Origin of the sequence: Mycolicibacterium gadium (assembly GCF_010728925.1) — a bacterium.
Classification (GTDB): Bacteria; Actinomycetota; Actinomycetes; order Mycobacteriales; family Mycobacteriaceae; genus Mycobacterium; species Mycobacterium gadium.
In genome coordinates this window covers 4,391,235-4,504,220 of the sequence record NZ_AP022608.1, presented here as the reverse complement: position 1 = coordinate 4,504,220, position 112,986 = coordinate 4,391,235, and the positions used below count along the sequence as shown (strand labels likewise).

General features: G+C 67.1%; 116 protein-coding genes and 4 pseudogenes (2 of these 120 running past the window's edge). 49 read left to right on the top strand and 71 right to left on the bottom strand.

From position 1 onward, the window contains the following. The 3 genes from G6N36_RS22265 to fadD5 all read right to left on the bottom strand — a co-directional run. Positions 1-845, bottom strand: the 5' portion of a protein-coding gene (locus G6N36_RS22265; RefSeq protein WP_163688992.1) for an MlaE family ABC transporter permease. 25 nt of this gene lie to the left of the window's left edge; 845 of the gene's 870 nt are visible here — the first part of the coding sequence; the start codon lies at positions 843-845; its stop codon lies off the left edge, out of view. Between the two features lies 1 nt (position 846). Then, entirely contained in the window at positions 847-1,647 is an 801-nt protein-coding gene (locus tag G6N36_RS22260) for an MlaE family ABC transporter permease (RefSeq protein ID WP_163688991.1), read from the bottom strand. A gap of 212 nt (positions 1,648-1,859) precedes the next feature. After that, positions 1,860-3,542, bottom strand: a complete 1,683-nt coding sequence (fadD5, locus tag G6N36_RS22255; RefSeq protein WP_163688990.1) for a fatty-acid--CoA ligase FadD5 — start codon at positions 3,540-3,542, stop codon at positions 1,860-1,862. Positions 3,543-3,613: 71 nt separating this feature from the next. On the opposite strand from fadD5, the gene G6N36_RS22250 reads away from it, so the two are divergent. The 3 genes and pseudogenes from G6N36_RS22250 to G6N36_RS22245 all read left to right on the top strand — a co-directional run. Continuing rightward, positions 3,614-4,306, top strand: coding sequence for a GntR family transcriptional regulator (locus tag G6N36_RS22250; RefSeq protein ID WP_179964837.1), 693 nt, complete (start codon positions 3,614-3,616; stop codon positions 4,304-4,306). A 282-nt stretch (positions 4,307-4,588) separates the two neighbouring features. Beyond that, positions 4,589-4,840: a helix-turn-helix domain-containing protein gene (locus G6N36_RS30385; RefSeq protein ID WP_407938943.1), complete on the top strand. Its 252-nt coding sequence runs from the start codon at positions 4,589-4,591 to the stop codon at positions 4,838-4,840. Next, positions 4,779-5,678: pseudogene (locus tag G6N36_RS22245) on the top strand (IS30 family transposase); the annotation flags it as partial. The gene G6N36_RS30385 and the pseudogene G6N36_RS22245, both read left to right, overlap by 62 nt. Positions 5,679-5,721: 43 nt before the next feature. Here the strand turns inward: G6N36_RS22245 and G6N36_RS22240 are convergent. The 4 genes from G6N36_RS22240 to G6N36_RS22225 all read right to left on the bottom strand — a co-directional run bounded on the left by G6N36_RS22240 (position 5,722) and on the right by G6N36_RS22225 (position 8,397). Continuing rightward, a complete protein-coding gene (locus tag G6N36_RS22240) occupies positions 5,722-6,162 on the bottom strand; it encodes an SRPBCC family protein (protein ID WP_163688988.1) in 441 nt (146 codons plus the stop codon). 16 nt (positions 6,163-6,178) lie between these two features. After that, positions 6,179-6,625 (bottom strand): acyl-CoA thioesterase, encoded by a 447-nt coding sequence (locus G6N36_RS22235; protein WP_163688987.1) that lies wholly within the window; start codon positions 6,623-6,625, stop codon positions 6,179-6,181. 27 nt (positions 6,626-6,652) lie between these two features. After that, positions 6,653-7,336, bottom strand: a complete 684-nt coding sequence (locus G6N36_RS22230) for a class I SAM-dependent methyltransferase (protein ID WP_163688986.1) — start codon at positions 7,334-7,336, stop codon at positions 6,653-6,655. Between the two features lie 80 nt (positions 7,337-7,416). Then, entirely contained in the window at positions 7,417-8,397 is a 981-nt protein-coding gene (locus G6N36_RS22225) for an alpha/beta fold hydrolase (protein WP_235690137.1), read from the bottom strand. A gap of 126 nt (positions 8,398-8,523) precedes the next feature. Between G6N36_RS22225 and G6N36_RS22220 the strand changes: the two genes are divergently transcribed. Continuing rightward, positions 8,524-9,633 (top strand): alcohol dehydrogenase catalytic domain-containing protein, encoded by a 1,110-nt coding sequence (locus tag G6N36_RS22220; protein WP_179964836.1) that lies wholly within the window; start codon positions 8,524-8,526, stop codon positions 9,631-9,633. On the opposite strand, the gene G6N36_RS22215 is transcribed toward G6N36_RS22220, so the two are convergent. Next, a complete protein-coding gene (locus G6N36_RS22215; RefSeq protein WP_163688984.1) occupies positions 9,630-11,396 on the bottom strand; it encodes an acyl-CoA dehydrogenase in 1,767 nt (588 codons plus the stop codon). The two genes, G6N36_RS22220 and G6N36_RS22215, sit on opposite strands and share 4 nt — an antisense overlap. 12 nt (positions 11,397-11,408) lie before the next feature. Beyond that, positions 11,409-12,065, bottom strand: coding sequence for a TetR/AcrR family transcriptional regulator (locus G6N36_RS22210; RefSeq protein ID WP_163688983.1), 657 nt, complete (start codon positions 12,063-12,065; stop codon positions 11,409-11,411). A gap of 139 nt (positions 12,066-12,204) precedes the next feature. On the opposite strand from G6N36_RS22210, the pseudogene G6N36_RS29545 reads away from it, so the two are divergent. Beyond that, positions 12,205-12,315: pseudogene (locus G6N36_RS29545) on the top strand (CAP domain-containing protein); the annotation flags it as partial. 6 nt (positions 12,316-12,321) lie between these two features. Here G6N36_RS29545 and G6N36_RS22205 read toward each other — a convergent pair. After that, positions 12,322-12,945: a DUF3159 domain-containing protein gene (locus G6N36_RS22205; protein ID WP_163688982.1), complete on the bottom strand. Its 624-nt coding sequence runs from the start codon at positions 12,943-12,945 to the stop codon at positions 12,322-12,324. A 112-nt stretch (positions 12,946-13,057) separates the two neighbouring features. On the opposite strand from G6N36_RS22205, the gene G6N36_RS22200 reads away from it, so the two are divergent. Genes G6N36_RS22200 through G6N36_RS22190 form a run of 3 tightly spaced genes read left to right on the top strand, consistent with a single transcriptional unit; the run spans position 13,058 to position 17,189 of the window. Next, the gene (locus tag G6N36_RS22200) at positions 13,058-14,590 is read left to right on the top strand and encodes a Re/Si-specific NAD(P)(+) transhydrogenase subunit alpha (RefSeq protein WP_163688981.1); all 1,533 of its coding nucleotides are present in this window, start codon (positions 13,058-13,060) and stop codon (positions 14,588-14,590) included. A 3-nt stretch (positions 14,591-14,593) separates the two neighbouring features. Further along, complete coding sequence (pntB, locus tag G6N36_RS22195) at positions 14,594-16,039, top strand: Re/Si-specific NAD(P)(+) transhydrogenase subunit beta (protein ID WP_163688980.1); 1,446 nt, start codon at positions 14,594-14,596, stop codon at positions 16,037-16,039. Positions 16,040-16,049: 10 nt separating this feature from the next. Next, positions 16,050-17,189: an acyl-CoA dehydrogenase family protein gene (locus G6N36_RS22190; RefSeq protein ID WP_163688979.1), complete on the top strand. Its 1,140-nt coding sequence runs from the start codon at positions 16,050-16,052 to the stop codon at positions 17,187-17,189. Positions 17,190-17,207: 18 nt separating this feature from the next. On the opposite strand, the gene G6N36_RS22185 is transcribed toward G6N36_RS22190, so the two are convergent. The 5 genes from G6N36_RS22185 to G6N36_RS22165 are packed head-to-tail and all read right to left on the bottom strand — an operon-like array spanning position 17,208 to position 21,079. Then, complete coding sequence (locus tag G6N36_RS22185; protein WP_163688978.1) at positions 17,208-17,702, bottom strand: DUF3592 domain-containing protein; 495 nt, start codon at positions 17,700-17,702, stop codon at positions 17,208-17,210. A gap of 36 nt (positions 17,703-17,738) precedes the next feature. Next, on the bottom strand, positions 17,739-18,638 hold the full coding sequence (locus G6N36_RS22180) for an alpha/beta fold hydrolase (RefSeq protein WP_163688977.1): 900 nt from the start codon (positions 18,636-18,638) through the stop codon (positions 17,739-17,741). 45 nt (positions 18,639-18,683) lie between these two features. Continuing rightward, positions 18,684-19,865 (bottom strand): sensor histidine kinase, encoded by a 1,182-nt coding sequence (locus G6N36_RS22175; RefSeq protein ID WP_163688976.1) that lies wholly within the window; start codon positions 19,863-19,865, stop codon positions 18,684-18,686. 2 nt (positions 19,866-19,867) lie between these two features. After that, positions 19,868-20,557, bottom strand: a complete 690-nt coding sequence (locus tag G6N36_RS22170) for a response regulator (protein ID WP_163690819.1) — start codon at positions 20,555-20,557, stop codon at positions 19,868-19,870. 60 nt (positions 20,558-20,617) lie between these two features. After that, entirely contained in the window at positions 20,618-21,079 is a 462-nt protein-coding gene (locus G6N36_RS22165) for a nuclear transport factor 2 family protein (RefSeq protein ID WP_163688975.1), read from the bottom strand. Positions 21,080-21,145: 66 nt separating this feature from the next. On the opposite strand from G6N36_RS22165, the gene G6N36_RS22160 reads away from it, so the two are divergent. Both G6N36_RS22160 and G6N36_RS22155 read left to right on the top strand, forming a co-directional pair. Beyond that, positions 21,146-22,384 (top strand): acyl-CoA dehydrogenase family protein, encoded by a 1,239-nt coding sequence (locus tag G6N36_RS22160; RefSeq protein WP_179964959.1) that lies wholly within the window; start codon positions 21,146-21,148, stop codon positions 22,382-22,384. After that, positions 22,384-23,193, top strand: a complete 810-nt coding sequence (locus G6N36_RS22155) for a tyrosine-protein phosphatase (protein WP_163688974.1) — start codon at positions 22,384-22,386, stop codon at positions 23,191-23,193. Before G6N36_RS22160 ends, G6N36_RS22155 begins: the two co-directional genes overlap by 1 nt. Here the strand turns inward: G6N36_RS22155 and G6N36_RS22150 are convergent. From G6N36_RS22150 to G6N36_RS22115, 8 genes are all read right to left on the bottom strand, one after another. After that, positions 23,182-23,667 carry a DUF456 domain-containing protein gene (locus G6N36_RS22150; protein WP_163688973.1) on the bottom strand — a complete coding sequence of 162 codons (486 nt, stop codon included), beginning with the start codon at positions 23,665-23,667 and terminating at the stop codon, positions 23,182-23,184. The genes G6N36_RS22155 and G6N36_RS22150 overlap by 12 nt on opposite strands. 17 nt (positions 23,668-23,684) lie before the next feature. After that, positions 23,685-24,434 (bottom strand): methyltransferase domain-containing protein, encoded by a 750-nt coding sequence (locus G6N36_RS22145; protein ID WP_163688972.1) that lies wholly within the window; start codon positions 24,432-24,434, stop codon positions 23,685-23,687. A 23-nt stretch (positions 24,435-24,457) separates the two neighbouring features. Next, the gene (locus G6N36_RS22140) at positions 24,458-25,162 is read right to left on the bottom strand and encodes a haloacid dehalogenase type II (protein WP_163690817.1); all 705 of its coding nucleotides are present in this window, start codon (positions 25,160-25,162) and stop codon (positions 24,458-24,460) included. Between the two features lie 5 nt (positions 25,163-25,167). Continuing rightward, positions 25,168-26,136 carry an NADPH:quinone oxidoreductase family protein gene (locus G6N36_RS22135; protein WP_163688971.1) on the bottom strand — a complete coding sequence of 323 codons (969 nt, stop codon included), beginning with the start codon at positions 26,134-26,136 and terminating at the stop codon, positions 25,168-25,170. 6 nt (positions 26,137-26,142) lie between these two features. Then, a complete protein-coding gene (locus tag G6N36_RS22130; RefSeq protein WP_163688970.1) occupies positions 26,143-27,006 on the bottom strand; it encodes an SDR family oxidoreductase in 864 nt (287 codons plus the stop codon). A 12-nt stretch (positions 27,007-27,018) separates the two neighbouring features. Further along, positions 27,019-28,422 carry an aldehyde dehydrogenase family protein gene (locus G6N36_RS22125; RefSeq protein ID WP_163688969.1) on the bottom strand — a complete coding sequence of 468 codons (1,404 nt, stop codon included), beginning with the start codon at positions 28,420-28,422 and terminating at the stop codon, positions 27,019-27,021. Positions 28,423-28,524: 102 nt separating this feature from the next. Next, positions 28,525-29,463 (bottom strand): class I SAM-dependent methyltransferase, encoded by a 939-nt coding sequence (locus G6N36_RS22120; RefSeq protein ID WP_163688968.1) that lies wholly within the window; start codon positions 29,461-29,463, stop codon positions 28,525-28,527. 67 nt (positions 29,464-29,530) lie between these two features. Then, entirely contained in the window at positions 29,531-30,169 is a 639-nt protein-coding gene (locus tag G6N36_RS22115; RefSeq protein ID WP_179964835.1) for a TetR/AcrR family transcriptional regulator, read from the bottom strand. 146 nt (positions 30,170-30,315) lie between these two features. Here G6N36_RS22115 and G6N36_RS22110 point away from each other — a divergent pair, with 146 nt between their 5' ends. The 3 genes from G6N36_RS22110 to G6N36_RS22100 are packed head-to-tail and all read left to right on the top strand — an operon-like array spanning position 30,316 to position 33,557. Continuing rightward, positions 30,316-30,882, top strand: a complete 567-nt coding sequence (locus G6N36_RS22110) for a TetR/AcrR family transcriptional regulator (RefSeq protein ID WP_163688967.1) — start codon at positions 30,316-30,318, stop codon at positions 30,880-30,882. Continuing rightward, complete coding sequence (locus tag G6N36_RS22105; RefSeq protein ID WP_163688966.1) at positions 30,875-31,393, top strand: hypothetical protein; 519 nt, start codon at positions 30,875-30,877, stop codon at positions 31,391-31,393. Before G6N36_RS22110 ends, G6N36_RS22105 begins: the two co-directional genes overlap by 8 nt. 1 nt (position 31,394) lies before the next feature. Further along, on the top strand, positions 31,395-33,557 hold the full coding sequence (locus tag G6N36_RS22100) for an FUSC family protein (protein ID WP_163688965.1): 2,163 nt from the start codon (positions 31,395-31,397) through the stop codon (positions 33,555-33,557). Here G6N36_RS22100 and G6N36_RS22095 read toward each other — a convergent pair. Continuing rightward, entirely contained in the window at positions 33,538-34,506 is a 969-nt protein-coding gene (locus tag G6N36_RS22095) for a pirin family protein (RefSeq protein WP_163688964.1), read from the bottom strand. The genes G6N36_RS22100 and G6N36_RS22095 overlap by 20 nt on opposite strands. A gap of 28 nt (positions 34,507-34,534) precedes the next feature. Next, positions 34,535-36,226: a phosphoenolpyruvate--protein phosphotransferase gene (locus G6N36_RS22090; RefSeq protein ID WP_179964834.1), complete on the bottom strand. Its 1,692-nt coding sequence runs from the start codon at positions 36,224-36,226 to the stop codon at positions 34,535-34,537. A gap of 102 nt (positions 36,227-36,328) precedes the next feature. On the opposite strand from G6N36_RS22090, the gene G6N36_RS22085 reads away from it, so the two are divergent. From G6N36_RS22085 to G6N36_RS22040, 10 genes are all read left to right on the top strand, one after another. After that, positions 36,329-37,096 (top strand): DeoR/GlpR family DNA-binding transcription regulator, encoded by a 768-nt coding sequence (locus G6N36_RS22085; RefSeq protein WP_163688962.1) that lies wholly within the window; start codon positions 36,329-36,331, stop codon positions 37,094-37,096. Further along, entirely contained in the window at positions 37,093-38,079 is a 987-nt protein-coding gene (locus G6N36_RS22080; RefSeq protein WP_163688961.1) for a 1-phosphofructokinase family hexose kinase, read from the top strand. Before G6N36_RS22085 ends, G6N36_RS22080 begins: the two co-directional genes overlap by 4 nt. Beyond that, positions 38,076-40,100, top strand: coding sequence for a PTS fructose transporter subunit IIABC (locus G6N36_RS22075; RefSeq protein WP_163688960.1), 2,025 nt, complete (start codon positions 38,076-38,078; stop codon positions 40,098-40,100). Before G6N36_RS22080 ends, G6N36_RS22075 begins: the two co-directional genes overlap by 4 nt. A 26-nt stretch (positions 40,101-40,126) precedes the next feature. Further along, a complete protein-coding gene (locus G6N36_RS22070) occupies positions 40,127-40,384 on the top strand; it encodes an HPr family phosphocarrier protein (RefSeq protein ID WP_163688959.1) in 258 nt (85 codons plus the stop codon). A gap of 201 nt (positions 40,385-40,585) precedes the next feature. Continuing rightward, positions 40,586-41,932, top strand: a complete 1,347-nt coding sequence (gene mycP / locus G6N36_RS22065) for a type VII secretion-associated serine protease mycosin (protein ID WP_163688958.1) — start codon at positions 40,586-40,588, stop codon at positions 41,930-41,932. Further along, positions 41,929-43,326, top strand: coding sequence for a type VII secretion protein EccE (gene eccE, locus G6N36_RS22060; RefSeq protein WP_163688957.1), 1,398 nt, complete (start codon positions 41,929-41,931; stop codon positions 43,324-43,326). The genes mycP and eccE overlap by 4 nt, the downstream gene beginning before the upstream one ends. A 3-nt stretch (positions 43,327-43,329) precedes the next feature. Next, positions 43,330-44,850, top strand: coding sequence for a PPE domain-containing protein (locus G6N36_RS22055; RefSeq protein WP_163688956.1), 1,521 nt, complete (start codon positions 43,330-43,332; stop codon positions 44,848-44,850). Continuing rightward, complete coding sequence (locus tag G6N36_RS22050) at positions 44,847-45,182, top strand: YbaB/EbfC family nucleoid-associated protein (protein ID WP_179964833.1); 336 nt, start codon at positions 44,847-44,849, stop codon at positions 45,180-45,182. Before G6N36_RS22055 ends, G6N36_RS22050 begins: the two co-directional genes overlap by 4 nt. 19 nt (positions 45,183-45,201) lie before the next feature. Further along, positions 45,202-46,002 carry a HugZ family pyridoxamine 5'-phosphate oxidase gene (locus G6N36_RS22045; RefSeq protein WP_163688955.1) on the top strand — a complete coding sequence of 267 codons (801 nt, stop codon included), beginning with the start codon at positions 45,202-45,204 and terminating at the stop codon, positions 46,000-46,002. Between the two features lie 14 nt (positions 46,003-46,016). After that, positions 46,017-46,595, top strand: coding sequence for an orotate phosphoribosyltransferase (locus tag G6N36_RS22040; RefSeq protein ID WP_163688954.1), 579 nt, complete (start codon positions 46,017-46,019; stop codon positions 46,593-46,595). Here the strand turns inward: G6N36_RS22040 and G6N36_RS22035 are convergent. From G6N36_RS22035 to G6N36_RS22020, 4 genes are read right to left on the bottom strand one after another with little or no spacing between them, the layout of a single operon-like run. Then, entirely contained in the window at positions 46,582-47,652 is a 1,071-nt protein-coding gene (locus G6N36_RS22035; RefSeq protein WP_163688953.1) for an ABC transporter ATP-binding protein, read from the bottom strand. The two genes, G6N36_RS22040 and G6N36_RS22035, sit on opposite strands and share 14 nt — an antisense overlap. Further along, the gene (locus G6N36_RS22030; protein WP_163688952.1) at positions 47,649-48,422 is read right to left on the bottom strand and encodes an ABC transporter permease; all 774 of its coding nucleotides are present in this window, start codon (positions 48,420-48,422) and stop codon (positions 47,649-47,651) included. The genes G6N36_RS22035 and G6N36_RS22030 overlap by 4 nt, the downstream gene beginning before the upstream one ends. After that, positions 48,419-49,282 (bottom strand): ABC transporter permease, encoded by an 864-nt coding sequence (locus G6N36_RS22025; protein WP_163688951.1) that lies wholly within the window; start codon positions 49,280-49,282, stop codon positions 48,419-48,421. The genes G6N36_RS22030 and G6N36_RS22025 overlap by 4 nt, the downstream gene beginning before the upstream one ends. 1 nt (position 49,283) lies before the next feature. After that, positions 49,284-50,414, bottom strand: coding sequence for an ABC transporter substrate-binding protein (locus G6N36_RS22020; RefSeq protein WP_163688950.1), 1,131 nt, complete (start codon positions 50,412-50,414; stop codon positions 49,284-49,286). Between the two features lie 181 nt (positions 50,415-50,595). Here G6N36_RS22020 and G6N36_RS22015 point away from each other — a divergent pair, with 181 nt between their 5' ends. Next, positions 50,596-51,168, top strand: a complete 573-nt coding sequence (locus tag G6N36_RS22015) for a hypothetical protein (protein WP_163688949.1) — start codon at positions 50,596-50,598, stop codon at positions 51,166-51,168. A 60-nt stretch (positions 51,169-51,228) separates the two neighbouring features. On the opposite strand, the gene G6N36_RS22010 is transcribed toward G6N36_RS22015, so the two are convergent. Beyond that, positions 51,229-51,825: an FMN-dependent NADH-azoreductase gene (locus G6N36_RS22010; protein ID WP_163688948.1), complete on the bottom strand. Its 597-nt coding sequence runs from the start codon at positions 51,823-51,825 to the stop codon at positions 51,229-51,231. An 83-nt stretch (positions 51,826-51,908) separates the two neighbouring features. On the opposite strand from G6N36_RS22010, the gene G6N36_RS22005 reads away from it, so the two are divergent. The 3 genes from G6N36_RS22005 to G6N36_RS21995 all read left to right on the top strand — a co-directional run bounded on the left by G6N36_RS22005 (position 51,909) and on the right by G6N36_RS21995 (position 55,120). Beyond that, positions 51,909-52,367, top strand: a complete 459-nt coding sequence (locus G6N36_RS22005; RefSeq protein WP_163688947.1) for a MarR family winged helix-turn-helix transcriptional regulator — start codon at positions 51,909-51,911, stop codon at positions 52,365-52,367. A gap of 10 nt (positions 52,368-52,377) precedes the next feature. Then, a complete protein-coding gene (locus G6N36_RS22000; RefSeq protein ID WP_163688946.1) occupies positions 52,378-52,797 on the top strand; it encodes a TIGR03668 family PPOX class F420-dependent oxidoreductase in 420 nt (139 codons plus the stop codon). A gap of 109 nt (positions 52,798-52,906) precedes the next feature. After that, on the top strand, positions 52,907-55,120 hold the full coding sequence (locus G6N36_RS21995) for an elongation factor G-like protein EF-G2 (protein ID WP_163688945.1): 2,214 nt from the start codon (positions 52,907-52,909) through the stop codon (positions 55,118-55,120). 1 nt (position 55,121) lies between these two features. Here the strand turns inward: G6N36_RS21995 and G6N36_RS21990 are convergent, their stop codons facing one another. Beyond that, positions 55,122-55,733 (bottom strand): YdcF family protein, encoded by a 612-nt coding sequence (locus G6N36_RS21990; RefSeq protein WP_163688944.1) that lies wholly within the window; start codon positions 55,731-55,733, stop codon positions 55,122-55,124. Here G6N36_RS21990 and G6N36_RS21985 point away from each other — a divergent pair. Together G6N36_RS21985 and G6N36_RS21980 are read left to right on the top strand one after the other, a co-directional pair. Next, complete coding sequence (locus G6N36_RS21985; protein WP_163688943.1) at positions 55,684-56,424, top strand: sigma-70 family RNA polymerase sigma factor; 741 nt, start codon at positions 55,684-55,686, stop codon at positions 56,422-56,424. The two genes, G6N36_RS21990 and G6N36_RS21985, sit on opposite strands and share 50 nt — an antisense overlap. Positions 56,425-56,426: 2 nt before the next feature. Then, the gene (locus G6N36_RS21980; RefSeq protein ID WP_163688942.1) at positions 56,427-56,648 is read left to right on the top strand and encodes a hypothetical protein; all 222 of its coding nucleotides are present in this window, start codon (positions 56,427-56,429) and stop codon (positions 56,646-56,648) included. Here the strand turns inward: G6N36_RS21980 and G6N36_RS21975 are convergent. The 5 genes from G6N36_RS21975 to G6N36_RS21955 form a co-directional block, all read right to left on the bottom strand. Beyond that, positions 56,645-57,376, bottom strand: a complete 732-nt coding sequence (locus G6N36_RS21975) for a flagellar basal body-associated FliL family protein (RefSeq protein WP_163688941.1) — start codon at positions 57,374-57,376, stop codon at positions 56,645-56,647. The genes G6N36_RS21980 and G6N36_RS21975 overlap by 4 nt on opposite strands. Next, positions 57,373-58,569: a zinc ribbon domain-containing protein gene (locus G6N36_RS21970; protein ID WP_163688940.1), complete on the bottom strand. Its 1,197-nt coding sequence runs from the start codon at positions 58,567-58,569 to the stop codon at positions 57,373-57,375. The genes G6N36_RS21975 and G6N36_RS21970 overlap by 4 nt, the downstream gene beginning before the upstream one ends. Beyond that, positions 58,566-60,164, bottom strand: coding sequence for a S53 family peptidase (locus G6N36_RS21965; RefSeq protein ID WP_235690136.1), 1,599 nt, complete (start codon positions 60,162-60,164; stop codon positions 58,566-58,568). Before G6N36_RS21965 ends, G6N36_RS21970 begins: the two co-directional genes overlap by 4 nt. 39 nt (positions 60,165-60,203) lie before the next feature. Then, on the bottom strand, positions 60,204-60,482 hold the full coding sequence (locus tag G6N36_RS21960; RefSeq protein ID WP_163688939.1) for a hypothetical protein: 279 nt from the start codon (positions 60,480-60,482) through the stop codon (positions 60,204-60,206). A 116-nt stretch (positions 60,483-60,598) separates the two neighbouring features. Further along, positions 60,599-60,952 (bottom strand): STAS domain-containing protein, encoded by a 354-nt coding sequence (locus G6N36_RS21955; protein WP_163688938.1) that lies wholly within the window; start codon positions 60,950-60,952, stop codon positions 60,599-60,601. 234 nt (positions 60,953-61,186) lie between these two features. Between G6N36_RS21955 and G6N36_RS21950 the strand changes: the two genes are divergently transcribed. Both G6N36_RS21950 and G6N36_RS21945 read left to right on the top strand, forming a co-directional pair. Further along, positions 61,187-61,597 (top strand): ATP-binding protein, encoded by a 411-nt coding sequence (locus G6N36_RS21950; RefSeq protein WP_163688937.1) that lies wholly within the window; start codon positions 61,187-61,189, stop codon positions 61,595-61,597. Beyond that, positions 61,590-63,860 carry a SpoIIE family protein phosphatase gene (locus tag G6N36_RS21945; RefSeq protein WP_163688936.1) on the top strand — a complete coding sequence of 757 codons (2,271 nt, stop codon included), beginning with the start codon at positions 61,590-61,592 and terminating at the stop codon, positions 63,858-63,860. Before G6N36_RS21950 ends, G6N36_RS21945 begins: the two co-directional genes overlap by 8 nt. On the opposite strand, the gene G6N36_RS21940 is transcribed toward G6N36_RS21945, so the two are convergent. Continuing rightward, complete coding sequence (locus G6N36_RS21940) at positions 63,838-64,731, bottom strand: DMT family transporter (RefSeq protein ID WP_163688935.1); 894 nt, start codon at positions 64,729-64,731, stop codon at positions 63,838-63,840. The genes G6N36_RS21945 and G6N36_RS21940 overlap by 23 nt on opposite strands. A 147-nt stretch (positions 64,732-64,878) precedes the next feature. Here G6N36_RS21940 and G6N36_RS21935 point away from each other — a divergent pair, with 147 nt between their 5' ends. After that, positions 64,879-65,223, top strand: coding sequence for an aminopeptidase (locus G6N36_RS21935; RefSeq protein WP_163688934.1), 345 nt, complete (start codon positions 64,879-64,881; stop codon positions 65,221-65,223). Here the strand turns inward: G6N36_RS21935 and G6N36_RS21930 are convergent. Continuing rightward, positions 65,220-65,537 carry a hypothetical protein gene (locus tag G6N36_RS21930; protein ID WP_163688933.1) on the bottom strand — a complete coding sequence of 106 codons (318 nt, stop codon included), beginning with the start codon at positions 65,535-65,537 and terminating at the stop codon, positions 65,220-65,222. The genes G6N36_RS21935 and G6N36_RS21930 overlap by 4 nt on opposite strands. Before the next feature lie 171 nt (positions 65,538-65,708). Here G6N36_RS21930 and G6N36_RS21925 point away from each other — a divergent pair, with 171 nt between their 5' ends. Beyond that, entirely contained in the window at positions 65,709-65,969 is a 261-nt protein-coding gene (locus G6N36_RS21925) for a hypothetical protein (protein WP_163688932.1), read from the top strand. 66 nt (positions 65,970-66,035) lie between these two features. Further along, positions 66,036-66,299, top strand: a complete 264-nt coding sequence (locus G6N36_RS21920; protein WP_163688931.1) for a hypothetical protein — start codon at positions 66,036-66,038, stop codon at positions 66,297-66,299. A 33-nt stretch (positions 66,300-66,332) separates the two neighbouring features. Here G6N36_RS21920 and G6N36_RS21915 read toward each other — a convergent pair whose 3' ends face one another. The 7 genes from G6N36_RS21915 to G6N36_RS21885 all read right to left on the bottom strand — a co-directional run bounded on the left by G6N36_RS21915 (position 66,333) and on the right by G6N36_RS21885 (position 72,450). After that, the gene (locus G6N36_RS21915; protein WP_163688930.1) at positions 66,333-66,977 is read right to left on the bottom strand and encodes a TetR/AcrR family transcriptional regulator; all 645 of its coding nucleotides are present in this window, start codon (positions 66,975-66,977) and stop codon (positions 66,333-66,335) included. A 4-nt stretch (positions 66,978-66,981) separates the two neighbouring features. Further along, on the bottom strand, positions 66,982-68,283 hold the full coding sequence (locus G6N36_RS21910) for an MFS transporter (RefSeq protein ID WP_163688929.1): 1,302 nt from the start codon (positions 68,281-68,283) through the stop codon (positions 66,982-66,984). 81 nt (positions 68,284-68,364) lie between these two features. Further along, complete coding sequence (locus tag G6N36_RS21905) at positions 68,365-68,784, bottom strand: hypothetical protein (RefSeq protein WP_163688928.1); 420 nt, start codon at positions 68,782-68,784, stop codon at positions 68,365-68,367. Beyond that, complete coding sequence (locus G6N36_RS21900; protein ID WP_163688927.1) at positions 68,781-70,040, bottom strand: DUF58 domain-containing protein; 1,260 nt, start codon at positions 70,038-70,040, stop codon at positions 68,781-68,783. The genes G6N36_RS21905 and G6N36_RS21900 overlap by 4 nt, the downstream gene beginning before the upstream one ends. Positions 70,041-70,046: 6 nt before the next feature. Continuing rightward, on the bottom strand, positions 70,047-71,009 hold the full coding sequence (locus G6N36_RS21895; RefSeq protein ID WP_163688926.1) for an AAA family ATPase: 963 nt from the start codon (positions 71,007-71,009) through the stop codon (positions 70,047-70,049). After that, a complete protein-coding gene (locus G6N36_RS21890) occupies positions 71,006-71,491 on the bottom strand; it encodes a hypothetical protein (protein WP_163688925.1) in 486 nt (161 codons plus the stop codon). The genes G6N36_RS21895 and G6N36_RS21890 overlap by 4 nt, the downstream gene beginning before the upstream one ends. Continuing rightward, positions 71,488-72,450, bottom strand: a complete 963-nt coding sequence (locus G6N36_RS21885; protein ID WP_163688924.1) for a DUF4129 domain-containing protein — start codon at positions 72,448-72,450, stop codon at positions 71,488-71,490. Before G6N36_RS21885 ends, G6N36_RS21890 begins: the two co-directional genes overlap by 4 nt. A gap of 70 nt (positions 72,451-72,520) precedes the next feature. On the opposite strand from G6N36_RS21885, the gene G6N36_RS21880 reads away from it, so the two are divergent. Next, positions 72,521-73,180 (top strand): O-methyltransferase, encoded by a 660-nt coding sequence (locus tag G6N36_RS21880; RefSeq protein ID WP_163688923.1) that lies wholly within the window; start codon positions 72,521-72,523, stop codon positions 73,178-73,180. Here G6N36_RS21880 and G6N36_RS21875 read toward each other — a convergent pair. Further along, positions 73,164-73,985: a hypothetical protein gene (locus G6N36_RS21875; protein ID WP_163688922.1), complete on the bottom strand. Its 822-nt coding sequence runs from the start codon at positions 73,983-73,985 to the stop codon at positions 73,164-73,166. The genes G6N36_RS21880 and G6N36_RS21875 overlap by 17 nt on opposite strands. A 27-nt stretch (positions 73,986-74,012) precedes the next feature. Here G6N36_RS21875 and G6N36_RS21870 point away from each other — a divergent pair, with 27 nt between their 5' ends. Next, positions 74,013-75,923 carry a potassium transporter Kup gene (locus G6N36_RS21870; protein ID WP_163688921.1) on the top strand — a complete coding sequence of 637 codons (1,911 nt, stop codon included), beginning with the start codon at positions 74,013-74,015 and terminating at the stop codon, positions 75,921-75,923. Between the two features lie 114 nt (positions 75,924-76,037). On the opposite strand, the gene G6N36_RS21865 is transcribed toward G6N36_RS21870, so the two are convergent. The 3 genes from G6N36_RS21865 to G6N36_RS21855 form a co-directional block, all read right to left on the bottom strand. Beyond that, positions 76,038-76,514 (bottom strand): GtrA family protein, encoded by a 477-nt coding sequence (locus tag G6N36_RS21865; RefSeq protein ID WP_163688920.1) that lies wholly within the window; start codon positions 76,512-76,514, stop codon positions 76,038-76,040. Between the two features lie 73 nt (positions 76,515-76,587). Next, positions 76,588-77,421 (bottom strand): rhomboid family intramembrane serine protease, encoded by an 834-nt coding sequence (locus tag G6N36_RS21860; protein WP_163688919.1) that lies wholly within the window; start codon positions 77,419-77,421, stop codon positions 76,588-76,590. Between the two features lie 2 nt (positions 77,422-77,423). Further along, the gene (locus tag G6N36_RS21855; RefSeq protein ID WP_163688918.1) at positions 77,424-77,831 is read right to left on the bottom strand and encodes a VOC family protein; all 408 of its coding nucleotides are present in this window, start codon (positions 77,829-77,831) and stop codon (positions 77,424-77,426) included. Positions 77,832-78,360: 529 nt separating this feature from the next. On the opposite strand from G6N36_RS21855, the gene G6N36_RS21850 reads away from it, so the two are divergent. The 3 genes from G6N36_RS21850 to lipE all read left to right on the top strand — a co-directional run bounded on the left by G6N36_RS21850 (position 78,361) and on the right by lipE (position 80,703). Further along, positions 78,361-78,759, top strand: coding sequence for a heme-binding protein (locus G6N36_RS21850; RefSeq protein WP_083126402.1), 399 nt, complete (start codon positions 78,361-78,363; stop codon positions 78,757-78,759). A gap of 103 nt (positions 78,760-78,862) precedes the next feature. Further along, positions 78,863-79,471 carry an Rv1352/Rv1906c domain-containing protein gene (locus tag G6N36_RS21845; RefSeq protein WP_163688917.1) on the top strand — a complete coding sequence of 203 codons (609 nt, stop codon included), beginning with the start codon at positions 78,863-78,865 and terminating at the stop codon, positions 79,469-79,471. After that, positions 79,468-80,703: a lipase LipE gene (lipE, locus tag G6N36_RS21840; RefSeq protein ID WP_163688916.1), complete on the top strand. Its 1,236-nt coding sequence runs from the start codon at positions 79,468-79,470 to the stop codon at positions 80,701-80,703. Before G6N36_RS21845 ends, lipE begins: the two co-directional genes overlap by 4 nt. Here lipE and G6N36_RS21835 read toward each other — a convergent pair whose 3' ends face one another. The 4 genes from G6N36_RS21835 to G6N36_RS21820 are packed head-to-tail and all read right to left on the bottom strand — an operon-like array spanning position 80,704 to position 87,498. Beyond that, positions 80,704-81,822: an FAD-dependent oxidoreductase gene (locus G6N36_RS21835; protein ID WP_163688915.1), complete on the bottom strand. Its 1,119-nt coding sequence runs from the start codon at positions 81,820-81,822 to the stop codon at positions 80,704-80,706. A 48-nt stretch (positions 81,823-81,870) separates the two neighbouring features. Continuing rightward, positions 81,871-82,665: a glutaminyl-peptide cyclotransferase gene (locus tag G6N36_RS21830; RefSeq protein ID WP_163688914.1), complete on the bottom strand. Its 795-nt coding sequence runs from the start codon at positions 82,663-82,665 to the stop codon at positions 81,871-81,873. 18 nt (positions 82,666-82,683) lie between these two features. Then, positions 82,684-86,604 (bottom strand): ATP-dependent RNA helicase HrpA, encoded by a 3,921-nt coding sequence (gene hrpA, locus G6N36_RS21825; RefSeq protein ID WP_163688913.1) that lies wholly within the window; start codon positions 86,602-86,604, stop codon positions 82,684-82,686. 3 nt (positions 86,605-86,607) lie between these two features. Next, on the bottom strand, positions 86,608-87,498 hold the full coding sequence (locus G6N36_RS21820; protein WP_163688912.1) for a mycobacterial-type methylenetetrahydrofolate reductase: 891 nt from the start codon (positions 87,496-87,498) through the stop codon (positions 86,608-86,610). A gap of 121 nt (positions 87,499-87,619) precedes the next feature. On the opposite strand from G6N36_RS21820, the gene G6N36_RS21815 reads away from it, so the two are divergent. Further along, entirely contained in the window at positions 87,620-89,095 is a 1,476-nt protein-coding gene (locus tag G6N36_RS21815; RefSeq protein WP_163688911.1) for a protein adenylyltransferase SelO, read from the top strand. Position 89,096: 1 nt separating this feature from the next. Here G6N36_RS21815 and G6N36_RS21810 read toward each other — a convergent pair whose 3' ends face one another. The 7 genes from G6N36_RS21810 to G6N36_RS21780 all read right to left on the bottom strand — a co-directional run bounded on the left by G6N36_RS21810 (position 89,097) and on the right by G6N36_RS21780 (position 94,656). Then, positions 89,097-89,705 carry a sigma-70 family RNA polymerase sigma factor gene (locus G6N36_RS21810; RefSeq protein WP_163688910.1) on the bottom strand — a complete coding sequence of 203 codons (609 nt, stop codon included), beginning with the start codon at positions 89,703-89,705 and terminating at the stop codon, positions 89,097-89,099. A gap of 113 nt (positions 89,706-89,818) precedes the next feature. Beyond that, positions 89,819-90,271: a carboxymuconolactone decarboxylase family protein gene (locus G6N36_RS21805; protein ID WP_163688909.1), complete on the bottom strand. Its 453-nt coding sequence runs from the start codon at positions 90,269-90,271 to the stop codon at positions 89,819-89,821. A gap of 86 nt (positions 90,272-90,357) precedes the next feature. After that, on the bottom strand, positions 90,358-91,023 hold the full coding sequence (locus G6N36_RS21800) for a nitroreductase (RefSeq protein WP_163688908.1): 666 nt from the start codon (positions 91,021-91,023) through the stop codon (positions 90,358-90,360). Positions 91,024-91,025: 2 nt separating this feature from the next. Then, positions 91,026-91,781: an SDR family oxidoreductase gene (locus tag G6N36_RS21795; RefSeq protein WP_163688907.1), complete on the bottom strand. Its 756-nt coding sequence runs from the start codon at positions 91,779-91,781 to the stop codon at positions 91,026-91,028. Between the two features lie 73 nt (positions 91,782-91,854). After that, positions 91,855-92,436, bottom strand: a complete 582-nt coding sequence (locus G6N36_RS21790) for a TetR/AcrR family transcriptional regulator (protein WP_163688906.1) — start codon at positions 92,434-92,436, stop codon at positions 91,855-91,857. Positions 92,437-92,445: 9 nt separating this feature from the next. Next, positions 92,446-93,405: an oxygenase MpaB family protein gene (locus G6N36_RS21785; protein ID WP_163688905.1), complete on the bottom strand. Its 960-nt coding sequence runs from the start codon at positions 93,403-93,405 to the stop codon at positions 92,446-92,448. A gap of 66 nt (positions 93,406-93,471) precedes the next feature. Next, the gene (locus G6N36_RS21780) at positions 93,472-94,656 is read right to left on the bottom strand and encodes a metallophosphoesterase (RefSeq protein ID WP_163688904.1); all 1,185 of its coding nucleotides are present in this window, start codon (positions 94,654-94,656) and stop codon (positions 93,472-93,474) included. 75 nt (positions 94,657-94,731) lie between these two features. On the opposite strand from G6N36_RS21780, the pseudogene helR reads away from it, so the two are divergent. Further along, a pseudogene (gene helR, locus G6N36_RS21775) lies at positions 94,732-96,900 on the top strand (RNA polymerase recycling motor ATPase HelR). A gap of 2 nt (positions 96,901-96,902) precedes the next feature. On the opposite strand, the gene G6N36_RS21770 reads toward helR, so the two are convergent. After that, on the bottom strand, positions 96,903-97,622 hold the full coding sequence (locus G6N36_RS21770; protein ID WP_163688903.1) for an NUDIX hydrolase: 720 nt from the start codon (positions 97,620-97,622) through the stop codon (positions 96,903-96,905). A gap of 29 nt (positions 97,623-97,651) precedes the next feature. Between G6N36_RS21770 and G6N36_RS21765 the strand changes: the two genes are divergently transcribed. From G6N36_RS21765 to G6N36_RS21750, 4 genes are read left to right on the top strand one after another with little or no spacing between them, the layout of a single operon-like run. After that, the gene (locus G6N36_RS21765) at positions 97,652-98,116 is read left to right on the top strand and encodes a MarR family winged helix-turn-helix transcriptional regulator (RefSeq protein WP_163688902.1); all 465 of its coding nucleotides are present in this window, start codon (positions 97,652-97,654) and stop codon (positions 98,114-98,116) included. Further along, positions 98,113-99,369, top strand: a complete 1,257-nt coding sequence (locus tag G6N36_RS21760) for an MFS transporter (protein ID WP_163688901.1) — start codon at positions 98,113-98,115, stop codon at positions 99,367-99,369. The genes G6N36_RS21765 and G6N36_RS21760 overlap by 4 nt, the downstream gene beginning before the upstream one ends. A gap of 42 nt (positions 99,370-99,411) precedes the next feature. Continuing rightward, positions 99,412-100,215 carry a class I SAM-dependent methyltransferase gene (locus G6N36_RS21755; RefSeq protein WP_163690813.1) on the top strand — a complete coding sequence of 268 codons (804 nt, stop codon included), beginning with the start codon at positions 99,412-99,414 and terminating at the stop codon, positions 100,213-100,215. 32 nt (positions 100,216-100,247) lie between these two features. Next, positions 100,248-102,749, top strand: a complete 2,502-nt coding sequence (locus G6N36_RS21750; protein ID WP_163688900.1) for a DEAD/DEAH box helicase — start codon at positions 100,248-100,250, stop codon at positions 102,747-102,749. Here the strand turns inward: G6N36_RS21750 and G6N36_RS21745 are convergent. Together G6N36_RS21745 and G6N36_RS29950 are read right to left on the bottom strand one after the other, a co-directional pair. Then, on the bottom strand, positions 102,746-104,032 hold the full coding sequence (locus tag G6N36_RS21745; protein ID WP_163688899.1) for an HNH endonuclease signature motif containing protein: 1,287 nt from the start codon (positions 104,030-104,032) through the stop codon (positions 102,746-102,748). The two genes, G6N36_RS21750 and G6N36_RS21745, sit on opposite strands and share 4 nt — an antisense overlap. A 47-nt stretch (positions 104,033-104,079) precedes the next feature. Then, positions 104,080-104,345: pseudogene (locus tag G6N36_RS29950) on the bottom strand (MFS transporter); the annotation flags it as partial. 292 nt (positions 104,346-104,637) lie between these two features. Between G6N36_RS29950 and G6N36_RS21735 the strand changes: the two are divergent. Both G6N36_RS21735 and G6N36_RS21730 read left to right on the top strand, forming a co-directional pair. Next, positions 104,638-105,414 (top strand): glycoside hydrolase family 16 protein, encoded by a 777-nt coding sequence (locus G6N36_RS21735; protein WP_163690812.1) that lies wholly within the window; start codon positions 104,638-104,640, stop codon positions 105,412-105,414. 16 nt (positions 105,415-105,430) lie between these two features. After that, positions 105,431-106,111 (top strand): helix-turn-helix domain-containing protein, encoded by a 681-nt coding sequence (locus G6N36_RS21730; protein WP_163688898.1) that lies wholly within the window; start codon positions 105,431-105,433, stop codon positions 106,109-106,111. On the opposite strand, the gene G6N36_RS21725 is transcribed toward G6N36_RS21730, so the two are convergent. Further along, positions 106,090-106,863: a class I SAM-dependent methyltransferase gene (locus G6N36_RS21725; protein ID WP_235690135.1), complete on the bottom strand. Its 774-nt coding sequence runs from the start codon at positions 106,861-106,863 to the stop codon at positions 106,090-106,092. The two genes, G6N36_RS21730 and G6N36_RS21725, sit on opposite strands and share 22 nt — an antisense overlap. Between G6N36_RS21725 and G6N36_RS21720 the strand changes: the two genes are divergently transcribed. Continuing rightward, a complete protein-coding gene (locus tag G6N36_RS21720; RefSeq protein WP_163688897.1) occupies positions 106,862-107,692 on the top strand; it encodes an LLM class F420-dependent oxidoreductase in 831 nt (276 codons plus the stop codon). The genes G6N36_RS21725 and G6N36_RS21720 overlap by 2 nt on opposite strands. Before the next feature lie 12 nt (positions 107,693-107,704). Here the strand turns inward: G6N36_RS21720 and G6N36_RS21715 are convergent, their stop codons facing one another. Further along, the gene (locus G6N36_RS21715; RefSeq protein WP_163688896.1) at positions 107,705-108,544 is read right to left on the bottom strand and encodes an SDR family oxidoreductase; all 840 of its coding nucleotides are present in this window, start codon (positions 108,542-108,544) and stop codon (positions 107,705-107,707) included. A 118-nt stretch (positions 108,545-108,662) separates the two neighbouring features. Between G6N36_RS21715 and G6N36_RS21710 the strand changes: the two genes are divergently transcribed. After that, positions 108,663-108,938, top strand: a complete 276-nt coding sequence (locus G6N36_RS21710; protein WP_163690810.1) for a hypothetical protein — start codon at positions 108,663-108,665, stop codon at positions 108,936-108,938. Between the two features lie 4 nt (positions 108,939-108,942). On the opposite strand, the gene G6N36_RS21705 is transcribed toward G6N36_RS21710, so the two are convergent. The 6 genes in view from G6N36_RS21705 to G6N36_RS21680 are tightly spaced (at most 4 nt apart) and all read right to left on the bottom strand, a layout consistent with a single transcriptional unit that may run on beyond the window. Beyond that, entirely contained in the window at positions 108,943-109,662 is a 720-nt protein-coding gene (locus G6N36_RS21705; RefSeq protein ID WP_235690134.1) for a hypothetical protein, read from the bottom strand. Next, complete coding sequence (locus tag G6N36_RS21700; RefSeq protein WP_163688895.1) at positions 109,659-110,591, bottom strand: vWA domain-containing protein; 933 nt, start codon at positions 110,589-110,591, stop codon at positions 109,659-109,661. Before G6N36_RS21700 ends, G6N36_RS21705 begins: the two co-directional genes overlap by 4 nt. Next, on the bottom strand, positions 110,588-111,553 hold the full coding sequence (locus G6N36_RS21695) for a hypothetical protein (RefSeq protein ID WP_163688894.1): 966 nt from the start codon (positions 111,551-111,553) through the stop codon (positions 110,588-110,590). Before G6N36_RS21695 ends, G6N36_RS21700 begins: the two co-directional genes overlap by 4 nt. After that, on the bottom strand, positions 111,544-112,017 hold the full coding sequence (locus tag G6N36_RS21690; protein ID WP_163688893.1) for a hypothetical protein: 474 nt from the start codon (positions 112,015-112,017) through the stop codon (positions 111,544-111,546). The genes G6N36_RS21695 and G6N36_RS21690 overlap by 10 nt, the downstream gene beginning before the upstream one ends. Beyond that, positions 112,007-112,879 (bottom strand): DUF58 domain-containing protein, encoded by an 873-nt coding sequence (locus G6N36_RS21685; RefSeq protein WP_163688892.1) that lies wholly within the window; start codon positions 112,877-112,879, stop codon positions 112,007-112,009. The genes G6N36_RS21690 and G6N36_RS21685 overlap by 11 nt, the downstream gene beginning before the upstream one ends. 4 nt (positions 112,880-112,883) lie before the next feature. After that, positions 112,884-112,986 carry the 3' portion of an AAA family ATPase gene (locus G6N36_RS21680; RefSeq protein WP_163688891.1) on the bottom strand. It continues 899 nt past the right edge of the window, so the window shows 103 of its 1,002 coding nt (coding positions 900-1,002); its start codon lies off the right edge, out of view — the gene reads right to left on this strand; the stop codon is at positions 112,884-112,886.

Genomic DNA, 112,986 nt, shown 5'->3' with positions numbered 1-112,986 from the left:
TCGACGCCGTAGAGCGCCAACGAGGCGAACAGGACCACACAGACGATCGCGACCAGAGAGGCGCGCATCGACCGGCCGACGGCCTCGCCGACACCCACTGGCCCACCACTGGCGAAGTAGCCGTAGTAGCAGTGGTTGAGCATCACGATGACCGAGATGATGATCGCCTGCACGAACGACCACATGACATCGTCGGCGCGCAGGAACGTCCGGAAGTAGTGCTCGTAGGTGCCGATCGACTGTCCGTAGAAGACGGTTGTGGTCACCTGCGCCGACAGGAAGCTCATGATGATGGCCATCGCGTACAGCGGGATGATCACGATGAAGCCGGCCATGATGCGCGTCGACACCAGGTAGGAGATCGACTTGATGCCCATCACCTCGAGGGCGTCGATTTCCTCGCTGATCCGCATGGCGCCCAGTTCCGCGGTCGCGCCGGCGCCAACCGTGGCGGCCAGCGCCTGGCCCGCGACGACGGGAGCGGCGATGCGGACGTTGATCAGTGCGGCGAAGAAGCCGGTGAACGCCTCGACACCGATATTGCCGAGCGATGCGAAGCCTTGAATGGCGACCAGCGACGAACCCGACAGCGTGACAAACCCGACGATCGCCACGGTGCCACCGATGACGGCCATCGCGCCGGTGCCCATGCCGATCTCGGCGATCAGCCGCAACGTCTCCTTGCGGTAGTAGCGCAACGCGTGGCCGATCGACCCGATCGCGGTGACGACGAACCACGCCACGTGCCCGACGCTGTCGAGGAACCGTGCCGGGGCGGTGACGACACCCGCCCCGCCGGAAAACGCCCGCGGAAACCGAGAACGCAGGACCTGGGTAGTCGACACGTCAGCTCCCCGTTCCGAATCGAACACCGATCGTGGTCAGCACGACGTTGACCGCGAACAGCGCGATCACGCAGAGCACCAGCGTCTCGTTGACCGCGGTGCCCACACCCTTGGCGCCACCGGCAACCGTGAGGCCGCGGTAACAGCCGACCAGGCCCGCGATCAAGCCGAACGTCATCGCCTTGACGACCGAGATCAGCACCTCGGGCAGGCCCGTGACCAGGGTGAGGGTGGAGACATAGGCGCCGGCCGAGACGTTCTGCAGATACACGCCGAAGATGAAGCCGCCGACCAGGCCGATGGTGATCACCGCGCCGTTCAGCAGCAGCGCCACAAACGTCGAGGCGATCACGCGAGGCACCACCAATCGGTGGATCGGGTCGATGCCGAGCACCTCGAGCGCGTCGATCTCCTCGCGGATGGTGCGCGCGCCCAGGTCAGCGCAGATGGCGGTGGAACCGGCGCCGGCCACCACGAGCACGGTGACGAGGGGGCCGAGCTGGGTGACGGCGGCCAGTGCGGCGCCCGCGCCGGAAATGTCGGCCGCACCGAACTCGGTCAGCAGGATGTTGAGCGTGAAGATGAGGAGCACGGTCAGCGGGATCGACACCGCGACGGTCGGCAGGAATGCCACCCGCATCAGGAACCAGCTCTGCAGGATGAACTCGCGCCACTGGAACGGCGATTTGAAGGTGGCTTTCGTCGTGAGGACCGTCATGCGGACGAATCCGCCAACGGCCGTCAGGCCCGGACGTACCTGATCGCGGACGTAGCCGACGACGTCGGTGCCCTGCGCCGTCACCGACGCGCTCCAACGAGCTGACCGTGGCCGTCGTCGTTCAACGGCAGACCCTGTCGCACGCGGCCTCCTTGCCCCAACCCGCTGACTGTGACCAGCGTCTCCCTACTCGTCAGTAGTAAGACAGACCACAGGACTGTACCCGATGCCGTCCCCGCGGTGCATGGCATCTGGAAGATTGTGCCCTTAACCGTTAGCAAACTCGTTCCAATTCCCTAATTCTCTTGTGCGCCAGCAGAAACCGTTGGCAGAGTGGTACTTTCGCCTGCGTCAATCGGCGCGGCGGCGCCGAAACGCACCCGCAGTTCCGTTTTGAGTACTTTGCCAGCAGGGTTGCGGGGGAGCGCGTCGATGATCTCCAGCGCCTTCGGATGCTTGTATCTGGCGAGGCGTTCGGACAGGAAATTCTCGAGGTCCGCGAGCCCGAGATCACCGTCGCCGACGAGCGCGATCACGGCCACCGGCACCTGACCCCACTTGTCGTCCGCGCGGCCGATCACGGCCACCTCGGCGATCGCCGGATGCGCGGCAAGGACATTCTCGACCTCGGCGCAGTAGATGTTCTCGCCGCCGGAGATGATCATGTCCTTCTTGCGGTCCACCACCCAGATGTAGCCCTCCTCGTCCTGACGGACGAGATCGCCGGAATGGAACCAGCCGCCTGCGAAGGCATCCGCGGTGGCCTTGGGGTTGTTCCAGTAGCCGGCCATCAGCGTGGGTGCGCGATAGACGATTTCGCCGACCTGGCCGATCGCGACGTCGTTCATGTCCTCGTCGACGACGCGCGCGGACACCGTCGGAATCACCCTGCCGACCGAGCCCAGCTTGCGGATCGCGTCATCACCCAACAACATGCAAGTCACCGGCGACATCTCGGTTTGGCCGAAGGCGGCGAGGATCTGCGTTCCGGGGAAGGTCTCAGACATGCTGCGCAGCAATGTATCCGAGGCCGGTGCGGCACCCCACGAGAGGACCCGCAGCTTCAGGTTCCTCGGACGCGCGCGCTGCTCGGCGACGACCGCCTGCCATTGCGAAGGCACCAGGAAGATGCCCGTCACCGCTTCGGCGTCGAGGACGTCGAGCAGTGCGCCCGGGTCGAACGCGCCCAGCGGGTAGAGCACCGTTGGCCTGCCGAGCAGCAGACCGATGATCATGTTCCCGATGCCCGCGATGTGGAACAGCGGCACCCCGACGAACCCGACGTCGTTCTTCAGGTCGGCGCCGTTGGTGAACAGGAACGTCATCGCCTGCCCGGCGAGGTTGTTGTGGGTGAGGACCGCGCCCTTGGGCCTGCCGGTGGTTCCCGAGGTGTACATGATCAGCGCGGGCGAGTCGTCGGGGATGTCGACGAGGGGCGGCGCGTCCCCCGCTTCGGCGATCAGGTCGTCGTAGCCGATCAGGCCGACTTCGGTGGTGCCGCCGGCCACCACGACGGTCGTCAGCGTCGGATCGATGTCGCGGACCGCGGTCGCCACGCTGGCGAGCACCGATTCGGTGATGACGACCTCGGCCTGACAGTCGCTGACCAGGAAGGCGATCTCGGGCGGGGTCATCCGGAAGTTGACCGGCACCGCGATGGCGCCGAGCTTGTTGATCGCGAGGAACGACTCGATGAACTCGGTGCGGTTGAGCATCAAGATCAGCACGCGGTCGCCGAATTGGACTCCGCGCCTGCTCAGGGCGCCTGCGAGAGCGCCGACGCGGCTGTCGAGTTCGCCCCAGGTCGTGGTGCGGCCGAGGAAACGCAGGGCGGTTTCGCCAGGCTGCATCAAGGCGTGCCGCGCGAGCTGGTTCGTCCAGTTCTGCCGACGTGCGAGGAACGGCTGTTCAGTCGGATCCGGCTCCGTCAACGGCGAGTGTCCCCTCCGGTTGCGCTGGGGTGATATTTGATCAAACATGGTGTTGCCCCGGTCACAGTATGGCCTCGGCGGCTCGGGTACAACCCCACGCCAGACGAACCGGAGAGCCAGTGAACGCACCCTCGAAAGCCCGGGCGAAGCCCCGACGCGCGGTGCGGCGCGAGCAGCTGTCCGAACAGGTGGCGGCCCGGCTGCGCACCGACATCATGACCGGTGTCCTGCGGCCGGGGACCTTCATCCGTCTGGATGAGACCGCCGCTGAGCTGGGCGTCAGCATCACGCCGGTCCGCGAGGCGCTGCGCACCCTGCGCGGCGAGGGCATGGTTGCGCTCGAACCGCACCGCGGTCACGTCGTGGTTCCGCTGACCCGCGGCGATGTAGAGGACATCTTCTGGCTACAGGCGACGATCGCCAGGGAGTTGGCGGCGACGGCGGCCGAGCGGATCACCCCGGCGCAGATCGACGAGCTGGAGCATCTCAACGAAGCTCTGGCCGAGGCCCTCGACAACCGCGAGCCCGACGCGATTGCGTCGGCGGAGTTCGCGTTCCACCGGGCGTTCAACCGATCCACCGGTCGCATCAAGCTCGCGTGGTTCCTCTTACATGTGGCGCGATATCTGCCGGGCCACATCTATGCGGCCAGCCCACAGTGGGGGGTTTCCGCGATCGCCGGGCATCGCGCGATGATCGCGGCGCTGCGCAAGGGCGATGTCGACACGGTGGTCAGGCTGACCGGGGGCGAGTTCGACGACGGCGCGCAGCGGCTGATCGCCCGGCTCGACGAGACGAAATTGTGGGGCTGAGTTTCTTGCGCGGCCGTAGGTTACCCGCACGCGATCGACCTCTTGGGGTCTAGGGGTCGATGCAACAGTCTCTGATTCGTGTGGAGGCGTGTTGCGTTGTCTGTTTTGACTTTGAGCTCTGTTGTTCGTCAGTTCTGGAGGCATGTCAGTGATGGCCATACTGTCGAGGAGGCAAGCTGGGCTGTCGGCGTGTCGAGGCGCACGGGATTTCGCTGGTTCCGCGACGCTGGCGGGGTGAAACCACGATCGGTAGTGCCCAGCTCATCGGGCCTGAAGCCGCGGATGACGCTGCAGGATCGGATTCAGATCGAAATCGGCGTGGCGACCAATGAGTCGCTGCGTGCGATTGGTAGCCGGCTGTTACCTCCTCGGCCGGCGTCGACAATCAAACGCGAAATCGACAACAACGGCCGACACACCGTCGATCACCCGGACCGCAACTCAGGGTATCGGCGAAAGCATGCCTTCGGGGCACGCCAGAGTACGCAGCGCCGCGGGGGGCTACTGCGCGCTGACGGCGCAGGCATACTCTGATCGGCGGGCGCGTCGCCCGAAAGCGGGCAAGCTGGCTGTTAGCGAGAAGCTGCACGATGAAGTGCAGGCCCGGCTGCTCGACGAGCACAGTCCCAAGCAGATCGCCAAGCGGTTGGTGCTGGATTTTCCCGACGATGTGGAGATGCGGGTGTCGCACGAAACCATCTACACCTCGATTTATGTCCAGGGCAAAGGCAGTCTGCGTCGCGAACTGCATACCTGTCTGCGCACCGGGCGAGCGTTGCGTAAGCCCCAGCGCCGCCCCGATGAACGCCGTGGTCGCATCCGCGACATGGTCAACATCAGTGAGCGTCCACCCGAGGCTGAAGACCGCGCGGTGCCCGGGCATTGGGAGGGCGATCTGATCCTGGGCAGTACTGCCTCGGGTTCAGCGATTGGCACCGTGGTCGAACGGATGACCCGGTTTGTGATGCTGCTGCATCTGCCCGACGATCACACCGCCGTGGCCGTGCAGGAAGCGATCGTGGCGAAAATGGCGCAACTGCCGGTGATCCTGCGCAAAACACTGACCTGGGATCAGGGCAGCGAGATGGCCAACCATGCGGCGATCGCCCAAGCCGCCGAGCTCAATATTTACTTCTGCGATCCGCACTCCCCGTGGCAGCGCGGCACCAATGAGAACACCAACGGCCTACTGCGCCAATACTTTGCCAAAGGCACCGACCTATCGGTCTTTCCGGCCGATTACCTCGACTACGTCGCGACCAAACTCAACCGCCGGCCCCGCGAAACCTTGAGCTGGAAAACACCCGCCGAAGCCCTCGACGAACTACTGTCCAACCCGTCCAAACCACCCGCTGTTGCATCTACCGCTTGAAACCGCCCCTGATCTGCGTGCAACGAGCCCACACTCGGGCCGGCTATGAAGCGGACAGTTCCTCGGCGCGGGCCTTCAGATTGTCCGCCAGGTAGTCAAGCGTGTCGCCGATCGCCTTCTTCACCATCTGGCTCGGGATCGGCAGTTTCGTCTCGACATCAAGGTCGACCGTCAGCAGCGACGTCGCCCCCATCGGCACGACCGCGAACTTCTGTTCCTGCTTCTCGAAGAACTCACCCTGCTGCAGCACCGTCTGGATCTGGTTCTCGTCGGGGTAGTAGACCGCGGTGATGAAGGTGCCCGACTGCCCCTGGACGACGACGTCGAGACGTAGCTGGCTGGGCCGGCCGTCGTCGTAGCGCGCCAGCACCCAGGAGCCCTTGATCTCCTCGTTCCACACCGGGTACGACTCGAAGTCCGCGACGATCCCCATGATCGCCTCGGCGGGGGCGGTGACCTCGACGGTCTTGCTCACAAACGGCATTGCACGAGCATATCGACTAGTCGACGCACGCCTTTTCGAGCAGCGAGCGGATGACCGCCGGGATCGGCACGGGTCGGCGGTTCGCCCGGTCGACGTACACATGCACCCAGTGGCCGACCGCCGCGACGGGTTCGTCGGGTCCACCCGCCTGCCATAGCCCCAACCGGTATGTCACGCTGCTGGTGCCCAGCCGGGTGGCCGCCAACCCGACGAAAAGCGTTTCAGGGAATCGCAATTCGGCGAAGTACTTGCATCCCGACTCAGCAACCACACCCAGCCAGTCCACGGTTGTCGGGTCGATGTCGCAGTTGGTGTTGATCCAGCCGTTGATCGCCGTGTCGAACAGTGCGTAGTACACCGCGTTGTTGAGGTGGCCGAACATGTCGTTGTCGGTCCATCTCGTCGACACCGGCCAGTGCACCGGAAAGTCGGCACTGGTGAGCTCCCGCTCGCTACCGGTCATGGCAGCAGTCTCGCAGGCGCCGCCCCTTCAGATTCGGTTGACGTGGTCTGGTGTCGCAAGACCCATGGCGAGGGGATGGACGATCGCCGGCATGCCGCGCCACACAACGTCTTGGGCCGCGACTGTGAAGCCGCAGGCGCGCATCCGTCCGACGGTGTCGCGGTTGCAGCGACAGCCGCCTGCGAAGTGGCGCCACGGTCCGGCCAGCTTGTCCTGGACCGCCGCCAGCAACCGTGAGCCCGCCCGCACATGTTCGATGAACAGCAGCTGCCCACCGGGCCGGAGTACACGCGCAATCTCGTGCAGCGCAGCGTCGGGGTCGTCGACCGTGCACAGGGCGAGCGTGGAAACGACGGTATCCACTGAGGCGTCGGCGAATGGCAGCCGCTCTGCTTGAGCGTCGACAACTTCGGTAGCACAACGGTTTACGTCTGTCCGGCGCGCGAGCTTCTTGCGCATTCCCGGTTCGGGTTCGGTCAGCAGCAGCTCGGTGACCGCCTCCGGATAGTGCGCGATGTTCAGTCCGGTCCCGGAGCCGATCTCGACCACGCGACCGTAGGCGTCGGCGAGCAGGGTTGCACGCCGGTGCCGCATGCCTGCGATTTCACCCAGCCAGAGGAAGGGGTCGTACACCATGGCGAAGATCCGCAGCCACGCGGCGGATGGCGGGTCCACCGGCGCAGTCGAATTGATGCTGGCGATGTCGGTCATGCCGCAAAGCTAGGCGCGGTCACCGGGCGCGCGCATCGCCCGATGCGGCCATCTTCTGCGGATGGCCCGTTGCGGCCATGTCACAAGATTCCGAGACGCGCAGCTTCGGCGACGGCGGCAGTTCGTGAAGTGCGGCCCAGCTTGCGGCGGATGTTCGCGACGTGCCGATGCACGGTGTGCGAGCTGAGCACGAGGTGCTCCGCGATTTCACGATCGCTGAGGCCACGCGCGATGCACGCGAGGATTTCGCGTTCACGAGCCGACAGGACCTGCTCCGGCGCGCTCGTAGCGTGCGGCAGTGCCGGTGCCGGTCCCAGCGCTTCGCGGCATGCGCGAACAACGGAATCGGCGTCACCGTGCCACGGGAAGTGCGCGCTCCCTTTCAGCGGGATGAATGTCGCCCCCGGAATCGCCGCCGCGACCTCGCGCCCGAGCCGGTACGGCACGGCACGGTCGTCACGGCGATGCACCACCCACGTCGGCGAGCGGACGAGCGGAAGCCGGTCTCGAACATCGAGCCGGTAGACGAGGGCCAACACCGCTGCGGCGGTCTCGGCCGTCGCGGACTCACGCTGCAACCGACCGAAACGCTCGTGCTCGTCAGCGTTGGCGCCGCCGAGAAAGATGTCGCCGAGCAGACGTGAGCCCAAGCCCCAATGTGCCTGTATCGCAGCCAGTATCGCGTCGCCCACCCCAGGCGCCGTGATCGCCGTTCCGTCCGGGTAAGACCCGTACAACACCAGCCGCTCGACCCGCTCGGGAAATGCCGCGGCAAAGGCGACCGCCGTGCAGCTCCCGGACGAGCCGCCGAGGAGCGAAACGCGGTCGAGCCCGAGCTCGTCGACGAGCGCGCGCAACGTCGCGACCTCGCCGTCGAGGGTCAGGTCGGACTCGTGCAGCGTGTGGTCCGACATGCCGACTCCGAGCCGGTCGTACCGGATCAATGTGTATCCGTCGGCGATTCCGTCCCATAATCGACGGAAATCGGGGTCCTGCCAATCCAGTTCGAGGTGACTGACCCACCACGCCGGAGCGACCAGCGGTGGACCGCTGCCGCGCAACCTCGTACGCCAGCCGGCGTCCGCCGACGGGCAGAAACCGGATCTCGGACCTGTCCAGCATCACCAGCAGCGTAATGCGAATTCGGCGGCGGATTGTCGACTCGGCGTCGTTGCGGGCAGGCTGTAGTGATGAGGATCAGCGGCGCCGTACTCGAACAGATCGGACTCGAAAGGCCGTACGCCGAAACCAGGCCGCTGGTGGTGCACGACCTCGACCTGGCTCCCCCGGGCGAGGGTGAACTGCTCGTCCGCATCGAAGCCGCCGGAATGTGCCATTCCGACCTGTCCGTCGTCGACGGCAGCAGAGTCCGGCCCGTGCCGATGCTGTTGGGACACGAGGCGGCGGGCGTCGTCGAGGAGGTCGGGCCCGGAGGTTCGAACGCGGCCGTCGGTCAGCGTTTGGTGATGACCTTCCTGCCGCGGTGCGGTGCCTGCGAGGCGTGCGCGACCAACGGGCTCACCCCCTGCATACCCGGGACCGCCGCCAATACCGCCGGCACTCTGATGACCGGTGAACGCAGGCTCTCCCGCGAAGGTCAGCCGGTCCACCATCACCTCGGCGTCTCGGGTTTCGCCACGCACGCCGTCGTCGACCACCGTTCGGTCGTTCCAGTGCCCACCGACGTACCCGCGGAGGTCGCGGCGCTGCTCGGCTGTGCGGTGCTGACCGGCGGCGGCGCGGTGATCAACGCCGGACGGCCACGACCGGGTGAGACCGTGATCGTCGTGGGACTCGGCGGGGTGGGCATGGCTGCGGTGCTGACCGCTCTCTCGCACGACGATGTCCGCGTCGTCGGGGTCGATCAGCTACCCGCCAAGCTCGAGCTGGCCCGCACCATGGGCGTGCACGAGGCCTACACGGCGGACGAAGCGCGCGAGGCCGGGCTCAAGGCCGCCGTCGTGATCGAGGCGGTCGGGCATCCCCAGGCAGTGGAGACCGCCGTCGACCTCACCGCTGCGGGCGGCCGCACCGTCTGTGTCGGACTCCCCCGCCCGGATGCGCGAGTCAACCTGTCGCCGTTGGGCTTTGTCGCAGAGGGGCGGTCGCTGATCGGGAGCTATCTCGGATCTGCCGTGCCCTCGCGCGAGATCCCGCACTTCGTCGGTCTGTGGCGGGCGGGCCGGCTGTCGGTCGAGTCGTTGGTGTCGGCGACGATCACGCTCGACGAAATCAATGCCGGCATGGATCAACTTGCCGACGGCAAGGCCGTGCGGCAGATCATCCGGTTCGACTAGAACCAGGCGTCGCGCATGTCCAGCGAGGTGCGGTCCAGTGCGGCAAGGAGATCGAGTTGGGGACCCGTCTTGGGCAGTTCGCTCCGGAAGAAGTACCGTGCGGCTTGCCGTTTGCCGTCGTAGAAGTCGCCGGCGCGACCGTTGCAGGCGACCACCTGCTCGAGCCAGATCCAGGCGACCACGATGTGGCCGAACGCCTCGAGGTACGCGACGCTGTTGGCCAGCACGGCATCGATGTCGCCGGAAGCGAACATTGCGGTGGTCACCTCGACCAGGCGCTGCCAGGTTGCACCGAGCCGAGGTGCCAGTTCCGCGGCATCCCCGCCCGCGGCGTTGGCGGCGTCGACCGTCTGCGCAATCGCCGCCCCGAGCGCCGCGAGGCTGGCGCCGCCGCGCTGGGTCACCTTGCGGCCCAGCAGGTCGAGGCTCTGAATGCCATGGGTGCCCTCGTGAATGGCGTTGAGCCGGTTGTCGCGGTAGTGCTGTTCGACGTCGTATTCGCGGGTGTAGCCGTAGCCGCCGTGCACCTGAATCGCGAGGCTGTTGGCCTCCAGGCACCACTGTGACGGCCAGCTCTTGCCGACCGGCGTGAGGATGTCGAGTAGCAGCGTCGCCGCATCGCGCTCGGCGTCGGTTTCGGCGCTGTGCTGCACGTCGACGAGCTTGGCGCAGTACAGCAGCAACGCCATCCCGCCCTCGACATACGCCTTCTGCGCCAACAGCATTCGCTTGACGTCGGCGTGTTCGATGATCGGGATCTGCGGCGTCGTCGGATCCTTGGCCGTCACCGGTCTGCCCTGCGGACGTTCGCGGGCGTAGTCCACCGATTTGAGGTATCCGGTGTAGCCCAGTGCCACCGCACCCATGCCTACCCCGAGGCGTGCCTCGTTCATCATGGTGAACATGTAGTTGATGCCGCGGTGCGGTTCGCCGACGAGATAACCGACGGCGCCGTCGAAGTTCAGGACGGTGTTGGTGATACCCCGCTGCCCCATCTTGTGGTTCAGCCCGGCGATGACGACGTTGTTGCGCTCGCCGATCGAACCATCGTCATTGACAAGATATTTCGGGACGATGAAGAGCGAGATGCCCTTGGTGCCCGCCGGCCCGCCCGGGATCTTGGCCAGCACCAGGTTGACGATGTTCTCGGTCAGCTCGTGCTCGGCGCCGGAGATCCACATCTTCGAACCGAACAGCCGGTACGTGCCGTCGGGCTGCGGTTCGGCCCGGGTGAGGATGTCGGCGAGTGACGAACCGGCCTGTGTCTCCGACAGTGCCATGGTCCCGGTGAACCGCCCGGCCAGCATGGGACGAAGGAAAGCGTCGATCTGTTCGGGGGTGCCGAACTTCGCGATCAGGTTCGCGTTGGCGATGGTCAGCATCAGATACCCGGTGGTGCTGACGTTGGCCGCCGAGAACCAGGCCAACCCGGCCTCGGCCACCGTCGTGGGCAGCTGGGCTCCGCCGTGCTCGGCGTCCATCGCGACGCCGACCAGGTCGGCCTGGGTGAACGCGTCCAGCGCCTCTTTGACCTCGTTGATGACGGTGACGGCGTCACCGTCAAAGGTCGGCTCGGCGGCGTCGCTCTTCTTGTTGTGCGGCGCGAAATATCGGGTGGCCAACTGTTCACACAGCTCGAGCACCGCGTCGAACGTCTCGCGGGAATGCTCGGCGAATCGGTCGCGCTTGGTCAGTTCGTCGACCCGCAGCCACTCGTAGAGCAGGAAATCGAGATCCCGTCGCGACAGCAAGTTCGATTTCATCTGACTCGACGGCTAGTTGGCTGCGCTGATGTTCACGCCGAGGGGCTCGGACTCTCGCACCGTTTCGTCGCGGATCAGTCCACGCAACAGCGCGGTGCTGAACTCGACGGCGATCTCCTGGGCGGTGCGCCGACCGTGCGGCCGCAGCCAGCGGTAGGACCCCAGCGTCATCCCGATATAGCCGAGGGCCAGGACGTGGCTGTCACAGTCGTAGAACTCGCCGCTGGCGATGCCGCGGTCGATGACGTCGCGCACGTGCTCGTAGACCTGGGTTTCCTTCTCCCTGATGTAGGCGACCTGATCCTCGGTGAACCACTCCGTGATGTAGGGGCCCTCCTGGAAGTACACCGCCGCGCGCTCGATGTCGCTGGCGATGCCGACCAGCAGCCGACGGGTGAAGTGATAGATGGTCTCCCTGGCCGACGCGGTCGGGTCGTCGTGCAGGGCATCGACGGTGAAGTCGGCAGCGCCCTTGTAGATGTCGTAGAGGATCAGCGCTTTGCTGGCGTAGTAGTGGTACACCGTGGCCTTGTTCAGGCCGACGGCGTCGGCGACGTCGTCCATCCGGGTGCCGTGATACCCACGAGCGGCGAACAGCTTGGTGGCGACGGCCAGCAGTTCCTCGCGACGTGACATCCCGTTCGAGGCTTCCGGTGACGAGGCTGGCATGGCGACTCACTATATGCAGGCCCGGAGCGGATCCGGGTATCAATCAACTGGTTGGCTAGTTTATGTGTAGACGGTGTCGTCGCCGCGGCGGCGGGTCTAGACTCGGGCGAGAACCAGCCGCGACACGAGAGGCGATGACGTGGATCCCAACCCCGATTATGACGCGAGCGACGAGCTCGAATACGGCGTGAACTGGTTCGCCTGGATTCTGCGTGGCGTTTATCCGCCGCCGGCCTATCCCCCCGTCTGACCCCCGTCACGCCTCGCTCGCGCGCGGGAGAGCCCGGATGCTCACCCGCACGGCGAGATAGATCACCGACGAGGTGACCACGAATATCGGCCAGCCCATCGCGATGCGCGCCGCCGCCAGTAGCCCCTCCTGATCCGTGTCATATAGGTAGTTCTGCACCAGGAATCGTGACCACGATGCCGTCGCCATCACGGCGGTGGCGATGTCGAACGCCAGTCGGACCTTCGGAATGCGACGCCACGTGCCGTCGCGACCCGTCATCCATGCCCACCCGACGCCGACGAGGGGTCGGCGGATCACGATCGAGATGGTGAAGGCGAGCGCCAATCCGAGATACATCCAGATGCCGGGTAGATAGAAGTCTTTGGCCCTGCCGGTGATCAAGGCGAACGCCGCGCCCACCGCGATACCGGCGAATCCCAATATCGCAGGCCGGGTGGACTCCCTCCGGAACAGCTGCCACGCCAGGATGAGCGACGCGACGGCGATCGCGGCGATGAGCGCCGGACGCAAACCGGTCAACGAGTTCGTCACCGCGAATGTGGTGACCGGCAGCGCCGTGTACACCAGCCCGCGCACTCCGCCGGCGCGAATCAGCAGCGCCGCGGCGGGCGGCCGGGACTCGGTCATCACCTGGAACTTTACGTGGGCCTAGGCGCTCTCCTCAGCTGCAATATCGGGGTAAGCCGCTTACCGCCGGAGGGGCACACGGTCGCCAAGAGGCGGATGGGAGACTTTTCGGATGATTATCGGGATACCGCGCGAATCCCTGAAGGGTGAGACGCGGGTTGCCGCTACGCCGCAGACCGTCGGACAACTGCTCAAATTGGGCTACGCGGTCGTCGTCGAGTCGGGCGCGGGCGCCGCCTCCAGCTTTGCCGATGCGGCCTACGTGGAGGCCGGCGCCAGTGTCGGCGACCCCTGGGCGGCCGACGTCGTGCTCAAGGTCAACGCACCCTCGGACGACGAGATCGCCAAACTCAAGGACGGCGCGACACTCGTGAGCCTGATCTCCCCGGCCCTGAACCCGGAACTGGTCGAGAAGCTGTCCGCCCGCCCCATCACGGTGCTGGCGATGGACGCCGTGCCGCGCATCTCGCGGGCGCAGTCGCTGGACGTGCTGTCGTCGATGGCGAACATCGCCGGGTACCGCGCAGTCGTCGAGGCCGCGCACAGTTTCGGCCGGTTCTTCACCGGGCAGGTGACCGCGGCGGGCAAGGTGCCGCCGGCCAAGGTGCTCGTGGTCGGCGCAGGTGTCGCCGGCCTGGCCGCCGTCGGCGCGGCCGGCAGTCTCGGGGCGGTGGTAAAGGCCACCGACCCGCGGCCGGAGGTCGCCGATCAGGTGCGCTCCCTCGGCGGGGAGTACGTCTCCGTCGACCCCGAGGCGGCCGAGGTCTCGGCCACTGGTTACGCCAAGGAGATGGGCGACGACTACAAGGCCCGCGAGGCGGCGCTGTACGCCGAGTTGGCCAAAGAGGTCGACATCATCATCACCACCGCGCTGATCCCCGGTAAGCCCGCGCCGCGCATCATCACCGCGGAGATGGTCGCGTCGATGAAGCCGGGCAGCGTGCTCGTCGACATGGCCGCCGCGAACGGCGGGAACGTCGAGGGCACCGTCAAGGATCAGGCGATCGTCACCGAACACGGCGTGACGATCATCGGCTACACCGATCTCGCGGGACGTCTGCCCGCCACCGCGTCACAGCTCTATGGCACCAACCTGGTGAACCTGCTCAAGCTGCTCACCCCGGAGAAGGACGGGCAGCTCGCGCTGGACTTCGACGACGTCGTTCAGCGGTCGGTCACCGTGGTCCGCGACGGTGAGACGACGTGGCCGCCGCCACCGGTGCAGGTGTCCGCGGCGCCCGCGGCCAGCAGTGCCGCGACCCCAACCGGCACAGAGCACAAACCCGCCAAGCCGCCGATGACGACGCGACGCCGGCTGGGCATCGCCTTCGCCGCCGCGGCGGTGCTGTTCGCCCTGATCGCGCTCTCGCCCGCCGCACTGCAGTTTCACCTGATGGTCTTCGCGTTGGCGATCGTCATCGGCTACTACGTCATCGGCAACGTGCACCACGCGCTGCACACCCCGCTGATGTCGGTGACCAACGCGATCTCGGGGATCATCGTCGTCGGCGCACTGCTGCAGATCGGGCACGGCAACAACATCATCACCGGGATCGCCTTCGTGGCGATCCTGCTCGCCAGCATCAACGTCTTCGGCGGCTTCGCGGTGACCCGTCGCATGTTGTCCATGTTCTCGAGGAGCTGACCCATGTTCACGCTGGAAACCACCGCAACCGCGGCCTACGTCGTCGCGGCCCTGCTGTTCATCCTGGCGCTGGCCGGGTTGTCCAAGCACGAAACATCCAAGGCCGGTAGCAGTTTCGGTATCGCCGGGATGGCCGTCGCGCTGATCGCGACCATCGCGCTGGCCCTCGCCCGCCACATCGAACCCCTGGGTCTGGCGCTGCTGATCGTCGCCATGGCCATCGGGGCGGTGATCGGGCTGTGGCGGGCGAAGATCGTCGAGATGACGGGGATGCCCGAACTGATCGCGCTGCTGCACAGCTTCGTCGGCCTGGCCGCCGTGCTCGTCGGCTGGAACGGCTACCTGCATGTCGAGGGCGATCCGGCCGGCGCCGAAGCCCGGCAACTCGCCCAGGAGGGCATGCTCGGTATCCACTCGGCCGAGGTGTACATCGGCGTTTTCATCGGTGCGGTCACATTCACCGGCTCCGTCGTCGCCAACCTCAAGCTCTCGGCCCGGATCAAGTCCGCGCCGATGATGCTGCCCGGCAAGAACATTCTCAACGTCGGCACGCTCGTGGTCTTCTTCGCGCTCACGGTCTGGTTCGTGATCGACCCCACGCTGTGGCTGCTGGTGGCGGTCACCGTACTGGCCCTGCTGCTCGGGTGGCATCTGGTGGCATCGATCGGCGGCGGCGACATGCCGGTCGTGGTGTCGATGCTCAACAGCTATTCCGGCTGGGCCGCGGCGGCGTCGGGGTTTCTGCTCGGCAATGATCTGCTGATCATCACCGGCGCACTGGTCGGCTCCTCCGGTGCGTATCTGTCCTACATCATGTGCAAGGCCATGAACCGGTCGTTCATCTCGGTGATCGCAGGCGGCTTCGGTATCGAGGCCGGCCCGGCGGATGACAAGGACTACGGCAGCCACCGCGAGATCGACGCCGACAGCGCGGCCGAACTCCTCGCCTCGGCCAGTTCGGTGATCATCACGCCCGGCTACGGCATGGCCGTCGCGCAGGCCCAGTACGGCGTCGCGGACCTGACCCGGAAGCTGCGCGACCGCGGCGTCAACGTCCGGTTCGGGATCCACCCCGTCGCGGGACGCCTGCCCGGACACATGAACGTGCTGCTGGCCGAGGCCAAGGTGCCCTACGACATCGTGCTGGAGATGGACGAGATCAACGACGACTTCAGCGACACCGACGTCGTCCTGGTCATCGGGGCCAACGACACCGTCAACCCGGCGGCCTCGGAAGATCCGGGCAGCCCGATCGCCGGAATGCCGGTGCTGACGGTGTGGAACGCCAACAACGTCATCGTGTTCAAACGATCGATGGCCTCGGGTTACGCGGGCGTGCAGAACCCGCTGTTCTTCCGAGAGAACACCCAGATGCTGTTCGGCGACGCCAAGGACCGGGTGGACGCCATCAACGCCGCACTCGCGGAATCGGTTTCCGTCGGTCACTAGAGTCTGAGTCGTGGCCGTCGACAGGTTGTTGCCAACGGATGAAGCCTTTGACCTGATCGCGCTGACCCGCGACGTGGCCGACAAGGTCCTCGATCCGGTGGTCGACACCCATGAGAAGGACGAGACCTATCCCGACGGGGTGTTCCCTGCCCTCGGCGCGGCGGGGTTGTTGAGCCTTCCGCAGCCCGAGGAGTGGGGCGGTGGCGGGCAGCCGTTCGAGGTGTACCTGCAGGTGCTGGAGGAACTGGCAGCGCGGTGGGCGGCCGTGGCGGTCGCGGTCAGCGTGCACAGCCTGTCGTCGCATCCGCTGCTGATGTTCGGTTCCGAGGAACAGAAGCAACGGTGGCTTCCGGACATGCTGTCCGGCAGCCAGATCGGGGCCTACAGCCTGTCGGAGCCGCAGGCCGGCTCCGATGCTGCGGCGCTGCGGTGTGCCGCCAAGTCCGATGACGACGGCTACGTGCTCAACGGTTCCAAATCCTGGATCACCCACGGCGGGGTCGCCGATTTCTACACATTGTTCGCGCGGACCGGCGAAGGGTCACGGGGCATTTCGTGTTTCCTGGTACCCGGCGACCTGCCCGGGCTCAGCTTCGGCAAGCCCGAGGAGAAGATGGGGCTGCATGCCGTCCCGACCACCTCTGCGTTCTACGACAACGCGCGCATCGGGGCGGACCGTCGTATCGGTGCCGATGGCCAGGGGCTGCAGATCGCGTTCAGCGCGCTGGACTCGGGCCGGCTGGGCATCGCCGCGGTGGCCACCGGCCTGGCGCAGGCGGCGCTGGACGAAGCGGTGCGTTATGCGAACGAGCGAACGACGTTCGGCCGCAAGATCATCGACCATCAAGGGCTGGGATTCCTGTTGGCAGATATGAGCGCGGGGGTGGTCAGCGCACGGGCGACGTACCTGGACGCCGCGCGTCGTCGCGATCTGAACCTCCCGTACTCGGCGCAGGCCAGTGTGGCCAAGCTGGTCGCCACGGACGCGGCGATGAAGGTGACCACCGATGCCGTGCAGGTGTTCGGCGGTGCCGGGTACACGCGCGACTATCGCGTCGAGCGGTACATGCGAGAGGCAAAGATCATGCAGATCTTCGAGGGCACCAACCAGATTCAGCGACTGGTGATCGCGCGCGGCCTGACGACCTGAGTCGTAAGGCCCGGCCCCTCACCACGCAGCGCGCTCGCGGGCGGCCTTACCCCTTCTCCGGTGAACGATCACCGCACCGATGACCGCACCCAGCATGACGACCAGTCCCAAGAACGCGGCCACGAGGAAAACGATGGCCATGATGATCTCCGAATCACTACCCGACTCGATGGCGTACGACGGGTCGGAAGGGTCGTAGGTGATCTCGACTTGGTCACCGACATCGGGGTTGTTGCCTGTGAACCAGACGATCTCGGCGCTGACCGGTGTGCCGCCGTCGGAGGTGAACTCGACGGTGACGGTGTCGGTGAAGGCCTCCACATCCGTGACGGTTGCCGTGGTCGTCACGCCATGAGAGTCGAGATAGCTGTTGGACCAGTAGCCCGCATACGCGATACCACCGAAGATCAGCGAGCCGATCAGGCTGACGGCGGCCACGCACCAGAGCAGCACGGCCCACACCGCTGACGGCCCGGCGGGAGGGCCGTACGGGTGCCATTGCGTGGGCTCCATCGCTTCATGGTGGCGCACGATTCGCCAGGGACCAACCTATTGGATGAATTCGGTTATGGCGTTCACGAATTCGCCTGGCGCCTCGACCATCGGGCTGTGCCCCGAGCCTCGGATGACGACCGGCGCCAGGCCCGCCTCGCGGTAGCGCTCGACGTTGCTTGCTGTCGGTGTCAAAACGTCTCGCTCACCCCAGACGACCAGCACTGGCTGCTCGAGGCCGGCGATGCGGTCCACCGCCGCGGGCGCGCCGTCCTGGCCGCGGGCATGACACAGCCCCGAGTGTGTCAACTGCTCCAGCGATCGGTGGGCCAGTGACGGCACCGCGAAGTCGGTGGCGAAGCCCGTCTGCAACGCGCTGTCGCTGATCGCATCTACGGGGCGCAGCCTGTCGATGGTCTGTCCGATGATCGGCGCGCAGGCCAATCCCGCCAGTGCGGGCATCTGCGCGAGGCTCATTTCGGCGGGGGTATCGGAGATCACCACTCGCTCAACACGTTCGGGGTCCTGCCCGGCGAGCGCCAGCGCCACGAATCCGCCCATCGAATGTCCCACCAGGACGGCGTGGCGCACCTCGAGCGCATCGAGCGCTTTACGCACCGCGTCGGCTTGGCTTTCGATGCGGTAACTCTCGACGCTGCGGGGTGCCTCTGACCCACCGTGGCCGACGAGATCGATGGCGATCACGCGTTGCGCGGGCAACGCCGCCGCGACGCGATCCCACCACTGGACCGACGCCGAATAGCCGTGCAACAAAACGACCGCGCGCTCACCAGGCGGGCCGAACTCCTTGACGTTGAGGTCCGGGCCGTCGAGTTCGATGACCCGCCCGCCGCCGAACGCCTGAGCCTGACGTGTCGCCCTGGCTACCAGGAATGCGTTCACCACCAGCGCGGCGACCACGACGACGATCGCGATCACGCCGATTCGCCACTTCATCCGTCGGACGCTACCGCCGGGGCTGCATTGCGCGCCAACGGTTTTTCAGCTGATCGGCTCCGGGGGCGATGTCGCGGTCACCCGCGTGCCGTGACCGGCCACGGAGTCGATCTCCATCGAACCGCCCATCGCGTCGAATCGCGCCAGCAGCGACCCGAGGCCGATATGGCCGTCGGCGACATGGCTTTCGACGCTCGCGGGGTCGAAGCCCGTCCCGTCGTCGGTGATGGTCAACACCACCCTGTCACGGTTCCGCGACAGACTCACCCGGACGTTGCTTGCGCGCGCATGTTTGCCGATGTTGTTCAGCAGTTCTCGCGCCGCCCGGTACAGCAACTGCTGCGACTCGGGCTTTCCGACGTCCTCCAGGTCGGCCTCCACGGGGCAATCGGAGCGAGCCTGGAACTGTCGCAGCAGTTCTCGCACGGCTTCCGTCAGCCCGAGCTGAGCAAGCACCTGGGGATGCAGCTCGGTCACCGTCGACCGAAGCGCGGCGGCCGTCTGCTGCAGCGCGGCGTGCACGGCCTCCAGCGCAGGATCGCCGGTGCGCTCGCGGACCTCGTCGAGGTCGAGGCGGGCCGCCAACAACGTCTGCAGCGGGCCGTCGTGCAGATGCTCGGCGACTTCCCGGTTGTGTCGCTCATCGGCCTGCATCGCCTCGGACACCAGCTGCCGACGGACCTCCTGCAGCCTGCTGACACGCGCCCGGCGCGACACCAGCACCAGACACAGTGCGGTGGTGGCCGCCGCGGCCCAGAGCAGAAATCCGAAGTGGGAGTAGACGATGTCCGGCATGCCGACGGTGTCGTCGCGCTTGGAATACACGATCCACACCCCGAGATAGCACAGTGCGGTGCCGGTGCCGAGGATCGCAGTGCGCCACGGCCGGTCCTGGAAGGCGATCGCGACCGGCAGCAGGAAGAAGACCGGCAGCAGGGCCGCCGTCGCTCCCCCGGACACCAGGCACAGCAGCACGACGACGAGGACATCGAAGGTGGTCGAGGTCCAGTCCGCCCAGCGCGGCACCGGACCGCGCAGCACCACGACGAGCCACACCACGGCGGCAACCGCGTAGATCCCCAGCACCACCTCGTATACGCCGGGCAGCCAGTGGTCGACGTCCCATGTCCACACCAACAGCGCGATCAGCGCGATCAACGGCAGCCGGAGGAAGGCGCTGACGCGCACGGGTTCTGCCGTGAGGTATCGGGCGATGCGGTCGAGCAAAGCTATTCCAGCAGTTTGCGGCGCATCGCCTCGGCCACGGCGGCGGCACGGTCGTTGACGCCGAGTTTCTCGTAGAGGCGCTGCACGTGGGTCTTGACGGTCGACGGCGCGAGGAACAATTCCTTGGCCATCGCGGGGATGCTGCCGCCCGCGGCGATCAGCTTGAGCACTTCGCGTTCTCGGGGACTGAGCACCGGTCCCTCGGGTTCGGCGCGCTTGCGTATCTCACCGGCCAGGCCGGCGGCGAGGCTGGGTGCCACGACGTCACGGCCCTTCGCACAGTCCAGCACCGCGTTCACGAGTTCGGAGCGGCTGGACTCCTTGGGTAGGAATCCGGCCGCACCGTCCTGTAGCGCACGGAAGACGATCGCCGACTCGTCGTGCGCCGAGATGAGCAGGACGCGGGTCGGCAGGTCGTCGCGCACCACCGCGGCGGCGACTTCGGCGCCGTCCATCCCCGGCATGCGGTAGTCCAGCAGCGCGACCTGGGGCTGATGCGTACGGATCGCCTCGAGGGCCGAAACGCCGTCGTCGGCCTCGGCGACCACCTCGATCGCCCCGCTGGATATCAGCGCACGGACGACTCCGTCGCGAAACATCGGATGGTCGTCACCCACCACGACTCGCACTTTTTCGCTGGTCAGGCCTGTCGACACAGCTGCCAGCTTCGCACAGCCACCTGCGTTGTTCATCCGAATGGATGACACGGGGTTCGTCCTCGGCGTCGCCAGGCGGGGACATCTTCCCCATCCTCACCACAGCGGGATGTCGACCCCGTGCTCGGACTCGGGTCGCGGGCCGAAATACCGACGCTCCGATTCCTCGATCATGACGTCGTTGATGCTGGCCTCGCGGCGGGCCATGAGGCCCTCTGGGTTGAACTCCCACAACTCGTTGCCGTAGCTGCGGTACCACTGGCCGCCGGCGTCGCGGCACTCGTACTGAAACCGTACGGCGATGCGGTTGGCGTGGAAATCCCACAGACTCTTGCGCAGGACGTAGTCGAGCTCGCGCTGCCACTTCTGCTTCAGGAACGCGACGATCTCTGCGCGGCCGACGACGTGCACGCCGCGGTTGCGCCATTGTGAATCGGGCGTGTAGGCCAAGCTGACGCGCTCGGGATCGCGGGTGTTCCAGGCGTCCTCGGCGGCCTGCACCTTCTGGACGGCGGTCTCGTGAGTGAAGGGCGGGTACGGCGGACGGCTTTCGGTCATGCCCTGTTATACGTGTCATGGACTGCCGCGATTCCCTTGTTTCACGGGTGTCATATCGTGACTGTCATGGACTTCGCGATGTCGGCCAAGGGGCGGGACTACCACAAGCGGCTCTCTGACTTCATGACCGAGTTCGTGTTCCCGGCGGAGAAGGACTACGAGGCCTACCGGCACGAGAAGGGCCCCGACGACCACACCGTCCCGCCCGTCATCGAGGACCTCAAGAAGCTGGCCAAGGAACGCGGTCTGTGGAACCTGTTCCTGCCCGCCGAGTCGGGGCTGACGAACCTCGAATACGCTCCGCTGGCCGAGCTCACCGGCTGGAGCATGGAGATCGCCCCCGAGGTGACCAACTGCGCGGCGCCCGACACCGGCAACATGGAAACCCTGCACCTCTTCGCGAACGAGCAGCAGAGCAAGCAGTGGCTCGAACCGCTGCTGAACGGAGAGATCCGCAGCGCGTTCGCGATGACGGAGCCCGCGGTCGCCTCCAGCGACGCCCGCAACATCCAGACCACGATGCTGCGCGACGGCGGCGACTACGTGATCAACGGCCGCAAATGGTGGATATCCGGGGCAGCCGATCCCCGCTGCAAGCTCCTCATCGTGATGGGCCGCACCAACCCGGATGCCGCCAGCCATCAGCAGCAGTCGATGATTCTTGTTCCCGTCGATACGCCCGGTGTGTCGATCGAGCGGTCGCTGCCGGTTTTCGGATGGCAGGACCAGCACGGCCACTGCGAGGTCAGCTTCGACAACGTGCGGGTGCCGGTGACGAATCTGCTCCACGAGGAGGGCAGCGGTTTCGCGATTGCGCAGGCCCGCCTGGGGCCCGGCCGCATTCATCACTGCATGCGCGCCATCGGGGTGGCCGAGCGGGCCCTGGCACTGATGGTCGACCGGGTGAACAATCGCATCGCGTTCGGTAAGCCGCTGGCCGAGCAGGGCGTGGTCCAGCAGCAGGTGGCGTTGTCGCGCAACGAGATCGACCAGGCGCGCCTGCTGTGTCACAAGGCGGCTTGGGTGATCGACCAAAAGGGCAACAAGGAAGCGCGCAACGAGGTCGCGATGATCAAGGCGGTGGCCCCGCAGATGGCGTGCAACGTCATCGACCGCGCGATCCAGGTGCACGGCGCGGCGGGCGTCAGCGACGACACCGTGCTGGCTCGGCTCTACGGCTGGCACCGGGCCATGCGCCTGTTCGACGGCCCCGACGAGGTCCACATGCGGACCATCGCGCGGGCCGAACTCGGTAGGGAGAAATCGGCTTTCGCTGCGGCGGTGACCGCTGGATCTTCTCGGTGATGCCGAACCCTGCCGACCCTGATGCCCTGTCAGGAGCGTGGAATTTCCGTGACATCGCGGAGGAGGCCGGCATTCGGCCCGGCCGGTTCTTCCGGTCCAGTGAGTTGAGCGGGCTCGACGATTCCGGTCAGGCGGCGCTGCTCGGCTTCGGCATCACCGACGTCGCGGACCTTCGCTCCGACCGGGAGGTCGAACGACGCGGCGCGGGCCGGGTGCCCGGCGGCGTCATGATCCACCGGTTGCCGTTCCACGAACTATCCAAGCCCGGTGCCGAGGCGCCGCACGAGCAGAGCTTCGAGCGGATGATGACCGAGAAACCCGACGACGAAGACGTCGCGGTCGCCGCGGGCCGGTTCATGACCGAGGAATACGAGCGTTTCCCGACCCTGGCCGGCGCACAACTGGCTGTGCGGCAGGTCATTTCGATGCTGACCGAGGAACGACCGGTCATCACGCACTGCTTCGCGGGTAAGGACCGCACCGGTTTCACCGTCGCGACGGTGCTCGAGGCCGTCGGCGTCGACCGCGACGCGATCATGGCGGATTTCCTGCGCAGTAATGCCGCGGTGCCACGGCTTCGGGAGAGCATCCTCGAGTCGATCCGCAATAGGTCCGAGGACACCACCGACGAGATCGTGACGTTCGCGGAGGCCCGGCTCACCGAAGAGGTGCTGGGCGTGCGCGAGGTGTACCTCGACGCGTCCAGGAAGGCCATCGACGACCAATACGGCTCGTTGGGCAATTACCTTGAGGCCTTAGGAATCACGGGGGCACAACTGGATCTGTTGCGCCGCTCGCTACTGGGTTAGATAAACCCCGAACGCCCACGCGACGGTGGCGAACAGTGCCCCGGCGAGTTCGACACCCATCGACAGCGCGACGCCCTTCACGGCATGCTTGGTCGACGTCCACGCCAGTCGCTGGTCTCCGCGCGTGGACAACTCGGCGAGATAGACGCCCAGCACGAAGCCGATCACCAGGCCGATCACCGGGATCACGAAGAAGCCGATGATGCCCAGCACCGCCCCCGCCGCCAGGCTCAGTGTGCGCACGTCGTTGGCGCGCATCCGCTTCACCGGCCAGGTGTACTTGATCAGGGTGGCCGCGCCGAGCAGCGCGGTGACCACCCCGAGCGTCACCCAGCCCGTGAGGTTGTTCTCGACGACGGCCCAGATCGCGATCGCGGCGAACACCAGCAGCGTGCCGGGCAGCAGCGGCACCACGATGCCGACGATGCCGACGGCGATGGCGAGCGCGACGAGGATGATGCCGAGGGTGCCCACGACACGAACTTAACGGGTCAGGGCTTTCTGGCGCGCACCCACTGGAACGTTCCGAGGGTCTTGGACCGTACGCCTTCCATACCGAGGCCCTCGAGGATGTCGGCCAGCTCGTCCTCGGTGAAGAAATTGGCCTGGCCCTCAGGGAGCAGGCGGAGCAGCGGTCCGACGTTTCCGGCGGTCGGCACCATGATGGCCATCCGCCCGCCCGGCTTGAGCACCCTGACCATCTCGGCGAGGGTCTGCGCCGGGTTCGGTATCAGCTGCAGCACGGCCAGCGAGGTGGCGGCGTCGACCGTCTCGGCGCGCAGGGGAAGCCGCTGCGCGTCCGCGCGCATGAACCCGACGTTCGGGCCCGCCTGGGCCTCGACCGCGCGGGCCAGCATCGGCTCGGAGATGTCGAGACCGAGCGCGAGGCCGTCCGGGCCCGCCGCCTCCCCCAGTTGTGCGGTCACATTGCCGGGACCACTGCCGACGTCCAGGGCCACGCCACCGGACGGGATGTTCAACCACTCGACGGGAAGCCGCCACACGCCTGCCACCCTGCGGGCGAGCGCTTGCGCGTTGTCATAGAGCATCGAGCCGATCCCCGACGCCCACGCGGCCTGGATGACGCCTGTGTTCTTCGGTGGTTGTGTGCCTGTCGCGAGATCGTCGGTCAGCAGATCGAGATAGCCCTTGCTGACGTCGGGATTCGCGGGCGGATCCGTCAAGAGGTCCAGCGCCCTGCGGAGTGCCTGCGGTATTTGGGTGTTCAATTGCTCGGTCACCCTTCCACGCTACGCCGCGCCGATCAGGCGTCCAGTTGGTCGGCGAGGTCCAGAAAATCCGTTGCCGCGAAGTCGAATTCGCCTTCGGTGACCTTGTGCGGTCGCTGGTTGGGACCGTATTCGAGCGGACGGGTCACATAGGCGGTCATCAGCCCCGCATCGCGCGCGGCCCGCAGGTCGCCCGGATGCGCGGCGACCAGCATCAGGTCACCGGGAGCAACGTCGAGTAGGCCGGCGCAACCGAGGTAGGCCTCGGGGTCGGGCTTGTAGTGGTGGAACAACTCGGCGGAGATCACGCAGTCCCACGGCAGCCCCGCGCGCTTGGCCATGTTGGTCAGCAACGAGAAGTTCCCGTTCGACAGCGTCGTGATGAGGAAACGTTCCTTCAGCCGGGTGAGGCCCACGACGCTGTCCGGCCACGGATCGAGGCGGTGCCAGGCGCGGTTGAGCTGGTCGACATCCTCGACGCAGACCGATGTGACTCCAGCGGCACCCAGCAGGTCCTCGAGGATCATCCGGTGCAGGTCGTCGATCTTGGTCCACGGCAGCTCCCCGCGCCGCACCCGATCCATCGCAGGCAGATAACCTTTGCGCCAGCCGTCAGCCAGTGCAGCCCAATCATGTTGGACGCCATGAGTTTCGCCGAATTTCTCCAGTTCGGCGATGATGCTCGAACGCCAGTCGACGACGGTGCCGAAGGTGTCGAACGCCAGCGCTTTCGGCGTCATCGCCGTCACGGCTCCAGCACGACCTTGCCCAGCACACCGCCGTCGGCCAGACTCTGCAGGGCCTCCGCACCGTTGGCCAACGCGTACCGCACCGGCGGCGGAGGTCGCAGACCCGCCCGGACCAACTCGGCCACCCCGAACTCGAAGAGCGACTGCGCGCCCGGGGTGCGGTTGACGTACTCGCCGTATCCCACACCGATGACCGAGACGTTGCGCAGCAGCAGCCGGTTCACCTTGACCGCGGGAATCCCACCGCCCGAGGCGAATCCGAGCACCAGGAGCCTCCCCTCGGTGGCCAGTGCGCGAATGGCGTCGTCGAACACCTCACCACCGACCGGATCGACCACCAGGTCGACGCCGCGGCCGTCGGTATGGTCCTTGACCGTCTGCAGCCACCCATCGGTCAGCGGCAGCACCACGTCGGCGCCCACTGACTTGACGAACTCGGTGCCATGCGGCCGGTGCACCATTGCGATCACCTTGGCGCCCAGCGCCTTCGCCACCTGGATGGCCGCCGTGCCCACGCCACCGGCCGATCCGAGGACCAGCACCGTTTCGCCGGCCCGCAGCGCTCCGCGTTTGGCGAGCGCGAAGTACATCGTCTGATAATTGCCCAGGAGCGCAACGGCTTCGGCGTCATCGAGATCGTCGGGCGTCGGCCGCAGGTTGGCAGGCGGCACGGCGACGCGTTCCGCCCAGGAGCCCAGCATCGTCAGCGCGGTCACCCGCTGGCCGGGCTGGAACTCCGATTCGTACGGCGCGGAGACGACCACCCCCGCCGCCTCCATGCCGGGGATGAACGGGGGCTCCAGCCGCAGCTGGTATTCGCCGCGCAGAAGCAGCAGGTCGGGGAAGCTCACGCCGGCGGCGCCGATGTCGACCACGACAACGTCGTCACCGTCAACCGGATCGTCTACATCCGTGTACGCCAGCCCTGCCGGTCCGGACAGCTCCTGCGCGACAAGCGCTTTCACTCGGTGTCAGCCGAGCGAGAACGTGGCGCGCTGTGCCGCGGACAGATCGGTGATCTCGCTCCACTTACCCGCGACGTCTTCGACCGAGGGCACCTCGGAGAACGTCACGCCCTCGTTCTGGAACAGCGCTGCCCGTTGCACTTTGCCGCCGCCGACGATGAACACCGATGCGGTCTCGGGCAGTTCCTCCGTGCACAGGTACGCGACCACCGGGGCGACGTACTCGGGGGTGAGCTTCTCGAAGACCTCCGGCGGCAGGATGTCCTGCGTCATCCGGGTGGCCGCGATGGGCGCCACGGCGTTGGTCTTGATGTTGTACTTCGCGCCCTCCTGGGCCAGGGTGTTGATCAGCCCGACGAGGCCGAGCTTGGCAGCACCGTAGTTGGCCTGACCGAAGTTGCCGAAGAGGCCGCTGGTCGAGGTGGCCACGACGACGCGGCCAAAGTTGTTCTCGCGGAAGTGCGGCCATGCCGCGCGGATCACGTTGTAGCCACCGTAGAGGTGCACCTTGAGCACGGCGTCCCAGTTCGCGAACTCCATCTTGTGGAACGTGCCGTCGCGCAGGATGCCCGCGTTGCTCACCACACCGTCGACCTTGCCGAACTCGTCGATCGCGGTCTTGATGATGTTCTCGGCGCCCTCTTGTTCGGCCACCGAGTCGTAGTTCGCCACGGCGCGGCCGCCTGCGTCCTTGATCTCCTTGACCACCTCGTCGGCCATGTTGTGGCCGGCGCCGGTGCCGTCACGTGCACCGCCGAGATCGTTGACGACGACGCTGGCGCCCTCCCTGGCAAGGGTCAACGCATATTCTCGCCCGAGCCCGCCTCCGGCACCGGTGACGACGATGACACGATCCTGCACTCCTGGCATGGGGTTCCTTTCTCAGAACAGCCGTTTCGCGAGCTTCAAAGCCTTCTCTGTATACGGGGGGTAGATGAACGCGCCGACATCGGGTCGGGTCGGCTTGGTCATCACGGTCTTCTTGTGGCTGAACTGCTCGAAGCCGAACTTGCCGTGATAGGCACCCATACCCGACGGACCGACACCACCGAACGGGAGCTTGTTGGTGGCGAAATGGAACAGCAGGTGGTTGACCACCATGCCGCCGGCCGCGACCTCTTTGATCACCCGTTCGCGAATGCTCTTGGTCTTCGTGAACAGGTAGGCGGCCAGTGGTTTGGGCCGGGAATTCACGAAACTGATTGCGTCGTCGAGGGATTGGACGGTCATGATCGGCAGGATCGGGCCGAAGATCTCGTCGGTCATCAGCGATTCGGCGGGGTCGGGATCGACCACGACGGTGGGCTGGATCTTGATCGTCGACGCGTCCGAACCGCCGCCCGCGACGACAGTGCCCTTGGTCGCCGCCAGCGATGCGGTGAGCCTGGCGAAGTGGCGCTCGTTGACAATGCGCTTTCCGCCGGGGTTGTCCGCCTCGAATGTCGCGACGGCGTCCTTGATCTTGTCGACGAGCTCGTCGCGGATCTTGGCATCGGCGAGCACGTAGTCCGGCGCGATGCAGATCTGACCTGAGTTGATCAGCTTGGTCCAGGCGATGCGCTTGGCCGCGACGTCGATGTCCGCATCAGCGGCCACGATCACCGGGCTCTTTCCCCCGAGCTCGAGGGTGACCGGTGTCAGATGCGGTGCGGCGGCCTCATAGACCTTGCGGCCGATCTCGGTGCCGCCGGTGAAACAGATGTGGTCGAAGCCCTGCGCGATGAGTTCCTGGCTGCAGGAGGCGTCGCCCTCGATGACGGCGATCGCGTCCTTGTCGAGATACTTCGGCACCAGCTCGGCCATCAGTGCCGACGACGCCGGGCACACCTCGGACGGTTTCATGAGCACGGTGTTGCCCGCTGCGATGGCGCCGACGGCGGGGCCGAGCGTCAGGACGAACGGGAAGTTCCACGCGCCGATGACCAGGACGGTGCCGTACGGCTCGTATTCGACCCAGCCGCGGCCGGGCAGCTGCGACATCTCCAGCAGCCGGTACTTGCGGCGCATCCATTTCTTGACGTTGCGCGCCGCATCCTTGGCCTCGCCCGCGGTGCTGGCGATATCGGCCAGCCAGGCTTCGAACGGACCGCGACCCAGATCTTTCTCGAGGGCCTCCATGATGGCGCCCTCGTTGTCGTTCATCATTTTCTCCAGCGCCAGCAGCTGCTGCTTACGCCACTCGACGCTGCGGGTTCGGCCGGACGCGAACGTCTCCCGCAGCTTGCGGACGGTGCCGGGGATATCGGGGGTGGTCTTGGCCTCAGTGGCGGCGAATTCGGTGGTCATGGTGGGTGTCCTTCCTGACCCTGGGAACACCCGATACTAACCAACCGGTTGGGCAGCGCTGAAGGGGCAACTTTGTGCCCCTCGCGTCGTCCGTTCGGGCGGTCAGCCCGACTTCTCGCCGGTGACGAACGACGAGAACGCGTCGTCATCGGATAACTCGGGCGGCAAGACCCACCGGTCGAGCCGGCGCATCTCGTCGGCAGACGTCGCGGCCGATGCCTGCCATCCGTGCGCGTTGAGCCACTCGGCCACGTCGGCGCGGTCGGGGTCGTTGTACATCAGCTCGGCGACATCGGGCGCATCCTGCATCCCGAACTGCGCGGCGATGCGCTCGAACTTCTCCCGGAACTCGGCCCGCCGGTCGTCGGAGCGGTGGCCGACGGTCTCCGCGGCCACGCGGCTGCCAGCGGCACTGAGCGCGGTGATCTGCTCGAACAACCGGTCCTGGGCTTGCGCGGGCAGATACATCAGCAGGCCCTCGGCCAACCAAGCGGTCGTGGCGTCGGCGTCGAACCCGGCTTCGCGCAAGGCATTCGGCCAATCCAGCCGAAGGTCGATGGCCACCGCGTTGCGCTTGGCCGACGGCAGCACGCCGTGCTCAGCCATTCTCGCGGCCTTGTATTCGAGGACCTTGGGCTGGTCGATCTCGAAGACGACGGTGTCGGCCGGCCAGTCCAGCCGGTAGGCCCGCGAGTCGAGGCCCGACGCCAGGATCACGACCTGGCGGATGCCTGCCGCCGCGGCGGCGGCGAAGAACTCATCGAAGAAGTGGGTGCGCACGGCCTGGTAATTGCCCATGTGCTCGAAGATCGCGGCGACCTCGGCATCGGCCTCGGCGACCTTGGCGGCGAACTCCTCGTTGCGCACGATGTCCCAGACCCCCGGGCCGACGCCGGCGACCAGCACCTCGGCATAGGGATCGCGGATCAGGGGATCGGCCTTGGCGGTCTCACCGGCGCGGGCCGCCGCCACCATGACTGCCGTCGACCCGACGCTGGTCGCGATGTCCCAGGTGTCGTCGTGCGTGCGCAATGAGCTCATGGCGTCATGCTAGCCAGATACCGGCGAAAAGTTAGTTGAGCTATACGAACTGTGGGAGAGGCAACACTCAGTCGCTGAATTGCCAGAGCTTGCCGGCGAGCAGCAGCTCGAACTTCTCAACGACCCCGGAGAGCTCGTCGTGACCGCCGACGAATCCCGCGTAGAAGCCGATACCCCACATCATCGCGACCAGCATCTCGACGAGGTCGCTGACGTCCGTGTCGGTTGTGAGCTCACCTGTCTTGATTGCGTCGTCGACCGCCCAGGCGATGAACTCGCGTGAATTACGCAACGAATCGTGCTCGTCACCACTCAGTTCCGGATGCCGCTGCGACTCCAGCACGGAGGTCACGAGAAAGGCTGCCGCCGAACGGTCTTCGGAATCGGCCTGGATCGCCGCGGTGAAGAACGCGGACAACCGATTCAGCAGGTTCGTTTCGGACTTCGCCCGCGCCTGGCCCGCGCTAACTACCTGCGCATCTGTTTGCTCGACAACCTGGGCCCACAGCACCCGCTTACTCGCGAAGTAGTGGTTGATCGCCGGACGGGTCAAACCGGCACGGATGGCGATCGCCTGGAAGGTGGCGGCGTCGTACCCGAGTTCGCTGAAGACCTCGCGCGCGGCTCCTATGATGCGCTCCCGCGTTTCGGCGGCCTTCGCTGCGGGCGGACGACCCGGACCCCTACTCGCGGTGTGTTGCGGCACAGTCAAATTGTGCCACAGCCCACTGGTGGGCCTGCGCGGTATTACCTGCGGCGTTCCCAAGATCGTCAGTTCAGCAAAGAAATGGGAGTCGCAACACCGAAGGTCGGCGTAGAGATTCGATTGTCTGAGCACTAGGGTGCCGTCCCATGGCCAGCGTCGTTTCTCGGGAGGCCTACTTCGAGACCGGCCTCGATGTGCTGTCCGATCTCGGCTATGGGGGGCTCAAGCTTGCAGAGGTTTGTCACCGTCTCGGTGTCACGACCGGATCCTTCTACCACTACTTCACCAATTGGCCGACCTACACCAAGGAACTGGTCGCGCACTGGGTGCAGGAGCGGACCGTGCTGGTGATTCAGGCGGTGCGCGGCGAGACGGACCCGCGCCGCCGCATCGACACCCTGATCAAGGTGGCACTGGGCCTGCCCCACGGCGCGGAGGCGGCGATCCGGGTATGGAGCTCGCTGGATCCGCATGTGCACGAGGTGCAGGCCATGGTCGACCGGCAGCGATTCGACATCATGTACTCCTCGGCGTTGGAGATCCTGCAGATCAAACGGCAGGCGGAGGTCTTCGCCGCATGGTCGGTGTATGTGCTCGTCGGTTACGAGCAGTCCGCCCTGCCCCCCGACCCGGATGCATTGGCGTGGATCGCCGGACAGATTCGCGGCAAGCTCGACAACGACGGGTTCGCTTCGGTGCCCGACAGTGACTGACGCAGCGCCCGCCACCGAGCCGGTCGAGGTCGAGCACGTTGTCGCGATGCTGCGGGAGCGTCTGTACGGGGCGATCTCGTGTCTGGCGACGCTGGCGATTCTGGCGCGGTACAGCGATGAGGAAACCAGCGCCTTGGCAAGGATCCTCGATATCGCGGTGGCCACCGGCGGTCTGTGGGCCGCCAGCCTGCTGTCGCACTTCGTGGCGCAGATGGCGGTGTTCGGTAAGGCACCGCGGGGGCGGCACTGGATCCAGCTCCTGCAGGCGTCAGGTCAGATTCTCTGGGCCGCCGTTCCCCCGGTGATCGTCTTGCTGCTTGCGGTATTCGACCTCCTCGATACCGACACCGCGATGTGGATCGGGATGTGGACGCTGGTGGGCGAGCTGGGCGTCATTGCGTTTCTCGCCATGCGACGCACCCGGTTGCCGTGGTGGCAGCAGGCGCTATCGGTCACCGGGCTGGTCGGCCTCGGGCTGCTCGTCGTCGGCATCAAGACGCTCGCGCACTGACATGACGAACCTGTGGCGTCGCGCGGTCGATCGGCTTCGTCAGCGCGATCCCGAATTCGACGCGCTGCGGCGCGCCGTGCGCGCGGCGCTCGTGTTGCCGGTCGCGGCGGCGTTCGGGTTCGCCGTCGGCGATTCGCAGACCGCGCTGTTCAGCATCTTCGGCTCGGTGGCACTGCTCATCCTCGTGGACTTTCCCGGAAACCGTCCGGCCCGGGCACTCGCCTACTTCGGGCTCGGCATCAACGGCTTCGTCCTGATCACCCTCGGGACGCTGGTGGCCGACCATCCGTGGATCAGTGTCGCGGTGATGTTCGTCCTCGGTGTGGTGGTGACGTTTTCCGGTGTACTCAGCGAGATCGTCGCCGCCGGCCAGCGGGCCACCCTGCTGACGTTCGTGCTGCCCGCCTGCACACCGGTCGGCCCGATCGGCGATCGTCTGCTCGGTTGGATCGTCGCGCTGGCGGTGTGCGTGCCCGCCGCCCTGTTCCTTCTCCCGCCGCGCCATCACGACGAGTTGCGCCGTTATTCGGCACTGGTGTGCACCCGGCTGGCCGACACCTTGGAGGGCAGCGGAAGCGCCAAAGACGCGACCCGCGCGATGAATTCGCTGTGGGAGAGCTTCCTCGGCGCTGACTTCCGCCCGGTCGGGCTCACCGCGGGCAGCCGGGCGCTGGTGCGGGTCGTCGACGACCTCGGCTTCCTGGCGGACCGCATCACCGACGACACCGGCCGCCAACTCGGGGACCTCAAGCCACCGTTGGTGCGCGTGCTACGGGATTGCGCTGCCGTACTCAGTGTTTCCGAACCCTCGGCTCGTGCGGCCCGAGGCACGGATCTCAACTCCGCACTGGCCGAGTTGCGATCGATCGCACAGGGCCGCTATCGCGAAGACATCCTCGAGATCCTCGGAGTGCCCGACGACGCGGCGGCCGTGGATGTCGGGCGAAAGCTGTTGGGGCGACGCACCTTCTCGGCCACCGTCGGTGTGACCGGCCGGATCATCCGCAACGCCGCCGAGGCCGACGCGCGTCCGGTCTGGGCGCGGGTCCTCGGCCGACGCCTGCCGCCCACGGGAACCGCCGACTGGGTGATGCCGGAGACTGCGGCGGTCGCGGCGATCACCAAGGGACTGGTCGCCACCCGGGCGGTGGTGCTGCGCAGCAGTCTGCGCACCGGTCTCGGCTTGGCTCTCGCCGTCGCCGTCACCCAGGTGTTCCCACTGCAAAACGGCTTCTGGGTCGTGTTGGGCGCCATGTCGGTGCTGCGCAGCAGTGCGCTGTCGACCGGCACCCGCGTCGTGCGGGCGGTCGCGGGTACCACGCTCGGCTTCCTCCTGGGTGTGGTCGTCATCGAACTGGTAGGGGTCGACCCGATCGTCATGTGGGTCCTGCTCCCGGTGGTGGCGTTCGGTTCGGCGTTCGTGCCGGAGGTCGCGTCGTTCATCGCCGGTCAGGCGGCGTTCACCATGATGGTGCTGATCATCTTCAACCTGATCAGGCCGACGGGTTGGAGCGTCGGGCTGATCCGCATCCAGGACGTCGTCATCGGCGCTGGAGTGGGCATCGTCGTTTCGGTCCTGCTGTGGCCGCGCGGAGTACGCACCCGGGTGTCGAAGGTCATCGACGCGTCCTTCGCCGTCGGCGCGTCGTTCCTCACGGCGGCCGTACTGCGGGTCACCCGCGGTGCGTCCGAAGAGGCCACCGATAGGGTCATCGCGCTCAGTCACGATGCACTGGAGGCTTCCCGCACCGTGGACGACGCTGTGCGACAGTATCTTTCGGAGAGCGGCGGGGCCGCCGACGTCCGGGCTCCGATCGTCCGGCGGGCCAACCGCGCGGTCCGCTTGCGCGCTGCGGCCGAATTGATCGCCGACGTCGTCCCACCACCGCACGGTGTGTACCCGCGTACCCGCGCGGTGCTCGAGAGTCACACCGAAGCGGTGTGCCGTCACGTCACCGGCGGCTCAGCCGGGACGGCGCTGGACCCGATCAGCGACGACTTCGTGATCGCGCTGCGCGCCGACGCCTCCGATGACGAACTGGCCGTTGCGGCGGCGCTGCCGTTGGTCACCACCGCCGCGCACATCGGGGAGCTGGAGCTCCTCTATCCGAGAAGCGATTCCAGCGACCACGACGATCTCAGCGTCAAACACGGTGCGGCATGAGCGCGTCCGGCGGAATGGCGCCGAACTTGCCGTTGTGGTAATCCTCGAGCGCCTCGATGAGTTCCGTCTTGGTGTTCATCACGAACGGTCCGTACTGGAACACGGGGTCACGGATGGGCTCGCCGCCGAGCAGCAGGACCTCGAGTGCGGGCCGGTGCGAATCTTGGCCGGCTTCGGCGCTCACGGTGATCCGGTCGCCCGGCCCGAGCACGGCCAACTGTCCCTGGTGAATCGGATGACCGACCGGCCCGATCGCGCCACGGCCCGAGAGCACGTAGGCCAGCGCGTTGAACTCGCGGTTCCAGGGCAGGCTCAACCGTGCTCCGGGCTGGATCGTGCTGTGCGCCATGGTGATCGGAGTGTGCGTCGCACCCGGGCCCTGATGTCCGGCGACGTCGCCCGCGATGAGGCGGACCAGCGCCCCACCGTCGTCGGAGGACAGCAGTTTGGCCTGGGTTCCTTCGATCGCCTGGTACCTCGGCGTGGCGAACTTGTCCTTGCGCGGCAGATTCACCCATAGCTGGATGCCGTGGAACAGGCCGCCGCTTTCGACCAGTTCGGCCGGCGGCGTCTCGATGTGCAGGATTCCCGAGCCCGCGGTCATCCACTGGGTGGCACCGTCGGTGATCAATCCGCCGCCGCCATGCGAATCCTGGTGCGCGAAGCGCCCGTCCAGCATGTAGGTGACGGTCTCGAACCCGCGGTGCGGGTGCCAGTCGGTGCCTCTGGGCTCACCCGGTTCGTATTCCACCTCGCCCATCTGGTCCATGTGGACGAACGGATCGAGGTCGGCGCTGCTGACGCCGGCGAACGCGCGCACGACGGGGAAGCCCTCACCTTCGTATCCGCGCGGACCGGTGGTGACCGACCGGACGGGACGTTCGGTATCAGACTGTTGGGCCGCGGCGATCCGCGGCAGTGTCAGGGTGTCAGCGGTGATGGCAGGCATGCCCCGACTAACCGGACCGTAGTCCGAATTATTCCAATGCGTCCAGCGCCGCTGCGCGCGCCTGCGCCGCAGTGCTCGCCGCGAGCACGGCGTCGGCCGCGTCACGACACTGCTGCAGCGACACCTGAGCGAGTTTGGCGCCCACCCCCTGTACGGCCGCGGCGGCCGCCGACAACGACGTCACACCCAAGCCCGCAAGCACGCAGGCGAGCAGGGGATCCGCGGCGGCTTCCCCACACACACCGACGGGCTTGCCCACCGACGCGCCCGCCCTCGCCGCCATGGCCACCAAGGTCAGCACCGCCGGCTGCCACGGGTCCGTGAGCGCGGCGAGTTCGGCCGACATGCGGTCGGCGGCCATCGTGTACTGCGCCAGATCGTTGGTGCCGATCGACAAGAAGTCCACGTGCTCGAGAATGCGGTCGGCCAGCAGAGCAGCAGCCGGCACCTCGATCATCACGCCCGGTGTCAAACCGTGCGAACGGACCTGCGCGGCAAAGTGTTCGGCTTCGGATGCCGTCGCGATCATCGGTGCCATCACCCACGGCGGGTTGCCGGTGCGATTGCCCGCGGCGGCAATGGCCTCGAGTTGACGGTCCAGCAGAGCCGGATTGATGCCCGCGACCCGGATGCCGCGCACACCGAGCGCCGGGTTGGCCTCGTTGGGATGCTCAGCGAACTTCAGCGGCTTGTCCGAACCCGCGTCCAGTGTCCTGACCACCACCTTGTGCCCGGCGAATGCGTCGAGCACCTCGGCATAGATGTCGGTCTGCTCATCGACGGACGGCTCGGTCTCGCGATTGAGAAAGCACAGTTCGGTGCGGAACAACCCGATGCCCTCGGCCGCGGTGTCCCTGGCGGCCCGCGCGGCGGCGCCGTCCTGCACGTTGGCAAGGACCGCGACCGCGTGACCGTCGCAGGTGGCACCGGGACCGGACCATCCCGCGGCGCGTTCGGCGTCTCGGCGCGCCGCCTCCACGGCCTCGCCCGCGGCCGCCGGGTCCGGCGTGACGGTGACGGTTCCCGCGGTGCCGTCGACGAGCACCATCGTGCCGGCCTCGACGGCGTCCAAGCCCTCGACGGCGACGACGCACGGGATGCCGAGCTGGCGCGCGATGATCGCCGTGTGGCTGGTGGGTCCACCCAATGTCGTGGCCAACGCGACGACGAGCGCGGGGTCCAGACCTGCGGTGTCGGCCGGAGCGAGGTCGTCGGCGCACAGGATCGACGGCGCCGCGGGCACCGGCACGCCCGGCTCGGGCAGCCCCTTCAGTTCTGCGATCACGCGGTCGCGAATGTCGCGCAGGTCCGTGACCCGTTCGGCCATCAGCCCGCCGAGTTTGGTGAACATCTCGGCGAACTGGTCCACCGCGCCGATCACCGCGCGTACCGCGGGCGCGCCGGTGGCGATGCGCTTCTCGGCGGCGGCCAGCCATGCCCGGTCCTGCGCCAGGATCGCGGTGGCGGCCAGCACCTCCGAGGCGGCGCCGGTCGCGTGCGCCGCGCGGTCGCGCAGCCGCGTCGCGACCGCCGATGCGGCGGCGGCGAAGCGGGCGGCCTCCGCGGGCCGGTCCGGTTCGGCGACGTCGCCCGCGTCGTCGATGGACGAGGGCAGCCGGCCCGGCCGGATCACCGGCGCGTAGGCCACGCCGGGCACCACCGGGACACCACGAAGGGCGGTGCCGGGCAACAGTGACGTGTTCGCGGATGAGGCGGTCATGTGAACCAGATTACAAGAAATGGTTGACAAGTCAACACAAACAGTAGTAAAACCAATTAAATCAACATTCATAAGCGCGGTTACCCACACATACGGAGCACCATGTACGCCGAAGAGCGACAGCAAGCGATCGCCTCGCTGGTGATCGCCAACGGCCGCGCCTCGGTCGCAGAACTGGCACAGGCCCACGACGTCACCACCGAGACGGTGCGGCGTGACCTCGCCGCACTCGAGAGGGCCGGCGTCCTGCGGCGCGTGCACGGCGGCGCGGTTCCGGTGCGCGCGCTGCATCTCGTCGAGGCCGGCGTTGGCGAACGAGAAGCCACCCGAGCCGAACACAAGGACGCCATCGCGGCGGCCGCCGCCGAACTCCTCCCCCAAGACGGCTCCACCGTCCTGTTGGACGCGGGCACCACCACCGCGCGCATCGCCGCCCACCTGCCCACCGATCGCGAACTGGTCGTGGTGACCAACTCGATACCCGTCGCCGCGCGCCTGGCCGCACTGCCCTCGGTCTCGCTGCAACTGCTCGGCGGCAGGGTGCGCGGTGTCACGCAGGCCGCGGTCGGTGAACAGACACTGCGGGTGCTCGACACGCTCCGCGTGGACCTGGCGTTCATCGGAACCAACGGCATCAGCGTCCGGCACGGTCTGTCCACGCCGGACAGCGACGAGGCCGCGGTGAAGCGGGCCATGGTGAACGCGGCGAATTATGTCGTGGCCGTGGCGGACTCCTCCAAGATCGGCCGCGAAGACTTCGTCAGTTTCGCGCCGCTGTCCAGTGTCGACACCCTGATCACCGACGCGGAGATCACCGGCGCCGACCGCGCACAACTCACCGACCACGGCGTCGAAGTGGTGATCGCATGATCGTCACCGTCACGCCCAACCCGAGCATCGACCGCACCGTCACCCTCACCACACCGCTGACACGCGGCAGCGTGCACCGGGTCACCTCGGTCACCACCGAAGCGGGTGGCAAGGGCGTCAACGTCGCGCGCGCGTTGACGGCGGCCAGCGTCAAGGCCGTCGCGCTGCTTCCCGCACCCGTGGCCGATCCATTGATCACCGCTCTGCACAACGCCGCGGTGCCGTTCCGGTGCGTACCCACCGACACCCCGGTACGGACCAACCTCGCGATCACCGAAAAGGACGGGACCACAACCAAACTCAACGAACCCGGCGGTGCACTCGACGGCGCTGCCGTCGACGCCCTCACCCAGTCCGTGCTCGCCGCGGCGGAGTCAGCGTCCTGGGTGGTGTTGTCGGGTTCGCTCCCGCCGGGAGTCCCCGACCACTGGTACGCCGACGTCGTGGCACGGCTCGCCGCGTTCGGATGCCGAATCGCCGTCGATACCTCCGACGCCCCGTTGACGGCTCTCGTTCAGTCATTCGGCCGCGCCGCTCCCGACCTGATCAAACCGAACGCCGAAGAACTCGCCGGTGTCATCGGCCTCTCGCCGCTGGCTTTGGAAGCCGCTGTCACCCAGGGCGATCCGGAACCGGTGATCTCAGCAGCCCAGCAGTTGATCGATCGGGGTGTCGGCGCGGTGCTCGCCACCCTGGGCGCCGCGGGCGCCGTCCTGGTCGACGACAACGGCGGCTGGTTCGCCACCCCGCCTCCCGTCACGCCGCGCAGCACCGTCGGCGCCGGTGACGCCTCCCTCGCCGGATACCTCCGAGCCGAAGTCGGCGGCGCGACCCCACCACAGCGACTGCAGATGGCGGTCGCCTACGGCAGCGCCGCCGCCGCGCTACCCGGATCGGCTCAGCCCCACCCCGCCGATCTCGACCTCGATGCCGTCCACGTGACACCCGTAGTCCCCGCAACCGATCCGAAAGTAGTGCCATGACGACAGACGTCTCCATCATCAGCACCGATCTGGTCCTGCTCGACACCGACGCAGGCGAAGACAAGCAGGCCGTGATCCGCAGGCTGGTGCAGCGCCTCGCCGATGCCGGACGCTCCACAGACGCCGACGGCCTGTTCGACGCCGCGATGGCGCGTGAGCAGCAGTCAGCCACCGGGCTGCCCGGTGGTATCGCGATCCCGCACTGCCGCTCGCCGCACGTCGACACCGCTTCGATCGGTTTCGCGCGGCTGAACCCGCCCGTCGATTTCGGCGCACCCGACGGACCCGCCGACCTCGCGTTCCTGATCGCCGCCCCCGAGTCCGGCGGCGCCGAGCACATGAAGTTGCTGTCCAGTCTCGCGCGCGCACTCGTGCGCAAGGAATTCGTGGAGTCGTTGCGGCAAGCATCCACCCCCGACGAGGTGGTCACGCTCGTCGACGGTGTGTTGAACCCCGAAAAACCATCTGCCACAAAGGAATCTGCTCCCAAGCGAGCCAAGACGCTGCTCGCGGTGACCGCCTGCCCCACCGGTATCGCGCACACCTACATGGCCGCCGACTCGTTGGTCGCGGCTGCCAAGAAGGCCGGCGCCACGCTGCACGTCGAGACGCAGGGATCCTCCGGCAGCACCCCGCTGGACGCGGAGACAATCGCGGCGGCCGACGCCGTCATCTTCGCCACCGATGTGGGCGTCAAGGACAAGCACCGCTTCGCCGGTAAGCCCGTCGTCGCCTCCGGGGTCAAACGGGCGATCAACGAACCGGACAAGATGGTGGCCGAAGCCCTTGCCGCCGCGGCCGATCCGAACGCCGCCCGCGTCGAGGGAGGCGCCGGTCCGTCCGCGCCGAGCGGCGCAGCCCGGGCCGGCGACGTCGGCTGGGGCACCCGCACGCGTCAGATCCTGCTCACCGGCGTGAGCTACATGATTCCGTTCGTCGCCGCGGGCGGTCTGCTGATCGCGCTCGGATTCCTGCTCGCCGGATACGACATCGCGAACACTCCGGACGGGGCCGAACCGCTGTCGTTCGGCATGAACTCGCTGGGCAGCCATATCGCCACCGAGAACACGTTGACCAACCTGCCCTCCGGCGGCCTGCTCCAATACCTCGGTGCGGTGCTGTTCACCCTCGGCGGGCTGGCCTTCATGTTCCTGGTGCCCGCGCTGGCCGGCTACATCTCGTTCGCGATCGCCGACCGGCCGGGCATCGCCCCCGGATTCACCGCGGGCGCGGTCGCCGTGTTCGTCGGCGGCGGCTTCATCGGCGGCATCGTCGGCGGTCTCATCGCCGGCTTCACCGCACTGTGGATCAGCCGGATTGCCACCCCGCGATGGCTGCGGGGTCTGATGCCGGTCGTGATCATCCCGCTGTTCGCCTCACTGGCCGTCGGCCTGCTGATGTTCCTGTTGCTCGGCCGTCCGCTGGCCGCCATCACGTCGGGCCTGACCAACTGGCTCGGCGGCATGACCGGCAGCTCCGTCATCATCCTCGGCGTCATCCTCGGCCTGATGATGTGCTTCGACCTCGGCGGCCCGGTCAACAAGGCGGCCTACGCGTTCGCCACCGCCGGGCTCAACGTCGCCGACCCCGCCTCGCTGCGCATCATGGCCGCGGTGATGGCCGCGGGTATGGTTCCCCCGCTCGCGATGGCGCTGGCCTCGGCGGTCCGGCCCACGCTGTTCACCGAGCCGGAGCGGGAAAACGGCCGGGCCGCTTGGCTTCTCGGCGCCTCCTTCATCTCTGAGGGCGCGATCCCGTTCGCCGCGGCCGATCCGCTCAGGGTGATCCCGTCGATGATGTTCGGCGGCGCTAGCACCGGTGCGATGATCATGGCGTTCGACGTCACACTGAAGGCTCCGCACGGCGGGATCTTCGTCTTCTTCGCGATCGGGAACCTGCTCTGGTTCCTCGTCGCCCTCGCGGCGGGCACCGTCGCGGGCGCACTCGCCGTCGTCGCCGCCAAGCAGTTCATCAAGCCCAGCACGCAAACCGAAGAGGCGCCCGCGCTCGCGGCCGTCTGAGTCCAACCCACCATTGAAGGAGAACCATGCCCAGCAAGACCGTCATCGTCGGATCGGCCATCGGTCTACACGCCCGCCCCGCGGCGATCATCGCCGAGGAAGTGGTCAAGGCCGGAGTGCCTGTCACGCTCTCGATGGACGGCGGCGAGCCCGTCGACGCAGGATCTGCGCTGATGATCATGACGCTGGGCGCAGGCAACGGCGCCGAGGTGACCGTCGACTGTGACGACGCCGCCGTGCTCGCCACCGTCGCGGGATTGGTACAGCAGGACTTGGACGCCTAGGACGCCCGATCTCACGTGCTCACGTGCCCCGAGCCAAGATTGCGGACTTGACCCCCTTCGACGCCCCTTAAGATTGGCTGCGTGCAATCCGGCAGTTCGCTTGACGTGACAATTTGTGCTGCCCCGGGGCCCGTTGAGGGTTTGCTGTGGGGGCACCGGCATACTGCCACGTGGTCGAAAATCGGGGGAGGTGCGTAACGAGTGCACCGTATTGGTGTGCTGCTGGCGGTGCTGTTGCTCGCACTGGTCAGCGCTCCTCCGGCAGCGGCTATCGAGCCACCCAAGATCGATCCGGCGGCGCTGCCGCCCGACGCGACGGGCCCCGACCAGCCCATGGAACAGCGCCGCGTCTGCTCCGCCCCGACGGCGTTTCCCAACTCGAATTTCGCCGACAAGCCATGGGCGAACGACTACCTGCGCCTAGCTGAGGCACAGAAGTTCGCCTCGGGTGCGGGCATCACCGTCGCGGTCATCGACACCGGGGTCAACGGCTCACCGCGCGTCCCCGCAGAACCCGGCGGCGACTTCGTCGACCAGGCCGGCAACGGGATGTCGGACTGCGACTCCCACGGCACGCTGACGGCATCGATCATCGCGGGCAGACCGGCGCCGACGGACGGCTTCATCGGGGTCGCGCCCGACGCCCGCATCCTGTCGCTGCGGCAGACCTCGGAAGCCTTCCAAACCGTGGGTGCACGCACCGACCCCAATGACCCGAACTCGACGCAGACCGCCGGTTCGTTGCGCAGCCTGGCCCGCGCGGTGGTGCACGCGGCCAACCTCGGCGCACAGGTCATCAACATCAGCGAGGCCGCCTGTTACAAGGTGACGAGGCTCATCGACGAGGCAGGGCTGGGCGCCGCGATCAACTACGCGGTCAACGTCAAGGGCGCGGTCATCATCGTGGCGGCGGGCAATACCGGCCAGGACTGCAGCCAGAACCCACCACCCGATCCCTCGATACCCGCGGACCCGCGCGGCTGGAAGCAGGTGCAGACGATCGTCAGCCCGGCGTGGTACTCGCCGCTGGTGCTGACCGTCGGCGGCGTCGCCCAGAACGGCCAACCGAGTACGTTCTCGATGTCCGGACCATGGGTGGGCGCTGCGGCGCCCGCCGAGAATCTCGTCGCGCTCGGCTACGACGGGCGGCCGGTCAACGCGCTGACTGGTCAAGACGGTCCGATTCCGATCAGCGGCACCTCGTTCGCCGCCGCCTACGTATCCGGGCTGGCCGCGCTGCTCAAACAACGGTTCCCCGTACTGACACCCGCTCAGATCATGAACCGGATCACCGCCACCGCACGACATCCGGGCGGAGGCGTCGACAACTACGTCGGTGCGGGCGTCATCGATCCGGTCGCCGCGTTGACGTGGGACGTGCCGGCCGGACCGCGCGAGGTACCCTATCAGGTCAAGGAAGTCCCGCCACCGGTGTACATCCCGCCACCGGACCGGGGACCGATCACCGCTGTCGTCGTGATCGGCTTCGGTCTGGCCCTGGCGCTCGGACTCGGCGCCCTTGCCCGGCGCGCGCTGAGGCGCCGATGAGCGGCTTCACGTCCATGTTCGGGCTGCGCCTCACGACAGGCCATGCCATCTGGGCGGCGGTGCTGATACCGGCCGTCATCCTCTTGTTCATCCGGCTCGACCTGCTCTGGGTCGGGATCACCCTGGCGGTGATCATCGCTCTCGCAGCGGTTTTGACGGTTCGTGGCCGACGGCTAACCGGCTGGATCGCGGCGGTGTTCGCGTGGCGGCGGCGCCACCGCAGAGTCCCCGAGAAGCCGTCCGAGCCGGCCGTCGGGGCCACCGTCATGCCCGGCGATCATGTCGCGGTCCGCTGGCAGGACGGCTACCTGATCGCGGCAATGGAACTCGTCCCGCGGCCATTCACTCCGACGGTGATCGTCAACGGCGAGGCCTTCACCGACGATGTCGTCGACACCCGGCTCGTCGAGCGGCTGCTCGCGGCGCACTGTCCCGATCTCGAAGCCGACGTGGTGTCGGCGGGCTATCGAGTGGGAAAGACCGCGCCGTCGAGCCTGGTGGCGCTGTACGAGCAGGTCGTGGGGCCCTACCCGGCCCCGGCCAATCGACGCACCTGGATCGTGCTGAGGGCCGATCCCGAGCACACCCGCAAATCCTCACAGCGGCGCGACTCCGGCGTCGCGGGACTGGCGCGGTATCTGGTGGCGTCGACCACACGGATTGCAGATCAGTTGGCCGGCAACGGAATCGATGCCCAGCCGAGCCGCAGCTTCGACGACTTCGACCGCGCGACCGAGATCAGCTTCGAACGCGAGACCTGGTCGGCGATCAAGGGACGCAGCACCTTCACCGCCGCATACACCGCACCCGGCGGCCCCGACGTCTGGTGGTCGGCGCGCGCCGACCACACGATCACGCGGGTCCGCATTCGGCCCGGTGCGGCTCCCACCGCCACCGTGTTGTTGACGACGCTGGCGAATCCGACTACCCCGCGCGGATTTTCGTGCCTATTCGGCGGGCAGCGGGCCGCGTTGCTCGGCATCAGCCCCGTCAACGACCGGCACTACGAACTGCCGGTCGGTTCTGCCGGGGTGCTCGTCGGCGAGACCGCCGACCGCTATCCGGTGTACATGCCGTTCGACGACGTCGACGTGAGCATCAACGTGGGCGACGCCCGATTGTTCACGCAGTTCGTCGTGCGATCGGCCGCAGCAGGCGCGGTCGTCACCCTGCTCCCGCAGTTCGCCGAGTTTGCGGCTTCCGTCAACGGCCACATCGGCCAGGAGGCCAAGGTCGCGTGGCCGAACGCCACCACATATCTTGGCCCACACCCCGGCATCGGACGAGTTGTGTTGCGCGACAATTTCATCCAGACACCACGCCATCGTCAGCTGCCAATCCGACTGATCAACCCGCGTGAGGAGAGCCGCTACCAGATGGTGCTGGAGAGCTGAGCGATGTCGGTCCAGCGGGTCAACCCCGGTTCGCTCATCAGCCAAGCCGCGGAGATGAAGGGCCAGAACTGGCACAACCCCGCTGAGGACGCCGTAGCGCCCCCGGACGCGGTGCCCTCGACGGTCGACGCGATCGCCAACCTCAACCAGAACGCGCGATCGCTCAAAGAGTTCGAGGAGTGGGCGAAGGTCGAGAATCAGCGCATCGCCGAGATGCTCGAGATCGCCGCGCAGGCCTACCAGAAGGTCGACGACGAGTACGGCATCGCGCTCGACAATCCCGAACGGGCCGCTGCCGTCGACACCATCAGCATTCCTTCTCCGCCGACACCAGCGCCCGAAATTCCCTCTCCCGCAGACACTCCGAGGCTTCTCGACGCCAGCGGATACCGCAACGTCATCCAGACGCAAATCGAACTGAGCGCACCGGACACCGGCGCTTCGCTGAAGAACGCGATGCTGTACTGGTCCGCGGCGTCCAACCGGGTCAAGGGCAACAAGCCAAAACCGCCCCCCGGCGACTGGGAGGGCGACGCCGCCGACGCGGCCTACGCGCGAATGACCGCGTTCGGTAACTGGCTGGCGCAGCTGTCGCAGGCGTGGCACGACTTGGCCGAGGCCGCATCGAAGATCCTCAACGCACATGAGACGGCAAAGGCCGCGCACGCTCCCATCTACGACGAATACGTCGCGCTGGAAGCGCGCATAAAGGAGCTCGCCGGCTCGCCCGGGCCGCACGCCGGGATTCAAAGACAGATCGATCTGGCCCGCCGGCGGTTGGAGGAGCTGCAGGCGCTGTCCGACGAGGTACGCCAGCAGTACGCCGGCGAGGCGACGTTCACACCGGTGCGGCCGGCGGATCCGCCGTTCAAACCGACCGACAGCTTCGCCCCCGGGGCGGGCGGTGGCGGTGGCGGCGGCGATCAGCCCGCCGGTGATCCGGCAGCAACGGCACAGCAGATGGGCGAGTCGATGGGCACCTCGCAGCAGCAAGCAGGTGCGGGGCAGGGTGGCGGCTCCGGTGGAGGATCGCCATCCGGCGGCGAACCACCCTCGGGCGCAGGCCCTTCCGGGGTCAGCCCAGGCGGATCGGAAGGCGAAGGACCCCAGCCGGGCACGCCGAGGGCAACCAGCGACCCGAGCCTGCGCCCCGCGGCAGGTGGCGGATCGGGCGGCGGCTCAGGCGGTGGCGCCGGCGGCGGCGGATCGGCACCCCTGTCACCCGCGGTGTCGGCCGAGACCGTAGCGCCCGCCCCACCCGTGCCGATCGCCACGGCGCCCGCGGCTGCCGCGTCCGCGCCGGGTGGCATGGCCGGCGGGATGGGCGGCATGGCACCCATGCACGGGGGGCACGGCGCACAGCAGGGCAAGGAGAAGCGTCGCGATCCGCGCACGGCACCCGACGAGGATCTGTACGTTGAGGACCGCCCGTGGACCGAGGGCGTCGTCGGTAACCGCCGCCGCCGCGAAGTGCAGGACGGCAGGCCGCGCGCACACGACGACGAGCAGGACGACGACGAGTGACCGACAACATGCATCCCGACGTGGCCGCTGTGCTGCAGCAGGCGCGGCGGCTGCAGTCGCTGATGGACGAGCAGCTGCACAAGATGAAGAACGAGACGTTCACCGCCACCGACGACGCCGAAACCGTCGAGGTGACGCTCAACGGCCACCACCACCTCACCGGGACCTTCATCGCGGACGGTCTGCTGCGGTTGGGTGCACCGACGGTCGAGCAGCGGCTCAACGAGGCTCTTCGGAAGGCCACCGACGCCGCGTCCACGTCGATCGAGCTCGACAGGGACCGTATCGACGCCGTCGTCGCCGATATCACCGCGGGTCTGCAGAAAGACTGAGCCCTAGTATCGTTCGTTCGTGGCGAACCGCGATCACGGCGACCCGGGCGATGCCCCCTCGGTCCCTCCCCCGCTCACCGAAGTGGCGAATCCCACCCGCCCGTCCGCGGCCGAGGAGGCCCGCACCATCGCGGCCTCGACCAATACGGGCACGCTTGCCACGCTGACTGCCGACGGCGATCCGTGGGCGTCGTTCGTGACGTACGGATTGCTCGGCGGCGCACCGGTGCTCTGCGTGTCGAACCTCGCCGAGCACGGTCGTAATCTCGCGGGCGACCCGAGGGCCAGCATCGCGATCGTCGCGCCGAGCTCGGAGTCCGATCCGCTGGCCAGCGGCCGCGTGACCCTGGCCGGCGTAGTCGAAGCCCCGACGGGCGACGAGTTGACCGGGGCCCGCGACGCACATCTGGCTGCGGTCGCGGCCGCCAAGTATTACATCGACTACAGCGACTTCACGCTCTGGGTGTTGCGCGTGCAGCGGGTGCGCTGGGTCGGTGGCTACGGGCGAATGGAGTCGACCACCGGCGAGGACTACTCCGCTGCCTCGCCGGATCCGGTCGCGCCGCACGCGGCGGGGGCGATCGCTCATCTGAACGCCGATCACGCCGACTCGCTCGCCGCGATGGGCAAGGCGCTCGGTGGTTATCCGGACACCACCGCGGCGACCTGCACCGGCGCCGACCGCTACGGCCTCGATCTGCGGCTGACGACCGAGCGTGGCATCGCCTACACCCGGATCGGTTACGCCGATCCGATCGATTCGTACGACCAATTGCGTTCGGCGACCGTCGAGCTGGCGCGTCGCGCCCGGGCGGACTGAAATAACATCGCCCTATGGCAGATGCGAGCGCACGCCCCGAGACCTGGCCAGCAGCGTTCGAGCTGATCCGAACCCGCGGTTACGAGCACCGCGAGGAACCCTTCAAGCTGGCCAGCGGTCAGCTCAGCCACGACTACATCGACGGCAAGTACGCCATCGACAACGGGGAACGCCTGACGATCGTCAGCCGCGCCATCGCCGACCTGGCCGCGCTGAACGGGATCGAGTTCGACGCGGTCGGCGGGCTCACCATGGGCGCCGACTCGATCGCCATCGGCGTCGCGATGGTCACCGGTAAGGCCTGGTTCTCCGTGCGTAAGGAACAGAAGTCACGCGGTCGCGAACAGTGGATCGAGGGGACCAGGCTCGAGCCCGGAACCCGGGTGCTGCTCGTGGACGACGTGATCAGCACCGGCGGTTCGACCGAGATCGCACTCGAGCGCGTCGTCTCCGTCGGCGCCGTCGTCGCCGGCGTGATCCCGATGGTGGATCGCGGCGACGTCGCGGCCAAGCGCTTCGCGAAACGAAATGTGCCGTTCGCCGCCCTGGTCACCTACCGCGACCTCGGCATCGAACCCGTCAAGGACGTCTGACCCCTGCGACCACCAGCACACCGCCGGGCTCGACGCCGACCGTGACCGGATCGCCAGGGCTCAACGACCTGGCAGCCGCACCCGATATCTGGGCGTTGATCACCGAACCGTCCGGCATCGCGACGTAGACCCGCGAGATCGGTCCCAGGAACGCGATCGAGCTGACCTTGGGCATTCCAGCACCGCCGGCCGGCCCGGCGGTGACGGTGACAGCCTCCGGGCGCACCATCGCCAGCCCGGGACCCGACGTGATCGAACCGGGCAGCGTCGGCACCGCGGTGCCGAGCAGCTGCGCGCGACCACCCGAAACCTGCACGGGCACTTTGTTGTTCAACCCCACGAACTCCGCGACAAACGGTGTGGCCGGGGTGGCGTACAGGTCGGCGGGCGTGGCCAGCTGTTCGAGGCTGCCCTGATTCATGACACCCACGCGGTCGGCGACGGCTAGCGCCTCCTCCTGATCGTGGGTGACGAACAGCGTCGTGATGCCGACCTCGAGTTGCACCCGACGTATCTCGTCACGCAACTGCGCGCGGACCTTGGCGTCCAGCGCCGAAAGAGGCTCGTCGAGCAGCAGCACCCGCGGCTGGATCGCCAGCGCACGCGCCAGCGCAACACGTTGCTGTTGCCCGCCCGACAACTCGTGCGCGTACTTTGCCTTGTGCGCACCCAAGCCGACCAGGTCGAGCATATCGGCGGCTCGAGATGTCCTCTCGCGCTTGTCTTTACCGCGCATCTTCAACCCGAATGCGACGTTGTCGAGCACGGTCAGGTGCGGGAAGAGGCTGTACGCCTGGAACACCATGCCCATGTCGCGCTTGTTGGCAGGCACGCGGCTGACATCGCGACCGCCGATGGACACCGTGCCCGACGTGGCGTCGTCGAGGCCCGCGAGGATGCGCAGCGCGGTGGTCTTGCCGCAGCCCGACGGACCAAGCAGCGCAACCAGTTCGGACGGTTCGATGTGCAGGGTCAGCCCGTCGAGAGCCTTGACGTCGCCGTACACCCGTGTCAGGCCGGCCATATCGACGGCCGTGCCTGATGTTCTCGCGTTCATGCGGTCACTCCTTGGACTCGTCTGCGCCCGCGTGTCACCAGCGACAGGACAAGCAGCAGCACGAAGCCGAACAACAACACCGCCAGCGAGGCGGCCACCGACGTCGGACCGTCCGTCTTTCCGATCGCGACGATCTGCACCTGCAGCGTCTGGAACCCGGACAGCGACGCGATCGTGTATTCGCCGAGCACCACCGCAATCGAGATGAAGGCGGCGGAAAGGATCCCGGACCAGATGTTGGGCACCACGATCCGCAGTATCGTCGTCCCCCATCCCGCTCCCAGCGACCGTGCCGCTTCGGTGAGGGTCTGCAGGTCGATCGACGACAACGCCGCGTCGAGCGCGCGGTAGGCGAACGGCAACACCAGCACCACATAGACGAACGTCAGCGTCAGCGGGGATTCACCCAGGAAGTACGCCACCCACAGGTACACATTGCGTAGCCCGACCACGATCACCAGCGCGGGGATCGTCAGCGGCAGCAGGCACAAGAACTCCACTGTGCCCCTGGCCCACGGCGAGCGCAGTCGCACCCAGATCATCGTCGGGACCAGGATCACCAGCGTCGCAACGACTGTGAACACGGCAAGCAGCAGAGAGACCACGATCGCCCGATACAGCGCGTCGTCGGTGACGAGGTTCGTCCAGGCCTGCCATGTGCGGCCGTCGTTGACGAGTCGGCGGGTGGAGAAATCCGCCATGGCGTAGAGCGGGAACAGGAAGAACAGGCCGAACAACACCCAGAGCCCGGCGCGCGCTGGACGTTTCATCGCAGCCACCGCGCCGTACGCCGCACCAGGACGTTGTAGGCCGCCATCACCACCGCGACGACGACGATCATCTCGAGCGCGAGCGCGTAGGCGAACCCGGACTGACCGAGCACCACCTCACTGGTCAACGCGGACCGAATGAGCAGGGGCACGATCGGGCTGCCCTGGCTCACCAACGCCGCTGCGGTCGCGTAGGCGGCAAAGGCGTTGGCGAACAACAGCAATGCCGATCCGAGGAAAGCCGGCGTCAGCAGTGGTACGGCCACCTCACGGAAGTACTGCCACTTCGACGCGCCGAGACTGACGGCGGCTTCGCGCCATTGCTCGCGGAGGCCTTCGAGTGCGGGCAGGAAGACGATCACCATCAGCGGGATCTGGAAGTACGTGTAGACGAGAATCAGCCCGGCCAGGCCGTAGAGCCATCCCGAGCCGGACAGATTCCAGCCAAAGGCCTCCTGCACCCACACTGTCAGCACTCCGTTGATGCCGATCGTCGCCAGGAACGCGAAAGCCAGTGCCACACCCCCGAACTGAGCCAGCACGCTGCACAACGAGATCACCGTCCTGCGCACCATCGACGTGGGCGGGCTGCTCACGATCAGCCACGCCAGCACCGCTCCGAGCACCGCGCCGATGATCGCCGTGCTGGCCGACAGCAGGACGCTGGACCACAGCGCCCCGAGCGCTGCCGACGAGAAGAGCGCGCCGATGCGGCTGAGGGAGAACGCGCCGTCCACGACGAACGCGTTGACGATCACCGTCACCGTCGGGATCACCAGGAACACCACGACGACCGCGAAGAACGGCAGCAGCGGCAGAGCCCCTGTGATTCGGTTGCGTAGTTGGGTTCCGCCCGGCACGTCAGCCGATCGCTTCAGCCCAGTTGTCGGAGAGATACGCAGTGGCCTTGTCGGTCTGCTCGGGGCTCGGCACGGTGACCGGGCCGTCGATCACCGGGATCGACGCCGCGACCGCCTGATCCAGAGACCCGTCAGCCATCATGTTGTCCGCACGCACCGGACGCACACCACCTGCCGCGTAAAGGTTCTGACCCTCGTCGCTGAACAGGAACTCCTGCCACAGCCGCGCGGCCGCGGGATGCGGAGCGTCCTTGTTGATCGCCTGGTAGTAGTAGCCCGCGACCGCGTGGTCCGGCGGAACCAGCACCTGCCACGACGGGAGCTTCTTCGTCTCGACCGCGTTGAGATAGTTCCAGTCGATGACCACCGGGGTCTGGCCGGACTCTATCGTCGCCGGGGTCGGATCGACCGGCAAGAAGTTGCCGGCCTCGTTGAGCTTGCGGAAGAACTCCACCCCCGGCGCGATGTCGTCGGCCGAACCGCCCTGCGACAGTGCGACCATCAGCACACCGGAGAACGCGGCACCGGCCTGGGTCGGATCGCCGTTGAGTGCGACCTTGCCGCTGTATTCGGGCTTGAGCAGATCGTTGACCGAGGTGACCGGCGGCACCGTGGCGGAATCGAAACCGATCGACATGTAGCCGCCGTAGTCGTTGACCCAGGCCCCTTCACGCTCCTTGTACGCCATCGGGATGTCGTCCCATACCGCCACCTTGTAGGGCGCGAACATCGCGGTATTGGCCAGCGCCACCGACTGGCCCAGGTCGAACACGTCGGGGGCGGTGCTGCGACCCCGCTGCTGGTTCGCGGCGTTGATCTCCTCCTGGCTCGACGCGTCGGGCTGCCCCGAGTTCACCTTGATCCCGTACTTGTCCTCGAACGCCTTGATGATGGCAGCGTAGTTGGCCCAAGTAGGCGGCAGCGCAATCACATTCAGCTCACCCTCCTTCTTGGCGGCCTCGACCAGACCGTCCATACCGCCGAAGTCCTCGGCCGACGTGGCCGCACGGGCGTTGACCCCGGATTCTGTCTGCTCTTCCGCGTTGTTCTTCTCCGGAGGTGCGCAGCCGATCAGACCGGTGAGCAGAGCGACCGATGCGGCCGCGGCCGCCGTGAGGCGTGAGAACTTCATTGCCGAACCTTCCGATGGCCGGGAAGCGGCGCAGTGGCGCGGACATGACGGCTGTGCGACGCGGCGTGAAACGATTGCATATGCGGCGCTCGACCCTACCGTGATCACGCCAGACCGTGTGCCTGTTCACACGACTTCGGTTGCCGCCCATATGCGCAGGTAACAGCGATAGCATCAGTGTGTGGCCGAACGCGAAGCCTCGGGGGATTTCGATTACCTGATCGGCGACCTGCCCGAAGCGCCCTCGGAATCCGAGGACTCGGACGGCGACGAGGCGCTGCTGGAGTCGGCTCCGGCCGACGACTACGAACCGGCGCGGCACGACCACCCCCCGGGAGCGTTCGACGCCTTCGACGCGGACACCTGGTACTTCGAACCCGCGCCGGCACCCTGGTACCGCGGCAGGCATGTGCTGGCCTTGTGGATCGCCGCCGGCACCGCCGCGGCGGCGCTGGTGGTGTCGGCGGTTCTGTTGATCGTTCGCAACCCCGCTCCGGACGTGGACACCACGACGCCGACCGAGGCACCGTCGACCACGACGGCGGTGTCGACCGAACGGACGACCAGCAGCGAGGTGCCGCCGCCACCACCGCCTGAGACATCGGCCGAGCCCATCGACCCCGGCCCGGCGCAGACGGTGCGACCGCAGAACCCGCCGCCGCGCAGCACTCGGCCGCCCGAGATCGGGGTGACTCGCACACCGGTGACGCGGTCACCCATCAGCGTCGCACCCCAGCCGCGCGGACCACGCTGACAGCGGAATCACCCAGCGTTGATGCCCGCGGGCAGTTCGCCGTGGCGCACCAACTGGGCCTCAGGCAGCGTTCTCACCGACTTCCCACAGTGCGTCGATTGCCTCGAAGGCCCGGTTCAGGCTCGCGGCCGCAAGCGGTTTGAGCTCAGCCATCGCAGGATTGACATCCGCCATCGTCAGTTCGGCGACGATCAAGCGAGGCGACAGGCCCGTCATCGACACCGCATGGGGCAACCAAGATTCAGCGTGATCCCAACCCTCTCGGGGTGTTCCCGGACCGTAGCCGCCGCCGCGACTTTCGAGCACCACGAACTCGGTGTCGCCGAGCAGTCCTGCCCCCGTTTCGGCGTCAATCGACAACCCGGGCGCGACGATGTGGTCCACCCAGGCCTTGACCGTGCTCGGCGGGCCGAAGTTGTACAGCGCAAGTCCGAGCACAACCGTGTCGGCACGCTTGATCTCGCCGATGAGTTCGGCGGTCAGCGCCGGCGAGGTCGCGTCCCCGAGGTGCGGAATCGGGTCTTTCGCCAGGTCGCGATACACGACAGAGCCCTGCGGGTGGGCGTCGCGCCACCGCTGGACGGCACGAGCGGTGAGCCGCCGGCTGACGGACTGATCGCCCTGGACCGAGGAGTCGATGTGCAGCAACTGGTTCATCAGTGCCTCCTTCATAGATAGTTTGTGTAGTACAAGCTATCTATACCAAATTGATCATCGGCGTAATCCCGTAGGCTGATGACGTGCCAGAACTGTCCGCGCCGCTGCTCGTGCACCTGGCGCGGCGGATGCAGACCGAGGCCGAAGTGGAGTTGGTCGCCTTTGGTCTGCGCGCGCGGCACGTCGTCGCCCTGACCCTGCTGCGCGACCTCGGTGAACAGAATCAGTCCGACCTGACCGCGATGCTCGGAATCGACGCGACGAACGTGGTGGGCCTGCTGAACGAACTCGAGTCCGGGGACCTGATCGAGCGCAGGCGCTCCGCCGAGGATCGGCGGCGGCACACCGTGGCGCTGACCGCGGCGGGCACACGCAAGCTCACCGAGATCGAGAAGGTGCTCTCCGTCGTCGAACAGCGGGTGCTCGCCCCGCTGAGCGATTCGGAGCAGCACGATCTGTACGCGCTTCTCGCACGGGCGACCGCGAGCAGCTGCGCCGAGGTGCTTCCGACCACGCAGGCATGCATCGAGGGTTCGGCATAGTCTGAATCCCATGGCCGAAATCGACGCTGCGGCCTTGTTCGCGCAATCGCCCGTCGCGATGCTCGCCACCGTCGGGCCGGACGGCGCGCCACACGTCGTGCCCGTGGTGTTCGCGGTCAACACCGACCGCGAACAACCAGTCATCTACACCGCCGTCGATGCCAAGCGTAAGTCCACCAAACGGTTGCAGCGGCTGACCAACATCGAGGCCAACCCCCGGGTGAGCGTGCTCGTCGACAACTACGACGAGGACTGGACCAAGCTGTGGTGGGTGCGGGCCGACGGCGTCGCCGAGATCCACCACAGCGGTGACGAGATGGCGAGCGGATATGCGCTGCTGCGGCGCAAATACCTTCAGTACCAAAGGCTTGCGCTCGACGGTCCCGTGGTCACGATCACCGTCGGGCGGTGGTCGGCGTGGCAGGCGTGACCCGCCACCTCCGTCGGACGCTCTCAGGCCACACCCCACTAGTTGGGTGATTCCCTTGTGCTCGGTGACGGTTCGGAGAATTCTGGTTTAACGAACCTGGAGGAACGTCATGGCCGACAAGACGACAACTTCCCAAGCCGGAGCTGCCCCCACCGCGGACAGTCCGGCCGCCATCCGCAACGTGGTGCTGGTGGGCCCATCGGGTGGCGGCAAGACAACACTCGTCGAGGCGTTACTGGTCGCCGCCGGAGTACTCAACAGACCGGGATCGGTCGTCGACGGGACCACCGTCTGCGATTGCGACGAGGCGGAGATCTCGCAGCAGCGCTCGGTCGGACTCGCCCTGGCGTCACTGGAGCACGACGGCGTCAAGGTCAACCTGATCGACACGCCCGGCTACGCCGACTTCGTCGGCGAACTGCGCGCCGGACTGCGAGCCGCAGACTGCGCGCTGTTCGTCATCGCATCCAACGAGGAGATCGACCAGCCGACCAAGTCGCTGTGGCTGGAGTGCAACCAGGTCGGGATGCCGAGGGCCGTGCTCATCACCAAACTCGACCACGCCCGCGCGAGTTACGACAACGCGCTGACGGCGGCGCAGCAGGCGTTTGGCGACAAGGTGCTGCCGTTGTACCTTCCTGCCGACTCCGGCTCGAGCCCCGGCGGCGGGGCCTGCACAGGGCTCATCGGATTGCTCTCGCAGACCCACTTCGAATACGCCGACGGCAAGCGCACCGCGTCCCACGAACCCGACACCTCGTACAACAACGCGATCGACGAGATGCGCGGCAGCCTGATCGAGGGAATCATCGAGGAGTCCGAGGACGAGACGCTCATGGAGCGTTATCTCGGCGGCGAGGAGATCGATCAGTCGGTGTTGATCGACGATCTCGAGAAGGCCGTCGCGCGGGGGTCGTTCTTTCCGGTCATCCCCGTGTGCAGCACCACCGGCGTGGGCACCCACGAATTGCTGGAGGTCATCACCAGCGGGTTCCCGTCCCCGCCCGAACACCAGCTCCCCGAGGTGTTCACTCCGCAGGGCAAGTCCCGCAACAGCTTGCCTTGTGATCCGGCCGGCCCCCTCCTCGCCGAGGTCGTCAAGACCACGTCGGACCCGTATCTGGGCCGCGTCAGCCTGGTGCGGGTGTTCTCCGGGACCATCTCCCCCGACGCGACGGTGCATGTGTCCGGCCACTTCTCGTCGTTCTACGGCGCCAACGGCTCCTCCCCCGGCCACGGCGACCCCCGTTGGACGGCCGGCCACGCCGACCATGACGAGGACGAGCGCATCGGCACGCTGTCATTCCCACTCGGCAAGCAACAGCGGCCCGCACCGCAGGTGGTGGCCGGTGACATCTGCGCCATCGGACGGTTGTCGCGCGCCGAGACCGGCGACACGCTGTCCGCGAAGGCGGAACCGTTGGTGCTCAAACCATGGACTATGCCAGAACCGTTGCTGCCCATGGCTATTCAGCCACACGCCAAGACCGACGAGGACAAGCTTGCGGTCGGATTGCAGCGGCTTGCGGCCGAGGATCCGACGCTGCGCATCGAACAGAACCCCGAGACACATCAGATCGTGTTGTGGACCATGGGCGAGGCGCATTCCGGTGTGGTGCTCGACGCGCTGGCACGCCGCTACGGCGTCGCCGTCGACACCGTCGAGCTACGGGTCCCGCTGCGAGAAACACTGGCCGGCAAGGCCAAAGGACATGGACGGCACGTCAAGCAGTCCGGCGGCCACGGCCAGTTCGCGGTATGCGACATCGAGGTGGAGCCGCTGCCGGAAGGGTCTGGTTTCGAGTTCGTCGACAAGGTCGTCGGCGGTTCCGTTCCACGCCAGTTCATTCCGAGCGTGGAAAAGGGTGTGCGCGCTCAGATGGAGAAGGGCCTTCTCAACGGGGCGGGCTCGGGCTATCCGGTCGTCGACATCAGGGTGACGCTGTTCGACGGAAAAGCGCACAGCGTCGACTCTTCCGACTTCGCGTTCCAGATGGCAGGTGGGCTGGCGCTGCGTGAGGCGGCTTCGGCGACCAAGGTGAACCTGCTCGAACCGGTCGACGAGGTCTCGGTCGTGGTGCCCGACGATTTCGTCGGCGCCGTGATGAGTGACCTGGCCGGCCGGCGCGGTCGGGTGGTGGGGACGGACAAGGTCGGCGAGGACCGCACCGTCGTGAAGGCCGAGATCCCCGAGGTCGAGTTGACGCGGTACGCGATCGACCTTCGATCGCTCGCGCACGGCGCCGGATCCTTCACGCGATCCTTCGCTCGCTATGAGCCCATGCCGGAGCAGGCGGCGGCCAAGGTGCGGGCGTCGGTATAGCTCATTGACGCGTCGCGTAGTAATGCACGCTGAAGTACATCTCGCGCAACAGCATCGGGAGCTGCGTGCCGAGGGTTTGGAAGCGACTGGTCGGCGTGGGCGAGGGGTGCGCATCAAGGCGCAGGTCGTCGGCCATCCGCATCGCGCGGCGCATGTGCAACGGATCGCTGACGATCAGCACGCGATTGATGTCGTGTTCGGAAAGCAGCGGCCGGACGAAGACCAGATTTTGCTTGGTGGTGCGGGACTGCGTCTCGACGAGGATGCGATCGGCCGGAATCCCGGAGCCGATCAGCCATGCGCTGCCGGCCTCGGATTCGGCGAGCGTGTCGCCCTGCCCGACACCGCCCGTCACGACGATCCACTTGACCTGTCCTGAGTCGAAGAGCTCGGCCGCGTGCCGCAGACGTTCGGAGAATACCGGCGACGGTGCATCGTCGTCGACGGCCGCACCCAGGACAACGGCTGCATCGGCCTGCGAAGCGTCGGATCGCCCGCTGAACGCGACGATATCTGCCGCCAGGCCGATGACGCCCGCCAGAAACAGCGCCAGGGCGATCGCGATGGTCCGTCCGGCGCTGCGGGAGAATCGCGTGCCCCGCCTGCCCGTCACTTTGGTGATCCTATGGGGGCTAACCGGTAGTCAGGCATTCCGATTTTCGGACCTCGGATGGGTGCCAGCCGTGCAGACGCTGCGTCGCTGGAACGGAAAAGTCCCATACGTGCCTGAAACCGATGCGCTGCTGACCGCCCGCTTCGAGCGGGACGCACTACCACTGATCCACGACTTCTACCGCCACGCGTTGAAGTTGACACGCGATCCAGCCGATGCCGAGGACCTGCTCCAGGAGACGGCCGCCAAAGCGTTCGCCGGTTTCCACGGCTTCCGCGACGGCACGAATCTCGGCGGCTGGCTGTACCGGATCTTGCTCAACAGCCATATCAGTTCGTACCGGAAGCAACAACGACGCCCAGCCCAGTGGCTGACCGACGAATTCACCGACGGACAGCTCATGGCCCAGGCCCGCCACTCCTCGGGCGGCCTGAAGTCCGCCGAGGATGAGGTACTCGACCTCATCGGCGACGACGACATCCAGACCGCGATGCGTCAGCTGCCCGAGAAGCTGCGCACCGCGCTGTATTACGCCGACGTGGTCGGTCTGCGCATCAATGAGATCGCCGAGATCACCGACGCACCGGCCGGGACCGTCATGACGCGCGTCCACCGCGCGCGGCATCGGCTGCGCGGCCTGCTGTCCGAGGTCGCCAAGGCCAGGGGCTACAGCCTGGACCAGGCTGCGTAGGGATGGCAGAAAATTGCGCGCACGCTCGCCCGCTCACCGGACGCTCCGTGCACCCGCGTTCGGTCTTGAACGCCACGACCGCCAGGCAGCTGCTCGCGCACCTGGCCACCACGCTGGTACTCGCAACGGTCGCACTGCTGGCGGCGTGGCAGTTCATGTTCTCCGGCGTCACACCACACCACGGGACAGTGGCGTCCCATCGGACGACGGCGTCCACCCACTAGCGCGGCGGGTCGCCCTGCCAGCTGAAGCTGTTGACGTATTTGCCCATATCCAAGGCGATTTGGGTGTTGGCACCGGAGGGCTTGCCGAACCCGAAGTCGGGTCCGAATTCGTGATAGGGCCCCACCGCGGAGGCCACGAGGGCGAGATCGTTCTTGATGGCGACCATGATCAGCACCCGCATCCGCTGGTAATTGCTGTTGGCGCCCTGCGGCCACCAGTCGACGACCTGGCCGAAGCCGCGCTGGTAGCCGACCATCGCATTGGGAATCTCGTACGCGGTCCGGGTATCGGGAAACCTCTTGCTCAACAGTTCTTCAGCGATCTGCTCAGGTGACCGACCGGCGACGGGAACACTGAAGAACTGCATGCTGCCGCCATCACCGCCAAGGAACTCGGCGATCACCTTGTTCGGCTCGGTGGTGATGCGGTAAGCCGAACTGGGAGCGGGATGCGACACCGAAAACGTGCCGTCGACCGCGGTGAAGCGCGGGTTTATCGTGACCGGCGTACCCGTCGGCGGCCTGCCGCACTCCGGCGGGCACATGTAGCGCGCGGGGGGCTTGCTGATCATCGCCGACAGCCCGACCAGCGCCCCCGCCACGACGGCGATGGCGGCGAGCCATATGAGCACCAACCGTGTGCGCGACGTGCGACGCGGCGGGGGCGCCTCGTAGGTGCCCGCCGGAACCGCGTATCCGGGAAAGAATTCCGTCGTCGTCGTGGTCACGCTGTGTCGGGACCTTCACGCACCGGACGGGCGTCGCGCCGGTCTTCGCGTGACGACCGTGACGATGCCCGCGTCGCCACCCCGCACGCGGGGCAGAAAGCCATGTCCGGCACCACATGTCCGCAGTGCGTACACAGCAGCGGCTCATCCGAATGGATCTCGTCGTGCACCTCGTGCAGCAGCGCCAGATGCAAACCGATGCGCAACACCAGCATGGCGACCAGCGCCTGTGCCAGATAGAGCACCAGCATCAACAACTGCGGGACACGGGCCACGTCGATCAGGCCCAGCGCGAGATAGACGGCGAGGATCGCCGCCGCGAGGCCGACGAGAACCAGTCGCACCATGCCGGGGTGTTGATCTTTCTTACTTGCCGGGCGGGTGAACCACAGTGCGGCACCGATCAATCCGCCAGCGGCCGCGGTGATCAACGGTATCGAGATGCCCCTGATGCCCGCCTCGACGAGCAGGCTCTCCAGTGGGCGCTTGCTGATGGCCCCGGTCCCGAACAGCGGTATCGACCGCGTCATCGCCGCCGCGGCCATGAAGGCGAAGGCGCCCAGCATACCGATCCTGAAGCCGTCCAATGCCTCTCGTGAGGACGGTCGGAACACCCTCACGATCACCGCCGGCATCAGCATCAGGATCACCCCGCCCACCGGGATGCCGATACCTACGCGGAGCATCCGCATGCCGGTGATGGCGGAACCCAGACCGACCTCATACGAGCGGGCGACCATCGCACCCGTCAGCAGGACCCATCCCACCCCGAATCCAATACCGAGCACCGCGGTGAGCACCAGTGTGCTGACGGGGAAGTCGCGGAAGGCATCCGACTCGCGGAGATAGATGAGGTACAGCACGGGCAGGCCCAGCGTGCCGACGGTGATCAGGGCGGCGGGCAGACGCAGCAGTGTGAATGCGACGAGGCACACCAGCAGCACCACCAGACCGAGCCGGAACGCCGTGCGCGAGCGCTGCGCCACCTGGGGGAACAGCGAACTGGCCAACGACAGCTGCAGCAGGTGCTCGTTCGGTGCCGCCCCGAAGTTCTTGATGCGCAACCAGTCCGGGCCCTCGCCAGGCCGCGGTTGCAGGTGGCATCCGCACAGTCCGCAGTACTCGCCGTCCGGTACGTCGGTCTTGCAGATGCGGCATTCCGTTGTCGGGACGGAATCGTCGGGAGTCGTCATTCGGCCGCCTCTTGGAGGATCAGCAGGTTGCGTACGAGGTTGTCGACATCTGGGGTGCCGAGCCCGGTGATGAGGTCGTAACCCGGTCCGGCCTCGGCGACGGCGTTGGCGCCGAGCGTCACGTCACGGAACGCGGGCAGCGGTGCCCCCTCGGCGATCCGGTAGAGCAGCGGATTGAAGGCGCCGATCAGCTGACCGCCGTTGGCGAGCAGGTACTGGTTCATCACCGCGGCAAGCCCCGCCCAGATCGGCGCGGACTGCGATGTCCCGCCACCGACCAGTTCGGTTCCCTTGAAGATGATGCGCACGCCGGTGAAGGGGTCGGCGACGGCCGCGACGTCGGGCGTCAGCCTGCGCTCGGGATCGCTGTCGGGCATCACGGCCCGTTGCCATTCCGGGCGCTCGAACAGGTTGGACACCCCGCCGCCGCTGCCGACCGACAGCGGGACGTCGTACCAGGCCTGCTCGGCAAGCCACCTGCCCTCGGCGTCGGTGGACAGCGTCGTGCCGCCGACATCGGTCATTTCCGGCAGTGACGCCAGCGAGTCCAGCCCGATATCGGCGTCGCCGGGCGGTGACGACCAGTCGTCGCCGCCCTTGCACTCCAGCCCGGCGAGATCGCCGCTGGCGTTGAACGCCGTCGTGCCGTTGGCCTGCGCTGCCGCGAGCGCTTCCCGCGCCGGTGCGAGATCGGCGGCGGTGATGAGTTTGTCGCAACCCCAACCGATCGAAAAGCTCCAGATCGCGCCGGGATAACGGCGATCGGCTTCGGCGAACAACTCGCCGATCTTCTCGAACGTGCCGTCACCGGAGATCGTCGACTGGGCGCTGAACACGACCTTGCGCGCATCCGGTGCCACGGCGTGTGCGACTTCGAGATCCATCGTCGTCTCGCCGCGGGGGTCGTCGAGCTCGCCACCGAGGACTTCCGGCGTGAACTGGGGCAGCCCGTACGTGGTCGCGAACGCGTCCAGATCGGACTGGTCGAAACCGTCGAAGGCGAAGAACACGATCGTGGTGCCCTTGCCGGTGTAGCCGTCGGCGGCCAGCCGCGAAGCGTTGTAGGTGTTCAACAGTGCGCTGGGCTTCAGTCCCTTGTCCGGCACGTCGAGCGGAAACATCCGCGTCTGCGACGTGTGGTGCGGCAGGTAGCCCAGAATCCGTCCCAGCTCGGCGACCTCGGATGTCAGCGCCTCGGGAATCGAGGGCTGCTGCGGCGATGCGTAGAACACCTGACCGCGTTTACCGCGGTAGTCGTGGACCTCGACGTCGAACGCGTCGGCCACCTTCTCCGCCGCGCCCTCGAGCACCGCCCAGCCCTGCCCCGGCTTCCACCTGACGTCCAGGCCCTGGCTGTGCGCCCAATCGAAAACGCCGTCCGGGCGCGCCGGCCCGTGCAGCGCAAGGGTCACCTGGGCGTTGTCGTTGTGCGACGGCCCCAGATCGATGGAGCTGGCGAGCAGGTAGGAGTACGGCCCTGCGATGGCATCGCCGCCGGCTCCGCCGGGGCGCGACGACGCCAGTCGCAGATCGGAAACGAGCACCATCACGCTGACGGCAAGTAACGCCAGCACGCCGACATGCCGCGCCTTCACTCCAACCAGCGTACTTGCGAGAATTCCGCCCAGCCGGTGCTAGCCCGTTCGGGGGTGGGTGGCCGACGGGGCCGGCGGGGCGATCACCGACGGGGAGAACGGGTTGGGGCCACCGGGCTCCAGACGCGGCGCCTTCTCGGTCGGCTCGACCGGCGCGGCCGACGTCGTGGTCGTCGTGGTGGTCTCCGAGGTGGTGGTCTCGGTCGTCTCGCTCGGTGCCTCTTCTTCGCTGGAGCACGACGCGGTGAGCACAACCATCGCGGTGACCGCGGCGCCGCCGGCGATGGCCGCCACGCGGCGACCCAAAACTGACCTCATGTCACAGTCCTTACTGTCCCGACCAATGCCAGCTGCTACCAAGATCAAACCGGCATCCGGAACTTTAGCCGAACGCCGAGCAAGCCGCCCGACGAATTCTCCGTTGGCGATCGCGATTACCGGGCAACCGAAACCTTCGCTTCGGCGACCGACGATGAGAGCGACAGAACCTGGTCCAAACCGGTTAACTGGATGGGCCGACTCGTGGCCGGACCGTCGGCGACAACCGCGAACCCCGCCGACCCTCCGATCTTCTCGTGCGTGGCCACCAACGCCTGCAGCCCCGCCGACGCGAGAAAGTCCACCGCAGAGAGGTCGACGATCAACGCCTTGGGTCGCTGGGCGAGCGCGTCCGCGATGGCCGCCTCGAACGCCGGGATGGTGGCCAGATCTATTTCGCCGCTGACCGCAAGCACAGCGACGTCGCCGTCGTAGCTGACCGACGTGGTGATCAGATCCTTCGCGGGCACGGCGTTCCTTAAGTCAGCGCCGCAACTGGTCACGGCGGTGCGCCGAGCTTAACCTGTTGCAGCTCTGCGGCAGATCCTCCTTTGGGGAACGCGGCCCAGGGATCGCGGACTAGGGTCGAATCTGCCGTCGAAGTCTGGAGGGTGCAATGGCTGATCCGAGCGCCGGGCCCAGCGCCGATGTCACCGGCCTGTCGTCGGCGGTCGCGCTGACCCTAGTGACGATCGGATGTGACGGTGACGACTGACTTCGTGGTCGACATCAACGACTTCGACGACATCGTCACTGCGCGACGTGCGGGGCACGAACTGGCCAAGCAGCTCGGATTCTCGCTGACCGACGTGACGATGATCGCGACCGCGATCTCTGAAATCGCCTGCAACATAACCAGTTACGCTGGTCAGGGCAAGGTTCGCGTAGGAGTCCAACTCCGCGACGGCAGGCAAGCGCTGGTGGTGAGGGCCGAGGACGACGGACCCGGCATAGCCGACGTTCAACGCGCACTGGACGACGGATACTCCACCGGACGCGGGCTCGGCCTCGGCCTGCCCGGTGCGCGCAGGCTGATGGATCGACTGCAGATCGAGTCGGAGTTGGGGCGCGGAACCGTCGTCGAGATGTGGAAGTGGATACCCGACAGTGGTTAGGCAGGAAAAGGCCGGGCCGACCGACGATCCAGCTGCCGGGGACTTCTACGCACAGTACGCCGCGGCGCTGACCGAATACGTGTGCTCGGGGGCCGAGACCAGTCTGGCGGTCGGACACGAACTCGGCAGGCGCGCGTTGGGTGAGCGCATGAGCATTCTGGAGATCATCGAGAACCACGCTCGACTCGTCGTGAAGATCAAGCAGGACATGGCGATCGATCCGGACGCCCCGCTGCAGTTCTTACTGCAGGTACTCGCCGCGCTCGATGTGGCCACCCGCGGATTCCTGGACGGTGCAAGGCGTTACGAACAGCAGCGTGCCCGTGCGGAGGATCTGGCCGACCGCGACGAGTTCCGTGATGCACTGGTGAATTCATTGCAGGAGGGCTTCTACGTCGCGGATCACACCGGGGCCATCGTCGAGATCAACGAGGCGTTCGTCGACATCACCGGGTATGACCCCGACGGGTTGCCCTACCGGGCTCCCTATCCGTGGGTGACCGACGAGACCGCGACGAATCAGCGGTTGTCCGCGCTGAGAGAGCACGGCTCCATCGCCACCGATACCGCAATCCGCCATCGCGACGGAACCGTCCGATGGGTGGCGATCAGCATCAACGCGGTCAGGGGGCAACGCACCGACTATTACGCCTACGTCGGAACCATCCGCGACGTGACCGCCACGCACGCCGTGGCGGAGCGCGAGCGGGCGGTGGCGCGCTTGGCCACCGCGGTCAGCGTGGCCCGAAACGTCGACGAGGTGTTGTCGGCCGCACTGACCCAGTCCCGCTCTCGGCTCGACACGCAGCGCCTGCTCGCCGTCGTGTGGCCGCAGGGCGAGGGCGATCCAGTTGTCCACACCGCAGGCGAGCCTGCTGTTTCGAATTGGCGCGATCTCGACGAGGATTGGCGGCGCACCCTCGACGATGCCCGCGACTGGTTGCCTTTGACGGTCACTCCGGTCGGAGCCGCTCCGAGCGAGGGGACGACGCGCGGGTTCGTGGCGGTGACCTCGGGTGCCCGCGACGTCGTCGTATGCCTCGAGCACCGGATTCCGCGCCGGGTCAGCGACGAGGACCGTCAGCTCGTCATGGCGTTGTTCGGACACATCAGCCTGGCGATGCAGCACGTCCGGCAGTTCGAGATCGCGCGTGAAACCTCGCTGACCCTGCAGCGCTCGCTGCTGCCCGCAACCACGCTGCCCGTCGGCTGCGCCGTACGGTACGAACCCGCGGTCGCTCCGCTGGAGGTCGGCGGCGACTTCTACGACGTGCTACCCATCGGCGGAAACCGCATCGGCATCATCGTCGGCGACTGTGTGGGCCGCGGTCTGGCCGCCGCGGCGGTCATGGGCCAGTTGCGCGCGTCGACGCGCGCCCTGCTGCTCACCAGCGCTGAACCCGCCAGGGTGCTCGAACAGCTCGATTCGGTGGCCGAGTTGATCCCAGATGCGTTCTGCGCCACGGTGTTCGTCGCTGTCGCCGACCTGGACTCTCAAACGCTGCACTACAGCAGCGCCGGCCACGTGCCGCCGGTGCTCGACAGCGGCGCGGAGCGCCCGGAGCTACTCACCGATGGTCACTCGGTGCCGCTCGCGGTGCACCGGGACGAGCCCCGACCGCAGGCGTCGCGCTCGTTGACCGCCGGTTCGACCCTGCTGCTGTACACCGACGGCCTTGTCGAGCGGCGCGACAAAGCGATCGACGAACAGATCGACCGCGCGGCCGAGGTGGTGTCCGAAACCGTTGACCTGCCGGTCGAAGCGGTGGCCGACGAGATCCTGCGTCGGCTCGCTCCGGAAGGGGGTTACGACGACGACGTCGCGATCGTCGTGTACCGATGCCCGCCGTCGGCCCTATTGATCGACGACGAGGCGGCACCGAGGCTGTTGAGCGACGTCCGGCACCGGTTGGCGGATTGGTTGCGCACCCACCACGTCGAGTCACCGCTCGCGGACGACATCATCCTGGTGGTCAACGAGGCCTGTTCCAACTGCGTCGAGCACGCGTATCGGGGGCAGGACTCGGGGCGCATGCGCGTGGAGGCCGAGGTGCGCGACGGCGAGGTGCGCGTCGGTGTCGTCGATTCGGGTTCGTGGAAGACACCGCCCGCCGACCCCGGCACCCGCGGCAGGGGCCTACCGCTCATCAGCTCCGTCAGCGATCACGTCGATGTCGTCGGAACGGATGACGGGACTTCCGTGCAGATGTCGTTCCGGCTGCCCACGACCGAACGGTTGCTCAGCGCTCCCGCTTCGCGATAGCGGCCTCGAGTTCTTCCTCCAGCGCACCCTCTTCGCGTCCGAGAGCCACGGTTGCGGCCAGCATCGCGAGTAGCGCGACGGTGATCGCGACTGCTTTGACGCCGTTGACGTCCATGTGCTCGCCGAGCACCACGGCGCCCAGCACCACGGCGACGAGCGGTTCGAGAGCCAGCATCGTCGGCACCGACATCTGCAGAGAACCCGCGTGAAAGGCCGACTGCTGCAACAACACCGCGATGACGCCGACCACCACGAGGAGATAGACCCCCGGCGAGGTGAAGACGGTTCGCACCCCGTCCTCGGTCAGCAGGTACATCACGAGCTTGGTGAGCATTGCGACAACGCCGAAGAGCACACCCACTGCCACCGCGAGTAGCACCGCCCGCCGCCACCCGGGATTGCGGATCGCGACGAACACACACGCCGACACCGCCACGACGCACACCACGGCCACGATCAACGTGAGCGGGACCGAGGCCTCGTAGTCACCGGCACTGGTCTTGGCCAACAACACGAACACTGCCAGGGAGGCGGTGAGCAGCAACGCCCACAGCCACTCACCGCGGGTGACCCGGCGATTGGCCAGCCGCGCGCTCAGCGGGAGCGCGAACAACAACGCCGAGACGAGGATGGGCTGGACCAGCAGAAGTGAACCGTAGGCCAGCGCGACGGCCTGGAACGCGAAGCCGGCGACCGCCGCGGCGGTACCGGCCCACCACAGCGGACGGCGGATCAGCGTCAGGACCATGGTGGGGCTGACGCCCTTGTCCTCGGGGACATCCATTGTGGCTCGCTGCCGGACCACGATGCCGACGGCGAGGAACAGCGCTGCGAGGAAGGCGAACAGCACCGCCAGCCCATGGCCTACCAAAGGGGATCAGCTCCTCCGAGACAAACACCGACCACTGCCGGCACATCCGACAAGGACAACATAGGGGGCGTTGTACCCATTCGCCGTCCGCGCCTCCCTGTTCTTCATCGAGGTTTGGCCTCCGGTCGAGTGGGCATTAAACCGAGCATGAATCTGCGACGGTTGGTTTTGCTGGCAGGGGCGGTCGTGCTGCTCGTCGGTGTCATCGGTCTGCTCATGCCCGTATCGGTGGCCGGACCCGAGGGCCAGAGCATCGGCTGCGGCAACGCCATCGCCGCCGACGACTCGGCCGCCCGTGAAGCGGACAACAACAACCCGGTGAATCTGCCGATCCTCAACGAGGTCATTCCGCACACGGATTACGTGGCACTGTGCTCGTCGGCGATCTCGCAACGGCGCACCTGGGCCATCCCGGTGGCGATCGTCGGCCTGGTGGTGATCGCCGGAGGGTTCTTCGTCGGCGGACGCGCAGGCAGTCCCCGCACCGTCTAGCCGGCTTCGCGGACGGCCGCCAGATGCGGGCGTCCGGCGGCGGGCCGCCCATCCTGCCCGCCGGGCCGCACATCGTGCGATGCCGCTTCTGACGGCGCATTCTTGTCGTTGACCCCTGCGACCGCGGCATCGACCCGGTACACGGCCCGGTCGCACAATCCGCGAACTCTGTCACTGGCCGTGTCGACGTCATCGGCCGCGCTGAGCAGGTAAGCGCGCACGTTGAGGCGCAACCGCTCGCCCTTGGCCCTCAGCCGACGCCGCAGCCGATCGTCAACCTCGACCGTGACGTAGGGCAACACCCGAAGCTTCATGTCCCCACAGTAACGGGGAGGTCGCTCGACCGGCAGCCAGCGACGTTTCGGGCTAATTGGACCTTGTCGTCTAGCTCATTACGTCGTCATGGCCGCTGACCTGGCTTGCAACGTTGACTTCGAGCTTTTTTGGACGATATAGTTCAGTTACCTCACAGATAGGACTCAACCATGAAGGCAGTTCTCGGCCGGCGCTTGACGGCGGTCGCCGGTGGCGCCGCGGTCACCGCGATGGTCGTGCTCACCGCATCGTGCGCCACAGAAGAAGAGCAGGCGCCCGAGACCACCACGACGACCACCACCAGCACGACGGCGCCGGCCTCGCCCACGGAGAAGGCGCCGCGCCTGGAACCCGGCGGCCCCAACCCGTTCTCCCCGACGGTGATCGCTCCACCCGCACCCACGGCGACCCATCCCCGCACGGGCAGCTGACATCCGTCAGGCCCGCGCCCCTTTTGGACGATATAGTTCAGTTAACTCACAGATAGGACATCAGCCATGAAGTCAGTTCTCGGCCGGCGTATCGCGGCGGTCGCCGGTGGCGCCGCAGTCACCGCAATGGTGGTGCTCACCGCATCGTGCGCCACAGAAGAAGAAGCGCCCGAGACCACCACCACCACGACAACAACGACCACGACGTCGGCCGCGCCAGTCGAGCCGACTGAGAAGGCGCCGCGTCTGGAGCCCGGCGGTCCCAACCCGTTCTCCCCGTCGGTCATCGCACCGCCCGCGCCAGAGGCAACCCCTGGCCGGCACCGCTAGCCGCGATTTCCCCTGCGACGTTCGCGGTCGCCGTCAGCGCACTGTTTCGGCGGCGGCCGCGAACGACGCCACATGGCCTATCGCCATGTCCAGCGCCGCCTGCATCAGTCGCGGGTCGCGGCCGGTCTGCGACAGTAGGTAGCCGCCCTCGACGGCGGCGAGCAAACCTGTTGCAAGAGAGCGGGTTTCGGCCTCCTCACGCAGGACCCCGTTGTCACGCATGCGCTCCAGCGCCTCCCTGAGCAGGGTCTGCCATTCGGTGAAGTGCTCGGAAAGCGAGGCCCTGGCCTTGTCGTCGGAATCGGCCAATTCCGCGGCGAGAGAACCGAGTTCGCATCCCCAGAAGCCGCTACGTAAGGCGCACCGCTGCACGATGGCGTCGCGCCACTGATACAGCCCGCGGAACGAGTCCACCTTCTCCAGACGCAGCCGCTGCCACGACAGCACTTCGTCGGCCCGCTGCGTAATGACCTCGTAGACCAGCTCGCCCTTGTCCTCAAAGTGTTGGTAGAACTGGGATTTGCTCGTCGAGCTGGCCGCGAGGACATCGTCGATCGTCGTCGCCGCGACGCCCTGAACATGCATCAGTTCGGCGGCCGCAAGGACGATCCGGCTCCGTGTCGCGGCACCTCGAGAAGTCAGTCGAGGCCGCGATGGAGGATCGGATTGTTGCGGCACATACTTACTCTAACGCTGTCGCGAGCCTGCGGTCGCTGGTCTGCGGAAGCGGCCGGGCCGCCGTCTCTCGCAGTGTCAGAACCGTGCCGAGTGAGATGACCGCCGCTGCGATCAGGTAGATCGCGGGCGCGGTCCTGTTGCCGGTTTGTGCGGTGAGCCAGGTGACGACGTACGGCGTGGTGCCGCCGAATCCCGCGACGCAGATGTTGTATCCGATGGAGAACCCGCTGTAGCGCACGGTCGTGGCGAACAGCTCGACACCGGCGGACACCGCGGTCGACACGTAGATCGACTCGATGGCCGCCAGTACGCAGTGGGCGGTGATCGCGGCGGCCAGCGACCCGGCGTTCAGCAGCAGGAACAACGGGTAGGCCAGGAGCGCAAAGGCCACTGACCCGGCGATCAGGAGCGGCTTGCGACCCAACCGGTCGGACAGCGCCGCGAGCGGAAGGATGAGCACCAGCGCGACGAACGTCGCCAGGGTCATCGATGTGAAGGCCTCGGGCTTGGAGAACTTCAGCGTCACGATCAGATAGGTCTGCATAAACGTGAACACCACGTAGTACCCGACGTTGAAGACGACGAACAGGCCGATCACCTGCAGGATGGGCCGCCAGGACGTCGTCACCGCTTCCCGCAGCGGCGACTTGGCGACCTGCTCGGTCTTGCTGAGCTCAGCGAACTGCGGGGTGTCGTCGAGGCGCAGCCGGATGTACAGGCCGATGAGGCCGAGCGGGCCCGCGATGAGGAACGGAATTCGCCAGCCGTAGCTGTTCATCGCGTCGGCGGGCAGCAGTGCCTGCAGCAGCGTCACGGTCACGGATCCGAGGAGGAACCCGAGGACCCCCGACCATGCCATGAACGTGATCGTCACGCCCCGCCTTTTCTCCGACGCGAACTCGGCCAGGTAGACAGCGCCGCCACCGTATTCGCCGCCGGCCGAGAACCCTTGCAGACAGCGCAGGAAGAACAGCAGCAGCGGGGCCGCGACACCGATCGAGGCGTACGTCGGGAGCAGGCCGATGGCCACGGTTGCGCCCGACATCAGCAGGATCACCACGGCCAGCACGCGCTGTCGCCCGATCCGGTCGCCGAGGGGACCGAAGACGAAGCCTCCCAACGGTCGCATGAAGAAGGCGGCCGCGAAGATCGCGAACGCTTTCAGCAGCGCCGCCGTCTCGTCGCCGGACGGGAAGAAGTTCGCCGCGATGAAGGTCGCCAGGAATCCGTAGATCGCGAAGTCGAACCATTCGACGGCGTTACCGATCGATGCACCGGTGACGGCCTTGCGGACATCTGACGGCATGGCGACTTCTCCCGAATTTAAGCGTCCCGCTGAGCATTTCGCTTACCACTTCACAGGTTGTGCCAGACAAAGATAACGCGATCAGGACTGACGCTGCGCCCAGAACGGCCGCGTCACCAGGGCCACCAGTGCGACTACCACCAGTGGTGCCAGCAGCGGAGCCCATGCCAGCTCCAGCGGCAGTGTGACCGCCGCCAGACCCACCGCCGTAAACCCCACGGCACCAATGACCGTCGGCGCGGTGATGGCGGCGGTATGCCGGAGCACCAGGTAGCAGGCCGCGCAGAGCCCCGACAGCGAGGCGAGCATGGCCGGTGAGTCGTTCAGCACCAGAGCGGTGGCGGCCAGCAGTACCGCCAGGGTGGCGGCCGGACGAAAAACGTTGCCCACCAATACCCCAAGCGTGGACAATGCCGCCGCGATCAACGCCGCGTCATCGGCTTGCACCGCGGCTGCGGCGACCATCACCAACCCGAAGGCCGTCGACAACGCGCGGTTCATCGCCGTACCCGCACGGAACGACGGTGATCGGGTACCAAATGCATGACCGTATCGAGCGTGTCGACGGCGCGCCAGTTGACGATATCGACCCCGACGGTGCCCATGTCGCGATACATGAATGACCGCTGCAGCGACCACATCCTGGCGACGACGCTGTCGCATTCGTTCTCGAAGGGTGCACCTTCGAGGACATCGACGGCGACCACGGTGTGGCCGCGCCTGCGAAGGTCGATCAGCGCCAATGCGAACTCCGTGTCGAGCAATGTCGAGAACGCGACGACGATCGCCCCCGGCGGAACCGCCGCGCGCGGTGCCAGCGTGCCGGGTGTCGTCTCGTAACCGCCCTCGACAGCGAGCACCGCGTCGAGCACCCGGTAGAACTGCCGCCGACCGATGTCGGCGCCGAGCCAGCGCGGTCGACGGTCCCCGAGCGCGACGACCCCGGCGCGGTCACCGCTGCGCAGCGCGCTCTGCACGACCTGAACGGCACCCCGCACGGTGCGATCGGTGGCTTCGGTGGCCGGTCCGGCGGGCTGCGGATAGTTGTCCACCAGCACCACGACGTCGGCGGCGCGGTCGGTCAGTCGCTGCGTGACGTGCAGGCTGCCGCGGCGTGCGCTCACCGGCCAGTTGACGGTCCGCAGCTGATCACCGGGCACGTACCGGCGGACGTCTGCGTATTCGACGCCGGGCCCGATGTGCCGGGTGAGGTGGGTGCCCAGTCGGTCGAGCAGGTCGGTGCGCGGAATCGACGTCGACTGCGGCGGCGCCATCGGGAACACGTAGATGTCGGCGGCATCCACGACGGCTGCCCCCTGCAGCAGCCCGCCCCTCGCACGCACGGTCACCCTGGCCAGGATCGGGTACCGGCCCCATCTCTCGGCGGAGACCGTGTGACATTCGCGAGAGCCGTTTTCCGCCTTATCGATTCGCATTCCGGGCACGACCTCGGCCGTGAGCGCGAGCGCGTCGTAATCCGTTTCGGATTCGGCGGTCGCCCAGACATGCACCTGTGCGGTCTCTGATTCGAAGCAGCGGTGCGCACCGGGGTCGGCGTGCACGACGACCCGGGGAACAGGGCGCTGCCAGCCGACCGAGCAGACCACCCCCAAAAGCGGTGCTGCGAACGCCACCAGTTGCCAGAGCGAGGCGATCACGGCCACCGCCAGCAGGACTGCGACGCAGGTGAGGATCGCGAGCGTGAGTGACGATGGGCGCCAACGCAGTTGCGCCTCCGTGGCGCGGGTCTCGATCACAGCAGATCACCCGCTCGTCCGTGGCACCGGAAGCCGCCGCAGCAGCTCCTCCACCACGTCGCTGCCGTGCACGCGGCGCACCCACATCTCCGGACGCAGGCTGATACGGTGCGAGATCGACGGGACCGCAAGGGATTTGACGTCCTCGGGGATCACGTAGTCGCGGCCCAACAGCAATGCCCGCGCGCGGGCGAGCTGGACGAGGTCCAGTTCCGCCCGGGGGCTCGCGCCGACCGCGACCTGCGGATGCTGACGTGTCGCGGCGGCCAGGGACACCACATAGCGGAGCACGTCGTCGTGGACGGTGACCTGTTCCACCGACTCCCGCATCGCGAGCAGTTCGTGGGCATCGACGATCTGGTGCACGGTGGGTTCGGCGGCGCCGCGGTCGATGCGCCTGCGCAACATCGAGGTCTCCTCCTGCTCGGAGAGGTACCGCAGTTCGAGCCGGATCGTGAACCGGTCCAACTGCGCCTCCGGCAAGGGATAGGTGCCTTCGTACTCGATCGGGTTGTCGGTGGCCAGCACGATGAACGGGGCGGGCAGCTGATGGGTGACGCCGTCAATGCTGACCTGCCCCTCGGCCATTGCCTCCAGCAGCGCCGCCTGGGTTTTTGGCGGGGTGCGGTTGATTTCGTCCGCGAGAAGCAGGTTCGTGAAGATGGGTCCGGACCGGAACTCGAACCGACCAGACTGCATGTCGTACACCGTCGACCCTAGGAGGTCGGCGGGCAACAGGTCCGGGGTGAACTGCACCCGCTTGAACTCCAGGCCCAACGCGGCGGCGAACGACCGTGCGATCAACGTCTTGCCGAGGCCGGGCAGGTCCTCGATCAGCACGTGCCCGCCTGCCAGCACGGTGGTGAGGATCAGGGTGAGCGCACCGCGTTTGCCGACCACCACCCGGCCGATTTCGTCGAGAACGGACTCGCAGTTCGCCGTGGTTGTCGTGCCAGCGTGTTCGGTCACACCCGCTCCAGCCGTTGCAGTATCTCGTCCAATGCCGTTCGCCCGGGCCCTGGTTCGTCGAGGCCGCTTCGTGCCACGTTCTCCGGATCGACCCACGCCCAAAGGTCGGCGCCGAACAGCATCAATCCGGTGGCGTTGTAGGCGGCGCGGTTCTTGGACCGCTTCTGGCCGGTGGCCATCTCGAATTGCCGGGCCAACGTCGGCCGCAGGTGACGGTCCCAGTCCCTTCGCGTGGCGTCCGACTGACCGATCAGCGTCTCGGTGCGAGACAGCCAGCGGCGCAATGACTCTGCAGCATCATCGATGTACTGCTCCTCGCCACCGAGAGCGGCATCGCGTACCAGATACCAGCGCAGGCCCAGCAGCGCGCAGGCGACGGCGACACCAGACATGATGAGGATCAAACCCCGATCCGGTCCGGCGAGGGCCAGCAGCTCCGCGCCGGCGACCAGCAGAACTCCGGCTGCGACAATCCTTTTCATGCGCTGCTCCTTGCGGCGCTGTCCGGAAGCTCGGCGAGCACACGCTCCAGTACGCTCACCGCCGCATCACGATGCTCTTCCGTCATCACGTGCGGGGAGAACCTCGCCTCCTCGAACAACTCGACGAGTTCGGTCGCGCTGTCGGCCCGCAGGGCACCGTTGTCCACGGCCCGCGCCAGCACCTCGGAGGGGGTGTCACAGTCTTGCGGGACCGCACCCGGCACCCGGGTCAGCTCGCGTTCCATCGCGGCATAGCAGGCGATGATCGCCTCACGCGGTTCCCTGGTTCGGTCGCCGATCTCGGCAAGCCCGACTTCCGCCGCGCGAACGAGAGAAGCCCCCGCCGCCGGAGACGCGGCGGGGGCGGGGGCGTCGTCGTCGCCGAGTTGCTGCACTGCGCTGCTTCGTTGCCGCTTCGATATGACGGCCGTGCCGACGACCACCAGAACCATCAGGATCAGCATCGGCGGGATCAGGTATCCGATCACGTTGGTGTCGGGTGCGGGTTCGTCGGCGGGGGCCGGTCTGGTGGTGGTGTCCGGCGCCTGGGTACTGGTCTCCGGGGCCGTCGGCGCGTCAGGTGCGGGTTCGGGTGGCCCGCCGAGCCGCGTCAACAACAGCACCAGCAGCAGCCAACCGAGGACCAGGCCTGCCACGATCAGGGTGAACCGCAGGCTGGGGCGACCCTTCATACGCGACGCCTGCGGCAATTCTCCCTGCGCCGCGGGCCGCGGCGTGCGGTCGCGCAGCCGGGCGATGATCGCGAACCCGATGATCGCCACCGCCGCACACACCATCACGATGACCACGATCAGTGCGGCCGGATTGCTCGGCGGCCGTTCCCGCTCCGAGATCGGTTCGCCGCCGCCGGGAATGTAGCCGCGCAGCGCCACGGCGGCAACGATCATGAGCGCGATCACCGCGATCACGCGCTGCGTCGACCTGTCGATACCGGTCATGGCCCCTCGCCCTCATCCTGGCACGCGGCCGCTCAGGAACCGCTCAGATCGGATGGATACGTTCGTAGGTGTGACGACCACACTTGCAAACCCGAAAGTCGCCGCCGCCCTCGATCGCATGTTCGCCGAGTCCGCGGAGCAGTTCGCCGCGATGCGCGACGGCGGCACCGACTTCTCCAGGCTGGCGTCGGCCACCGCCCAGGAGCGAGCGGACGCGTTCAGCGACTACTACCTGCCGGTCACCCAGGATGCGGGCCGGCTGCTGTATTCGTTGGTGCGCGCGGCCCGGCCCGCGACCGTGGTCGAGTTCGGCATGTCGCTCGGAATCTCGGCGATCCACCTCGCATCGGCGGTGCGTGACAACGGCAGCGGCCGCGTCGTCACCACCGAACTCAGCGCCGCGAAGGTGGCGGCGGCGAAGAAGACGTTCGCCGAGGTCGGTCTCGACGATCTCATCGAGGTGTTGGAGGGTGACGCGGTGGCCACGCTCGAGCAGCTCAGCGGGCCAGTGGATTTCGTGCTGCTCGATGGCTGGAAAGAGCTCTACGTGCCGGTACTGGAACTTCTCGAACCGCGACTGTCGCCGGGCACGCTCGTGGTCGCCGACAACACCTCGATGGCCGAGCTGGCACCGTATCTCGAGTACGTGCGCGAGCCGGCGAACGGCTACGTCAGCGTGAACTTTCCCGCGCGGGACGCCGACAGTATGGAGATCAGCTGCCGCGTATAGCCTTCTTCGCCTCTTTGACGACGTTTGCGGCGTCCCGGCTGTCCTGCTTGGCCTGTTGGTAGGCGTCTTCGGCTGCGGTGAGCGCACTTTCGGCGTCCTGCAGCCGCCTGCGCGCGTCGTCGCGGCGTAGCCGGGCGGTCGCCAGGTCGGATTGCAGTTCGTTCAGTGCGTCGTCGGCTTCAGCCTTGGCGCGTTCGGCGGCGGCCAGTTCGGCGCGTGCCTGCTGTCGCCTGCGGCGTTCCTCGGCGCCCTTGTCGTCGCCCTTCTTCGCGGCAGGTGGGGCGGGCTCGGCATTGGGCTCTTTCTTGCGGGTCGGCTTGAAAACGATTGCAGTGTCGCCGAACTCACCGAAACCCGACCACTGCTCGGCCTTGGTGAGGCGGCCGAGGCGGGCAGCGACTTCAGGATCGGCGATCGCCGCCTGCAGGGTGGCGGTGACATCGTCGCGCAGCGCGGGAGTCGGGTCGAGCGCAGCCTCGGTAAATGCGGCGCGCGTCAGCTCGTCGATGAGGCGACGCTGCTCGGCGGTCAGCTCCCTGATGACGGTGCCATCCATGCCCGCGTGGGCGGCACGCAGTCGCTGGCCGAGGTCGGTGAGTCGTCGGCGCACCGTCGGCTCGTTGAGCACGAGCACGTTGACGACGTGAGCTGCGGTCGTGGGCTTGCGCGCCGCCGCGATCTGCTTGCCAGCTTCGGCGTCGCCGCGCTTCTTGGCCTCGGCGGCGAGCTTCGTTCGCAGCGGGGTGAAGTCCTGGAGTTTCGCGGAATACAACGCGTCCAGGTCTGAGAGATCACCGTCGGCCATATCGCCCACCACCGTATTCTCCCAGGTGTGAACCCACCAGCCGGCAGCCAGGCCTTGCGGCTGGGGGTGATCATCGCGGCGCTGGGTGTGGTGTTCGGCGACATCGGCACCAGTCCGATCTACACGCTGCAGACGGTGTTCAACCCGAACGACCCACACCCCGTTCCGGTCGCCGACAGCCACGTCTACGGCGTGGTCTCGCTGATCTTCTGGTCCGTGATGATCATCGTCACCCTCACCTACGTCACGTTGGTGATGCGCGCCGACAACAACGGCGAGGGCGGCATCATGGCCCTGATCACGCTGCTGCGGCGCTGGACCGGTGGCCGGGGCCGACGCACCTCGGCGGTACTTGCCGCGGCGGGGCTGTTCGGGGCCGCGCTGTTCTTCGGCGACAGCATGATCACGCCTGCGATCTCGGTGCTGTCGGCCGTCGAGGGCATCGCGGTGATCGATCCCGGCTTCAGAGACTTCGTCGTGCCGATCACCGCCGTGATCATCGTGGGACTGTTCGCGGTGCAGAGCCGGGGCACCGCGACGGTCGGCCGCTTCTTCGGCCCGGTGATGATCCTGTGGTTCACGGCGATCGGCGCGTGCGGGGTGCACGGCATCGTCGACAATCCCGAGATTCTCAAGGCGCTGTCGCCCACGTACGCACTGGAGTTCATGGCCGGCCACTTCCACATCGCGTTCTTCGCACTCGCCGCGATCGTGCTTTCGGTCACCGGCGCGGAGGCGTTGTACGCCGACATGGGTCACTTCGGCCGACGTGCGATCACGTCCGGCTGGCTCGGCCTAGTGCTTCCCGCGTTGACGCTGAATTACTTCGGTCAGGGCGCGCTGGTGTTGAGTGACGAGTCGATGGTGTCCGCGCCGTTCTTTCTCCTGACTCCGGAGTGGGCGCGAATTCCCATGGTGCTCTTGGCAACAGCGGCGACTGTAATCGCGTCGCAGGCGGTGATCACCGGCGCGTTCTCGGTGGCTTCGCAGGCCGCGCGGCTAGGTTACCTGCCAAGGTTGCGTATCGAGCACACGTCCGCCTCGACCATCGGGCAGATCTATGTGCCGTGGATCAACGCCGTACTGATGGTCGCGGTGCTGATCCTCGTGTTCGCGTTCCGCAGTTCGGCGGCGTTGGCGTACGCGTTCGGCATGGCGGTGACCGGAACGATCACGATCACCACCACGCTGTTCTTCTACTACGCACGGACGCGCTGGGGATGGCCGCTCTGGAGCGTACTGGTCGGTGGCGGCCTGTTGCTCGTGGTCGATCTGATGTTCTTCGCGGCCAACCTCACCAAGCTCGTGCACGGCGCATGGCTGCCGCTGACCATCGCCGTGGTGGCGTTCACCGTGATGACGACATGGCAGAAGGGCCGGCGAATCATCACGCGCGCAAGGGAAAAGGCCGAGGGGCCGTTACGGGAATTCGTCGACGAGCTGGTGCATCGGGATCCGCCACTGGTGCGCATTCCCGGCACTGCGATCTTCCTCAATCGGGGCCGCGAGACCGCGCCGTTGGCGATGCGCGCCATCGTGGACCACAACCATGTGCTGGCCGAGCACGTCATCGTGCTGTCGGTCGTGACCGAGAACGTACCGCGGCTGCCCGACTCCGAGCGGATAACTCACGACGACCTCGGCTACGCCAGTGATGGGATCGTCCACGTGGCCGCGCGTTTCGGATACATGGAGCGGCCGATCGTCCCGCGCGCGCTCGCGCTGCTGAGTGCCGACGACACCGAGGGGCCCTTCGATCTGGAGAACGCCTCATACTTCCTGTCGAAGCTCGACCTGTGCATGGGTGATGCGCCAACGATGCCGGCGTGGCGGAAGCGACTGTTCATCGCCACCTCGCACATCACCGCCGATGCGGCCGGGCACTTCGGTCTGCCGCTGAGTCGGACGGTCATCGTCGGCTCCCGCGTCGAGGTCTAGCGCAGCCGCACTTCAAGCAAGACCGCGCACAATGTACAGCTGACAGCGTCGCCGCGGACATATAAGCGTCATGAACCTGTCAGCCTGACATTGCGATCGGAATGCGCGCCGGCTCTATCTGCGGAACACCACCCAGCGCATCATGCTGTACATGTACACCGCCTCGCAGGCGCCCGCTCCGAGGCGTGCGATGCGGTAGTCCACACCCAGCGCAGTCAGCAGGCTGGACACTCCGAGGATGAACGCGAGGTAGTTCACCACCACCACGACGACGTAGATGGCGAGCTGAGGCCCGACGGGCGCGTGCGAGGAGAAGTTGAAGATCCGGTTCAGGACGTAACTCAACGTGAACGCGCACGCGTACGCCGCTGTCACCGCAATCGGCACCGGCAGCGCCAACACCCCGTGCAGTAGGTACAGCAGCACCAGATCGACGCCGAACGTGAAGCTGTTGATCAGACAGAACCCGAGAAACGTCGGCGCGACAAGGGAACTGAGCCCGAACGGCAGGAGGGCGACCACCCTGTCACAGCACCGGTGGAACCGTTCGACCGCTCCCGTCCTGGCAGGAGTCGACGACTCGACGGTCACATGTCCACGCTGACATGCACGAGTGTCCAGTGGTTGAGCAGCGGGCGAATTCCCGAAGTCGGGTCGCGACCCGTCAGGCCACGCCGAACAGCGACAGCAGACTTGCGGTGCGCCACCAGATCAGCAGCAAGAACAACAACAGCACCCCCACGGTCACGCCGGCTTGCACCGCGTTGCGATTCTTCCGCGGGGCATACGCATACGCCGCCGCGATCGCCGCACCCGTGACGAGCCCGCCGAGATGCCCCTGCCAACTGATGCCCGGCACCACGAATGTGATCACCAGGTTGATCACGATGAGGCCGATCACCCAGCGGGTGTCCATGTTCAGCCTCTTACCAACCACGAACGTGGCGCCGAACAAACCGAACACCGCACCCGATGCACCCGCGGTCTGGGCACCGAGCGGCGACAACAGATACACCACAACCGATCCGCCGAGCGCGCTCATGAAATACAGCGCGATGAACCGGACCCGTCCCAACGCCGCCTCCAGCGGGGGTCCGACCACCCACAGCGCCCACATGTTGAAGACGATGTGCATCGGGCCGTAATGCAGGAACGCCGACGTCAACAACCGATACCACTCGCCATCGGCCACCGCCGGGGCAAACAGCACGAGCGCACGCTGCAGTTCGCTCGACATGGTCTGGAGCGCGAACATCACGACGTTGATCGCGATCAGCACATAGGTGACCAGCGGGGTGCTCGCCGGCACACCGCCGAACTGAGTGCGCGCCTGCCGAACGCTTCTGGCGCCCTCGCCGACGCATTCGGCGCACTGGTGCCCGACGGCTGCGTCGCGCATGCACTCGGGACAGATGTAGCGGTTGCAGCGGGTGCACCGCACATACGTCGCGCGGTCAGGATGCCGATAGCAGGTCGGCGCCTGCGGCGGGGTGGTCATGCCTACAGCGTGCCGAACAATTCGATCCAGTTGCCATCGGGATCGGCGACGAACATCCAGCCCATGCCCGGAACCGGCTCGAACTCTGTGAGCGGCTCCACCACCTCATACGGAGACTCGGCGAAGGTCTTCGACAACCCGGTCAGATCCTTGACCCCGATCGTGAAGTAACGGACCCCGGCCGCCGCGCGCCCGCCACCGGGCGTGGCGGGTAACGGCGGCGGCGTCGTGAACGTCACCAGCTTCAAGACGCTGCCACCCAGCGAGTAGCGGCGCTGCGATCCGCCGGGAAACTCGATCTCGCCCTGGAATTCGAGCTCGAGGAAACCCTCATAGAAGTCGACCATCGCCTCGAGATTCGTCGTCACCAGACCGACCTCGATACCCGGTGAGAGCAGATCCAGTTTCACGTGCGCCTCGCTTCTCGAGAAGAGTTGTCCCCAGCAGGTCTGCTGGAGGCTGGTCCCAATGATCCACATTGACGACCATTTCGAGTGGTCGCCACCGGACCGGACCGTGGCGCCGCCCGGTTGTGGAGCTCGTAGGTCGCACGGTTGTCGCGGGCGCGCTTGCTGTCATCGGTGAAGTGCCGAATCGTCCTGGCTGTGGCCATCACTTCCCACACGTCGTCGCTTACATCCGGTATGCGCACGAACCTACTGCCCAACCGCGTAACGATTCGGTCTCTATCGAAATCACGATCAATTAAGAATGCCCGCCGAAACATGAGGAATTTCAAGATCTGTACGGGCGTCTGGTCGCGGACTTATCGAATTCCGCCGAAATTGCGGCATGAATCACGTCCTCGCCGTGTAACGCCGTCGGTGCAGGCAGAGGAGCTGCAGAGCCATCAGATGACGCATCATTTGTTTCGCTACCGTGGATCTCGGGAACGGGGGAGACACCGAGACCATTCGCAATAAGAAGGAAGAAAGGCATATGAAGTTATCTGATATCAATGCTCGAATCGTCGGCGCATGTGCAGCGGGCTCGCTGCTCGGGGGCCTGGCGGTGGCGACAATTGCCGCACCGTCGGCCATGGCCACTCCTGCCGGTTGCAGCGCCAGCGAGCTGTCAGGCACGGTCAGCTCCGCGACGGGTTCGGCGCAGGCCTACCTGGCCAGCCACCCCGGCGCGAACGCGGCGGTGACAACGGCGTTCAGCCAGCCGCGCGACCAGGCCGCATCGACTCTGCGCGCCTATTTCACCGCCAACCCGGGTGAGTACCAGGACCTGCGCGGAATCCTCTCACCGATCGGCGACAAGCAGAGCCAGTGCAACGTCGCGGTGCTGCCACCGGATCTCGCGTCGGCCTACAGCCAGTTCATGGCCGGCTGAGAGCCACCGATCCCTAGCGGAAGCCCGTCGTCGCAGCCCGGCTGCGGCGGCGGGTTTTCGCGCCGGAAGTAACACTTTCGGCGCACGCTTAGACTGACTTGTTATGAGGCCGACGAGAACTTCAGCGCTCGCGGCGGCGCTGCTGGTCACCGCCGGCGTTTCCGCTGCTTACGCCAATGCGCAACCCAGCACGGAGCCGGCTCCGGCGCCCGCCCCGTCCGAAACGCCCGCACCGGATGGGCAGCCTTCTGCGGAGGCCGCCCCGCCCGGACCGAAGACGACCATCGACGCCGACGGCACCTACGCGGTCGGGACAGACATCGTCCCGGGCGTTTACTCGTCCGCTGGCCCCAGTCCCAACGGCACGGCGTGTTACTGGAAGCGGGCGGCCGGCGACGAACTGCTCGACAACGCGCTCACCAAGAAGCCGGCGGTGGTGCAGATCCTCGCGAACGACTCGACCTTCACGACCAACGACTGCCAGACCTGGGCGCTGACCCCCAATGCCGCACTGCCGCGACAGGCCGGCCCCGCGGACGTCTTGAGTCAACTCGCTCCGCTCATCGGTACCGGCATCTTGAACGGCGGTACGTCCGGTCCGCCTACGGCGGGGTCGGCGCCGGCGAGGTCAGCACCGGCTGCAGGAGCGCCGGTCACGCAGACTCCGACGCAGCACATGCCCCCGACGGGCGCAGCGCCCGGACCGGGGTGACCGCCGACGGCCGAATCCGCGTACCGGCGGACCTCGACGCCGTCACCGCGATCGGCGACGAAGACCACTCGGACGTCGACCCGGCATCGATCGAACGGATCTGGGCGGCCGCGCGGTACTGGTATCGGGCGGGCATGCACCCCGCGATCCAGCTGTGTCTGCGGCACGACGGCAAAGTCGTCCTGAACCGCGCCATCGGCCACGGCTGGGGAAACGGGCCGTCGGACCCGCCCGACGCCGAAAAGGTGCCCGTCACCACGGATACGCCGTTCTGCGCGTACTCAGCGGCGAAGGCCATGACGACGACGGTCGTGCACATGCTGGTGGAGCGCGGCGAGTTCGCTCTCGCCGACCGCGTCTGCGACTATCTGCCGACCTACACCAGCCATGGCAAGGACCGCACCACCATCCGGCACGTGATGACGCACAGCGCCGGTGTTCCGATCTACCGCGGGCCACGCGTGGACCTCAAGCGCATAGACGACAGCGAGTACACCCGCGAACAGCTCGGCGCGCTGAAACCGCTGCACCGGCCCGGACTCGTGCACATCTACCACGGGCTCACGTGGGGTCCGCTGGTGCGCGAGATCGTCTCGGCTGCCACCGGCAGGAACATCCGCGAGATTCTCGCCACCGAAATCCTCGACCCCCTCGGGTTCCGCTGGACCAACTACGGCGTTGCACCCCAGGATGTTCCGCGGGTGGCACCCAGCCACGCCACCGGGAAACCCATGCCCGCACCCATGGAGAAGGTGTTCAAGCTCGCCGTTGGCGGATCGATGCACAAGATAATCCCGTTCTCCAACTCGGAGCGGTATCTCACCAGCGTGCTGCCGTCCTCCAATACCGTGTCGACGGCGAACGAGCTATCGCGGTTCGCTGAGATCCTGCGCCGCGGCGGCGAACTCGATGGAGTGCGGGTGCTGCGGCCGGAGACCCTCAAAGCCGCGACGACGGAGTGCAGGCGGCTACGCCCGGATGTCGCCACCGGTCTGGTGCCGGCACGCTGGGGAACCGGATACCTGTTGGGCTCCAACAGGTTCGGTCCGTTCGGCCGCAACGCGCCCGCCGCCTTCGGCAACCTCGGCCTGAGCAATATCGCGGTGTGGGCCGATCCCGAACGCCGGCTGGCAGCTGGTCTCATCAGCAGCGGCAAGCCAGGTGCGCACCGGGAGGCCAACCGATACCCGGCGCTGATGAACCTCATCGCCTCCGAAATGCCGCGCGGCTGATCAGACGGTGGGCTGGTTGTCCCGCACCCCGCGGTAGATCCCGCGCCGCACGATCAACGACATCAGGATCCGCTCGAACGACCATGCGGGGAACCGGAACGGCCTTCCGTTCGGCGCAAACACCTCGAGGCCGTCGGACTGGATACCGAGAATCGAACCCCACCGCCTGCTCGCAGGACGGAAGGAGCGCAGCGGCTGATCGGCGAACTCGGCCATGATGTTTCGCGCGAGCAGACCGTCGGCGCGGTTGCGCGCCGAACTCCGCAGCGGATCAGTGGCGGCGACGTCGCCGATCGCGAACACACCGCGGTGACCGGGCACCCGGAGCTCAGGGGTGACGCGAACGAACCCGTGCTCGTCGAGCAACTCCGCGGGCAGCCAGTCCGTGTTGGGCCGAACCCGGCCGATCGCCCACAGCACGGCGTCCGCGGATGTGGCCGGTTGTCCGGTACTGAATTCGACTGGCGCACTTGTGATGTCGTCGAACTCAAAGCCTTCGGGGACGACCGCGCGGTGGCCGGGATGCAACCGCACGCCCGCCTCGACCAGCCTCTTGCGTACCTGCTCCCAAGCCCGGTCGTGGTGGTGTTCCAGCGCCCGCTCGCCTGGGAAGTACAGCGCGACCGACTTTGCCGGCCACGTTCTGGCCAGGTTGTACGCACTGCTCACCGCGGCCGCACCGCCGCCGATGACGATCATGGATTCGGCAGCGGCCATCCGGTCGTGCGCGGAGCGCAGCCCGCCGACGATCTCATCGGCCGTCTGCAGATCGGGCCTACGCCAGAAGCCGTTCGTGACTCCCGTCGAGATCACCAGCGCGTCATACGGTTCGGCGGAGGCGATACCGTCGGGACGGTTCAGAAAGACCTTGCCCGCTTCGAGGTCGACACCGGTGAGCGTCCCCTGGACGGTGCGCACCCGGTCGAGACCGCGGAACCTGTCGAACGGGATCCAGTTGTGCCGTGCCCACTCTGCGGGTCGGGACAGCCGCCAACCCAGCTCCTGCCCGCTGACCAGGCCCGGCTTGGACGAGATGCCGACAACCTCGGCGTGCTTGGCAAGCTTGATCGCGGTCAGCACACCGCTGTCGCCGAGCCCGGCGATGACCACGCGTCGCATCCGGTCACCATAGCCGGGCTAGGTATTTTCGTGCGACGGGCGCGGCGACTATTCCGATGGGGCGTCGATGCGGACCCGGTACATCTTCGGCCAGTACTTGCCGGTGATCAGGTACTCGTCGCCGTCGATGTGGGCAATGCCGTTCAACACCTTCTGATTGTCGCGACCGGCGTTTCCTGCCAGCTCACTGGCGTCCACGACGGTGTTCACCTCACCGCTCCCAGGGTCGATCCGCACGATCGTGTCGGACGTCCAGACGTTCGCCCACACCTGGCCATCGACGCATTCCAGCTCATTGAGGTTTGTCAGCGGGTCGCCGTCGCGCGTGACCGCAACCGAACCCGTCTCGGCGAACGTCTCCGGATCGTGGAAGAACAGCCGGTCGGACCCGTCGCTGCGGACCAGCCGATCCCCGTCGGCACACAGCCCCCAGCCCTCGCCGTTGACCGGTACCTCGCGCAGCGGGGTCATGGTGTTCTTGTCCCACTCGACGGCCACCTTGTTCTGCCAGGTGAGTTCCCAGATCCGGTCGCCGACGACAGTGATGCCCTCGCCGTAGTAGTTGTTGGGCGCCGCGGCAGCGCGCAGGACCGCGCCCGTTTCCGGGTCCAGTTCGCGCACCTGCGAGGCGCCCGCGACACCCGTGCCCTCGTAGAGCCTGGGACCGTCGAACTCCAAGCCCTGAGTCCAGGCCGTCGTGTCGTGCGGCATCTCGGCGAGCACCTCGGGCGTGATCGTCGGCACCGGACCCTCCGCCGTGGTGGTCTCGCTGGGTGTAGCTCCGCCTCCGCAGCCGGCGACCAGCACGCTCACCGCGGCTGCCCAGATGATGCTGTTGCGCATACCTATAGATACCCGTCCTCACGGTGTGACGGCGTCGATCGCCCGGTAGATCCGCTTCTCGCTGACCGGCCGGGGGGTGCCGAGCTGCTGTGCCCACAGGCTGACCCGCAGCTCCTCGATCTGCAGGGCGATGTCGCGGATGTCGTCGGCGCCCGCGCGGGTCGGCGACAGCGCCCCGATCAGGTCGTCGAGGGCGTCCTGGACATCGTGCACGCGCTGCATCCGTTCGCGGTCCGCACCGACGGCGTGCGGCAGCCGCTCGAGTCGCCGGTTGATGGCGGTCAGATAGCGGGTGAGGTCGGTGAGCCGCGTGGCCCCGGTGGCGGTGACGAAGCCTTTCGGCATGAGCCTGGCGAGCTGGTCGCGAATGTCGGCGATCGCGTCGGCCTGCGTCGGCGGCGGCGTGGCGGGCAGCGCGAGGTCGACGTCGTGGGCCGCGGCGAGCACCCTCTCGACCTGGCCGAGGATCGCCCGCGTCGTGGGTAGCAGTTGTTCGGCGACGCGGCCGCGCAGCGCGGCGAAGTCGGCGCGGGTCCACACGGGTACTGGCGCCAGCCGGTCGGTCGCCGCGTCGGCGCAGTCGTCGAGCAGCGCCGTGAGCGATCCGTCGGGGTTCGCGCCCAGCACCAGCCGGGCGCGCGGATCCAGTTCGCGCTCAAGGCTCTTCACTGGCGAGGGTGCATCCAGTCGCAGCAGCCTTCGGATGCCAGGCACCATCGCCGCCGCCTGCTCGGCCTCGGTCGGGAAAACGCGGATGTCGACCGCGCCTCCCGTGTCGACCAGTGCGGGGAAGCCACGCACGGCGTGCGCGCCGCTGGCGCGTTCGACGGTGCGGGGTAGCTCGTCGAGATCGTCGGGCCACGTCCGCAGGCCGGTCCGTTCCAGCTCTCCTGCAACCGCTTCGGCGACGGCACGACGAATCGGCGCGGCCAGCTGGGTCTGCAGGGCCTCGAGGTCCTTGCCGCGCGCGACCTCCTTGCCGTCGGACTCGACGGCGAAGGTGACCCGCAGGTGGGGCGGCAGCTTGTCGAGGTCGAACGCGTCGATCGGCACGAGCACTCGGGTCAGCCGGTGCAGTTCACGCTGGAGGGCCTGCAGTATCGGTTCGCCGTCCGGCGCGATCGAGGCGAGCACGGCGCGCGCGGTGTCCGGTGCGGGAACAAAGTTGCGGCGCAGGTCCTTTGGCAGTGACTTGATCAGAGCGGTGATCAGCTCCTCGCGCAACGCCGGTACCTGCCAGCTGAATTCGTCACCGTCGAGGCGGGCCAGCACCTCGACGGGTACGTGCACCGTCACACCGTCGTCCTCGGCGCCCGGTTCGAAGCGGTAGGTCAGCGGCAGCGACAGCTCGTCGGCCTGCCAGGTATCCGGCCCCTCGACGGCCGCGTCGTCCTTGCGCAGCAGGTCGTCGCGGGTCAGCGTGAGCAGGTCGGGTGTCTTGTGCCGCTGCTTTTTCCACCACGCGTCGAAGTGCTTCGCCGACACGGAGTTCGCGGGTACACGCGCGTCGTAGAACGCAAAGACCTCGTCGTCGCCGACCAGCAGGTCGCGCCTGCGCGCCTTGTCCTCGAGTTCGGTCAGTTCCGCGCGCAGCCGCGCGTTGTCGCGGAAGAAGTGATGGCGTGTCTGCCAATCGCCCTCGACGAGGGCACGGCGGATGAACAGTTCACGGGCGACCTCAGGCTCCACCGTCGCGTAGCCGACCCGCCGCCGTGGCACCAGCGGCAGTCCGAAGAGCGTCACCCGCTCGTAGGCCATCACGGCGCCGCGCTGTGCGTCCCAGTGCGGCTCACTGTAGGTGCGCTGGACGAGATCGCCTGCGATTCGCTCGACCGTCTCCGGCTGGATCCGTGCGGCGATTCGGCCATACAGCCGACTGGTCTCGACGAGGTCGGCGACGACGATCCACCGTGGCGGACGCTTGGTCAGCACCGAACCGGGAGCCAGGACGAACTTGACGTTGCGTGCACCCTGAAAATCACGAGACTCGCCCTCGCGCAATCCGACATGCGACAGCAGACCGGCCAGCAGCGCCGCGTGCAGCCGCGCGGGATCGGCGGGCTCGTGATCGTCGGACTCCCTGATGCCGAGGTCGCGGGCGATGCTGCGCAGCTGCCCGGTCAGGTCCTGCCACTCGCGGATGCGCAGGTAGTGCAGGAACTCTTCGCGGCACATCCGTCGAAGCGCGTTGCCCGAAAGTTCCTTTCGTTGCTCACCGAGATAGCGCCACAGGTTCAGATAGGAGATGAAATCGGAGTTCTCATCGGCGAACCTGGCGTGCTTCTGACGTGCCGCCTCTTCGCGGTCGGCCGGCCGCTCACGCGGATCGGGGATCGACAGCGCCGCGGCGAGCACGAGAATCTCGCGCACACAGCCTTCCTCCTCGGCCTGCAGGATCATTCGCCCCAGGCGCGGGTCGACGGGCAGCTGCGCCAGGCGACGGCCGATATCGGTGATGGCGCCATTGGCATCGAAGGCGCCGAGTTCCTGCAGCAGGGCGACGCCGTCGCGGATGCTGCGCCGGTCGGGCGGGTCCAGAAACGGAAACGTCTCGATATCACCGAGATTCAGCGCCGCCATCTGCAGAATGACTGCGGCCAGGTTGGTCCGCAGAATCTCCGGATCCGTGTAGCGCGGACGCGACTCGAAATCTTCCTCGGAGTAGAGGCGAATGCACACACCGGGTGCGGTGCGGCCAGACCGGCCGGCGCGCTGGGCGGCCGACGCCTGCGAGATCGGCTCGATCGGCAACCGCTGCACCTTGGTCCTTCGGCTGTACCGCGAGATCCGGGCGGTGCCGGGGTCGACGACGTAGCGGATGCCGGGCACCGTCAGCGAGGTCTCGGCGACGTTGGTGGCCAACACGATTCGCCGCGCGCTCTGACTGGGCTGAAAGACCCGCTGCTGTTCGGCGGTGGGCAGGCGCGCATACAAAGGCAGCACCTCGGTGTTCTTCAGGTGACGTAGAGCCTCTGCGGTGTCGCGGATCTCGCGCTCACCCGACAGGAACACCAGGACGTCACCCGGCGGTTCGGCAGACAGTTCGTCGACGGCGTCGACGATGGCCTCGGTCTGGTCGCGCAACTCGGTACGCACCACTTCGTGGTCGGGATCGTCAGGGTCGTCGGACTCATCGGCCGCCACGGCGACTTCCAGTGGCCGGTACCGGATCTCGACCGGATACGTCCGCCCCGACACCTCGACAATCGGTGCTCCGCCGCTGGGCCCATGTTCGGCTCCGCCGAAGTGCGCCGCGAAGCGCTCGGGCTCGATCGTCGCGGAGGTGACGATCACCTTGAGGTCGGGCCGTCGCGGCAGGAGCTCACGCAGATAGCCGAGCAGAAAGTCGATGTTGAGGCTGCGCTCGTGCGCCTCGTCGAGGATGAGCGTGTCGTACCGCAGCAGTCGGCGGTCGCGCTGGATCTCGGCAAGCAGGATGCCGTCGGTCATCAGCTTCAGCAGGGTGCGGTCACTGGCCTGGTCGGTGAACCGCACGGTGTAGCCGACGGCCTCACCCAGCGGCGTGCCCAACTCGTCGGCGATGCGCTGTCCGACCGTGCGTGCGGCGAGGCGGCGTGGTTGCGTGTGGCCCATCGTGCCGCGGATACCGCGGCCGAGTTCGAGGCAGATCTTCGGCAGCTGCGTCGTCTTCCCCGAGCCCGTCTCCCCGGCGACGATGACGACCTGGTGGTCGATGATCGCCTTGGCGATCTCGTCGCGGCGCGCGCTGACCGGAAGGTCGGGATAGGCGATCGCCGGCACCGCGGCCAGCCGAGTCGCGATCAGGCCTTCGCCCGCGGCGATCTGGTCGGCGATCGGCCGCAGTTTGTCGGGCCCGGCGCCGCGAAGGTTCTTGAGACGCCTGCCAAGGCGTGCCGCGTCGCGGATCGTCAGGCCGTCGAGGCGCTGGCGGAGCTCAGCGGCTGACAGCTCGGACATGGATCAGGAGTCGGGTGACCAGTAGGCGAGCATCTCGGCGAACGTCTGGAACGCCGGTACGGACACCCCATACGTCGCCTCGAGATGGATGCTGATCGGGAACCCCAGCTCGCCGACCCCGTCGACCACCCGCTTGTACAAGTCGACCATCAGCAGCCGCTTCTCCGCGGGCTCGGTGGCGGCCAGCTGCCTGACGAACTCCTGCTCGGCGGCGACGGCGACGTTGCCCTGGTCCTGGATCAGCCAGTTGATGAGGCCGACGTTGGTCTCCACCTTCGGCACGAAGCCGAACGACAGCAGGATCTCGGGCCGATGGTCGGTCTCCTTCGCGAAGTTGCGGAGGAACCCGACGATCGCGTCGGAGTACAGCAATTGGGTCATGCCGTACGTCGCGCCCTGGTCGCACTTGAAGTTGAAGCGACCGTGTTCGCCCTCGCGGGTCGGGATCAGGATGACGCCGCGGTTGGGCACCAGGTCGTCGTAGATCGACAGGGCGTCCGTCGGCGCAACGCCGGACCCCTCGCCGTCGTTCATGGTGCGCGGCACACCGACGAAGGCGATGCCGTCGAATCCCGCGGAACTCAGCTTGGTCAGCCGCTGACGCAACGCCGCTTTGTCCAGGAACGCGGTCACCTGGGTGCACAGGCCGTTCATCGCGCTCAGCTCGGGCCTGATCTCGTTCCAGAAGTCGAGGACGTCCATCTTCGGCTTCATCTCGATCGGCCGGTCGTCGTCCTCTTCGATCATTCCGGGAATCATCACGTGGCGGATCCGGCCCTGCAGGCCGGTCTCGGCAGCGCACCTCAGCACCTTGTGTGCTTCCTCGAGCGCCCGCTCATGCCCGTTTTCGACGTTCGGCGGGACGAGCTCGAGCGCGATGGTATTCAGCGTCACCGAACTGCTCCCTGATCGAATTCCGACGTCCCTTGGCGCGTCGGGTCCCCGATGACCGCACGCATTTGCCGGGGACCTCACCTTACAGACCGGGCCTGTCACCGTCCGTAGGCTGGGTGGCGTGAGCGTTGCACCCGACACGGGCTCCGATACGCCGATCGCCCTGGCCGACCGCTTCGCGCGCGAGTTGCCCGAGCTGGCCGTCCGCTGGCAGGCCGAAGCCGCGCCCGAACCTCGGCTACTCGTCCTCAACGAGCCGCTGGCCACCCAACTCGGCCTCGACGTCCGCTGGCTGCGGGGCCCCGACGGGGTGCGGTTCCTTACCGGCAACCTGGTCCCCGACGGTGCCGCGCCGGTGGCCCAGGCCTACTCCGGACATCAGTTCGGCGGCTATGTTCCCCGCCTCGGCGACGGGCGGGCACTGTTGCTGGGCGAACTCGCCGCGCTCGACGGCGGCCACCGCGACCTCCACCTCAAAGGTTCGGGCAGAACGCCGTTCGCCCGGGGTGGCGACGGTCTCGCGGCGGTGGGACCGATGCTGCGCGAATACATCATCAGCGAGGGGATGCACGCGCTCGGTGTCCCGACCACCCGTTCGCTTGCGGTGGTCGCGACGGGTCGCCCGGTGCAACGCGAGACCCCGCTGCCCGGCGCCGTGCTGGCCCGCGTCGCGAGCAGCCACCTGCGCGTCGGCACCTTCCAGTACGTGGCGGCCGGCGGTGACGAAAGCCTGCTGCGGCGACTGGCCGACTACGCCATCGCTCGTCACTACCCGGATGCGGCCAACGCCGACAATCCCTACCTCGCGCTGTTCGGCGCCGTGGGCGCAGCCCAGGCGGCGCTGATCGTGCAGTGGATGCTCGTCGGCTTCGTGCACGGCGTGATGAACACGGACAACATGACGATCTCCGGCGAGACCATCGACTACGGGCCGTGCGCGTTCATGGAGGCCTACGACCCGGAGGCGGTGTTCAGCTCGATCGACTCCTGGGGCCGCTACGCCTACGGAAATCAGCCATCGATCGCGGGCTGGAATCTTGCCCGGTTCGCCGAAACGCTGCTGCCGCTGATCGACGGCGATCAGGACCGGGCGGTGGAGCTCGCCCAGGAGAGCCTCACCGGTTTCGGGGCGCAACTCCAGGCGGCGCTGGCCACCGGGATGCGCGCCAAGCTCGGGCTGAACGACGGCTCGGATGAGGAGGTCGCGACGCCGTTGATGAACGACGTACTCGCGCTGCTCGCGGAGAGCCACGTCGACTTCACCTCGTTCTTCCTCAACCTCGGCAAAGCGGCCCGCGGCGACACCGAGCCGGCGCGCGGCATGTTCATGAACCTCGCCGGGTTCGACGAATGGCTCACGCGGTGGCGAGCGTTGAACCCGGACGCCGAGCTGATGGATCGGGTCAACCCGATCTATATTCCGCGCAATCACCTCGTCGAGGAGGCGCTGGCTGCGGCCACCGACGGCGACCTGACTCCGATGGAGCGTCTCCTGGAGGCGGTGAGCGCACCGTACGACGAACGTGCCGGCCTGGAGCGCTACGCCGAACCCGCACCCGAGGACTTCGGTAAGTACCGAACCTTCTGCGGGACGTGACCTACGCGATATCGGGTTGCGGCGCTGCGACGTCGCCGCCTTCGACGGCCAGATGGGCGAGTGCGAAGCGCAGCCGCTTCCTGGCGCGCGACACCCTGGACATGACCGTTCCGATCGGCACCTCCATCAGCACCGCTGTCTCGGCGTAGGTGTAGTCCAAGACGTCGGCGTAGTAGATCGCCGCGCGTGATCCCTCGGGCAACGTGGCCAGGGCCGCCTTGATGTCGTTGTCCGGCAACGCATCCAGGAACTGCGCCTCGGCAGATCGCGGAGCCTCGGCCAGCCTCGCGACCCCGTCCCACACCTGGCCCTCGGTCACGTCGTCGATGCAGATCTCGCATGGCCGACGCTGCTTGTACCGGTACCCGCTTACCCAGCGGTTGTACAGGATCCGGAACAGCCAGGCCTTGAAGTTGGTTCCGCCCGCGAAGGTGTCGAACCCCGCGTACGCGTGTAACAGGGTGTCCTGCAGCAGATCCTCGGCATCGGCGTCGGAGCGGGTCAGCCGGCGCGCGCCCCTGGACAGCATGTCGTGCAACGGCTGGACTTCGGTGCTGAAGCGTGCGGCGAGATCGGTGTCGGACTCGGGCTTGGTGGTGACTACCTTCATGATGACCCTCCAGGTGCACGGCTTGGACTCTGCAAATGACCCTCGCGCCTGGGACTCCGTAGCGGACCCTTGCAAACCCGTAGTCGACGAATCCGTAGTCCGTAGTGCGGGCCCTACCCTGCCGCACCGGCGGGCACGTTGCGGAAGCTGATCGCCAGCCGGTTGTAGGCGTTCATCAGACTGATCGCGATCGTCAGGTCCACCAGTTCCTTGTCTTCGAAGTGCGCCGAGACGGCTTCGTAGTCGCTGTCGGGTACACCCGTCGTCGACACGCGGGTCACCGTCTCCGCCCATGCCAGAGCAGCCTTCTCACGTTCGTCGAACAGCTGTCCCGCCTCGTGCCACACCGGCACCAGCGCGATCTTCTCGCTGGAGACCCCGAGTTCGCGCAACTCGCGGGAATGCATATCGATGCAGTAGGCGCAGCCGTTGATCAGCGACACCCTCAGGTTCACCGCAGCCAGCAGTTCCGGGGCAAGACCCGACTGACTGACGTAGGCATTGGTGCCGGCAAGCACTTTCACGCCGCGGGGAGCAACTTCTGCGTAATTGATTCGTTGAGTCATGACATCCAGCCTGGCGACCAGAGCGCGAAAACGGACCCTGGAAAATCCGTAGTCTTCGGCCGGCCGGCTTTGCGAAGGCCCTGCGCCTAACCCTCGATGAACGTCACCGTCTCGTCCAGCGACGCCCGCCCGTTGTCGACGAAATCGACCGACGGGTCCTCGTACCCGATCGACATTCCGCAGAACAGCATGAGTTCCGGCGGCGGCTGGGTCACCGCGTCGACCGACTTGCGCACTTGCGACCACGCCATCTGCGGGCAGCTGTGCAACCCCTCGGCGCGCAGCAGCAGCATCACGGTCTGCAGATACATGCCGAGGTCGGACCATTGCGGCATGCCGAGATCGCGGTCGATGTAGCAGAACAGCGCCACCGGAGCGCCGAAGCACTCCCAGTTCCCGATCGCGGCCCGCGTCCGCGCCTCCCAGTCATCGCGCGCGACGCCGAGAGCGGTGTAGCGGTCCCTGCCGAACGCCGCCCGACGCTCCCCGTACGGCGACTTCAATTGGGGCGGGTACATCACGTACTCACGCTCGTCCCACGGGTCGCCGGCGGCCACCCGCTCGGTGGCGACCTTCTTGAGCTGTGCCAGCGGCTCTCCGGTCACCACGTAGATGTTCCACGGCTGGATGTTCGATCCGGACGGCGACCGTGCCGCCGCCGACAGCACGCGTTCGATCACCTCACGCTCGACGGGCTGGTCGGTGAAGCCGCGCACCGCCCGCCGAGTCTTGACCGCCTCGTAGACGTCCATCGCTAGGCCTTTGCCGCCGCTTCGAGAATCCACTCCTGCAACCGGCTGTCGAACAGCGTGGCCCCGTCGGCAGGGACCAGGGTGCGTTCTTCGAGGGCGATGCCCCAATAGCGCGCCCCGGGGTCGGCGATGACCGTGCGGCTGTCGCCGCGTGCGGTCAGCGAGGTGCTGATGGCGTCGGAAAGCAAGACTGCCTCCGGCCCACCGATTTCGACGATGCCGTTCACCGGCTCGTTGACCGCGGTGATCGCGACACCCTCGGCGACGTCGACGCCGGCCATCGGCTGGAACAGGGCGGGCGGCACCCGCACCACGTCACCTTCGGTTGCGGAGTCGGCGAGCGTCCTGATGAACTCGAAGAACTGCGTCGCGCGGACGATGGAGAACGGGGTGGGCCCCTCGCTGATGAGCTTCTCCTGCAACAGCTTTGCCTGGAAGTACCCACTCTGCGGAGCCAGCCGATCGGTGCCGACCACCGACAACGCGACGTGATGCCGCACCCCGGCGGCCTTCTCTGCGGTGAGCAGGTTCGTGGTCGCGGTACGGAAGAACTCCAGGGCCGCGTCATCGAGCGTCGGTGAGTTCGACACGTCGACGACGACGTCCGCGCCTGTGAGGACCGCTGCCACACCCTCACCGGTGAGCGTGTTCACCCCGGTCGACGGGGCGGCGGCCACGGCGTCGTGACCGTGCTCCTCCAGCGTGTGCACCAGCTTGGAGCCCACGAATCCGGTGCCTCCGATGACGACGATTCTCATGATGTGCCTTCCTGTTGGGTCGTTCCCGTCGCCAGGTATGACCGCCCAGGTGTGGATTCTGTGACAGCCCGGCTCAGCGCACGAGCGGCGCCAAATGGGTTCTGGCGTAGCGGGCGACCGCGTCGTCGTCGGTCACGTCGAGCACTGGAGTGCTGACCTGAACCAGCGAGACGGCCAAGCGGATGTGCAGTTCGGAAACGGCGAGCAGGTCGTCGTCCGGCATCGTCGCGCCCGCCGCGCGCAGCGCTTTGGCCATCGAGGTGGCCGCACTGCTCAGGAAGGCGCTCGCCTCGTCGAACATTCCCGTCACCGCGGTGAAGTCGCTGTCCAACTGCAGGAACCGGCGCATCACCGGTTCGCCGGTGAGCAGCCGGACTCCTTCGCGGAATGCCGCAACCGCGGCTTCGGCGGGTCCGCTGTCGATCGCCACGGTCTGCAGCCGCGCCATCGCGAAATCGAAGGTCTGCCTGCCCAGTTCGGTGACCAATGTCTCCCGGCTGGGGAACCGTCGGTACAGCGTGCTGCGGCTGACACCCGCTTGCCGCGCGATGACCTCCATGCTCAGCCGGCCGACGCCGACGAGCGCCACCTCCTCGGCGGCGGCCTTCAGAATCGCAGCCTCCTGCTCGGTGGGGCTGGCGTTGGTGCGGCGCATCCGGTCAGCCTAGTCAGCGGACGGGCAACCGGCCGGCGGCGCGAACGAATCCAGCGCGACCGAACGATGCACATGGACCAGTTTCTCGTACTCGATTCGATTGCGTGCCAACGGAATCAGCAGCAGCTTGTCGGGGAGTACCCGCCACGCCAGCTGCAGCACGCGGGTGTACAGCGCGAACTCGAGGTCGTGGCGCGACTCCCACCGGAAGCCGGTCAGCTCGCGGATCCCTGGATGCAGGATGCCGAAAGAACACACCTTGAGCACGTGGCCCGCGACCGGGCGCAACACCAGCCACGGCGGCGTCATCAGCCGGCGCAACGGCGCGGGGAGCACCAGGGTCGGCAGGGGCAGCCGGGTCAGATCGAGAGTGACCCTTTGCAGGAATGCGTTGGCCTGCAGTTCATCCCGGACCATCGACTCGTAGTAGTCCTCGGCTTCGGCATAGGTCGCAGGCAACTTCGAGTTCTTGCCCGGCAACTCGAGCGCCGAGAAGGCGTCGAGCAGTTGGGCGTAGGCGAGTTCACGTTCGGCCTCGGACAGCACGATTCCGGTACACGGGGTGAAGGAGTTGAGCACCACGAACATTCCGCTGACCGCGATCCAGTTCCACAGTTTGGGGTCGAGCGCGCTGTAGCGCACGTCGGCGAAGTCGCCGGTGCCCTTACCTCGCACCTCGCGATGCATCGTTTTGAGCCGTTCGGCCTCGGCGACCTTGTCGGTGGCGTCGCCCCAGATGGCGAGCAGTGCCGAAAACCCGCTGCGCACACCGCGATCGGCGAAGTTGGCGGCAAATCGCCCGGTCTTGTCGACCGCGGCCGCCACCGGCACCAGGGCAACCTCATCGAATGCGGCAGCGCCGAAGAAGCCCCCCAGCGTGCTCCCGCTGTGCTTACGGAACTCGACCAGAACGTTCGGCCGCACCGATCCGGTGTCGTACGTCGCGGAAGTCTCGGCAGCTGCGGTCATGGCGCCCTCCGATGTCTCGGTTGACACAAAGACTAGCTATCTGTGTCAACATGTCAATGGCCACCGCTAGGACTCGCCTTCCAGCGTCAGCACCGTGATGTCGGGCGGTGCGCCGATCCGGACGGGCGGCCCCCAGAACCCCGCCCCGCGGGTGACGTACAACTGGGTGTCATCAACGGTCGACAGGCCCGCCAGTGACGGCTGCACCATTTCGACCACGTAGTGAAACGGCCACATCTGCCCGCCGTGGGTGTGCCCGGACAGCTGCAGGTCGACTCCGCGGGCGGCGGCCTCGGACACCATGACCGGTTGGTGCGCGAGCAGGATCGTCGGTCGTGAGTCGTCGACTCCCGCAAGGGCGCGGTCGAAGTCGGGCGGGTCGTCGCGTTGCTCGCCCGCGATGTCGTTGATGCCCGCGAGGTCGAAGGCGGCGCCGCCGCGCCGGATCGCGGTGTTCTCGTTGCGCAGCGTCTGGACTCCGAACCGCTCCAGCTCGTTCAGCCATTCGGCGGTGTCCTCGACGAAGTACTCATGGTTGCCGGTGACGAAGAATGTGCCCTCCGGTGCGGCCAGATCCTGAAACGGTGCGGCCGCGGGCCCGAGTTCGGCCACGGTGCCGTCCACCAGATCCCCGACGATCGCGACCAGGTCGACCTCCGCGGCGTTGATGATCTCGACGATGCGCTCGGTGTGCGCCCGCCCCACCAGCGGCCCGAGATGGATATCGGATACCAACGCGATGCGGAACCCGCCGAACGCGGGATCCAACCGCCGCAGTCGCACCGGAACCCGCAGCAGGTCAGGCGGTCCCAGCGCGGTGGCCGTGCCGACGCCGACCAGGCCGACCGACGCCGCCCCGGCGGCGACCGCACTCGCTCGCGCGAGGAACATCCGGCGATTCAGCGCATGGCGATCGGGCTCGGCAGGCTCTTCGGGTGCTTTTGGTGCTTGCGGTTGTCGCTTGGCCCAGCCACGCAACGCCAGCCGCACCGGCTCGAGCGCGAGCAATGTCAGGAACAGATAGACGAGCACCCCGAACCACAGGTAGCCCGGCCACGCGTACCAGCCGGCCTTGGAGACGTCGGTGAACCGCGGCACGACGAGCGCCGCCAGCAGCAGCACCCACAGCCCGACGAGCGCCGCCGTCAGGGTCCGTCGGGTGCGGCCCGGCCGCGTGGTGTCCTTGACGAACCGCTTCCACACGTAGACGTTCATGAGCGCCAGGACCGCGCTGAGCACCACGATGAACATTGGCCGCCAGCTTAGGCTTAAGCTGCATTGCGCCTGCTCAGAGAGCTCGCGTACAGCCGACGATTTTGGGGGCACGTGTCCAAGCAGGACTATGACGACGAGTTGCGCTCCGAGCAGACTTACGTCGACGGGTTGTACGCACGGCTAGACGCCGAACGCGCGCGCGTGAAGGGCAAGTACAGCGACGCACTCGCAGCCCCGGTGGACCGCATGGACGGCGGCACGCTTGTGGCACGCGACGTCGAGGTGCGAGCGCTGGCCAAACAGGCCACGCGCCTCCAGGTCGCCGACAGCGGTCTGTGCTTCGGCCGGCTCGACAGCGTCACCGGCGAACGTTCGTACATCGGCCGCATCGGAATTCTCGACGAGGACAAGGAGCCGGTGCTGCTCGACTGGCGGGCACCCGCGGCCCGCGCGTTCTACATCGCGACCGCCGCCAGCCCCGAGGACATGCGCCTGCGCCGCCAGTTCCACACCCGCGGTCGGCGGCTCGTCGACTTCACCGACGAGGTGCTCGGCCGTCCCACCGGTGACGAACGTGGGGATGCCGCGCTGCTGGCCGCGATCAACGCACCGCGCGGCGGGGGCATGCGCGACATCGTCGCCACGATCCAGGCCGAGCAGGACGAGATCATCCGAAGCGATCATCTCGGCGTGATGGTGATCGAGGGCGGGCCGGGCACCGGCAAAACCGTGGTGGCGCTGCACCGCGTCGCGTACCTCCTCTACACCCAGCGCAAGCGGATGGAACGCCACGGTGTTCTGGTGATCGGTCCCAACCCGGCGTTCCTCGACCACATCGGCCGCGTGCTCCCCTCGCTTGGCGAGTCCGACGTCGTGTTCATGACCGTCGGCGGCCTCGTGCCCGGAATGCGCGTCACCGCCGAGGACGCCGACGAGGTCGCGCGGGTCAAGGGCTCTTTGAAGATGCTCGACGTGCTGGCCGCCGCGGTCGCGGATCGGCAACGGCTGCCGAAGGATCCGCTGCCGATCGAGCTGGCGGACGTCACGGTGCGCATCGACGCCGACACCGCGGAGTGGGCTCGTGAGGAGGCCCGCACGAGCGGCAAGCCACACAACGACGCTCGCCACGTATTCACGGAGATCATCACCTACGTCCTCACCGAACGCGCCATCGCGCGCATCGGCAGGGGCTGGCTGACCCGGGAGGATCGCGATGCGTGGGAACAACTCCGGACGACCCTGATCGATGAGCTCGCAGACCACAAAGTGTTCACCGCCGCGCTCGACGAGCTCTGGCCGATCCTGACACCGCAGGGCCTGCTCGCCGAGTTGTACTCCTCGCCCGAACGGCTGCGCGCCGCACAGGGCGACGAGGTGCTGCATCGAGTCGATGGACACGCATAGACCGTCTCGGATGTACCGCTGCTCGACGAACTCGTCGACCTGCTGGGCCGTGACACGGTGGCCGACGACGCCGCCGAGCGGGAGCGGAAAGCGGAGACCGCGTTCGCGGCCGGCGTGCTGGACAACATGATCAGCCGCGAGGATCTGATGGACGACGAGGACCATCTGCTCGCCCAGGATCTGCTCTACGCCGAGGATTTGGCGGAACGCTTCACTGAACTCGACACCCGCGATCTCACCGAACGCGCTGCCGCAGACCGGGATTGGACCTACGGGCACGTCGTGGTCGACGAGGCGCAGGAACTGTCCGCGATGGACTGGCGGGTGCTGATGCGGCGCTGTCCGAACCGGTCGTTCACCGTGGTCGGCGATCTGGCCCAGCGACGATCGGCGGCAGGCGCGACGGCGTGGGACACGATGCTCGAGCCGTATGTGCCCGGCCGGTGGGTCTACCGTTCCCTTTCGGTGAACTACCGCACACCCGCGGAGATCATGGCTGTCGCCGCCGCGTTGCTCGCGGAGTTCGCGCCCGACATCCGGCCACCGGACTCGGTCCGCGCATCCGGAGTGCTGCCGTGGTCGCGCCAGGTCTCCGATGACGAATTAGCCAACGCCATACAGGAATTCGTCGACGACGAAGCGCAGCGGGAGGGCACCAGCGCGGTGATCGGGCCACCGGACGTGCCCGGTGCGGTACCGCCGTCGGAGACCAAGGGTCTGGAGTTCGACGCCGTGCTGGTGGTCGATCCGGACCGGATCCTGGCCGCGGGACCGCGCGGCGCGGCCGAGCTTTATGTCGCGCTGACCCGAGCCACCCAGCGGCTCGGTGTGCTGCACCGCGCGGCGCTGCCCACGGCGCTGAGCGGACTCACCTGACGCTATCTCCAGGCGAACACGGGTTGTTCGAGCTCGTCGACCGCGTCGGTGCGGCCCTCGAGGCAGAGCCAGCGCAGCTGCAGCAGGACCGCACCGGTGGGTGCGTGGATGAGGTCATTGCCCAACGGAATCTGCACCACGGGGCGCGGACTCTCGGGGATGGTGATGAACCGCGGCGAATCGTCACGCTGCAACTGATGCAGCCCGACGCGGTAGACGGCCACCACCTCGTCGGGTGCGGGACGCAGGTCTAGCCGGCCGCCGCCCCAGATGACCACCGGGGTGATCACATAACCGGACCGCGTCGGGTAGTCGTCGAGCAGACCCAGCACCGACGACTGCGGCAGCGTGACCCCGACCTCTTCGTCCAGCTCGCGCAACGCCGCGTCGACGGCGTCCTCGCCGGGATCCAGGCGGCCACCGGGCAGCGCCCACTGGGCCGGGTGTGACCTCAGCCGCGACGTCCTTCGGCAGAGCAGAAACGCGGCGCCACCGGAGACGTCGACCATGCGCCCGTCGAGACCCTCTTCCGGCATCGGGCGGCCCCCGATCCAATCGTCGACGGGCGCCGGATCCACCCGGTCCTCGCCGAGCTCGGAGTCGACGAGGACCACGGCGACGGCGGCGTGCCGCTTGGTCGGATCGGTCACGGCGCGGCGCTGATGGCCGGCGAGTCGGACCCGCACCTGGTCGTGGAGCGCGTCGTCATAGGTCACGGTCACCGCTCGACCATAGTAAATATGTATGTGCTATGCATATATACGTGCCGCATTCGCGATACGACCATCTCGATGAGCTGCTGACGCGCCTTCACGTCGCACGTCAGCGGCCGAGTTGGCGTCGGCGGCTCCTCGAGGGAGATCCGGTCGCGAACGTGTCAACGCTGCGCGTGCTGCGGGCCGTCGAGAACTCCGGCGATGGGGCCTCGGTCAGCGACGTCGCCGAGTACATGGCCGTCGAGCATTCGACCGCCAGCCGCACGGTCGGCGCCGTCGTCGCCGCCGGACTGCTGACAAAGGCGTTCGCCACCGACGACCAACGCCGCTGCGTGCTGGTGCTCACCGAACTCGGCCGCAACGCGCTGGCGACGGTGACCGAGCGACGACGCCGGCTGGTCGCCGAGACCATCGCGGACTGGCCCGACGCCGACGTCGACACCCTCGTCGTCCTGTTGGAGCAGCTGACCGAACGCTTCGAAAGCTCGTCGGGCCGATGACCGCGGAAGCCACCACCGCCGCCCCGACCGGGCCCCGCAGCGCTCTGCGGCTGATGTTCGACCCGGTCTTCGGCGCGCTGTTCTGGGGCAAGATGATCTCGGTCGTGGCCGTGTGGACGCACGGCATCGTCGCGGCGATCGTGATGTACGACGCGACGCGATCCGCGCTGATGGTGGGTCTCGTCGGCGTCGTCCAGTTCGCGCCGCAACTGATCCTCAGCCCGACCAGCGGCAAATGGGCCGACACCGGAAACCCCGCTCGGCAGATCCTGCTCGGCCGGGTGCTGTGTGTCGCCGGTTCCGGTTTCACCGCGGCGTGGCTGTTCGTCCAGCCCTCGCAGCAGGGCATGTCCGTGGCCGCGCCCGTTCTCCTCGGGACGCTGCTGGTCGGCTTCGGGTTCGTCGTCGGTGGTCCGGCGATGCAGTCGATCGTGCCGGATCTGATTCGCGACGGCGAGCTCTCAACAGCCATGGCGCTCAACAGCATTCCCATGACGATCGGACGCATCCTCGGTCCTGCGTCCGGTGCCTATCTCGCTGCACATCTGGGGGCGGCGGCCGGCTTCGGCGTCAGCGCCGCTCTGCACCTGGTGTTCGCGGTCGTCCTACTCGTCGTGCGGTTTCCGGCGCCGCCAGTACGGGTGGACGGTACGGACTACCGCGTCCGGGTCGCCCTCAGATACGTGTGGCGCGACCGCCCGCTGCTGCTGGCGTTGATCGCCGTGGGTGCCGTCGGCTTCGCATCCGACTCGTCGATCACGCTCGCCCCATCGATGGCCGATGAACTGGGCGGCGACGCACGTCTGGTCGGGGTGCTGTCGGCGAGCTTCGGCATCGGCGCGGCACTGGGGATGGCGGTGCTGGCGATCATGGGCGGCCGGATGGCGTCGGCGAACGTGTCGGCGATCGGATTGGCGGGCCTGGGTGCGGGCTGCGCCGTGCTTGTGGCCGCGACGGAACCCGCGCTCGCAATCGGCGGGTTCGCGCTGACGGGTCTGGGCTTCGGCTGGGCGATGACCGGGCTGAGCACCGTGGTGCAGGAGCGCGCCCCCGAGGAGTTGCGAGGCCGGATCATGGCGCTCTGGCTCGTCGGCTTCCTCGGATCACGACCGCTCGCCGCCGCGCTGCTCGGCGGAACCGCCGACGCGTTCAGCGTGCACGCGGCGTTCGCCGTCGCCGCCGTGCTGTGCCTGCTGGTCGCGCTGTGGTGCCGACCCTCGAACATCGCCGGCCCGCTGCCCGTCCGGGTTTGATGCCGCGTGGCACACACATCCGGCGACCGTGCCGACGCCAGCATGCTCACCGGGGTCTCGGAGACGGCACTGCTCACGCTGAACGGCAGGGCATTTCAAGCCCGCCACCCGGACGCCATCATCGACGACCCGATGGCGATCCGGCTCGTCGATGCGATCGACTTCGACTTCGACAAGTTCGGCCGCCGCAAGGGTCAGGAGATGGCCCTGCGGTCGCTCGCGTTCGATCGAGCCGCGACGCGCTACCTTTTTCGGCATCCGAACGCCACTGTGGTCGCGCTCGCCGAAGGCCTGCAAACCAGCTTCTGGCGCCTCACCGCTGCCTTACCCGATTACGGATTCCGTTGGATCACAGTCGATTTGCAGCCGATCATCGACCTTCGTCGGCGGCTGCTGCCGGCGTCTGAGCGCATCACCGCCCTCGCGCAGTCCGCGCTGGACTACACCTGGATGGACACCGTGGACTCGAGCGACGGTGTCTTCATCACCGCGGAGGGCCTGCTGATGTATCTGCAACCGGCTGAGGCGATGTCCCTGATCACCGAGTGTGCCCGGCGCTTTCCCGGCGGTCAGATGATCTTCGACCTCCCGCCGGTCATGGTGAAGCGCTTGGCGCCGAAGGGTATGCGCTCGTCGCGACGCTATCGCGTCCCACCGATGCCGTTCAGCCTGTCCCCCGATCAGCTGGCGGATCTGGCCGATACGGTGCCCGGTATCCGAGCCGTCCACGACCTGCCGATGCCCAAGGGTCGAGGCTTCGTGTTCGAGAAGTTGTTCCCGGCCTTCTGGCAGTGGAAGCCGACAAGACAACACCGCGGCGCATACACGCTGCTCGAATTCGGCTGAAGCGACAGCCGTAGGGCAGGCTGGTCCTCGAGATGATCCTGATTGCCCCGCGCCTCGACGACCCCGACGAGCTGTTCACCACGTTCGCGGCGTGGGCCGAGGCGCAGGGCACCGTGCTCTACCCCGCACAGGAGGAAGCGCTGATCGAATTGGTCAGCGGCGCGAACGTCGTGCTCGCAACGCCGACCGGTTCGGGCAAGTCATTGGTGGCGACGGGCGCGCTGTACGCGGCGCTGGCGGCGACGCGGCGCAGCTACTACACCGCGCCGATCAAAGCGTTGGTGAGCGAGAAGTTCTTCGCGCTGTGCGACGTGTTCGGTGCGGAGAACGTCGGCATGCTCACCGGCGATGCCGCCGTCAACGCGGGCGCACCGATCATCACCTGCACCGCGGAAGTGCTGGCCAACATTTCCTTGCGCGAAGGCGCTTCTGCCGACATCGGCTTGGTGGTGATGGACGAATTCCACTTCTACGGCGATCCCGACCGAGGTTGGGCCTGGCAGGTTCCGCTGCTGGAGTTGCCGAAGGCCCAATTCCTGCTGATGTCAGCCACACTCGGCGATGTCACGTTCCTGCGCGAGGATCTGACCCGGCGCACCGGCAGGCCGACTGCGCTGGTGGCCAACGCGGTTCGGCCGGTCCCGCTGCACCACTACTACGCCACCACGCCGATGCACGAGACGATCGGCGACCTACTGCAGACGAAGCAGGCGCCGATCTACGTGGTGCACTTCACCCAGGCGTCGGCGCTGGAGCGCGCGCAGGCGCTGATGAGCGTCAACGTGTGCACCAAGGAGGAGAAGAAGGCGATCGCCGAATTGATCGGCGGCTTTCGGTTCTCGTCCGCGTTCGGGACCACGTTGTCGCGGTTGGTCAGGCACGGAATCGGCGTACACCACGCCGGGATGCTGCCCAAGTACCGACGCCTTGTCGAGCAGCTGGCACAGGCCGGCTTGCTCAAGGTCATCTGCGGCACAGACACTCTCGGCGTCGGCATCAACGTCCCGATCCGGACCGTCCTGTTCTCTGCGCTGTCGAAGTACGACGGCACCCGCACCCGGTTGCTCAACGCCCGCGAGTTTCATCAGATCGCGGGGCGGGCCGGACGGGCGGGCTACGACACCGCCGGCACCGTCGTCGTCCAGGCACCAGACCACGAGGTGGAGAACCTCAAGCAGTTCGCGAAGGTGGCTGAGGATCCGAAGAAGCGGCGAAAGCTGGTGCGGCGCAAAGCGCCCGAGGGCATGGTGCCCTGGAGCGAGACGACGATGACGAAGCTGGTGGACGCCACCCCCGAACCGCTTACCAGCAACATGCGGGTATCGACGGCGATGATCCTCGATGTCGTCGACCGCCCAGGTGACCCATTCGCCGCGATGCGCAGGCTGCTCACCGAGAATCACGAGCCACGCAAGCGTCAGCTGCGGCACATCCGCGAGGCGGTGGGTATCGCCCGGTCGCTACTGCAGGCGGGTGTCGTGGAGCGGCTTCCTGAACCCGAGCCCGATGGGCGTCGTTACCGGCTGACGGTGGATCTACCTCCGGACTTCGCGTTGAACCAGCCGTTGTCGACGTTCGCGCTGGCGGCGGTCGAGGTGCTTGATGCAGAGTCGGAAACATATGCACTGGATGTCGTCTCGGTCATCGAGGCGACGCTGGAGGACCCGCGTCAGATCATGGCCGCCCAGTTGAAGAAGGCGCGGGGTGAGGCCATCGCGGCGATGAAGGCCGAGGGTATCGAGTACGACGAGCGGATGGAACTGCTCGACGACGTCACCTATCCGCGTCCGCTGGAGGAACTGCTGGCGTACACCTTCGAGGTGTATCTGCGGACCAACCCGTGGGCCGCCGATGGTCAGCTGTCGCCGAAATCCGTCGTGCGCGAGATGTGGGAGCGGGCGTTCACATTCCGTGAGTACGTCAGCGTGTACGGACTGACCCGCGCGGAGGGCGCGGTGTTGCGCTACCTGTCGGATGCGTTCAAGGCGCTGCGGTCCGGTGTGCCTGCTTCGGCGCGGACCGAGGAGCTCACCGACATTGTCGAGTGGCTCGGTGAGCTTGTACGCCAAGTCGATTCGAGCCTGCTGGACGAATGGGAGGAGCTCACCAACCCCGACCAGCCGTTGGAGGCGCCGGTCGCGGTGCCGGCCCGGCCGCGCCCGTTGACGGGGAACGAGCGGGCGTTCACCGCGATGGTGCGCAATGCGCTGTTCCGCCGGGTCGAGTTGTTCGCGCGCCGACGGTGGGCTGAGCTCGGCGAGTTGGACTCCGGCTCGGGATGGACGTCGGACCGCTGGCAGGACGTGGGCGATGAGTACTTCGCCGAGCACGACGAGGTCTTCACGGGAGCTGACGCGCGCGGCCCCGCACTGTTGATCATCGATCGTGAGCCCGGCGTGTGGCGGGTGCGGCAGATCCTCGACGACCCTGCAGGCGACCACGACTGGGGCTTTTCAGCGGAGGCCGACCTGGAGGCATCCGACGAGGAGGGCGCCGCCGTTCTTCGCGTGATCGACGCGGGGCGGATGGATTAGTCGTCGGTGGGTGGTGTGGGTTGGAAGGGTGTGTACCACTTCCATTGGGCGCGTTCGCCGGTGGGTCCGCGGTAGGGCGGGACGTCGGGTGGGGGCCGATTCGGCGGCCGGGCAAGGGATCCGGAGCTCAGTCTCTGTCCGGTGCTGTCGGTGACGGTGATGTTGGGGGCGGGTCCGGTGATGGTGATGGCGCCGCGGTGATGGGCCCGGTGATGGTAGGGACACAGCAGTACGAGGTTGTCCAGGTCGGTGGGTCCGCCGTCTTCCCAGTGGATGATGTGATGGGCGTGCAGGCCACGGGTGGCGTGGCAGCCCGGCACTGCGCAGGTCCGGTGGCGGTATTCCAGGGCTCGGCGTAGCCGGCGGCTGATGGTGCGGGTGGTGCGCCCGGCGCCGATGGGTTGGCCGTCGCGTTCGAACCACACCTCACAGGTCGCGTCACAGCTCAGGTATTGGCGATCGCCCTCGGAGAGCAGCGGACCCAGATGCAGCTGGGCGATCTGGTCTTTGACGTCGAGGTGGGCCACGATCGTCGTGTGCTGGCCGTGTGGGCGGCGGGCGGCCTCGGCGTCGAGGCCGGAGTGGACCAGGCTCATGAACGCCTGGCCGTGGGTGGGAAACGGTGGCCGGTGTTCGGCGGGCAGGTCGTCGTTGTCGTGGTCGCGTCGCCATTGCGCGATCGCCGCGTCCAGATGTGACTGTAGGGCGGCGTCGAAGGTGGCGGCATCCAGCTGGGACAGGCCTATTTTCCAGTAGGTGTAGTGGTCATCGCTGTGGGTTTTGGTGATCACCGGCGGATGTTCCGGTTCAGGTTGGGGTTCGGGTTCGGTGTCGCGCCAGGGGTCGGGTTCTGGTGGCAGGGGTGGTTCTTGTTTGAGCGCGGTGTTGAGCTGGCTGACCGTGGCGGATTCGGCCAGGCTCACGTAGTGCGCATCCGATCCCTCACCGGCCTTCTCGGCGATGATGCCGACCTGGTCCAGCGACAACCGACCTTCTCGCAGGCCTGCCATGCACAGCGAAAACTCCTTGGCACGGTGCGCGATAGCGGTGATCTTCTCGGCATTTCTCGTCGAGCTGCCGGTCTTCCACGCCACCAACGCTGAGAGCGAGCGACAGCCGGTCATACCCCACAGCCTGTCGTGCTCCATCTCCGCGACGATGTCCACGATGCGCCCGTCGATGGCGTTGCGCTGACCCATCAACTCACCCAGCTCGCCGAACAACACCTCCAGCCGGTCTTTCGGACGCACCACCGCCGCATCAGGTGTCGTGGTCGTGGACATGACCCCATCAAAGCAGAAGGGTCCGACAAGTCTTGGGCCGCAACATATCAGCGACAATGTCGCTCGCGATCCAGCACCGTCTCGCTCTTGTTCTTCAGCCCGAAGATGTAGACCAGCAAGCTCACACCGATGATCACCCAGCGCGCGGATTTCGGCGGGGAGCAGCTCCGCCCTCGCGATCGCGTTCACCGACGTGTAGCCGGTGATGATGATGTAGCCGACGGCCAGGATGAGGAACGCGGTCGCTGAGCAGTCCGCCCAGCGGCCGTAAGAGCATGAGGAAGATCACGCCCAGCAGGTGGACCCACGTCGCCTCCGACATGTAGGTCGCTGGCGCCCGAACGAGCACGTCGACATCACCGTCATGCTGAACATCGGTGCTGCCTTGGCCGCGACGGTCGGCGAACCGACCGACGACCCCTTTATGGTGTTGGGAACTGCCCTTCGAGTGCTGGTGGGGGCGCGTGTCGGGCCGGTTTGGATGGACGCCGTACTCATGCCGGGGACGCCGGCCCGACGGCCGTCGAGGTCGGAAGGGGTTTGCGCTTCGGCGGCATAAGCGCTTACCTATTCCTGTGGTTCCTGAACTGAATCGTCGTCGCGTCATGCAGATCGCCGGCATCGGCGCGCTTGCCGCCACCGTGTCCGTGCCCGCCGCACACGCTGATCCGCCAGCCGCCAAGTACCTCTTCGAGGACAACTTCGACGGAGAGGCCGGTTCGGCCCCCGACTTCTCGAAATGGGAGCCCGCGTACGAACGCGAGACCATGGAGGACCCCACCTTCTGGGAGTTGCCTGAGAACGTCGGCCAGTACCGCGACGACCGACGCAACCTCTTTGTCGACGGCAACTCCAACCTCGTCCTCCGCGCCGCCAAGGACGGCGACACCTACTACAGCGGCAAACTGTTCGGCAGGTACCGCGGGCCCATCAACACCACCTGGGAGGCTCGGGTCAAGTTCGACTGCCTGACCCCCGGGTGCTGGCCGGCCTGGTATCTGGCCAACAACAGTCCGCAGAACGGCGGCGAGGTCGACATCATCGAGTGGTACGGCAACGGCAGCTGGGCTCCTGGAACCACCGTCCACGCCAACCTCAACGGCGGCGAACACGTCAGCCACACCATCGCACCGGACAGCGCGTGGCACCGATGGCGCACACAATGGACGGAATCGGGCTTCAGCTTCTGGCTGGACCACACCCCTGGTGCGGCACCGTACTTCACCGTCACGCCCGACAGCTTGCCCAATTACCAGTTCAATACGCCCGGATACACGCTGTTCCCGATCTTGGGTCTCGCCGTCGCCGGGTCCGGCGGCGGGGATCCCAGCGGCGGCAGCTACCCCGCGGAGATGCTCGTCGACTGGGTTCGCGTCTGGTAAGACGCTGGGCGTCAGCGTGATTCCTCGCTTCGCTATCGGCGAGGGTTACGCGGTGTACCGAGGCCCGACAACCGCAGGAACCCTGCATCGTCATGCCGCGTTCCAGATCATGATCGGGATGGGCGACGACGTCGGCGTCGTGGACGGTGCCGACGTCACCCACCGGGCCTCGGCGCTCGCGGTATCGCCCATGCAGCGGCACTGCCTGCTCGCGACAGCGGACGTACTCACCTACTTCGTCGAACCACACTGCGCGTTCGCCGACGGGCTGCGCGAGCGCTACGGCAACGGCATCTGCGCGGCACCCGAACTACGGAACCTGAGCGAGGACGACGTCCGGCCGGCGGGTAATCGCCGCTCCGACGACCTGGATCCGCGACTGGTCCGCGCACTGAATGCCCTGGCGGGCAGCCACATTGCGCTCCCCGATCTGGCGACGCAGATCGGCCTCTCGCCCCAGCGTCTACGCGCGCTCGCGCGACAGCAGTTGGGAATGCCGTTGGCCCGCTGGCGGGTGTGGACGCGGCTACGACGTGCCGCCGAGGCGCTGCAACAGGGTCGGTCATTGGCGGACGCGGCGACCGAGGCGGGCTTCGCGGATCAGGCCCATCTCACCCGCCAGATGCGCGAGATGATGGGACTCACGCCCGCAGGCCTGCTGCCGATTGTGCGAAGTCAGGCCTTGCCTGCGACGTAGACGGAGATCGAACCGCTCACCGTCGGTACGACCTCTGCCTCGCGGACGTCTTTGAATCCGTACTCGGACAACAGCTTCGGCACCACGCCGTCGGCGTTAGGCTGGGTGTCCTCTTTCCCGTCGGCCAGCGCAACGATGCGGAATGCCGTACGCATAAGCGTCGTACGCTGCAGCCCGAAGTCGGCGATCACCACTTTCCCGCCGGGCTTCAACACGTCATGGATTGCGGCGAGTATGGCTCGCTTCATCCGGAGCGGGCATTGGTGGAGCACCAAGCTGGATACCACCGTATCCACCGAGCTCGCGCCCACCGCGTCCACCAGCGCGTCACCCATGCTCACGCGCCAATCCACCGTGACCCCGGCCGCTTCGGCCTTACCGCGTGCCAGGGCAAGCACTTCGCGGTCGGGGTCCAGCCCGATGATCTGTACGCGCGGTTCCACCCGACCGAGGAGCACGGCCAACGACCCAGTGCCGCAACCTACGTCGGCGATGACGTCGCCGGGCCGCGGTGCAACGTACATCGCGGCCAGTGACCGCCACAGTCTTTCACGTGTCAGTGCGACGACGGGGTCGTAGAACCGCGTCGGGGCCAAGCGCCCGGCGGCCGGTGTGAAGGTCTGTTCGCTCATGTGCACAGCGTCGACGGTCGGCTGCTGCCCGGTCTTGAACAAAACGCTCGCCCGGCTGCCGGCGAGGGAATACTCGGCGTAGTTGCGGCCTTGAGCATCAAGACGACGGGAGTGCTTCATGAAATTCGGGATCGCCACATTCGTCACCGACGACGGCATCGACCCGGTATCGCTCGCGCAGGCCATCGAGGAGCGCGGTTTCGACTCGCTCGTCATCGCCGAGCACACGCATATTCCCGCGAGCCGGGAGTCGGCGTATCCGATGGGCGGCGAGCTCCCGTCGATCTACTACCGGACGCTGGACCCGTTCGTCACGTTGGCCGCCGCTGCGGCCGTGACCTCCAGAATCGAGCTCGTCACCGGGATTGCTCTGCTCATTCAGCGGGATCCGATCATCACCGCGAAGGAAGCCGCGAGCATCGACCTGATCTCCGGCGGCCGGTTCGTGTTCGGGGTCGGCGCGGGCTGGAACATCGAGGAGCTGCGTCACCACGGCACGGACCCGAAGACGCGCGGCGCGCTACTCGACGAACGGATCGAGGCGATCACGACTCTGTGGACCGACGAGCCCGCCGAGTATCACGGCAAGTACGTCGACTTCGATTCGTCCTATCTGCGCCCCAAGCCGGTCCGGAAACCGCATCCGCCGATTTACATCGGTGGCGATTCCGATGCGACCGTCAAACGCGTGATCCGGCATGAAGCGGGCTGGATCTCCAACCCGCTCCCGGTGGAGCACCTGGCCAAGCGCGTCGGACAACTGCGCGACGGCGCCCGCCACGATGTGCCGTTGTCTCAGTTTGGTACACCAGCCGATCCCGACTACTGGCGCGCAGTGGAAGAGCTCGGGTTCGGACAGGTCGGACTGCTGCTGCCCACCAAACCGCGCGAGGAGTCGCTGCGGATACTCGACGAGTTCGCCGAGAAGGTCGCCCACTACCGCGGCTGACGCCGTTGCGGCTCAACCGTTTTGGGCGGCGACCCTGGCACGTTCCTTCATCGAGGCGACCACACCGCCGTCGTTGAGGATGTCGGTGCCGGTGAGATAGCCGGCTTTGTCGCTGACGCAGAACGCCAGCAGGTCGGCCATCTCCTCGGCCTTGCCCCAGCGCGGGACCGCGGCGTCGGCGACCATCGCTCCGGCGCCTGCCTGCTCCTCGAGCCTGCCCATCTCGGTGTCGACGGACCCCGGAGAGACCGAGACGATGCGCAGACCTTTGCCGTTGAACCGCTCGCACTGCGATGCGCTATACCACCGGACGAAGCTCTTGCTGATGGCGTAGGCGATGCCTGATCGCGCCTCGTCGCCGGCGATGTCGCAGGCAGGCAGTACCGCCGCCATGAAGGCTGCTTCGTCGGTCAGGGCTTTCGGAAACTCCGCGGCCGGAATGAGCTCATCGGGCAGGATGTGGGCCGCCATCGATGCGACGTTGACGATCGCCGCGCCCGCGGGCGCCGTCTCGTAGAAGACCTCGTCGACGTTGACCGTGCCCACCGCGTTGGTCCGCATGACGTAGTCGGCGTCGCCCATGCTGGGGCTGACTCCCGCCGTGTGGATGACGGAGGCGAGGGTCCCGAGGCTGGTTGCCGTTTCGAACAGCCGGGTGACCGCCGACCGGTCGGTGACGTCGCAGTTGACGGCGGTAGCGGTGATTCCGAGACCCTTCAGCGTCTCGGCGGCGGCGTCCAGACGTTCCTGCCTGACGTCGCAGAGCACCAAGGTGTGGTCGCGCCCGACGATCTTCGCCGTGGCCAGCCCCATCCCGCCCGCACCGCCTGTGATCACCGAGATTCGAGTCATACTCGAACGTTACATTTCGCGGTCCGGGTGTCACAGTGCTGCCCGCGTGTTTAGCCATCACGTAAGGTGGTTACGTCTACTAATTAGCCGGATGAGTCGCGACGCTGGAGTGATGCAGATGCCTTCGATCAAGACCACTGTCGCCGCGATTTCCTTCGCAGGCGGGCTCGCTGCGGCGAGCCTCGGCTTCGGTGCCGGGCTCGCGATTGCCCAGCCGCCTCCGTGCTCCATTCCTCAGGGCGAGGTACCGCCACCCCACGCCCCGCCGAAGCCGACCCAGGTCTGGCTCGGCGAGCCCGTGGTGTGGACGTCCGGCTGGGGCGGCCGCTGGGGCGTCTGCAAGAACGGCCAGATGCTCACGCTGTCGTCGAACATCGTCACCGGCGGCGGCTAACCGATCACGTCCCGTCGCGCTCCGCGGCGTCACGCAGTATCTGCTGCAGTTGCTCCATCGGTGTGCCGGGTTCGAGGCGTAATTGCGCGTCGGTATCGGTGGAAGTCCCTCCTGCTTGCGCCGGTGGCGGCGGCGCAATAGGGACGTTCGGCTGCGGGGGCGGTGGTGGCGCGGCCTGCGCGGCGCCGATCTTCTGATTCAGACGGGGCAGTGCCTCGTCGCGTAACGCCTGCCGTTGCGGATCCGGATCGGTGTTGCCCGCGAAGCACCCCTGCGGAGCTTCCTGAACCAGGGTGCGCGCACCGATGAAGTATGCGGCCGCGGTTCGGCCGTCGAGCACGGCAGCCGCCCGGTCGCCCAGCGTCTCGCGGACGAGTTCGAGATTGACCCGCACCGAACACGATTCACCGACCTCCGTGCGCGACAGACTTTCGCTGAACTGGCGGTCCGCCTCCTCCAGCCTGTTGTCGAGCACCGCGAGACTGCCCGCCGCGAAATACGCTTTGGCCGGTTCGATGACATTGAGGACCGTCAGCGAGTCGACCGCGCGGCGTAACCCTGCATTGTCCCGCTCGGCGAACGCCGAGACGGCCGACTCCCCCGCGATCACCACCGAAACCGACTTGACGATCACCACGACGAGAAGCAGCGCGATGGGCGCGGAGAACACCAGCAATCGCCGCCGCAGCCGCAGCCGCGCGGAGCCGCTTCCCCACCAGCTCACGTGGCCACCTCCACGCTGACGACTCGGTTACGCCGGAGGTCACGCAGCACGAGGTAGAGCTCGATCAGGATGAGGACCGCGGCGCCGACGGCCGGCAACCAGTACGTCTCGGTGCCTGATTCGACTGAGGCGACGGCGGTGGTCGGCGCGTCCGCTGCGCCGTCCGGCAGCTCCGCGGACAGAGGTGCGGCGTCGGGCCGCGCGACGTAGGGGACGCCGAGTTGATCGGCGACGCCCCGTAGCGTGGCCTCGTCGGCGGAAGTGCCGTAGCCGAGCACAGCGCCACCGTCGACCGATCCCGCAGGAGGCGCGAATTCCCTTGGCGGAAGCTCTGACTCAGGCGCGCCCGTGCCCAGATAGAAGACGAGCGTCTTGGCCCGCGGATATTGCTGAACCGCGCTGATCAACTGGTACCGCAACACGGTGCCCGCCGCCCCGGCGTTGGTCTGCGTGGCGGTGTCCGGCCCGGACGCATACGGGACCAAGGTGTCCAGGACCGGCCGCAGGCTCCAGGTATCAGCCGACAGCGGCCAGTCCAGCGACGGAGCGGACGCGAACCCGATGACCGCGAAGCGTGCACGCGGATAGCGGTCGACCAAGACCTCGAGGTCGTCGCGCGCGACGTCCATTCGGGTGCGGCCGTCGAGGTCACGAACCGCCATGTCCGGTGATCGGTCGACGACAAGGAACACGTTCGGCTCCAGGTCGCCCGCGCTGCGCGTCGTGCTCTCGTCGTCGGCGAGGATCACCACACGACTCGCTGACAAGACGAGAAGCACAGCCGCGGCGCTGATGAGGAGCCACCGCCATAGCGCCGTCCGGTTGCGCCCGGAGGCTCGCCACCGTCGCAACGCGAGAATCTGCGCGACGATCAGCAGCACCGCCATGGCGACCAAGAGCAGTGTCGGCAGGACCGGATGCAGCGTCATCGTCGCACCACCAGCGGCCACAGCACCAATGCGGTGAGCGCCGTCAGCGCCAATACCACTGGTATGTCGGGTGTTTCGACGGCGCTGACGGCTGCATTCTGGGACTCAGTCGACGGCGGTGGGTGATCCCTGATCTCGGCCAGGTCGGCATTCGTATCCGAGTTCACCGGGAACGAGCGGCCGCCGCTCTCGCGGGCGAGTGCATCCAGCGCTCCGTTGTCCGTCTCGGTGAACAGAAGGTTGACCTGCACGTCGGCCTTCTGCGCCAGATCGCGGACCCCGTCGGGGGTGAACAGCGCGGGGCGGGGGTCGCCGGGGGTGCGTAGGGATCCGGGTCCGACGTAGATGAGCGAACGCCGCGGTGCATTCGACTGGTCAACCGACGGAAAGCCCGTCAGACACATCGCCAACACGTCCTCGACACCGCCGGCGTAGTTCACGTAGTCCAGGGCGGGTGCCCACGTATCGGCATCGTCCGACCCACCGGCGTAGGTATTGAATCGCCCTGTTGCGTACTGATAGTCGCGCGTCATCGGCACGATTCGCCGGTCGGCGGTGGTCAACCCGATACGCTGCGTACTGAAGTTCCCGACTTCGGTCGCGAAGTGTCGCAGCGTTGCCCGGACCTCGGGCGCGCTTGGCGGACCGCCCATGCACAGCATGATGTCCTCGGGCTGGGCTTCCTGGGATTGCCTTGCGGCCGAGGGCAATCCAATCGGGCGGGCGGCGGCGACCGCCGCCGCTCCGAAGATCACCGTCAGCAGCGTGATGGCGACGACGGCCGACAGCGTGCGCAGCCGCGCTGCGCGTCGGTACTCCGGCAGGCTGGTCAGCCGGTCGACGTTCGCCAGCAGACGTAGCCGTCGCCGCTCGGCACGCATCGGCTGCAGCAGCACCGCCGCGATGCAGCTCGCCAATCCGAGGCATCCGGTGATCGCCACGACCCACCACGTCAGCTCCATGTGCGGATCAACTCCTCGGCGGAGTCACTCACAGATGCGACGTCGACGCTTGAATCGGCGTTGAACTGAGCGTCGGTCAGGTCCGCCAAAACCGGTGCCGCTACCGCTAACTCGCCGGCGGCGATGGCGTCGATTTGCATGTATTCAGCACGCACGCCGGTGGCCGCGTGCAGAAACGCCCGCAGCTCGCGGCTGACCGCCGCAGCGGCGGGGCCCGACGCCAGTTCACCCCCGCGATAGCGGTCGACGATGGCGCGGACGGCGTGGGCGGACCGCCGTTTGACCAACTCACTGCGCGCCGTTCCGATGACGGGCAGGCTGCGCAACCGGCGCCCCGGCATCGTGAACACGAACACCGCTGCGTACCAGCCGATCAGGACCAACGACAAAAGGAAAGCCAGCCACAACCACCACGACGAGTACGGCGTGGGGCCGATGACGAACCGGACCAGCTCATCTGACACGGGCGAACGCTCCGGTCATCGCCGTCAGTCCGGCCCTGATACGGGTACTGCCGGTAAACCTCGCGTGGGGCACGCCGTGCATCGTCAGGAAACCCGAAAGGTGTTCTCGTCGGCTGAATTCGGCTTTGCGGTACGCCTCGACGACTTCCGGTCCGAGCGCCGCGCCGCCCATGACGACCCGACCGCCGGCAACGTCGTAGCCGTCGTCCTCGTCGTCGACGGAACCCACCGCCGCCATGTCAGCGACCATGGCCCAGAGCACGTCATGGCGCGCTGTCAGTCGGGTCAGTGTTTCACCGAGACCGTCGCTGATCTCCGGCTCGTCGGATACGACGAAGATCAACAACGGGTGCCGATAATGCTTGGCCACCCAATTCAGCTGTGTCACAACGTTGCTGGGCGCTGGCCCGGACCTGGTATGGTCATGGAACCGGTGCAGCATGCTCTCGATGTGTGTCTCGCCGCGCCGTAGTCGGATGTCCACGCATCCACGGACGTCGCCGAACACCATGCCGATCTCGTCGGATCGGCGCAGCGTGATCAGCCCGATGGCACCGATGATATGGGCTGCGATGTCACGCTTGCGCTCGCCGGATGGCGCCTGGGCGGCGCTGTTCCGGCCGGCGTCGGCGACGACGAGAATCTTGTGGTGCTTCTCGGAGACGAAGCGTTTGATCAGGACGTGGCCCGACCGTGCGGTGGCCTTCCAATCGATATCGCGGACGTCGTCGCCCGGCACATAGGGTCGTAGGTCGTCGAATTCGAGGCTGCGGGTGTGTACCAGAGCGTACCGCCCGCCGTCCAAGAGTCCGGTCGTATCGCGCCCGAAGAACTGTTTGGCGCGGTCGAGATACTTGCCCATGACCTCACGGCACCCGCACCGCTGCCAGCACCGCGTCGACCACTACGTCGGGTGTGATCTGCAGGCTGGCCGCCTCGAAACCGAGGATCAGGCGGTGGCGCAGGACG

Coding starts and splice junctions, on each gene's coding strand:
- G6N36_RS22080 (WP_163688961.1), top strand. CDS start 37,093: ATGATCGTCACCGTCACGCCCAACCCGAGCATCGACCGCACCGTCACC.
- G6N36_RS21695 (WP_163688894.1), bottom strand. CDS start 111,553: ATGGAGCTGACGTGGTGGGTCGTGGCGATCACCGGATGCCTCGGATTG.
- G6N36_RS22160 (WP_179964959.1), top strand. CDS start 21,146: ATGGACTTCGCGATGTCGGCCAAGGGGCGGGACTACCACAAGCGGCTC.
- G6N36_RS21875 (WP_163688922.1), bottom strand. CDS start 73,985: ATGGCCGACGGTGATCTCTCAGACCTGGACGCGTTGTATTCCGCGAAA.
- G6N36_RS21725 (WP_235690135.1), bottom strand. CDS start 106,863: ATGAAGCACTCCCGTCGTCTTGATGCTCAAGGCCGCAACTACGCCGAG.
- G6N36_RS21790 (WP_163688906.1), bottom strand. CDS start 92,436: ATGCGCCGCACCAACGCCAGCCCCACCGAGCAGGAGGCTGCGATTCTG.
- G6N36_RS22140 (WP_163690817.1), bottom strand. CDS start 25,162: ATGACGCCGAAAGCGCTGGCGTTCGACACCTTCGGCACCGTCGTCGAC.
- G6N36_RS22210 (WP_163688983.1), bottom strand. CDS start 12,065: ATGCCAGCCTCGTCACCGGAAGCCTCGAACGGGATGTCACGTCGCGAG.
- G6N36_RS21785 (WP_163688905.1), bottom strand. CDS start 93,405: ATGACCGCAGCTGCCGAGACTTCCGCGACGTACGACACCGGATCGGTG.
- G6N36_RS21910 (WP_163688929.1), bottom strand. CDS start 68,283: ATGCCGTCAGATGTCCGCAAGGCCGTCACCGGTGCATCGATCGGTAAC.
- G6N36_RS22110 (WP_163688967.1), top strand. CDS start 30,316: ATGGCCAGCGTCGTTTCTCGGGAGGCCTACTTCGAGACCGGCCTCGAT.
- G6N36_RS21780 (WP_163688904.1), bottom strand. CDS start 94,656: ATGTTCATCGTGGTGCTCAGCGCGGTCCTGGCGCTCATGAACGTCTAC.
- G6N36_RS22100 (WP_163688965.1), top strand. CDS start 31,395: ATGACGAACCTGTGGCGTCGCGCGGTCGATCGGCTTCGTCAGCGCGAT.
- G6N36_RS21795 (WP_163688907.1), bottom strand. CDS start 91,781: ATGAGAATCGTCGTCATCGGAGGCACCGGATTCGTGGGCTCCAAGCTG.
- G6N36_RS21745 (WP_163688899.1), bottom strand. CDS start 104,032: ATGTCCACGACCACGACACCTGATGCGGCGGTGGTGCGTCCGAAAGAC.
- G6N36_RS22095 (WP_163688964.1), bottom strand. CDS start 34,506: ATGCCTGCCATCACCGCTGACACCCTGACACTGCCGCGGATCGCCGCG.
- hrpA (WP_163688913.1), bottom strand. CDS start 86,604: ATGTCCGAGCTGTCAGCCGCTGAGCTCCGCCAGCGCCTCGACGGCCTG.
- G6N36_RS21985 (WP_163688943.1), top strand. CDS start 55,684: ATGGTCCGTCCGGCGCTGCGGGAGAATCGCGTGCCCCGCCTGCCCGTC.
- G6N36_RS21750 (WP_163688900.1), top strand. CDS start 100,248: ATGATCCTGATTGCCCCGCGCCTCGACGACCCCGACGAGCTGTTCACC.
- G6N36_RS21700 (WP_163688895.1), bottom strand. CDS start 110,591: ATGACGCTGCATCCGGTCCTGCCGACACTGCTCTTGGTCGCCATGGCG.
- G6N36_RS22205 (WP_163688982.1), bottom strand. CDS start 12,945: ATGACCGAGTCCCGGCCGCCCGCCGCGGCGCTGCTGATTCGCGCCGGC.
- G6N36_RS22035 (WP_163688953.1), bottom strand. CDS start 47,652: ATGAACGCGAGAACATCAGGCACGGCCGTCGATATGGCCGGCCTGACA.
- G6N36_RS22055 (WP_163688956.1), top strand. CDS start 43,330: ATGTCGGTCCAGCGGGTCAACCCCGGTTCGCTCATCAGCCAAGCCGCG.
- G6N36_RS21960 (WP_163688939.1), bottom strand. CDS start 60,482: ATGAGGTCAGTTTTGGGTCGCCGCGTGGCGGCCATCGCCGGCGGCGCC.
- G6N36_RS21710 (WP_163690810.1), top strand. CDS start 108,663: ATGCCTTCGATCAAGACCACTGTCGCCGCGATTTCCTTCGCAGGCGGG.
- G6N36_RS21845 (WP_163688917.1), top strand. CDS start 78,863: ATGAGGCCGACGAGAACTTCAGCGCTCGCGGCGGCGCTGCTGGTCACC.
- G6N36_RS22240 (WP_163688988.1), bottom strand. CDS start 6,162: ATGCCGTTTGTGAGCAAGACCGTCGAGGTCACCGCCCCCGCCGAGGCG.
- G6N36_RS21935 (WP_163688934.1), top strand. CDS start 64,879: ATGAATCTGCGACGGTTGGTTTTGCTGGCAGGGGCGGTCGTGCTGCTC.
- G6N36_RS21715 (WP_163688896.1), bottom strand. CDS start 108,544: ATGACTCGAATCTCGGTGATCACAGGCGGTGCGGGCGGGATGGGGCTG.
- G6N36_RS22235 (WP_163688987.1), bottom strand. CDS start 6,625: ATGACCGGTAGCGAGCGGGAGCTCACCAGTGCCGACTTTCCGGTGCAC.
- G6N36_RS21810 (WP_163688910.1), bottom strand. CDS start 89,705: ATGAAGGTAGTCACCACCAAGCCCGAGTCCGACACCGATCTCGCCGCA.
- G6N36_RS21835 (WP_163688915.1), bottom strand. CDS start 81,822: ATGCGACGCGTGGTCATCGCCGGGCTCGGCGACAGCGGTGTGCTGACC.
- G6N36_RS21905 (WP_163688928.1), bottom strand. CDS start 68,784: ATGAACCGCGCGTTGTCGACGGCCTTCGGGTTGGTGATGGTCGCCGCA.
- G6N36_RS22090 (WP_179964834.1), bottom strand. CDS start 36,226: ATGACCGCCTCATCCGCGAACACGTCACTGTTGCCCGGCACCGCCCTT.
- G6N36_RS21860 (WP_163688919.1), bottom strand. CDS start 77,421: ATGACCACCCCGCCGCAGGCGCCGACCTGCTATCGGCATCCTGACCGC.
- G6N36_RS21885 (WP_163688924.1), bottom strand. CDS start 72,450: ATGACCGGTATCGACAGGTCGACGCAGCGCGTGATCGCGGTGATCGCG.
- G6N36_RS21925 (WP_163688932.1), top strand. CDS start 65,709: ATGAAGGCAGTTCTCGGCCGGCGCTTGACGGCGGTCGCCGGTGGCGCC.
- fadD5 (WP_163688990.1), bottom strand. CDS start 3,542: ATGTTTGATCAAATATCACCCCAGCGCAACCGGAGGGGACACTCGCCG.
- G6N36_RS21760 (WP_163688901.1), top strand. CDS start 98,113: ATGACCGCGGAAGCCACCACCGCCGCCCCGACCGGGCCCCGCAGCGCT.
- G6N36_RS22165 (WP_163688975.1), bottom strand. CDS start 21,079: ATGACCGAAAGCCGTCCGCCGTACCCGCCCTTCACTCACGAGACCGCC.
- G6N36_RS22130 (WP_163688970.1), bottom strand. CDS start 27,006: ATGCCAGGAGTGCAGGATCGTGTCATCGTCGTCACCGGTGCCGGAGGC.
- G6N36_RS22075 (WP_163688960.1), top strand. CDS start 38,076: ATGACGACAGACGTCTCCATCATCAGCACCGATCTGGTCCTGCTCGAC.
- G6N36_RS22215 (WP_163688984.1), bottom strand. CDS start 11,396: ATGAAATCGAACTTGCTGTCGCGACGGGATCTCGATTTCCTGCTCTAC.
- G6N36_RS22180 (WP_163688977.1), bottom strand. CDS start 18,638: ATGAAGTGGCGAATCGGCGTGATCGCGATCGTCGTCGTGGTCGCCGCG.
- G6N36_RS22000 (WP_163688946.1), top strand. CDS start 52,378: ATGGCCGAAATCGACGCTGCGGCCTTGTTCGCGCAATCGCCCGTCGCG.
- G6N36_RS21850 (WP_083126402.1), top strand. CDS start 78,361: ATGAAGTTATCTGATATCAATGCTCGAATCGTCGGCGCATGTGCAGCG.
- G6N36_RS21930 (WP_163688933.1), bottom strand. CDS start 65,537: ATGAAGCTTCGGGTGTTGCCCTACGTCACGGTCGAGGTTGACGATCGG.
- eccE (WP_163688957.1), top strand. CDS start 41,929: ATGAGCGGCTTCACGTCCATGTTCGGGCTGCGCCTCACGACAGGCCAT.
- G6N36_RS22200 (WP_163688981.1), top strand. CDS start 13,058: ATGATTATCGGGATACCGCGCGAATCCCTGAAGGGTGAGACGCGGGTT.
- pntB (WP_163688980.1), top strand. CDS start 14,594: ATGTTCACGCTGGAAACCACCGCAACCGCGGCCTACGTCGTCGCGGCC.
- G6N36_RS30385 (WP_407938943.1), top strand. CDS start 4,589: ATGACGCTGCAGGATCGGATTCAGATCGAAATCGGCGTGGCGACCAAT.
- G6N36_RS21920 (WP_163688931.1), top strand. CDS start 66,036: ATGAAGTCAGTTCTCGGCCGGCGTATCGCGGCGGTCGCCGGTGGCGCC.
- G6N36_RS22085 (WP_163688962.1), top strand. CDS start 36,329: ATGTACGCCGAAGAGCGACAGCAAGCGATCGCCTCGCTGGTGATCGCC.
- G6N36_RS22185 (WP_163688978.1), bottom strand. CDS start 17,702: ATGGAGCCCACGCAATGGCACCCGTACGGCCCTCCCGCCGGGCCGTCA.
- G6N36_RS22230 (WP_163688986.1), bottom strand. CDS start 7,336: ATGACCGACATCGCCAGCATCAATTCGACTGCGCCGGTGGACCCGCCA.
- G6N36_RS21765 (WP_163688902.1), top strand. CDS start 97,652: ATGCATATATACGTGCCGCATTCGCGATACGACCATCTCGATGAGCTG.
- G6N36_RS21830 (WP_163688914.1), bottom strand. CDS start 82,665: ATGCGCAACAGCATCATCTGGGCAGCCGCGGTGAGCGTGCTGGTCGCC.
- G6N36_RS21755 (WP_163690813.1), top strand. CDS start 99,412: ATGCTCACCGGGGTCTCGGAGACGGCACTGCTCACGCTGAACGGCAGG.
- G6N36_RS22170 (WP_163690819.1), bottom strand. CDS start 20,557: ATGAACAACGCAGGTGGCTGTGCGAAGCTGGCAGCTGTGTCGACAGGC.
- G6N36_RS21720 (WP_163688897.1), top strand. CDS start 106,862: ATGAAATTCGGGATCGCCACATTCGTCACCGACGACGGCATCGACCCG.
- G6N36_RS21805 (WP_163688909.1), bottom strand. CDS start 90,271: ATGACTCAACGAATCAATTACGCAGAAGTTGCTCCCCGCGGCGTGAAA.
- G6N36_RS21970 (WP_163688940.1), bottom strand. CDS start 58,569: ATGACGACTCCCGACGATTCCGTCCCGACAACGGAATGCCGCATCTGC.
- G6N36_RS21685 (WP_163688892.1), bottom strand. CDS start 112,879: ATGGGCAAGTATCTCGACCGCGCCAAACAGTTCTTCGGGCGCGATACG.
- G6N36_RS21890 (WP_163688925.1), bottom strand. CDS start 71,491: ATGAAAAGGATTGTCGCAGCCGGAGTTCTGCTGGTCGCCGGCGCGGAG.
- G6N36_RS22010 (WP_163688948.1), bottom strand. CDS start 51,825: ATGAACCAGTTGCTGCACATCGACTCCTCGGTCCAGGGCGATCAGTCC.
- G6N36_RS21800 (WP_163688908.1), bottom strand. CDS start 91,023: ATGGACGTCTACGAGGCGGTCAAGACTCGGCGGGCGGTGCGCGGCTTC.
- G6N36_RS22040 (WP_163688954.1), top strand. CDS start 46,017: ATGGCAGATGCGAGCGCACGCCCCGAGACCTGGCCAGCAGCGTTCGAG.
- G6N36_RS22070 (WP_163688959.1), top strand. CDS start 40,127: ATGCCCAGCAAGACCGTCATCGTCGGATCGGCCATCGGTCTACACGCC.
- G6N36_RS22120 (WP_163688968.1), bottom strand. CDS start 29,463: ATGAGCTCATTGCGCACGCACGACGACACCTGGGACATCGCGACCAGC.
- G6N36_RS21980 (WP_163688942.1), top strand. CDS start 56,427: ATGGCAGAAAATTGCGCGCACGCTCGCCCGCTCACCGGACGCTCCGTG.
- G6N36_RS22155 (WP_163688974.1), top strand. CDS start 22,384: ATGCCGAACCCTGCCGACCCTGATGCCCTGTCAGGAGCGTGGAATTTC.
- G6N36_RS21735 (WP_163690812.1), top strand. CDS start 104,638: ATGCAGATCGCCGGCATCGGCGCGCTTGCCGCCACCGTGTCCGTGCCC.
- G6N36_RS22125 (WP_163688969.1), bottom strand. CDS start 28,422: ATGACCACCGAATTCGCCGCCACTGAGGCCAAGACCACCCCCGATATC.
- G6N36_RS21995 (WP_163688945.1), top strand. CDS start 52,907: ATGGCCGACAAGACGACAACTTCCCAAGCCGGAGCTGCCCCCACCGCG.
- G6N36_RS22020 (WP_163688950.1), bottom strand. CDS start 50,414: ATGAAGTTCTCACGCCTCACGGCGGCCGCGGCCGCATCGGTCGCTCTG.
- G6N36_RS22030 (WP_163688952.1), bottom strand. CDS start 48,422: ATGAAACGTCCAGCGCGCGCCGGGCTCTGGGTGTTGTTCGGCCTGTTC.